The following is a 114,499-nucleotide window of genomic DNA, read 5'->3' as shown; positions in this document are numbered from 1 at the left end:
GTTTACCCGGTCGAGGTAATTGAACAGATAGCAGATAAAAATGAAGGGGATCAGGCGCAGGGTAATGCGCTTGTAGATGGCGTTTTTATCGTCATCGCTGGCCAGTGCGGCAGTGGCGCTCTGTGACATGGGATTCTCTCTTTATTATGATTTTTCGCGGTGCGAGGGTAACGTTGACCGCCCTGACAGTCTCGGTGACGTGATGGGCAACTGTCTTTGTGCCGGCGCACAGTCAAGCCATCTTTGCGCTGTGCTGGTGAACAACCTTTTTCAGGAAATTAGCCCCATGTTCGAGCTGGATCATGCCCTGGCGCAGGAGATTGTCGATCGCACCATGGCAATCCTGCCCCATAACGTCAATGTCATGGACAGCCAGGGCTTGATCCTGGGCAGCGGCGAGCCGGAGCGTATCAATACCCGCCATGAAGGTGCCCAGCTAGTGTTGGCCAATGGGCGGGTGGTGGAAATCGACGGGCAGACCGCCAAGCATCTCAAGGGTGTGCAACCAGGCATCAACCTGCCGCTGCTGCATGATCAGCGCCTGATTGGCGTACTGGGTATCACCGGCGAGCCGGATGGGTTACGCACCTATGCCGAACTGGTGCGCATGACCGCTGAAATGCTGGTCAGCCAACGCCACCAGCAAGCCGAACAACAATGGCGGCGCCAGCGTTGCGATGATCTGCTGGCCCTGCTGTTGGCCGACAGCGGCGACTCCCCGCGCCTGGTGGACGAAGCCCAGCAACTGGGGCTCAAGCCACAACTGGCGCGCACGCCATACCTGTTTGAACTGGGCCCGGGCCAAACGGCGGAGGCCCTGAGCGCCTGGCTCGCCAGCCGCTACCCCGACAGTTGGTGCGTCAGCTCTGCGCAGTTTTCCTTGCTGTGGTGCCGACCTGCTGGAGTGCAGGTCGATAACCCCCGCTTGCTGGAAAAGCTCGACGGCCTGGGTTGGAACGTCCTGCGCGTGGCCATCGGCGGGCAAGCGGAGGGCTTGGCGGGACTGCGCCGCTGCTATCGGCGGGTGGGTGATCTGCTTGCTTATGGCCGCGATATCCTGCCGCAATCACGCCTGTTGACGCTCAACCGTTATCGCCTGCCGGTGATGCTGTGGCGTCATCGCAACGACGACGCCCTGGACGAATTGCTCAACCCGTTGCGCAAAGTGTTGGCCAAGGACAGCAACGGGCAACTGCTTGCCACGTTGCGCAGTTGGTGCGAGCACGATGGGCAAAGCCAGGCGTGTGCCGACGCCTTGGGCATTCACCGCAACAGCCTGCGCTACCGCATGGAGCGCATAGCCGAACTCAGCGGCGTAGACCCGCTGACGCTAGATGGGATGCTTGCCTTGTACCTGGGCGTCCAACTGCTGCCCCACCCCCTGTAGGAGCGAGCCTACTCGCGAAAAACGTCAACGATAACGCAGGTTGCCTGATTCACCGCGGCGCGTTCCGGTCTTTCGCGAGCAAGCTCGCGCCTACAACGGGCATTGTAGAAATGAACAACAAACCCGCCCCACACTTGTGCATCGGCCCCGCGTCATTGCCCCAGCCAACTGGCAGCATGGGCGTTATAAAAACCGGAGAAAGCCCATGAAAATCGTGATCGCCCCCGACTCGTTCAAAGACAGCCTGAGTGCCGCAGGTGTCGCCCAGGCGATTGCCGCGGGGTGGGCCGAGGTCTGGCCTGATGCGCACGTGCTTCAATGCCCGATGGCCGATGGCGGTGAAGGCACGGTGGATGCGGTGCTCGCAGCATGTAAGGGGCAATTGCGCCGGCAAACGGTCCGAGGCCCGCTGGGCGACAGCGTCGAAGCGCGCTGGGGCTGGCTGGCCGACAGCCATACGGCGATGATCGAGATGGCCGAGGCCAGCGGCCTGCAACTCGTCGCGCCGGGGCAGCGCGACGCCTGTTCCAGTACCACCTATGGCACCGGCGAGTTGATCCGCGCCGCGCTGGATGCCGGGGCGCAGCGCATCATCCTGGCGATTGGCGGCAGTGCCACCAACGATGGCGGGGCGGGGGCGATGCAGGCCCTTGGCGTGCAGCTATTGGATAGCGAACGTCAGCCACTGCCGGCGGGTGGGTTGGCATTGGCACGCCTGGCCCATATCAGCCTTGAACAACTCGACCCGCGCCTGGCGCAGGTGCGTTTTGAAATCGCCGCCGACGTCAACAATCCCCTGTGCGGCCCCCACGGTGCCTCGTCGATTTTCGGCCCGCAAAAAGGCGCGAGTCCCGAGCAAGTGGCACACCTGGACGCGGCCCTTGAGCACTTCGCTGACCATTGCGCTCAGGTGCTGCCCAAGGATGTGCGCGACGAACCCGGCAGTGGTGCCGCCGGTGGACTGGGCTTTGCCGCCAAGGCGTTCCTCGCCGCCCAGTTTCGCCCAGGGGTCGAGGTAGTCGCTGAACTGGTTGGCCTCGATGAAGCGGTGCGTGGCGCCGACTTGGTAATCACCGGTGAAGGTCGCTTCGACGCCCAGACGCTGCGGGGAAAAACTCCGTTTGGCGTGGCGCGCATTGCCCGGCGACACGGCGTGCCGGTGGTCGTAATCGCGGGTACCTTGGGCGACGGCTACGATCAGATGTACGCCCACGGTGTGGATGCAGCGTTCGCCTTGCCGTCGGGGCCGATGTCTCTGGAGCAAGCCTGTCACGAGGCGCCGCGCCTGTTGCGTGAGCGGGCCTCTGACATTGCACGGGTATGGCGCCTGGCAGCTACTCGCTGACCCCGCGCGCCAGCCGCTCCACCCACTGCTCTTGAAACCCCTGCAGCGCCGCACCGGGTTGCTGCAACTGCACAAACTCAAGCATCGGGTCTAGCACCGCTGTGCGCACGCCGCTCAATTCCTCCAGGGTCGCCAGGCCGCAGAACGGTACATAGGCTTCGCTGTAGCCGCCTTCGTGCACCAGCACCAGGCGGCCCTGACATAAACGATCGGCTGCCAGGCGCAGGGCGCGGGTCAGCAGACGGAACGATTCGCTGTGCAACAACATGCGCGCTAGCGGGTCGACGGCGTTGGCGTCATAACCGCAAGCAACGATGATCAACTCCGGCTCGAAGCGCTCCAGCGCGGGCACTACGATGCGTTCCATGGCGTGTAGATAGGTGGCGTGCCCACTGCCTGGGGGCAACGGAATATTGATGTTGGCCCCCACGCCGGCCCCGCGGCCTCGATCCTGGTCGCCGCTGTAGCCAGGCGGGTAGCAGCCGTCCTGATGCAGCGAAATCGTCAACACATCGGCCCGTTCTTCGAAGATCGACTGCGTGCCGTTGCCGTGGTGCACATCCCAGTCGATCACGGCAACTTTGCCCAATCCGTTGCGGGCCTTGGCGGCCTCGATGGCAATGGCAATGTTGGCGAGAAAGCAAAAGCCCATGGCGCTGTCTGCCAGGCAGTGATGCCCCGGTGGCCGCGACAGCGAATAGGCATTGTGCGCCTGGCCCCTGAGCACCGCGTCCACGGCGGCCAGGGTCAGTCCGGCGGACAGTTGCGCAATCTCGTAGCTGCCCGGCCCAATCGGTGCCTGGGGGCCAAGCTCACCGCCGCCAGCATCGCTCAGGGCCTTGAAACGCTGCAGATAGGCACGGCTGTGGACGCGCAGCAGATCCTCTTCACTGGCTGGCGGCGCGCTGCGCAGTTGTAGTTGGCGGCTCAGTCCGGAGACATCCAACAGGCTTTTCAAGCGGCGCTTGGTCTCCGGTGACTCGGCATGCCCGCTGCCGGCCGGCGGCTGCACCCAGCCGCCCACGGGCAGGGTCAGCGCGTGGGCGCCGGCGCTGTGCCACAGGCTAATTTCGTCGAAGAAAAATGCGGTGGTTGGGTTCATACCGGTTCCAGTTCAGTGGGGGAGTGGGGACGGCTGGCGATGATCATCACCAGCGACAGCAAGGTGATAGCGGCTGCACCGAGCAGCAACAGGCTGAACCCGCCGCTGGCCTCGATCAGGCGGCCGGCGAGCGCTGGGCCGATGGCCAGGCCGCCGCCGATGACCAGGTTGGAGGCGTTCATCAGCTTGCCGCTGTGATCGAGGTCGGCCAGGCAGGCCAGGATCAGCGGCAGAATGAAGGTCCAGGTGAATTTGAACAGCAGCGCCGCCAAGGCAAATCGCAGCAATGCGGGCTGGCCAAGCAACAAGAGCACCGCTGCCGCCATCAACAGGTAGCCCAGCAGCAACAGCACTCCACGCGGCAAGCGGGCCCCGATCAGTGAAGCGCTCGCTGCCCCGGCAATGCCCATCACGGTGGCGATGGCGAGGATTTCGCCGCCGTGCTGCGCCGAAATCCCGGCACTGGCGCCCAAGGCACCGATAAAGGTCCATACGCCCCCCAGGCTGATGTAAAAGGCCAGCACCGCGCCAACCCCCAGGGCGGCTTTCCAGCGTGAACCGGGCAAGACCGGGGCGCGGTTGGCGGGCAACGCAGGGCTACCGGCGGGAAACGCCCGCGCCAATGGCAGCAGCAGAGCCATCAACCCCGCCAGGATCAAGTAGCAGGCATTCAAGCCAAATCGTTCGAACAAACCAGGCAACATCACCAGGCCAAGGGCACCGACGATCAACTGCCCCATCACCCACAAACCATAGACCCGGCTGGGGTTGGCGGTGGTGGCCGCACTGGCCAGGCAGAGGATCATCAGCGAGCCGCCGGCCAGGGCGCTGGCAGCGCGCAACACCAGCAGTCCGGCGTAGGTGTCGGCCAGCATCGACAGCAGGTTGGCGGCCATGAACAGCAGCGCGGCGACCCGGGCGGCGGTGCGCCAGTCGACCCGCTTGAGCCACCACCAGGCGGGCAAGGTCGCCAGGCTCATGGCGCCCAGTTCCACGGAAAACAAGTCGCCAATCCGCGCCGGGCTCAGTTGCCACTGGCTGGCCAACTGCGCGGCCACGGCGGGAGCTGTCATCAGGATGGTCGGGGTGATGGCGGCAAACAGCACGATCGCTGCCAGCCGTGCCGTTATCGCAGGGTTGGAAATGGGCATTTTCAAGCTCCAGGGAAAGGGGTCAGAACACATGCACCAGGCGCAACAGCGCTTCGGTGCCGGCATAGCCATTGGAAGCCGCAACGCTTTGCGAAAGGCTGACCATCAGTTGGTTCTGCCGGTCGAGCCAATGCCCGAGTTCGAAGCCGACTTGGGTGTAGCGCTTGTGGGTGTCGTCGAGGCGGCGGTTGTCGAGGCGCAGGGCGCCACCGTCGGCCTGGATCAGGCGCAGTGCACCGTAAGTGGCGGCGCTGAAGTCATACGAGGCAAAAGCCTGCAGGCGATACAGCGGGGCTTGCTTGAGTTCGCTGCCAAAGTAATCGTCATTGCGGCCATAGAGCTGGGCTTCCAGGTTGGCTTCCAGTACCCAGTTTTCGCCGATGCCGTGGGTGTAGTTGTAGACAAAGGTGGCGCCCCAGCGATTGGCACCGGGAGAGACGTCCGGGTTTTGACTGTGGTACTCACCCACCGGCACGGTGATCAGGCTCAACAAACCGCTATAAGTGCGCGAAGCCGGATCGTTGACGAAAAACAGCGTGCCGCCCACCTGTGGATCGCCCAGGCCGCGCTCGCGGCTGCGCTGGTTGGCGCCGGGAAGGCGTGCGCTGATGTCGGCAAAGGGCAGGATGAATTGCGGCGTGCACAACGTGCCGCAGGCGTCGGTGAAATACACCTGGCGGTAAGCCACGGCGTTGACCCTGAGGTCGGCCTTGCCGGTGCTGTCGGCGGGGCCATGGAAATCGCTGGCACGGGTGGCGGGCAGGTACAGCACACCCAGGCGGGTGCCCGGTGGGGCGGCGAAAAAATCGCGGGCGTTGAGGTCGGCAGCCTGGCTGTCGAGGCTGAACAGGCTGGCGCACAGCACTGTCAGGTTACGTAGGCGCGTTGAAGTCATGGCGAAGCGTCTCGTGTCAGAGGAGGCCGGAAAATGGGCAACAGCAGCCCGTGACCGTAAAAAACGACCGTGGCAAAACCGTGGGAGAAGCGGGCAGGGTCAGTCGGGCGGGGCGTGCACCAGGTGCGCTATGCGCGCCTTGTCCTTGACGCCGAGCTTGGCGTAGATGGCGCGGATATGGTGACGCACGGTGTTGGGTGAGAGGCCAAGGTCGCGGGCCACTTCCTTGTAGGTCTTGCCCTCGCCAAACCCTTGGGCTACGTCGTTTTCCCGTGGGCTGAGCTGGGGCAGGGCGCGGTTGAGGCGCGCGGCCAACAGCAATTGGTCGCCCACCGGTGACGCCTGGATATGGATGCGCTTGCCGTCATGCCCGCGCTCATCCAGCAACACCGGCAGGGTGGGGCCACGCCATTGCGGCCATTCGCTGAGCAGCAGGTCGACAAAACCGCGCTCGGCGCATTGCAACACACCCCGTGGGTCACACACCGCCAGGGCCAGATTGCGCGGGCTGGCCAGGGTTTCACGCATGGCCACCAAGGTGCGGATCTGGTTTGCCGAGACCGCCGCCACCAGATGCAGCATCAGGTTATTGAGTAACTGGCAATCCTGCGCGTTGAACGTGGGCGCAGTGGGCTGGCGGTAGAGCGTCAGGTGGTGGCTGAGGTGGGTTTGCGGGTCGATATGGATCACACACAGCAATTCACCCAGGCCGTGGCGTTGCCCCAGCCAATTCAAGGCGCTGCCGTTGGCGGGGTCGCGCATATCGATAATTACTGCCTCGCCAGGCGAGGCATGCACCCGTGCAACGGTAACGTCCAGATGGCGGATCGACTGCCAGTCCGCCAGGTAGTCGGGTGGCAACTGATAGAGGTAGCTGTTGTGCTCTTGCGGCAGACCGTTGATGACAGCCGAGCGTCCCCACCAGGCACTGTCGAAGGCCAGCAATTGGCTGACGCGTGCCAGGGCATGGCGCTGGAAGTGTTCGATGTCCTGATGTTGGGCCAGGCGTTGCAGGTCCAGGGTCAGGGTGCTGAAGGCCTGCAACAGGCCCGAGTGATCAAAACGGCTCATGGGTGTTCCTCTGTGGGACTTTTTTTGTTGTTCTCGTCACAGGGTGAAGGCCGAAGCGTCGGGTTGACGGGGCAGGGCCTGGGCAGAGTATCGGCGCTGCGCATATGGATCGCCATCGTTCAGATGCAGGATGGTGCTGGTCGGCCAGTGGGAAAACTCCCGGCTCGTCAGCCAGGCGCTTAGCCTCTACACTGGCCCGCCACTTGTCTTTCAAAGGATGAAATGCAATGCACCCACCTGAACCGTCTATCGTGATCCAGCGTTTTACCGAGGCCCACCTGGAGGGCGTCGCCGCGCTCTACAACGAACCGGCTGTTTGTCGTCAGGTGCTGCAAATGCCTTTTCAGTCTGTTGAGATGTGGCGCAAGCGCCTGGTGATGGATAACGAGCGGCGCCTGCAGTTGGTGGCGGTGAAGGGCACTGAGGTGATTGGCCAATTGGGGCTTGAGCAGTACTTGCGTGTACGCCAGAGCCACGTTGGCTCATTGGGGATGGGCGTGGCGCCCGCGTGGCAGGGCAAGGGCGTCGGTTCGCGGCTGTTGGCGGCCGCGTTGGAGGTAGCCGACAACTGGATGAACCTGCGCCGTGTGGAGCTGACTGTTTACGCGGACAACGAGCCTGCGCACAACCTGTACCGCAAGTTCGGCTTCGAAGTGGAAGGGCGGCTGCGCGATTACGCCCTGCGCGACGGTATGTTTGTCGACACCCTGAGCATGGCGCGCCTGCGCACGTCGGCTTGATCCTGTAAAACTGTGGGAGCTGGCTTGCCCCAATGCCAGTCAGTTAATACAGAATCGGTAACTGTGGCGAGGGAGCTTGCTCCCGCTGGGGCGCGAAGCGGCCCCAAAAATGGGACTGCTACGCAGTCCAGCGGGAGCAAGCTCCCTCGCCACAAGTCACTGGTTGTCTGCTCTAGCTCTTAACTGACTGGCATTAGGGCAAGCGCGCGAAGGCGGAGTGTCAGTCACTGAATCTACAATTGAACCACCGCTATCGCAGGCAAGCCAGCTCCCACACGGGTCATGCATTACCCACAGAATCAGCGTCTGGTACAGATCCCCTGTGGGAGCGGGCTTGCCCGCGAAAGCGGGCTGACAGCCCGCCAGGATGTTGGATCAGACCGAGTACATACCCGTTATTCAGGTAAGGACCACAAAGTTGTGTCGATACCTAAGCCTCTAAGGCAAACCCCACTGCGGCCTGCGCATGCAACGCGGTGGTGTCCAGCAGCGGCAGGGCGCTGTGTTCGGGCTGGATCAGCAAGCAGATTTCCGTACAGCCGAGGATGATCGCCTGGGCGCCTTGTGCAGCGAGTGCCTGGATCACCCGCTGATACACCTGGCGTGACGCGTCACTGATGATGCCCACGCACAGTTCTTCATAGATGATTCGGTGCACCTCCTGGCGTTCATCCGCGTCTGGCACCAGCACGGTAAGCCCCTGGGCGGCAAGGCGGGACTTGAGGAAGTCCTGCTCCATGGTGAATGCGGTACCCAGCAAGCCTACCGTCAGGGTCCCGGCCTCCAGAGCCGCCGCCGCCGTGGCATCAGCAATATGCAGGAAGGGGATCGATACCGCCGCCTCAATACGCGGTGCCACCAAGTGCATGGTGTTGGTACACAGCACCACACAATCAGCGCCCCCGGCCTGCAAGCGCCGTGCGGCATCTTCCAGGATCAGCGCGGCATCGTCCCAACGCCCGGCATGCTGAGCCTGTTCCACCGGGCCGAAGTCTACGCTGTACATCAACACTTGCGCCGAGCGCAGCGGGCCAAGACGGTCGCGCACGCGCTGGTTTATAAGGCGGTAATACTCGGCGCTGGACTCCCAGCTCATGCCGCCGATAAGGCCGATGGTGCGCATAGGGTGCTCCTGAAAAAGGATAAGCCTTCACCTTATCCACTCGAGGCTGATAAGTCATACGCAGTTGCCGACCCATTCACCGGAGCAGTTCAAGAAGCGTGGGTGATCCGTCATTGTTCGGTATTGGGCGACTCGTCCATACCTGTGAGAAATGACAGTATATTTTTCTGAAAACCCCCTATTTAATCAGCACGAACGACCGAGCAGCCCCTGAGCGCTCATGATGGCGACGCTCCGTTTTCCCCTACGCCGAAAGACCGCCATTGCCGGGTGACCTTCGGATACCTCTCACATCCTGTGTTTTTGATTTCAAATAAAGTCAGCCCTACTGAAAGTTTGATTCCAGAGGAGCTTTTCATGGCAGCGCAACACTGTGAAGGCGACACCGATACCCGCCACAACAGTCATTCGTCACCGGCGCCGCTCACTATTCCCGATATCCAGCTACCTTTCGCCGTTGCACCGCCGCGTGCCGACACTGAACGGTTGCGTACGCATGCGCTTGCTTGGGCGCAGCGATACGGTTTGATCGGCAGGCGTGGCGCGCATCGGTTGACCACCACGGCACTGCTCGACCTGGGAATAGCATTGTGCGGGCGGGCGCCCACGCACCGAGCGCAGACTCTGGTGTGCTGGTACCTGTGGGCGCTTACGCTGGATGACCGTATTGATGACGGACCCTGGGCGGAAAACGGCGCGCTGGAGCATTTCATCGCCGCCGTGCAGGCATTGACCGACAGCGGCGATGCTGTGCCGTCAGGTGAACGCGGCGGGTTCGAGGACCCGATGCTGGCTGTTCTGGTCGACGACTTGTGGCCCGAGACCCAGCGTTGGGGCAGCGGGCCTTGGCGGAAGAGGCTGGCGGGGCATTTGGTCCAGCATCTGCGCGCGCAGGCGGCGCAGGTACGCATGCGAGAAACCGATACGGCGCTCGCCTTGGCTGAGTATCTGCCGTTGCGCCGGGATTCCTTCGGCGCCCTGTTCTTTTTTGATCTGATCGATGGTGCCGAAGCCCTGGACCCGTACGAGCATCCTGCGCAGGTGGAAACGTGGAGCAGGTTGCGTAAGCACGCTGCCGATATCATCGCGTGGACAAACGATATCCACTCGGTTGCCAAAGATGTGGTGTGTGGCGAGCGCTTCAATCTGGTGTCGATACTCGCGCACACCGCTGGCCTGGACTGGCCTGGCGCGATAGAAGCAGCCCATCAGATGGTCAACACGGCAGTTGCTCAATTCACGGCAGCCGCTACCGAGCATGCCCATTACCCGCCGTGCGCTGCGACCGATCCGGACCGGTTGCGTCAGGTTGTCCGGGCGGCGGGGGACTGGCATCGCAGCGTTTCGCGCTATCACCTACAGGCCGATGGCTGCGCGGTACAGCACAGCCGACAAGTGGACCTGGCGCTGACTCCGCCGACCCTCAAGTCCCGCCAGTTCGAAATCGACCCGTACCCCTTGTATGAGCGTTTACGCACCACACTTCCGATCGCGTACGACGAGCCCACCGATGTGTGGCTGGTCAGTCGCTATGTGGATGTCAAAGCCGCGCTGACCCACCCAGGGGCAAGCAATCGCAACTACACCTGGCAGATTGGGCCGCTGCTGGGGCACACCATTGTGACCATGGACGGCTGCGAACACGCCCAGCACCGAGCATTGCTCACCCCGTCGTTTCGCAGCAAGGCGCTGGTGGCGCTCGAAGCGTCTGTCACCGCAGTGACCGCAGACTTGCTGGCGCGTATGCAGGGCCGGCCTCAGGTCGACCTGATTGCCGATTTCACCGCTGCGCTGCCGGTGCGAGTGATGGCTCATGCATTGGGCCTCCCGGCACACACACGAGAGGAGGTGGAGCGGCTCAAGCGTTGGTGTGCCATCGGCTTCGCGTACATGGGCAACTATCGTCAGGACCCAGCACTGTTGACCGGCGGGTTATCCAACCGAGACAGTTTTTACCACTTTATCCAGCCCTACATCGACGCTCGGCGTATAGAACCCAAGGACGACTTGATTTCACAACTCCTGGCGGCACGCATTGACGACCAGCCGTTGTCCGAGTCCTTTGTACGGTCCTATTGCGCGATCCTGATGACGGCAGGCAGCGAGACCAGTCACGGCGCCCTGGCGAATCTGATTGTCAACCTGTTGAGCGAACCTGGCGTGAAAGAGGCGGTGATCGCTGATCCAGCACTGATGGACAACGCCCTCACTGAAACCCTGCGACGCAACCCGCCATTGCAACTTGTGCTGCGGGAGGCGACTGAACCGCTGCAACTGCCCTCGGGAACAATTCCGGGTGGCGCAACCCTGGCCTGCCTGATCGGTTCAGCCAACCGTGATCCGGCCCGGTTCAGCGACCCGGACACCTTCAATATGTTGCGCGCCGAACAGGCGACCAGCCATTTCGCTTTCGGAGCGGGGCGCCACTTCTGCCTGGGCTCCATGCTCGCCCGGATGGAGATCACGATCGGTGCGCGCATGCTGCTGCAGACCTTTCCCAACCTGCGCTGGGCTCCGGGGTTCAAGCCCGAAGAGCGCGGGTTTCTCAATCGCTGCCCTGATCAATTGGAGGTCGTGCTTTGACCACATCTGTTTCCACCGAGCAACCCGGCTACACCCGCAGCTATCTCGCGGACCAACACGCAGGCCAATTGGCGAGGTTGCAAACCCTGGAGCGCGCCTTTGACCCGTTAAGCCATAAGGTTTTTGAACGATTGGATCTGCCGGACGCGCCCGCCATCCTTGATCTGGGCGCCGGTGCCGGATCGCTCGCCGGCTGGTTGAGCCAGCGATATCCCGACGCAACGGTTACCGCCACGGATATCGATACCCGCTTCCTGGTCGATATCCCCGGCATCAAGGTGATGACCCACAATGTCACGACCGATGATTTTCCTGCCGCATCGTTTGACGTGGTGCACGCCCGGGCGTTGCTGTGCCACCTCACTGACCGCGAGGAGATAGTGACGCGAGCCGCCACTTGGTTACGTCCCGGAGGCTGGTTGGTGATCGAAGATGTGAGCCTGCAACCGAGCCTCAGAACGACGAACCCGTTGTTGCGCAAAGTAGCCCAGGCCGGAATCACACTGTTGGAGCAGTCCATCGGGTCTGACATGTTCTGGGCCGATCGACTGCCTGATCGGCTACGTGACCGGGGGCTTGTCAACGTGGGGCATCGCACCCTCGAAGGCCGAATCGGCGACAACAGCCCGGCAGATGCCTTCTGGGCGGCAACCACCGCGCAGGCAGGGCCTGCATTGTTGGAGCTTGGGTTACTCACCCAGGCTGATCTGGATGCCATGGTCATGCTGCGTGCCGATCCAGCGTTCACCGACGCCGCGTTGACCTTGGTCAGTGCCTGGGGACAAATTCTTTAGCTCGATACTGTGTGGCGTGCGCGCCTCATTGCACAAAAGGAGATCCAGCATGATCCACGAGGTAGTGTTAGTCGACGCACAGGATGTACAGATTGGCGTGTGCGATAAACGCGATGCTCACCTGGGAGCTGGGCAGCTTCATCGCGCTTTTTCAGTGCACTTGATTGACAGCCGTGGGCGTCATCTGCTTCAGCGTCGGGCGGCGGATAAAATGCTCTGGGCAGGTTTCTGGTCGAATGCCTGCTGCAGTCATCCGGCACCTGGAGAGACTATTCTGGATGCCGCCTCTCGTCGTCTGCGTGAAGAGCTAGGCGTCTGGGCTTCGTGTCGAGCTCTCTATTACTTTGAGTATCATGCTTTGTTTGGCTCGATCGGCGCCGAGCATGAACTCTGTCATGTGCTGGTTGCTCAATCTGACGCTGAGGTCTCGCCCGTCCCAGAGGAAGTCAGCGATATCAAGTGGCTGACCCGCGCCGAAATAACGGCCCAGCTTGCAGAGCCCCGAGCGCCATTCACGCCCTGGTTTCGGATGCAGTGGCAGCGCCTTCTATCAGAGCATCCTTCGTTCGATGCGCCCAGGGCCGAGGCCACGCTCCCACCGCTGGGTCGCGGAGCATGAGGTAGATAGGCGTCGGCTGCCAGGTGAGTTTTTGGAACTGTTTTGCGTAGGAATACCACTGATACGCAGGTCGCCGGCCTGCCGTCAGGCGAGTAGACAAATGCCAAGTTCCCATAGGACTACCTCATGAATATTGATCCGAACATTGCGTTGGCAAGAGCATGCGCCACCAGCGTTGCACACAGGACTGTCGTTGAAATTGCTCATGCTGACGACCGCGGCGATAAGATTAAACATCGCCAAGTTTCATTGTCCATGGACCAAGTATTAAAAGGGTCAAAAGGTGCAGCCGGATTTGCCGGTTCACTGGGTTCCGGGGACCCTGCGGAGGTGACGTATGAGTTCGCCAATCGTCCCGAAACGGGGGGCACGACCAGCCAGTTCACAGAAGCACAAAAAGGCGTGATCCGTGAGACCCTGAATAATTTCAGCGATACTGCAAATATTCGGTTCAAAGAGTCTGTCAATGCACAATCCCATCATATGCAGATCAAGGTTGATGGCGGTAGCTTCAAGTGGCAGGCCCCCTGGTATACGCCCGTGTCCGATGACGAGCCCGGCAAGGTGCAGGTATCGCTGAACCAGCGCCATGCCGATGAGCTGGTAAAACCCAATAGTTTTGGGCGTCACATCATTGCAAAGGCTGTGGCCTTTAAATTAGGTCTTCCTGACCCAGCGTCTGCAGTATCGAGAAGCAACTACGCGGAAAATACGTCGGCTTACACGGTAAGGAGTCCTTTTCTGGAAACCCGCTCAGACCATCGCTTTAATAAGTTCCATGGTGATAAGACTCAGTATTCAAGTGCGCTGATGATGGATGATATTGCAGTCACGCAAGATAAATTTGGTGCGAACCTCCAAACGCGGACCGGGGATACGACGTATGGCTTTAACTCCAATGCTGATCGTGACGTATTCAAACTGCAGTCGAGCGACGACTTGCCGGTGTTTTGCGTGTGGGACGCCGATGGTAATGACACCTTCGATTTCTCCGCCTTCAGGCAAGATCAGGTTCTCAACTTGAAATCGGGCAGCTTCTCTAATGTTGGGGGAGGCCTAGGCAACGTTTCGATCGCCAATGGCGTCACCATCGAACGGGCTATTGGCGGTGCGGGCAATGACATTTTAATTGGCAATGACGTCGGTAACGAACTGGAGGGCGGCGAGGGCGATGACATTCTTTATGTCAAGGCGAACTCGGGTTTTAACCGGCTGACAGGCGGGCCGGGTAAAAATACCTTCGTTATCGGCGCGAACGACTCATCTGCCAGCTTCGCAAACACCGTAATAATGGATTTCGTCAGCGGCAAGGATAAATTGGATATTTCAGCCCTGCGCGCAGCCCACCCTCGACTCACCTTCACCCACGAATATTATCGCAGCCATAATCTCACCTTTTTGCGTTTCGATTTCGATGGCGACAAAAAAGAAGACTTCATGGTGAACATATATGGGCGAATCGCGGATTCCGATTTCCGCTTCTGACCTGAATGTTTAACGCATGTACTGGCTGGCGCCGAGCGAAATCAGGTGTGCTGCCCAAGTATTGGCTATACCTATAGCTCATTCTTACGATGATGGTCGCCAGGGAGTTCACTAATGAAGCTAAGGCTAATAATCGGCACAGTGTGCGTCGCCTCGCTCGGTTTGGTTGGTTGCGCCAGCAAAGTGGTACAACCGAATGAATATTCAGGGTTCCTTTCCAACTACAGCCAGCTCAAGGAAGCCAAGTCACCGTCGGGGGCTGAGGTGATGCGCTGGGTTGATCCACAGCTGGACCTGAGCCGCTACACCGCGGTCTACATCGAGCCTACCCAGTTTTACCCCAAGCCCCAGGCCACTTCCCGAATTCCCGAGAGCACGTTGCGGGGCATCAATGACTATTACAACCAGGCGCTCAAGCGCGAGCTGGGTCAGTCACTGCCCGTGGCCAATGCCCCAGGCCCAGGGGTAATTGTTGTGAGAGCGGCGATTACCGCCGTGAGCAGCAAGACCGAGAGTCTCAAGCCATATGAGTTTATTCCCGTCGCCCTGGTGGCTGCGGCAGTGAGCACGGGCACCGGCATTCGCGACCAGGAAACCACCCTGGGCACCGAGGCGCAGTTCATCGATGGCGCCACTCATAAAGTGCTGGCCCAAGTGGTGCGCAAAGGCACCGGCAAGCCTCTGGCTAATGACTCCCAAGTGATGAAGGCCGACGATGTAAAAAGCGTCATCGACGGTTGGGCGTCAGACCTGCACCAGTCCTACGTGAAACTGAAAAAACACTGAGTCAAAAAAAAGCGCGGCGGGTCATCGCCCGTCGCGCTTTTTTTATTCGCCGAGCTTATTTAAGCGGCGTCAACGCTGGTAGCTTCCACTGGCCGCTGCCAACTTCAGGCTTGGGCAGGTAAATGCGCAAGACCGCGTAAAACGGGCCGGGTGGGGCCGGCAACCAGTTGCTCTGCTCAGCCTTGGGAGGTTCGTGGTGCTGCAGCGCCAGGGTCAAGCCACCATCGGCATCGAGCTTGAGGGTGGGCAGCATCTGCGAGTTGATCAGGTAGCGCTTCTTGTGATTCGGCACCAGCAATTTGGTCTTTGCGTCATACATCGTCAGCGACCAGAACGCATCAGCCGGCGGCAACTGATCCTTGGCAAAATGCACGGTGTAGCTGTGGCGTGCACCATTGGCCGGCTTGCCCTCGCTGTCAATGACGTAGCTCAAGTGCGCGGCTTCATCACTGGAGTTGCCGAACATCCCCAGCTCGGCACCGGCGTAGCGGTACAGGTAGTTGTTTTGCAGGTGATCGCGGCTGCCGTACAGGTCTGCGCCGGTTACTTGGTGGGTGTCGACCTTGGCCTTCTTGAACGCGGCGAATTCTGCGCGGCCATCGGCGATGCCGTCTTCCAGAGCCTTGCGCTGCTCGGCGGTCAACTGGTTGACTTTGAACGGCGCGCCCGGCGCAATACCGATCCTGGCAAAGCGCGCCAGCAGGTCTTTTTCATTGTCCTGGGGCGCGGCGAAGGCCAGCATGAAGTTCAGGTAGCGAAACAGCTGCGGGCCTTCGGTCATCGTCGCCATCGGCTTGGGCCATTGGATCTTCGGCACGTTGGCGGGGGCGGGTTGCTTCACATAACTGCTCAGCGCCTGCACCTTGTAGCCGCTCTGGATCTGCTTGACCTTGCTCAGGTCTTTGTCGTCAAACAGTTGAGTGCGGTAAAGGGCGTAGGCGATGTTGCTTTCGCTGTAGACCACACGGTCGATGTCCACCGGCTGCTGACCTTTCCAGTCTGGCCCGGCGATCATGTAGTGGCCGCCGTTATTGCCGGTACTGCGGGTGCCCAGGTAGGCGAAATTTTGCGTATAGAGGTCGATCAACTGCACCGAGTAATAGCGGTTGTCTTCAATCTTGGGCAGGGTCAGCACCAGCGGCTCTTTGCGCAAGTCCATCCACACGAACGAGTAGGGCGTGTCGACGTTCGGGGTGGTAACTGCGTTGTCCTTGGGGGTGAGCACCTGGGCGCTGTTTTCGATACGGTTGAACGGCGCCTTGAAGTGGGCACCGCCTTTATCAACGGCCTGGGTGTAGAGCGTCTTGTACATCTGCACCACCGGGAAGCCGTACAAGTAGGCTTCCTTGGCAATGGCCCTGGCTTCGCTGGGGCTTGCGGTGAAGTCAGCCCAGGCGCCGGAGCTCATGAGTATCGAGAGGCTCGCCAACAGCAGGCGCGTCGGTTTTCCAATCATGTTGTTGCGTCCTTCCTGAGTGCTATCTGAGAGCGTGGCGTGAAGGCGCTGAGTTTCCTGTTTTATTGGCCGGTCGTCACGTTAATCTCTGCAAAGGACCATGGGGAAGGGGCGTTAGAGCATGGATTTGACTTTGTCACGCAACTGATCGATCGAAAACGGCTTGCCAATCACCTCCATACCCTCGGGTACATCAATGTTTTCGGCATAGCCGCTGGCAAACAGGATAGGCAGGGTCGCGCGCAGTTCGCGGACTTTGTTCGCCAGTTGTTTGCCGTCCATGTCGGGCAGGCCAACGTCGGTCATCATCAGGTCGATGATCTTGTCGGTATTTTGCACTAGCGCCAGTGCTTCCCCAGCATCCGCGGCTTCGAGCACCGTGAACTCCAACTCTTCGAGGACATCGACGATCAGCATGCGCACGATGGCGTCGTCTTCGACTACAAGGATGGTGGAGGTGTGAGACATAGTGGACTTTCCTGAACAGTGAGAGCGCTGGGCTTAAAGGCAACTAGATTGTGAGTAATAACAATGCCAGCAAGTTCCGAAGCAATTGCTGGCATTGTGACCTTAGCGGCGCAAAAAGTCCCGTCCGCTTGCGTGCTGACTCACCAAGGTGCAGGCGCCATGAGCTAGACCGCATCCGCTGCCAATCAACGCACAAACATAGCGTTGAGCGACGTTATTCGGGCAAACTTGCGGTTTTCCCGCATTTGGCCAAGGCATGCCCATGACACCCGCGTCGTCCGTCGATGAAAAAAGCTTTCGTACCTTGCTGAGCCGTAACGTGGCCCTGCCCTTGGGCGTGGGCGTGCTCAGCGCGGTGTTTTTCGTCTGCCTGATTACCTATTTGCTCTCGGTGATCCAGTGGGTGGAGCACACCGACCGCGTCATTAACAACCTCAATGAGACGTCCAAACTGACGGTTGACCTGGAAACGGGTATGCGCGGGTTCCTGATCACCGGTGACGAGCACTTCCTTGATCCGTACGAAGTGGCCAAGCCGCGGATCATTGCCGACCTGCGCAATTTGCAGGATCTTGTGGCCGACAACCCGCAGCAGGTCGACCGACTCAAGCGCTTGGAAACCTTGCAAACCGAATGGAACAACTACGCACAGTCGATGATTGAGCTGCAGCGCAACAGCGGTGATTACCGGGGCGCGGTCAAGGCGGGCCGGGGCAAGCGGCTCACCGATGAAATTCGCAAGGAATATGAGGACGCGGTGGCGATGGAACAACAGTTCCGTATCACCCGTAACGCAGAGGTTACCCGCACGACGGTGATCAGTGTCACGTTGTACCTGGCGTTTGTACTGGGGCTGAGTGGTTTTCTGGCCTACATCGGCAGGAAGAATTTAATTTCACTTTCAAAGAGTTACAGCGCAAACCTCGCGTCACAACAGAAGATTGCACGGCGCCTGGAGCAAACCGCCTGGCTGCGCAATGGCCAGACCGAGCTGGCCGAGCAAGTGCTGGGCCAACTGACCCTGAACATGCTGGGACGCAATATCCTGCAGTTCTTCGCCCAGTACATGGGCTCGGCCGTCGCGGCGCTGTACGTGCGCGAAGAACACGGCGGCCTCAAGCGTGTGGCCACGTATGGCTTCTCCCGCGAGCAGGAACAACAGGAACAGTCGATCTACAGCGACGAAGGCATCGTCGGGCAGGCCGCCCAGCGCGATCGCCTGATTCGCCTGGACGATGTGCCGGTGGATTACTTCAAGGTCAGTTCCGGCCTCGGTGAAGGGGCCGCCCGCAGCGTATTGGTGGTGCCAACCAGCGATGATGACCGTGTCAATGGCGTGGTCGAGCTGGGTTTCCTGCGCCCGCTGGATGAGCGTGATATCGAACTGCTGGAACTGATCGCCGGCAATATCGGCACCTCCATCGAAGCCGCGCGCTATCGCCAGCGCTTGCAGGAAGTGCTGGCCGAGACCCAGCAGCTCAACGAAGAACTGCAAGTACAGCAGGAAGAGCTCAAGACCGCCAACGAAGAGCTGGAAGAACAGTCGCGCATCCTCAAGGAGTCCCAGGCCCACCTGGAAACCCAGCAGGCTGAGCTGGAGCAGACCAACGAGCAACTCGCCGAACAGACCCAGACCCTGGCCGAACAGCGCGACGCCATGGACCGCAAGAACATCGAGCTGAACCAGGCCCAACTGGAGCTGGAAGACCGCGCCGATGAGCTGCAGCGTTCCAGCAAGTACAAGTCCGAATTCCTTGCCAACATGTCTCACGAGCTGCGCACACCGCTGAACAGCTCGCTGATCCTGGCCAAACTGCTGGCAGATAACCCCCAGGAAAACCTCAGCGCCGAGCAGGTCAAGTTTGCCGAATCGATCTATTCAGCCGGCAATGACTTGCTCAACCTGATCAACGACATCCTGGATATTTCCAAGGTCGAAGCCGGCAAGCTGGAAGTGCGCCCGGAAAACGCTAGCGTCGAACGCCTGGTGGATGGCCTGCGCGGCATGTTCGAGCCGCTGGCAATGGACCGCAAACTGGGCTTCCAGGTGGACGTGCAGCAAGGCTCGCCAACCCTGCTGTTTACTGATCGCCAACGCCTGGAGCAGATCCTCAAGAACCTGTTGTCCAACGCCATCAAGTTCACCGAACAGGGCGAGGTCAGCCTGTCGGTGTCACGCGCGCCGGGGGAGGGCATTGCCTTTACCGTGCGCGATTCCGGCATAGGTATCGCCCCGGATCAGCAGGAAAGCATCTTCGAAGCCTTCCGCCAGGCCGACGGAACCACCAATCGCCGTTACGGCGGTACTGGCCTGGGCTTGTCGATTTCCCGTGACCTGGCCACCTTGCTGGGCGGCTATATCAGTGTGACCAGCGAACCGGGCAAAGGCAGTATTTTCACGCTTGTACTGCCTGAACAGTATGTCGAACGCGACGAGGACGCAGCGCCGATCGAGCCACCGCGTCAAGTGGTGGTCGCGCCGGCACCGGCGCCCGTCAAGGTGTCGCCATTGCCGGTGGCCGACGCCAAGCTGATCCCACGCTTTGCCGACGACCGAGAAAAAGCACCGTTCAGCACCCGCTGCATCCTGGTGGTGGAAGACGAGCCGAATTTTGCGCGAATCCTGTTCGACCTCGCTCACGAACTGGGTTACCACTGCCTGGTAGCCCACGGTGCCGACGAGGGCTATAGCCTTGCCGAGCAGTACATCCCCGACGCGATCCTGCTGGACATGCGCCTGCCAGACCATTCCGGGCTGACCGTGCTGCAACGCCTCAAGGAACACGCCAACACGCGCCATATCCCCGTGCATGTGATTTCCGTGGAAGACCGCGTCGAAGCCGCCATGCACATGGGCGCCATCGGTTATGCCGTCAAGCCCACTACCCGCGAAGAGCTCAAGGACGTGTTTGCGCGCCTGGAAGCCAAGTTGACCCAGAAGGTCAAGCGCATCCTGCTGGTGGAAGACGATGACCTGCAGCGCGACAGCATTGCCCGCCTGATCGGCGACGATGACATCGAGATCACCGCCGTAGGCTTTGCCCAGGAAGCCCTCGACCTGCTGCGCACCACTATCTACGACTGCATGATCATCGACCTCAAGCTGCCGGACATGCTCGGCAACGAGCTGCTCAAGCGCATGGCCACCGAGGACATCTGCTCGTTCCCGCCAGTAATCGTCTACACCGGGCGTAACCTGACCCGGGATGAAGAGGCCGAGCTGCGCAAGTATTCACGCTCGATCATCATCAAGGGCGCGCGCTCGCCTGAGCGTCTGCTGGATGAAGTCACGCTGTTTCTGCACAAAGTCGAATCCCAGTTGTCCCATGACCGCCAGAGGATGCTCAAGACCGCCCGCAGCCGCGACAAGGTCTTCGAAGGACGCAAAATCCTGTTGGTGGACGACGACGTACGCAATATCTTCGCCCTGACCAGCGCCCTGGAGCACAAAGGCGCTGTGGTGGTGATCGGGCGTAACGGCCAGGAAGCCATCGACAAGCTCAATGAAGTGGACGATATCGACCTGGTGCTGATGGACGTGATGATGCCGGAGATGGACGGTTACGAGGCCACCGCCTTGATCCGCCAGGACCCACGCTGGAAAAAACTGCCAATCATTGCCGTGACGGCCAAGGCCATGAAGGACGATCAGGAACGTTGCCTGGCAGCAGGCTCAAACGATTACCTGGCCAAGCCGATTGACCTGGACCGCCTGTTCTCACTGATTCGCGTATGGCTACCGAAGATGGAACGCATTTAAGTGGAGCAGTGTTTCTTGGATAAGAGCAGCGATATTGAGCTGCGCCTGTTGATCGAGGCGATTTACCTCAAGTACAGCTATGACTTTCGCGACTACTCGGGCGCGTCGGTCAAACGCCGTGTGGCCCATGCCTTGCGTCAGTTCGACTGTGCGACCATTTCCGCACTGCAAGAGCGCGTGTTGCACGACCCGGCCGCGTTCATGCAGTTGCTGCAATTCTTGACCATTCCGGTGAGCGAGATGTTTCGCGACCCGTCGCACTTCCTCGCGATTCGCCAGGAAGTCGTGCCGCTGCTCAAGACCTACCCGTCGATCAAGATCTGGATTGCCGGCTGCAGCACGGGCGAGGAGGTGTACTCCATGGCCATCCTGCTGCGTGAAGAAGGCTTGCTGGAACGCACCATCATCTACGCCACGGACATCAACCCCGCGTCGCTGGATAAAGCCAAGCAGGGCATCTTTTCCCTGGAGAACGTGCGCGCCTACACCGCCAATTATCAGCAGGCCGGCGGGCAACGTTCATTTGCCGACTACTACACAGCGGCTTACGATTACGCGATCTTCGACAAGACATTGCGCGAGAACGTGACCTTTGCCGACCACAGCCTGGCAACCGACAGCGTATTCTCAGAAACTCAATTAATTTCATGTCGTAACGTATTGATTTATTTCAATAAAAAATTGCAAGATCGAGCGTTTGGCTTGTTTCATGAGTCGCTGTGTCATCGCGGCTTTTTGGTGCTGGGCAGCAAGGAAACCCTGGATTTTTCCGCCTACAGCAAGCAATTCGAGCCCTTGGTCAAGCAGGAACGGATTTACCGAAAATCATGAGCGACGCGCCAGACACCCCGATTTCGGGGATCGAAGCCATCGTCGTCGGCGCGTCCGCCGGCGGCGTTGAGGCGTTGCTGAGTATTTTCGGCCAGTTGCCGAGCACCTTCGCGCTGCCGATCATTGCCGTGCTGCACCTGCCGGACGAGCGCCGCAGCCAACTGGCAGAAGTCTTTGCCCGGCGCCTGAACATCCCGGTCAAGGAGGCGAGGGACAAAGAAGCGCTGGAGGCGGGCACCTTGTACTTTGCCGGGCCCGGTTATCACCTGTCGGTAGAGCAGGACCGCAGCCTGTCCCTGAGCCAGGAAGACCGGGTGCACCATTCCAGACCCGCCATCGACTACCTGTTTTCCTCGGCGGCCGATGTGTATGGGCCGCGCCTGCTCGCCATTTTGTTGACTGGCGCCAACCAGGACGGCGCAAGCGGGCTGGCCCACGTCAAGCAATCGGGTGGCATTACCATCGTGCAGGACCCACAAGAGGCACGCATTGCCGTCATGCCCCTGGCGGCTCTGGCCTTGCACACACCTGACCATATTCTTTCCTTGAGCCGAATCGGCTCATTGCTGGCTTCCCTGGAACCCTTCCCATGTTAAGTACTGTCCAGGCCAAACTGCTGATCGTCGACGATCTGCCGGAAAACCTGCTGGCCCTCGAGGCGCTGATCAAGCGTGAGGATCGCCAGGTCTTCAAGGCATTGAGTGCCGACGAGGCGTTGTCCCTGTTGCTGGAACATGAATTCGCCATGGCGATCCTCGACGTGCAGATGCCTGGCATGAACGGTTTCGAACTGGCCGAACTGATGCGCGGCACCGAAAAGACCAAGAACATCCCCATCGTGTTCGTCAGCGCCGCTGGCCGCGAACTCAACTACGCCTTCAAGGGATATGAAAGCGGCGCGGTGGACTTCCTGCACAAGCCGCTGGATATCCATGCGGTCAAGAGCAAGGTCAATGTGTTCGTCGACCTGTATCGGCAGAGCAAGGCGATGAAGCTGCAAGTTGAAGAACTGGAGCGCAGCCGCCGTGAGCAGGAGCTGTTGCTCACGCGCCTGCAGGCCACCCAGGCCGAGCTGGAACAGGCGGTGCGCATGCGTGACGACTTCATGTCGATTGTCGCCCACGAAGTGCGTACGCCCCTCAACGGGCTGATTCTGGAGACCCAACTGCGCAAGATGCACCTGGCCCGGGACAACGCCGCGGCGTTTACCCTGGACAAGATGCGCGCCATGGTTGACCGCGATGAGCGCCAGATCCAGAGCTTGATCCGCCTGATCGAGGACATGCTCGACGTGTCGCGTATCCGTACCGGCAAGCTGTCGATTCGCCCGGCACGCATCGACCTGGCGCAACTGGTACGCAACCTGGTGGATAACTTCGCGCCGCAAGTGGCAGCCGCCGAGTCGTCCATGCAATTGCAGGCCGAAAGCCCGGTGCAAGGCTGCTGGGATGAGTTCCGTATCGAGCAGGTGATCACCAACCTGCTGACCAACGCCCTGCGCTACGGAGCCAAGAGCCCGGTGCAGGTGCGGGTGTATACCGAGCATGGCGAAGCGCGGGTAGAGGTACGCGACCATGGCATTGGTATCAGCGAGGAGAACCAGAAGCGTATTTTCCAACAGTTCGAACGGGTTTCGGCCAACCATTCCGCAGCCGGCCTGGGCCTGGGCCTGTTTATTTCCGAGCAGATCGTGGCGGCCCATGGCGGCACGATTGAGGTCGAGAGTCAGATAGGTGAGGGCGCCCTGTTCCGGGTATGCCTGCCTTTGGAAGTGGCCGAGTGAAATCAATCGTCACCCCGACGCAACCTCTGCGTGACCCCATGGTCGTAACTGCAGCAATTGACCGGACAAAGGCTTCCCATGAGTGAAGATGCACAAGATGTCGTACTGATCGTCGAGGACGACGAATCCATTATGTTTGTGCTGGGCGAGTACCTGGCAGGCTTGGGCTACCGGGTCTTGAAGGCGATCGACGGGGAGCAGGCCTTCGAAATCCTTGCGACCAAACCGCACCTGGACTTGATGGTGACCGATTACCGCCTGCCGGGTGGGATCTCGGGCGTGCAAATTGCCGAGCCGGCAATCAAATTGCGTCCGGAGCTGAAGGTGATCTTTATCAGCGGGTACCCGCAGGAAATTCTGGACTGCCACAGCCCCATCACGCGCAATGCGCCGATCCTGGCAAAGCCGTTCGATCTGGATACGCTGCAGGAGCATATCCAGCGGTTATTGGCGTAATACCGCACAACTTGAGACTCTGCGCATCTCGACGCTCTTCTTTTTAGGTGGCGTGACCGCCTCAGGCCCTGATCATTTCTCGGACCTTGGCGGTCAATAAATCGAAGGTAAACGGCTTGGTGATCAACTGCATGCCCGGATCCAGGAATCCCCCTCGCACGGCGGCATGCTCGGCATAGCCGGTGATGAACAATACCTTGAGTTGAGGACGAATCTGCCGGCCGATTTCCGCCAGTTGCCGGCCGTTCATACCGGGTAGGCCGACATCGCTGATCATCAGGTCAATGCGCTGTTCGGATTCAATAATCGGCACCGCCGTATTCGCATCCCCAGCCTCGATAAACCCATACCCCAGTTCTTTGAGCACAGCGCTGACCAGCACCCGAACCGCGGGGTCATCCTCGACAATCAACACCGTTTCCCCAGCATTGGCAAACGGCAGCAGTGTCGGGTTGAGCGGCGCCTGTGCCTGGGGCTCACCGATGAAGCGCGGCAGAAACAGGCTGACCGTCGTGCCTTGGTTGACTTCGCTGTGGATGGTCACATGCCCACGAGACTGACGAGCGAAGCCGTAGATCATCGACAACCCAAGACCGGTGCCTTGGCCGATGGGTTTGGTGGTAAAAAACGGATCGAACACGCGGCCCATCAGATGTTGCGGTATGCCGCAACCGTTGTCGCTGACACTCAGCTCTACGTAGTCGCCCGGGGTCAAGGTGCCGTAGGCGGCGGTAAAGACACTGTCGAGGTGGCGATTGGTGGTCTCCACGGTCAGCGTGCCACCCGTGGGCATGGCGTCGCGCGCGTTGATCACCAGGTTGAGCAAGGCGCTTTCGAGCTGGTTCGGGTCGGCTTCAGCGGTCCACAAAGCATCGCTCAGACGCATGTCCAGGTTGATGCTTTCGTTGATGCTGCGTTGCAGCAACTCGCCCATGGCTGCCACCAGTTGATTGATCTGCACGGGCTTGGAGTCAAGCGATTGTCGGCGCGAAAACGCCAGCAACCGGTGTGTGAGGCTGGCCGCGCGATTGGCGGAGGTCACACCCAGGTCGATCAGGCTGTCCAGGTCATCCAGCTTGCCTCGGGATACCCGCCTGCGCAGCAGTTCCAGGCTGCCGATAATGCCCGTGAGCATATTGTTGAAGTCATGGGCAATGCCGCCGGTCAACTGGCCGACGGCTTCCATTTTCTGCGACTGGCGCAAGGCCTCTTCGTTGTGGCGCAGTTGAGCCGTGCGTTCTTCCACTTGCTGTTCAAGCGTTTCCAGGGTTCGCTGCAGCCGCAGTTCACTCTCGCTCAAGTCAATCAACCGGTCCCGTGCTTCGTATTGGCGACGCCGACCGCGCAGCGCGGCGCTCACCAGGCTGATCAGGGTAATGGGGTGGAAAGGCCGCTCCAGAAACGTCACGTTGCCCAGCAAGCCACTGAGCCGGGTGGAGCCGTTCTGCTCTTTGCCGCCATGATGGGTCATCAGTACGATCGGCAGGTCGGACCACGCCGGCTGCTGGTGCAATTGCTCGAGCAGTGGTTCAAGGTCTACGCCACGCAGCGCCTCGGCGGCAATGATGAGCAGGCCGGCGCCTTGCGCCAGTTCTTCGCACACTTGCCCCAGGTTGCTGGCGACGATCCCGCTGTAGCCGGCTTCGTTAAGCATCATCAGCGCCAATGAACCATCGCGGCCCATGGGCGCCAGCACGATGGCGCGCTCGGAGATGGGGGAGAGGGCCGGCACTAGCCCTCATCCTTGAGCAGAGGGGAGCCGGCGCCCATATAGGTTGGAATGCCGCGCAGCACACCCTGGAAGTTATCCAGGGGAACACCCACGGTCATGCCACGGCTGCCGATGCGATATTCGCGGATAGTCGACTCATGGGAGCCAGTCCTTTTCTTGATGATCGAAATGGCCCGGCGAACTTTGCCCAGAGCCTCGAAGTAACGCAGCAGGATCACGGTGTCAGCCAGGTAGGTGATGTCGACCGGGGTCTGCATGTCGCCCACCAGGCCGTGCTGGGCCACCGTCATGAAGGTCGCGGCACCGCGGCGGTTGAGGTACAGCAACAGCTCATGCATATGCAGGATCAACGCGTTTTCTTCAGGCATGGCGGCCTGGTAGCCGTTGATACTGTCGATGACCACCGTCTTGATGCCGCGCTCATCCACGCAGCGACGAACCCGGTGCGAAAATTCGCCGGGGGAGAGTTCAGCGGCGTCTACCTGTTCGATCAGCAGGTTGCCGGTGTCCCGTAGCGCGGCGAGATCAATGCCCATGTTTTTCATGCGCTCGAACAGCAGGCCCAGTTCTTCATCGAAGATAAACAGCGCAGCCTTTTCGCCTCGCGCCACGGCGGCGGCGGCGAAGATCATCGAGATCAGCGACTTGCCGGTGCCCGCCGGGCCGAGAATCAGGCTGCTGGAGCCGGTCTCGATACCACCGCCGAGCAAAGAGTCCAACTCCTCGATGCCACTGCTCAACGTTTGACGGTTATAACCACCGCGATGCTCGGCCGCTACGAGGCGCGGGAACACGTGAATGCCGTCGCCCATGATGGTGAAATCATGAAAGCCGCCACGGTATTTCTGGCCACGGTATTTCACTACGCGGATACGCCGACGCTCGGCACCGTAGGTGGGGGTCAGTTCTTCCAGGCGAATCACGCCGTGGGCCACGCTGTGCACGGTTTTATCCAGTGACTCGGTGGTCAGGTCGTCCAGCAGCAGTACGGTGGCGTCATAGCGTACGAAGTAGTGCTTGATCGCCAGGATCTGCCGGCGATAGCGCAAGGAGCTTTGCGCCAGAAGGCGGATCTCAGACAGGCTGTCGACCACCACGCGGGTCGGCTTGACCCGTTCTACCACTTCAAAGATCTGGCGGGTGGCTTCACCCAGTTCCAGGTCGGAGGAATACAGCAGACTTTGCTGGTGATCGGCGTTGAGCAGGCTTTCCGGTGGGGTCAGCTCGAAGATATGAATATGCTCATCCAAGTCCCAGCCGTGGGATTTGGCACCCTGGCGCAGTTCGTGCTCGGTTTCGGACAGGGTGATATATAAGCAACGTTCGCCGTTCTGCGCACCGGCCCGCAGAAAATGCAGGGCCACGGTGGTTTTACCGGTGCCGGGTTCGCCTTCGAGCAAAAACACGTGGCTTCGCGATAGCCCCCCGGCAAGAATGTCATCAAGACCTTCGACGCCGGTGGCCGCCTTTTCACTCAACAGCTGTTTGGATGTACTCAAGAAGTGCCCTCAGGTCACGTACAAGTAGAGGGGCACGCCGAATGGGACGCGCCATATTCACTTGACCGTAGTGGCACGTAGCGGTTCAACGTTTTGTAAGAAATGCAGCCGTGTAGGAGCGAGCTTGCTCGCGAAGATCTGAAGGGCGCCACGGTGAACCAGGCAGTCCGCGTTATCGTTAACGATCTTCGCGAGCAAGCTCGCTCCTACAGGCCCTGCTGTAGCGCCGGATCATCCGGGTTCTGTTGCTCCAGTTGAGCGAGCAGCACTTGGACGTTCTGCAACTGGCCGGTCTCTTTCCAGTAGTTGACCAGCAGCACGCGGGCTTTGCGGTTGGCGGGGTGACGCTGGACGATTTCTTCCAACTGGCGCTGGGCCGCCTCTACTTCGTCCTGGGCGTGCAGGGTCGTGGCCAGGTCGTAGCGATAATCCGGGTTGTCCGGCGCAAGCTCCACCGCCTTGGACAAGCCGAGAAGGGCGTAGGGCCGCTCGCCATGGTGCAGCAGCCACATGCCCAGAGCATGTTGCAGGTAGGCCGATTCGGGGTGCGCAGCCAATTGTCGGGCTAGCAGTTGACGCGACTCGTCAGTCTTTCCTTGTTTGTCCAGCAGTTCGATTTGCGATACCACCGCTTGCAGGTTGTCCGGCTGCAAGCGCATTGCCTGCTCCAGGGCGTTTTGCGCCTCCGGCAGCAGGGCGCTGTGGATGTACAGGCGCGCCAATTGAATCCAGCCTTCAGCCGTTTCGGGCTGGGCCTTCAGCGTTGTCACGAATTCGTCGAGCACCTGCTGCAGTGGGCCAAAGTACAAACCCAGGGTATCGGGCGACAAGCCGAGCAAGGCGTTGGCGGCGGCAAAGCGCACCGATTGTTCCGGATCGTCCAGCACCGGGCCGAGCAGTAAGGTACGTTGGCCGGTTGGCACCAGGCCGACGATGCTGTGAATTGCGGCTTCGCGCACCAGCGCTGACTCATTGGTCAGGTCTTTATCGGCCAGTTTCAACGCCTGGGGGCTGGGGTAATTGGGCAGCTCGGCGTGCAAGGCGGCGCGGCGCTCGGGCGACAGGTCCGGCCGGCCGAGCTGTTGGTACAACACACGTGCGGCGCCTGGCTCGCCATTATGCGCCTGCTTCAAGGCCTTGGAATAGCCATGGGCGATGGCCGGGGGGACGGCCACTGCCGGGGTACGGGAGAAAAACCAGGTGATCAGTACGATCAGCAACAGGGCGCACAGGCCGATGATGGAGTAACGGCGAGACTTTGACATGCAGGCGTCCGAAAGCTTGGGCAGCAAAGTTCCAAGCTTCGGTCAGTGCGAGGCGAGTGTCAAACCCGCGTCAGGTCAGCACGTAGTCCGCTGGCTCCAACGCTGGCGGCAGGTTGACTTCACCCAAGGCGGAGAGGATCTCGCGCTCCAATGTCCGCAGGATAGCGTCACACGGCAAGTCGTTTTCGTCGAAGCCGAAGGGGTCTTCCAATTCATCGCCAATCGCATCCAGGCCAAAGAAGGTGTAGCTGACAATCGCGGTGAACACTGGCGTCAACCAGCCAAGAGGCTCGGCCATGGCGAATGGCAGCAAGATGCAGAACAGGTAGATGGTGCGGTGCAACAGCAGGGTGTAGGGAAAGGGCAGTGGTGTGGTCTTGATGCGCTCGCATGCCGCCTGCACCTGGCTCAGGCTGACCAGCCGGGCTTCCAGTTGGGTGTAGCGCCATTCGCTGATCACGCCCTGTTGTGCCAGGACCGAAAAGCGCGCACCGACTGCTTGCAGCACGCTGTCCGGCAGGTTGGGGTGGCTCGCTGGCACGCTGATCCACGGGTGTATCGCCCGGGCTTGATCTTCATGGCGCAAATGCGCGACCAAGCCATGGGCAAAACCGCACAGGCCGCGCAGCAGGCCAGCACGCTCGGCGGTGTCCCCCAGCACCTGGGTCTCGCGAATCAGCGAGCGCACGTCAATGACCATTTGCCCCAGTTGCTTGCGGCCCTCCCACCAACGGTCGTAGCAGGCGTTGTTGCGAAAACTCATGAAGATCGACAGTGACAGGCCCAACAAGGTGAAGGGCGTAGCGTTGACCTTGGAAAAATAGGCGGGGTGCAGGGTTTCCACCAGCACGATGACCGAGGCCAACAGCGTGACCAGCAGGCTGCGCCAGGCAATGCGCTTGGCAATGGAGCCTTTGAGGGAGAACAGGATACCCAGGACGTTGGGTTTAGGGCGAACGATCATGGAGGGCTTCTGTGGCGGAGCAGGCTGTCAGATTAGAAGCTGCTATGCATCGCGTCCAATCACTTGGATCGACCGTCTGATCAGTCAACTCAATGACTAACGTGTGAACCGGCAGTACATAACCCTGTGGGAGCAGGCTTGCCTGCGAAAGCGGTGGTGCAGTGACAGTCGGGGTGACTGACCCACCGCCTTCGCGGGCAAGCCCGCTCCCACAGAAAAGCGAAAAAGCCCCCGTGTTCACTACGGACTGGCCAAACCAGTCAGCCAAGTTGAAGGCTTTGACCATTGCCGCTGCGCCGCTCTGGAGCGACTATTTCAGCGGTTTATCGAGTTGTAAACGTCCTGAAAATAAAAACACAGAAGGATAGGAAGCGATGCGTGAGTATTTGGCTGCCACTACCGAGTTTGATTACCAGCATACCGCCGACGCCGCACTGGCCGGCAATCTGCAGGCGCTCAATGCCTGTGTTGAATGCTGTGACCGTCACGCGCTGCCGGGGCGCATCGCGTTGTTCTGGGAAGGCAAGGACGGGCGCAGCGCCACCTCTACCTTTACCGAACTGCAGGAGCAGGCCGCACGTTTCGCCAACTTCCTGCTGGCCCAGGGCGTCAAGCGCGGTGACAAAGTGGCGGGCCTGTTGCCTCGCACTGCCGAATTGTTGGTGGTCGTGCTGGCAACGTGGCGCATCGGCGCGGTCTATCAGCCGCTGTTTACCGCGTTCGGACCCAAGGCGATTGAACATCGCTTGAACAGCTCTGGCGCAGCGCTGGTAGTCACCGATGCAGTGAACCGTCCCAAGCTGGCGGAGGTCGCCGACTGCCCGACCATCGTCACAGTCGCCGGGGCCAAAGGCGAAGGTATCGTGCGGGGCGACTACAGCTTCTGGGCCGAACTGCCCAATTACTCTTCTCACTGCGAGCCGGTGCTGCTGGGCGCAGAGGAGCCGTTCCTGCTGATGTTCACCTCCGGCACCACCGGCCCGTCCAAGGCGCTGTCGGTACCGCTCAAGGCCATCGTCGCGTTCCAGGGCTATATGCGCGACGCCGTGGACTTGCGCCCCGAGGACGCGTTCTGGAACGTTGCCGACCCTGGGTGGGCCTATGGCATCTATTTCGGCGTGACCGGGCCGTTGTCCATGGGGCACCCGATTACCTTCTACGATGGCCCGTTCACTTTGGAAAGCACCTGCCGGGTCATCAATAAATACGCGATCACCAACCTGACCGGTTCGCCCACGGCGTATCGGCTGTTGATTGCCGGTGGCGAACAGTTCGCCCGTTCGATCAAGGGCAAGCTGCGCATCGTCAGCAGCGCCGGCGAGCCATTGAACCCGGAGGTGATCCGCTGGTTCGCCGACAACCTGGGCGTGACCATCCACGACCATTACGGCCAGACCGAGCTGGGCATGGTGCTGTGCAATCACCATGGTTTGGCGCATCCGGTGCATGTCGGCTCGGCGGGTTTTGCCTCGCCAGGGCATCGCATCGTGGTGCTGGATGACAACCATCAGGAGCTGCCAGCCGGCCAACCCGGCATCCTTGCCATCGACCGCGAGCAATCGCCTATGTGCTGGTTTGCCGGGTACGACGGCGTGAAAACCAACGCGTTCGTCGGCAAGTACTACCTCAGCGGCGACACCGTGGAGCTGAACCCGGACGGCAGCATCAGCTTTGTCGGGCGCAGCGACGACGTGATCACTACATCCGGCTACCGCGTGGGGCCCTTCGATGTGGAAAGCGCGTTGGTGGAACACCCTGCGGTGGTCGAGGCTGCCGTGGTCGGCAAGCCTTGCCCGGAGCGCACCGAGCTGGTCAAAGCCTTTGTGGTGATCAGTGAGCAATACCGTGCCACCCCGGAGCTGGCTGAAGAGTTGCGCCTGCATGTGCGTCAGCGCCTGGCCGCCCATGCGTACCCGCGGGAAATCGAATTTGTCAGCGACTTGCCCAAGACCCCGAGCGGCAAGCTGCAACGCTTTATTTTGCGCAATCAGGAAATAGCCAAGGCCCAGGCGGCCGTGGCGTGATCCCTTTAAAAGGAAACAACGATGCAGATTGAAAACAAGGTATTCCTGGTCAGCGGCGGCGCGTCAGGCCTCGGCGCGGCCACGGCTGAAATGCTGGTCGCCGCAGGTGCCAAGGTGATGCTGGTGGACTTGAACGCTGACGCCGTGGCCGCCAAGGCCGAGCAACTGGGCGACAACGCCCGCAGTGCCGTAGCAGACATCAGCCAGGAAGCCGCTGCAGAAGCGGCGGTGAAGGCAGCGGTCGAGGCCTTTGGTGGCTTGCATGGCCTGGTCAACTGCGCGGGTGTGGTGCGCGGCGAGAAGATCCTCGGCAAGAATGGCCCGCACGGCCTGGCAAGCTTTGCCCAGGTGATCAACGTCAACCTGGTCGGCAGCTTCAACCTGTTGCGCCTGGCCGCTGCGGCTATCGCTGAAACCGAGGCGAATGCCGACGGCGAGCGCGGCGTTATCATCAATACCGCCTCGGTGGCGGCATTCGATGGGCAGATCGGCCAGGCTGCGTACGCCGCCTCCAAGGGCGCGATCGCCAGCCTCACCTTGCCTGCCGCACGGGAACTGGCGCGCTTTGGTATCCGCGTGATGACCATTGCACCGGGCATTTTCGAAACCCCGATGATGGCCGGCATGACCGACGAAGTCCGCAACTCGCTGGCTGCCGGCGTGCCGTTCCCGCCACGCCTGGGCAAGCCCGCCGAATATGCCGCGCTGGTACGCCACATCGTTGAAAACAGCATGCTCAATGGCGAGGTGATCCGTCTCGACGGTGCCTTGCGCATGGCCGCCAAATAAGGAGCAATTGCCATGAACGACCCTATTGTTATTGTCAGCGCCGTGCGCACGCCCATGGGCGGTTTCCAGGGCGACCTCAAAAGCCTGACCGCACCGCAGCTGGGCGCAGCCGCCATTCGTGCGGCGGTCGAGCGTGCCGGTATCGCCACCGATGCCGTCGACGAAGTGCTGTTTGGCTGTGTGCTGCCCGCCGGGCTTGGACAGGCGCCTGCCCGCCAGGCTGCCCTGGGCGCCGGACTGGACAAGGGCACGCGCTGCACCACCCTCAACAAAATGTGCGGTTCCGGCATGGAAGCGACGATTCTGGCCCACGACTCGCTGCGCGCTGGCAGCGTGGATGTGGTGATCGCAGGCGGCATGGAAAGCATGTCCAACGCCCCGTACCTGCTGGATCGTGCGCGCAGCGGCTACCGCATGGGCCACGGCAAGGTGCTGGACCATATGTTCCTCGACGGCCTCGAAGATGCTTACGACAAGGGGCGCCTGATGGGCACCTTTGCCGAGGACTGCGCCGAGCACAATGGTTTTACCCGGGAAGCCCAGGACGCGTTTGCCATCGCTTCCCTGACCCGCGCACAAGAGGCCATCACCCACGGCAGCTTTGCCAGTGAAATCGTCCCGGTGCAGGTCACCGTGGGCAAGGAACAAAAAACCATCCTTCACGATGAGCAACCGCCGAAAGCCAAGCTGGACAAGATTGCCAGCCTGAAACCGGCGTTCCGTGACGGCGGTACAGTGACGGCAGCCAACTCCAGCTCGATCTCCGATGGCGCCGCGGCGTTGTTGCTGATGCGTGAGTTCGAGGCACTCAAGCGCGGCCTCAAGCCGTTGGCAGTGATCCACGGGCACGCCGCGTTTGCCGATGAGCCTGGGCTGTTTCCGGTGGCGCCGGTGGGGGCGATTCGCAAACTGATGAGCAAGACCGGCTGGAGCCTCGACGAGGTGGACCTGTTCGAAATCAACGAGGCCTTCGCCGTGGTCAGCCTGGTCACCATGAGCAAGCTGGAGATTCCCCACGACAAGGTCAACGTGCATGGTGGTGCCTGTGCATTGGGCCACCCCATTGGTGCCTCCGGCGCACGCATCCTGGTGACGTTGCTCGCGGCCCTGCGCCAGAAGGGCCTCAAGCGTGGCGTCGCCGCTATCTGCATTGGCGGCGGTGAAGCCACGGCCATGGCCGTTGAATGCCTGTATTGAGGATGACCTATGTTGCCCAATGACGAACAACTGCAAATCAGCGACGCCGCCCGGCAATTTGCCCAGGAACGTTTGAAACCCTTCGCCGCCGAGTGGGACCGCGAGCATCGTTTTCCCAAGGAGGCCATTGGGGAAATGGCCGAACTGGGATTTTTCGGCATGCTGGTCCCGGAACAGTGGGGCGGTTGCGACACCGGCTACCTTGCCTACGCCATGGCCCTGGAAGAAATCGCCGCTGGCGACGGTGCCTGCTCCACGATCATGAGCGTGCACAACTCGGTGGGTTGCGTACCGATCCTCAAGTTTGGCAATGACCAGCAGAAAGAGCAGTTCCTCACGCCCCTGGCCAGCGGCGCCATGCTCGGTGCCTTCGCGCTGACCGAACCCCAGGCCGGCTCCGACGCCAGCAGCCTGAAAACCCGTGCGCGCCTTGAAGGCGACCACTATGTACTCAACGGCTGCAAACAGTTCATCACCTCCGGGCAAAACGCCGGGATCGTGATTGTGTTTGCGGTCACCGACCCCGCCGCAGGCAAGCGTGGAATCAGCGCGTTTATTGTGCCCACCGATTCGCCCGGTTATACCGTGGCCCGGGTGGAAGACAAGCTGGGGCAGCATGCCTCGGACACTTGCCAGATCCTGTTTGAAGACGTGAAAGTACCGGTGGCCAACCGTCTGGGCGAGGAGGGCGAGGGTTACAAAATCGCCTTGGCCAACCTGGAAGGTGGCCGCGTGGGCATCGCCTCCCAGTCGGTGGGCATGGCCCGCGCCGCCTTCGAAGCGGCCCGCGACTATGCCCGTGAGCGTGAAAGCTTTGGCAAGCCGTTGATCGAACACCAGGCCGTGGCCTTTCGCCTGGCCGACATGGCCACCCAGATCGCCGTCGCCCGGCAGATGGTGCATTACGCCGCCGCCCTGCGTGACAGTGGCAAGCCGGCGCTGGTGGAAGCGTCCATGGCCAAGCTGTTTGCGTCCGAAATGGCCGAGAAAGTCTGCTCGGCCGCCTTGCAAACCTTGGGCGGTTACGGTTACCTGAACGACTTCCCTCTTGAGCGGATCTACCGCGACGTGCGGGTCTGCCAGATTTACGAAGGCACCAGCGATATTCAACGCATGGTCATCTCACGCAATCTTTAAGGAGCCGATACATGAGTTACGAAACCATCCTGCTTGACGTCCAGGGCCGTGTCGGGCTGATCACGCTCAACCGTCCCAGCGCACTGAACGCCTTGAATGCACAACTGGTCAGTGAGCTGAACCAGGCGCTGGACAGCCTGGAAGCCAACCCTGAAATTGGCTGCATCGTGCTGACTGGCTCGAAAAAAGCCTTCGCGGCCGGTGCCGACATCAAGGAAATGGCCGAGCTGACCTACCCGCAGATCTATATGGACGACTTGTTCAGCGACAGCGATCGCGTGGCCAATCGCCGCAAGCCGATCATCGCCGCCGTGAATGGCTTCGCCCTGGGCGGTGGCTGCGAACTGGCCCTGATGTGTGACTTTATCCTTGCCGGCGACACCGCCAAGTTCGGCCAGCCGGAAATCAACCTGGGCGTGCTGCCGGGCATGGGCGGCACCCAGCGCCTGACCCGTGCAGTGGGCAAGGCCAAGGCCATGGAGATGTGCCTGACCGGGCGTTTTATTGACGCGGTAGAGGCCGAGCGCTGCGGCATTGTCGCGCGTATTGTGCCCGCCGATGAGTTGCTGGAAGAAGCGCTGAAAGTGGCCGCCCTGATCGCGGGTAAATCCGTACCGATCAGCATGATGGTCAAGGAAAGCGTGAACCGTGCGTTTGAAGTCAGCCTGTCCGAAGGCGTGCGCTTTGAGCGCCGGGTGTTTCATGCGGCGTTCGCGACCCAGGATCAGAAGGAAGGCATGGCCGCATTCGTGGCCAAGCGGGCGCCGGAATTCAAGGATAAATAACCCTGCCAACCCCCGCATAGCAAAGGTGGGAGCTGGCTTGCCTGCGATGGCATCGCCTCGGTTAGCTGATGGACCGAGGTGTCTGCATCGCAGGCAAGCCATAATGCCAGACGGTCAAGGCATTTTTGTAGGAGCGAGCTTGCTCGCGAGAAGCTCACAGACGCCGCGGTCAGTCAGCAAGCACGCGTTATCGTTGACGTTTTTCGCGAGCAAGCTCGCTCCTACAGAAGGCGATGGTGTCATGTCCGTCAGAGCTGGTAGTTTTTCAACTCCCTGGCAATCACCATCCGCTGAATCTCGCTGGTGCCTTCATAAATCTGCGTGATCCGTGCATCCCGGTAGTAACGCTCCACCGGGTAATCCTCCAGATACCCATACCCACCATGGATCTGCATCGCCTTGGAGCAGACCCGCTCAGCCATTTCCGAGGCGAACAGCTTGGCCTGGGAGGCTTCGGACAAGCACGGTTTGCCGGCAGTGCGCAGGCGTGCGGCGTGAAGGATCAGCAGGCGCGCAGCGTTGAGCTGGGTTTGCATGTCGGCCAGCAGGTTGGCCACGCTCTGGTGTTCGATGATTGCCTTGTCGAACTGCACCCGATCACGGGCGTAGGCCAGCGCGGCTTCAAACGCGGCGCGGGCGACGCCCAGGGCCTGGGCGGCGATACCAATGCGGCCGCCTTCCAGGTTGGAGAGGGCGATGGCCAGCCCCTTCCCGCGCTCACCCAACAGATTGGCTTCGGGAACCTTGCATTGGTTGAGGGTGACGGCGCAGGTGTCTGACGCACGAATGCCCATCTTGTGCTCGGTGCGGTCGACCACGAAACCTGGGGTATCGGTGGGCACCAGGAACGCCGAAATGCCTTTCTTGCCCAAGTCTGGATCGGTCACGGCGAACACGATGGCCAACTTGGCCCTCTTGCCGTTGCTGACAAACTGCTTGGCGCCATTGATGACCCATTGGCCATCACGCAGCTCGGCACGGGTGCGCAGGTTATGGGCTTCGGAACCGGCCTGGGGTTCGGTCAGGCAGAAGCAACCGATGGCCTGGCCACTGGCGAGTTCGGCCAGCCAGGTGTGTTTCTGTTCGGTTGTGCCGTAGTTGAGGATCGGCCCGCAACCCACTGAATTATGGATGCTCATCAACGCGCCCGTCGCAGCGTCACCGGCGGATATTTCCTCCACGGCCAGTGCATAGGCGACGTAATCGACATAGGTGCCACCCCATTCTTCCGGGACGACCATGCCCAGCAGGCCCAGCTCGCCCATCTTCGCCACCAGGGCGTCGTCGATCCAGCCGGCTTTTTCCCAGGCTTGGGCATGGGGGGCGATTTCGCCTCGGGCAAAATCCCGCGCCATGTCGCGGATCATCACTTGTTCTTCAGTGTATTCAAGATCTTGCATGGCTTATTTCCCAATCTGCACGAAGTCGCGGAAGAAGCTGTCCACATGGCTGGCATCCAGCGCATGGAGGGTGGGCGGGTTCCACTTCGGAGTCTTGTCCTTGTCGATGATCAGTGCGCGAACCCCTTCGATCAGGTCGCCGCGCTCGAACCATTGGCGATCCAGATGCAGTTCGAGGGCAAAGCACTGTTCCAGTGGCAAGTGGCGGCCACGGCGCAGCATCTCCAGGGTCACGGCCATGGCCACGGGCGAGCGGGTCTGCATGAGGTTGGCGGTGGTCAGCGCCCAGTCGTGGCTATCGGCCACGGTGACTTGTTGCAGCTGCTCGACGATGCTGGGCACGTCCGGCAACCCGAAAAAGTGGTCAATGGCCGGGCGCAAGGCCGCCAAGGGGGCGTCGGGCAATTGCTGCACGGCGAGCTTGGCGAGTACACCTTGCAAGTCCTTGAGCGGCGAGTCATGCCATTGCAGGCCGTCGAGTTTCTGATCCAGCTCAACCAACTTGGCGCCGTCGATGTACCAGTCTGCCAACCCGCAGTACAAGGCATCGGCCGCACGGATCTGCACGCCAGTCACCCCAAGGTAAGTACCCAGCTCACCCGGGATGCGTGAGAGGAAATAGCTGCCGCCGACATCCGGGAAGTAGCCGATGGCCACTTCCGGCATCGCCAGGCGGCTGCGTTCGGTGACTACCCGCAGGTCCGCACCTTGCACCAGGCCCATGCCACCGCCGAGGACGAAACCGTCCATCAACGCCAGTACGGGTTTGCGGTAGTGGTGAATGGCCAGGTCGAGGGCATATTCCTCGACGAAGAAGTCCTGGTGCAGGGTGTCGCCTTGCTTGAAGCTGTCGTACAGCGAGCGGATGTCGCCGCCGGCGCAAAAGGCTTTCTCACCGGCGCCGCGCAGTACCACGGCGTAGACCTCGGCGTCGTCGGCCCAGGCCTGCAAATGCGCGGTTAACTGGCGGACCATGTCCAGGGTGATGGCGTTCAAGCCAGCGGGACGATTGAGGGTGAGGTGGCCGATATGGTTGCGCACGCTTGCCAGGACAGCGTCCTGCTGCACCTCGGCGTGGCTTGCTTGGGATGAAACCTGAGCAGTCATCTCTAACTCCCTGCTTTTATTGTCTTTATCAAGATGTTCGCGGGTGAACTCTCTCGTGATCGTACCAGTGCAAATTTGCCCAGTACAACCCGGAATCCTGCAGGTCGTTGTTGCATTTATGCAGTGCCGGTCAAACCACCCGGCTGGCCAGTACCTCACCGATACTGCGACGTCGGGCATGGCCCTCGGCGGCGTGGATCAGTTGCTCCAACTCTGTCGGTTCGACATCGTAGAACTGCTCCATCTCGGCCAACGCGAGCTTGAGGTCGGCTGCCGTGATGCTCGGCTCGCTCACGGCATTGGCAGAGCCCAGGATAACCGGGGCTGGCTCGGCAAGGCCCTTGGGATAACGCGTGCGCGTGGCATTGTTATAGGCCAGCGCGCAGGCGAGCAGGGCGCCGGCGCCGAGCATCACCGGCGCAAGCTCGTACCAGCCGAGGTTGACCGATGCCGGATCGGCCAGCACCAGGGTCATGGCCAGGCCGCCGGCCGGTGGGTGCAGGCAACGCAGCCAGCAGATGAGAATCACGGTCATGCCCGCCGCCAGGCAGGCGCTGCCCAAGGTGCGCCCCAGGACGCGGGCGACCAACAACGCGACGATGCCTGCACACAGGTAACTGCCCATGATTGACCAGGGTTGGGCCAGCGCCCCCGACGACACGGCAAACAACAGTACGGCCGATGCGCCCAGAGGGCCGAGCAGGTGCAGGGCCACCTCCATGCCGAACACCTGGGCACAGGCCCAGACACTGAACATCGTGCCCAGGGCCATGCCGATGGCTGCACGGCTCCATTCGGCGGGACGGGTGTTGATTGCAGCGGGTAACCAGCGAGCGAGCATTGAGAGACGGTCCATAAACAGCGGGCGAAAAAAAAGGCCTGCCTGGTTTCCCGGAACAGCCCTTTGAAGGTTCCAACATTTGGGGGAAGGAACCTGTGCAGTGTGCAGTGCTTGATAACGCGGCGCCAATGCATATTAATGAGGGTTAAATGCAAAATAAATGCAGCTAAAAGGCCTCGCCGTAGGTAATCGGCCCGGAGTCTGCGGGTGTAGCCGGATTGATCTTGCCCAGCACGCGACTATGGGTTTCTTCATTGAACAGACGCGCTTGCAGGTCTTCGCGCAGCCTTGGATCGTCGGCCAGCGGCCCCTTCAACGCCACCAGTGCGTCACGCAACGCCATCAAGCGATCCAGCCTGGGTAAAGGGAGGGTTAACAGGTTTTCTCGCACGGCATTGTCCTCTCGATGAAGTAAGCCATCGCGCGCGGGCAGCCTACAACGTCCTTGTTGTCATGAAGTGCCCTGGCCCAAGCGTTTCAGGGCAGTCCTGGCGGTCGGGTGGTAGATAGTAAGTGCACGTGGCAGCGAGTCTACAGTTGGGCTCCGAGCACCGGAAGGGAAAGTGCACCAGCCATTACGCAAACAAATGTAGGTGTTTTCTTGGTACCTATGATGAAAGTCGCCCACTCGTGGAGGAGTGGGCGTTCTTTCTTACAGTGCAGCGGGCATAGCACTCAAGGCGTCGTGGCTTTTGCCAAGTGCAGCAACACATACGGATTTTTGTCGAACGCTGCGGTGAGCGTCGGCGTGATTGAACGCAAGCGCGGATCTTCCAGCGCCTGGAAATCAGCCTGGCTCATGACCAACCACGCCGGCGCCTGGACCGGTTTCAATTCGGCAGGCAGTTGGGTAAACAGCGGCACCTTGTCGCAATCGAAGTTGACCATGAACTTGATAGCTTTCGCGTCTTTGCCCAGTGCATGTAACACCAGCGGCGCTGGTTGCTGCTGAACGTGTGCCTTGACGGCAAGGCTGAAGGTGCGGGTGTCGTACACCTGACGTTCCAGGGGTTCAACCACCATGATGTAGGTGGCCCAGAGGGCGAGCACGGCGCCCAAGGCGGGCCCGTAGGTGCGCAGCCGCGAGCGGAGCAATGCCAGCAGGGCCAGCACCTGTAGCGTGCCGAGCACGACGAAGATCAGCTCAAGGTCGGCCAGCGGTTCCGGGTAGCGCCGCCGCGCCACCATCAAGCCAATGGCCAACAGCGTTGGCAACAGCGTCCAGATGCCCAGCATCAAGGCGCGTAGCCACGCAAACTGTCGCCCTTGCGTGACCGCGAAGGGGTACGCGGCAATGATCGCGGCCATCGGCAGCATCGGCAGGATGTAGCGCGCTTTCTTGGCTTGGGGTACCGACAGGCCCAGCATCACCAGCACAGCCGCTGCCGCGCAGTAGAGCACTAGCTTCAAGGCCGGGGCCGGTGCGCGTCGACCGTCCATCAGCACCGCCAGCAGCACTAACAATGCCAGTGGATAGGCCAGGGCGTAGTTGCCCAGGGAGCTGGTGAAGTAATACAGCACGCCGCCGGAGCCTTCGCTGCCATCCATGCGCCCCAGGAACTGCATGCGAATCACATCATGCATGAAGTCTTCGCCGCCGCTGAGCTTGGCCAGCAGCAACAACAGGCCGACGCACGCCGCCAGCAGCGCCAGTGCCAGCAGGCCGAAGCTGAACAGCTGGCGCCACTGACGGTTGATCAGGTAGTAGCTGCACAACACGCCCGTGGGGATCACCAGGCCAATCGGGCCACGAATGGCAAACCCCAACAGCAGCAGAAAAAACACCCAATGCAGGCGCTTGGCTGCAGCGAAATGGTCATGGGCATAGCCCAGGTAGAACACCGCCAACGCCACGGCGGCGAGCATCTGGTCGAGGGAGACTGCGCGGGTTTCGCTGACGAAGGTACTGCTGAGCAGCAGCGTTGCAATGCTCAGCAGGCCCCAGCGCGGCGAGTAGGGCGCGGTGAGGCGATAGACCAGCACCACGATCAGCGCCGACGCGACCGCCGTGGGCAGCCACGCTGTCAGGCTGGTGACCTGACCCAAGGGCAACGACAGCAGCCATGTCAGCAGGGTCGACGTTGCCAGGTAATCGGCATACGGCTGACCATAGGTGGTGGGAAAGAAACTCGGGCCATGGCGCAGCATTTCCTGGGCAAACAGCACAAAGCGCGAATCAAAGCCGATGATCGCCTGGTGCCAGTTGCCGACGATAAACAGCAGCAGCGCCAAGAGCCCAAGCCCCAGGGACTGGCGACGGATCGTTGCACGCTGCCCGGACGGTAAGGCGATGTTCACTTAGCAAGCGTCCTTGACCTGTTCCACCCAGTTTTGCTGGGGGATCGGTAACTCGCAGGAGTCGCCGCGGCCGATGGGGAAGTACTTGAAGCCTTTGCGCGTCAGGCGCTCGCCGTCGTACAGGTTGCGGCCGTCGAAGATCACCGGGGTTTTCAGGCGCTGGTGAATCAGGTCAAAGTCCGGTGCCTTGAATTGCTGCCATTCGGTGCACACGATCAACGCATCGGCGCCGCCCAAGGTGGATTCCGGAGTGCCCATCAGCATCAGGCGCGGGTCATCGCCGTAGATCCGCTGGGTTTCCTGCATGGCTTCAGGGTCGAAGGCGCGCACATTGGCCCCGGCAGCCCACAGGGCTTCCATCAGCACGCGGCTGGGGGCGTCACGCATGTCATCGGTGTTGGGCTTGAAGGCCAGGCCCCACAAAGCAAACGTCTTGCCCTTGAGGTTGCCCTGGAAGAACGCGTTGATGCGCTCGAACAACTTGCTCTTCTGGCGCTGGTTGATGGCTTCCACGGCTTCGAGCAGGTCGCTGGAGCAGTTGGCCTGCTTGGCGCTGTGGATCAGGGCGCGCATGTCTTTGGGGAAGCACGAGCCGCCATAACCGCAGCCAGGGTAGATAAAGTGGTAGCCGATGCGTGAGTCGGCACCGATGCCCAGGCGCACCGACTCAATGTCGGCACCCAGGTGTTCAGCCAACTCGGCGATCTGGTTGATGAAGCTGATCTTGGTGGCCAGCATGCAGTTGGCGGCGTACTTGGTCAGTTCGGCGCTGCGCAGGTCCATGAAGATGATGCGATCGTGGTTGCGGTTGAAGGGCGCGTACAGGTCGCGCATCACGTCGCGCACCTCTTCACGCTCGCAGCCGATGATGATCCGGTCCGGGCGGCGGCAGTCGGCAACGGCTGAGCCTTCCTTGAGGAATTCCGGGTTGGAGACGATATCGAACTGCAGCTCACGGCCGGCGGCGCGCAGGTTATTGAGGATGTGGTCGCGCAATGTGTCGCCAGTGCCGACCGGTACAGTGGATTTTTCCACCAGGATCACCGGCGCCACGCGATGGCGGGCTACCGCATCACCTACCGACAGCACGTATTTCAGGTCGGCAGAGCCGTCTTCATCCGACGGCGTGCCCACGGCAATAAACAACACTTCACCGTGCTCGACGGCGAGTTTTTCGTCGTGGGTAAAGCGCAGGCGCCCGCTTTCCAGGTTGTCCTTGACCATGGCTGCCAGGCCCGGCTCGAAGATGGTCACATGCCCCTTCTGCAGCGATTCGACCTTGTGCTTGTCAACGTCCATGCAAATGACATCGTGACCGACTTCGGCTAATACAGTGGCCTGGACCAGACCAACGTAACCACTACCAAATACACTGATTTTCATGGGGTATTCCTGGGACTTGAGGTGCTAGCACGACGAGAGTTGATAACCAGTACGCCGAGGATGACCAAGGCCACCCCCAGGGTTTTTGAAAGCGAAAAATCTTCGTTGAACACCGGCAGGCAGGCGGCCAGCAAATACACCAGCGCGTAGCTGATACTGAGCAGCGAATAGGCGCGGCCCAGGGGTAAGTGCTTCAGTGCGCCGAGCCAGCACAGCATCGACAGCGCATAGGCGATGATCGCCAGGATCACCGCGCCCAGGGCGCCCAGTTCGATGCTGTTATCCGTGAAGGCCGCCAGCCATTGGGTGGGAAGCGGCAGGCGCGTCATGCTCCAGCGCATGCCCAGTTGGGCACCACTCACCAGGCCGACACTGCCCAAAGCCAGGGCGAAACCCCGCACGCGACTCATACCTGGCGCCCCAGCAAGACCACGCCGGCAATCACCAGCCCCACGCCCAGCCAGTGACGGCCATCAATGGGTTCGTGAAACACAAAGCGCGCCATCAGCGTGACCAGCACAAAATTCAGGCTGAGCATGGGGTAGGCAATGCCGACTTCCAGGCGCTGCAACACCAGCAGCCACACCAGCAAGCCCAGGCCCAGGCACACCAGCGCCGACCACAACCACGGCGAGCGCAGTTTCAGTGCCCAGCCGTCTGGCACGCCGCGCCAGCTTTCCACGGCGAATTTTTGCGAGACTTGGCCCATGCAGGTCAGCAGGCAGGCCGTGAGCAGTAGCAGCAGGGTGATCATGGCGCGACCTGGGGGAAAATCAGGATCACGATCTTGCCTTGCGCATAACGCTTGCCGTCAGTGGGCAGCAGTGCGAGTTCTTCTTTTTCGCCGGTGCTATTGACGCGCATCACCACGCCCACCGCGCCGGTACGCCGGGTTTCGGCCATCCACGCCTGGATGCGGTTACGGTCGACCAGACGCGGGGCCGTATCCTCGTAAGCCAGGCCGTACTTGACCTCACCCGAGGTGTTGTACAGCGTGATATCGGGACGTTTGAGGCGCCAGGACAGCGCCGAGGCGGCGCCCAGGTCGTTGCTCAGCAGGGCAACGCTGGGTTGCAATTCGTCGATGTGATCAATGATGAACTGGTCCGGGGTCTTGTTGTAAACCACCGAATGAGGCAACGCCGCAGGCACCAGCAGCACCAGCAATCCACTGCCGATCAGCGGCGCGGCCCACAATGCCAAAGGGCGCGCCGCTTGCAGCAGATTGACCACGATCCAACCGAACAAAAAGATGAACACCAGCACCAGGCTGAGGGTTTCTTCTCCCGGTTCGTATACCGGCTTCTTCAACTGGAACCAGCTGAGGGCCAGCAAGACCAGCACGCCGATCACCAGGTTCAACCAGCCATTGATGCGCAGAACGCGGCCGTGGCCTTGAGCCAGTTTGTCGCTCAGGGCCGAGCCCATCAGCAAGGCGAGGGGGAGCATGCACGGCATAATGTAGGAGGGCAGCTTGCCTTTGGCCAAGCTGAAAAAGGCCAGGGGCATCAACAGCCACAGTAGCAGGAACGCGGTTTTCGGCACACGCCGTTGCAGCCAGGCCTGCTTGAACGCGGACGGCAATAGCGCAACCCACGGCAGTGCGAACCCTACCAGCAGCGGCAAGTAATACCAGAAAGGTTCGGCGTGCTGGGCGTCTTCACCGGCAAAGCGTTGGATGTGCTCGTGCCAGAAAAAGAAATGCCAGTAGTCCGGCTCTTGCAGGTGCACAGCCAGGGCCCACGGCACGCTGACAGCAATCGCCACCACCACGGCAACAGGGCCAAATTTGCACAACTCGCCAAAACGTTTTTGCCAGACGGCGTAGGGCAGGGCGACCAGCACCGGCAGCAACCAGGCCAGGAAGCCCTTGGTCATGAAGCCCATGCCGCACGCCAGGCCCAGCAAGGCCCAGGACCACAAGCGCGCACGCCGCGTGGTGCTGTCGAAGCAGAACCACAAGGCCACGCCGGTCAGGTTGACCCAAAAAGTGAACTGCGGGTCCAGGTTGGCATAGCCGCCCAGCGCAGCCACGCTGACGAAACTCATGTAGAGCAACGTGCTGACCAGGCTTTTTTGCGGATCATTCCACAACCGGCGAGAGACCAGATACACCAGCAGAATGCTCAAGCCGGTGCTCAACGCCGAGGCAAACCGTACGCCGAACAGGTTCTGGCCGAAGATCGCCTGGCCCAGCGCGATCATCCAGTAGCCGGCCGCAGGTTTTTCAAAGTAGCGAATCCCCATGAAGTGCGGCGAGGCCCACTTGCCGGTCATCAGCATTTCCTGGCTGATTTGTGCATAGCGGGTTTCATCGGGAATCCACAGGCCATGGGTGGCCAACGGCAGCAGGTAGAACACCGCAAACGCGAGCAGGAGCAGGGGCAAGGCCCAGCGGCGGATCATGCCTGCTGTACTCCAAGCCAGCCCTCGCGGCCGCTCAAGGCGCCGCGTACCAGCTGTTGCTGGGGCAGGGTGGTCACATCCGTGGGCAACAGTTCGCCCAAGGGTTTGAAATCAATGCCGCGCTGCCCTGCCTGGGCGAGCAACTGGCGAAAATCATTGGCCATCAGAATCCCTTCTACTTCTGCGTGGATCGTATAGACGTTCAGCTTCGACGCGCTGAACCTGTCGAGAATGAAACGGTTGAAATCGTTGGCAGCCACCACCGGCCCGACGACTTCGTCGAAGGTCGGCAGGTCTACCGGAATTTGTGGGGTGCCCGCACTGCCATCGGCCAAGGTTGGTCGAAACAGGCTGGTGCCCCGGCAATCGCTGTTGTAGCGAAAGTTGAAGCCTTGCTTGGCTTGCACCACGCGCTCATCGGCACGCCAGCCGGCGGCCGCTGAACAGTCGACGCGCTCGCCGAGGATGTCGCTCAAGGTGTCTACGCCGCGCCGAATCTGCTCGACCAGCTGTGCCTCGCTCCAACGCCCGGTGTTGGCCTGCCAGCCATGGTGGTCCCAGGCGTGCAGGCCGACTTCATGCCCGGCGGCCTTGGCCTGGCGCATCAAATGCCCCAGGTCGCGGCCAATCGGCTTGCCTGGCCAGGCGGTGCCGGCCAGCAAAATATCCCAGCCATACAGGCCGGCAGCGTTGGAACGCAGCATCTTCCACAAAAACTGCGGGCGGATCAGGCGCCACAAGTGGCGCCCCATGTTGTCCGGCCCGACACTGAAGAAGAACGTCGCTTTGACCCCAGCTTCGGCCAGGGAGTCGAGCAACCGTGGCACACCTTCACGGGTGCCGCGGTAGGTGTCGACGTCGATGCGAAGACCTGCCTGCATTACTTTTTATCCGCAATTTCAAGCATGGCTTCACGCAAGAAGAAATCGAGCGTGTTGCCGATGGTTTCGCTCATCTGCACGCTCGGCTCCCAGTTCAGCAGGCGCTTGGCGTTTTCGATGCTCGGCTTGCGGTGCGCCACGTCCTGGTAACCTGTGCCGTAGAACGCCTTGCTCTCGACGTCGCGGAAACCGGCGAACGGCGGGAAATTGTGGCGCAGTGGGTGAGCCTCGAACTGACGCAGCAGTTCTTCGCCCAACTGGCGAATGCTGGCTTCGTTTTCGGGGTTGCCGATGTTGATGATCTGGCCGTCGCAGACGCCATTGTCGTTATCAATGATGCGCGCCAGGGCTTCGATGCCGTCGGCAATGTCGGTGAAGCAACGCTTCTGCTCACCACCGTCGAACAGACGGATCGGCGTGCCTTCCACCAGGTTCAGGATCAGTTGGGTAATGGCGCGGGAGCTGCCGATACGCGCCGAGTCCAGGCGGTCCAGGCGCGGGCCCATCCAGTTGAATGGACGGAACAGGGTGAACTTCAGGCCCTTGTCGCCGTAGGCCCAGATCACGCGGTCCAGCAGTTGCTTGGAGACGGAGTAGATCCAGCGTTGCTTGTTGACCGGGCCCACCACCAGGTTGGAGGTGTCTTCGTCGAAATACTGGTCTTGGCACATGCCATAGACTTCGGAGGTCGACGGGAAAATCACGCGCTTGTTGTACTTGACGCAGTAGCGCACCAGCTTGAGGTTTTCTTCGAAGTCCAGTTCGAACACGCGCAGCGGGTTACGGGTGTATTCGATCGGCGTGGCGATGGCCACCAGCGGCAGCACCACGTCGCATTTCTTGATGTGGTACTCGATCCACTCGGTGTGGATGCTGATGTCGCCTTCCACGTAATGGAAGTTCGGGTGGCTGCGCAGGCGCTCGATGGCGTCGGAGCCGATGTCCAGGCCATAGACTTCGTAGCGGTCGTCACGCAGCAGGCGCTCGGACAGGTGGTTACCGATAAAACCGTTCACGCCCAGGATCAGCACACGGGTACGGCGCGGCTTGCGGCCCGACTCGGCGCCGCGCAGCACGGAACCGTCTACCAGGCCCAGTTCATCGGCCAGGGACGGGCCGGCCAGGTACAGGCCGTTTTCGTTGCGCTGGCCGAACTTGACCACCAGGGAATCTTCACCGCAGGCAATGCGCAGCGGGTTGACGCTGATTACACGGCCAGGCGCCAAACCTTCGTTGCCCTTGACCACGTCGGCTTGCCACACGATCAGCTTGTGCTCGCCCACGGCGCAGAAGGCGCCGGGGTACGGCTGGGTCACTGCGCGTACCAGGTTGAACAGTTGCTCGGCAGGTTTTTTCCAGTCCAGCTTGCCATCGGCGGCGGTGCGACGACCGAAGTAGGTGGCTTTGCTCTCGTCCTGGGCGGTTTCGCTCAGCTTGCCCTGGGCCAGCTGTGGCAGAGCATCGCGCAACAGGGCAGTGGCCGCCTCACGCAGCTTGGCGTGCAGGCTCAGGCCGGTATCGCTGCGCTCGATGGTGACTTTTTGCTGGGCCAGGATGGCGCCGGCATCGGCACGCTTGACCATGCGATGCAGGGTCACGCCGGTTTCGGTTTCGCCGTTGACCAGCACCCAGTTGGCCGGGGCGCGGCCACGGTATTTAGGCAGCAACGAGCCGTGCAGGTTGAACGCGCCTTTGCGGGCGGTGGCCAACAGCGGCTCGCTCAGCAGGTTGCGGTAGTAGAACGAGAAGATGTACTCCGGGTTCAGCTTGGCGATGCGTTCGATCCACAGCGGGTGGTTGGCGTCTTCCGGTGCATGTACCGGGATGCCATTGCGGGCGCAAAGTTGGGCGACGGAACCGTAGAAGTTGTTTTCCTTGGGGTCATCGGCATGGGTGAACACGGCGGCGATGTCGTAACCGGCGCTGAGCAGCGCTTCAATGCCTGCGCAGCCAATATCGTGGTAGGCGAATACAACAGCTTTTGAACTCATGACTGGACCTGATCCGAAGAAGAAGTAGAAGTATGGGAAGACACCAGACCGTCGACCACGACGACTGGAGCCGGTGCTGCCGGTTGGTTGCGCAGCACTTTTTCAATAAAGAAGCGTGGGCGGGCGCGGACATCGCTGTACATGCGGCCCAGGTATTCGCCCAGCAGGCCCATGCCGATGAACTGGCCACCGGTGAACACAAACAACACCGCAAACAGCACGAACAGGCCATCACCGGCCCAGTCGGCGCCGAAGGCCAGGCGCATGACGATCAGGGCAAAGGCAAACAGCACGCCCAGCGCCGCCAGGCTGAAACCGACGATGGACAGCAGGCGCAAGGGCGTGGTGGTCATGCAGGTCAGCAGGTCGAACATCAGGCTGATCAGGCGCATGGCGCTGTATTTGGATTCGCCGTGCTCACGTTCGGCGTGGTGCACCAGGATTTCCGTGGTGTGCCGGGCGAAGCCGTTGGCCAGGATAGGAATGAACGTGCTGCGTTCACGGCAGGCGAGCATGGCGTCGACAATGGTGCGTCGGTAGGCGCGCAACATGCAGCCGTAGTCGGTCATGGCCACGCCGGTAGAACGTTGCACGGCGAGGTTGATCAAGCGCGACGGCCAGCGGCGGAAGGCCGAGTCCTGGCGGTTATTCCGCACGGTGGCAACCACGTCGTAGCCCAGGGCAGCTTGCTCGACCAGGCGCGGGATCTCTTCCGGCGGGTTCTGCAGGTCGGCGTCAAGGGTGATCACCACTTCGCCACGGCACTGTTCAAAGCCGGCCATGATCGCCGCGTGCTGGCCGTAGTTGCGGTTAAGGATCACCGCTACCACATTGCTGCCGTCTTCCGCGGCGGCGTCTTCGAGCAGTTGGGCCGAGTTGTCGCGGCTACCGTCATCCACCAGGATGATTTCGTATTCGTAGGCCAGATGCTTGCAGGCTGCCGTGGTGCGACGCAGCAACTCAGGCAGGCTTTCTTGTTCGTTGTAGACCGGGATAACGATCGACACGCAATGAATAGGGTAGGGTTTCAAAGATTCATGACCTCGGGCTAAAGCGACTTCAAGCGTGAAAACGGCAGCGTTCATTGGGCAAAACTACAGCCCGCAGGTTACAAAACGGGGCTAAAGATGATGCGTTTTCAATAGGTTAGTCGATAATCCACGGATTGCTCTCAAGTGTTGCCTACAAGGTTAAGCGCAAAAATGTGCAACGAATATGAAAGGCGGATGAAAAACTCGTTTATTTGACAGGCAGACAGCTAGGGTTCAGCTAAGTAATCAAGGCGTTACATGTAGGTCTCACAGGGCGACATCGGAGCTTCGTACAAGACGCTTGGTTCAATCTGAGCGAGGCGATCAGCCCAATGCTCGCCCTTCAACAATCTTCTCTGCATTAGCGCTCAAGTGCCGGTAAAGTAAGCCCTCTCTTGCCAGGGTACTCGGATGAATAGCGTGCAGCTTTTACGCGGCCAGTTGCGGCCAGCGCTGATGGGATTGTTGATGACGGTGGCCTGTGTCACCAGCGTGCGGGCCGATCAAGGCGTCGCGCTGACCCCACTGGACCAGGTGCCGGACGGGGTGGAAGTGCGCGGCAAGCAGGTCGCGGCTTATACCTGGGATGACCGCCAAGGCAAAAACCTGCTGGTACTCGCCGAGCAAGTCGGTGAGCGCGATGACGATGGTACCCAATCGGCCTTTGTCTACGCGGCGCAATACGTGCTGGGTGGCGAGCGCCCCAAGCGCGTGTGGATGCTGTACGACGATGTACAGCACTGCGAATTCGACGCAGGGCTGCGCTTTGACCGGGCTGCCACCAAGGTCACCGACCTGCTGGGCGACGGCAATACCCAGGCCACGGTCGGTTATTCGCGGGCCTGCACCAGTGATGTCAGCCCCAACGAATTCAAGTTGATCATGCATGCCGGCAAGTCCGAGAAGTATCGTCTGCGTGGCCTTGACCGCGTGGGCGCCAGTTGGTGGGACGAGGACGCTGGTGCCTTGCGCGGCATGCCCCTGCCCACCGACTGCAGCGTCGCGGCGCAGCAAGCGCTGGTCAGCCAATACAAGGAGCAGGGCACCGAACTGCCCCTGCCAGGCTGCTATGGCGACGAGAAGGACTTTGCCAAGGCGCCGGACAGTTACCTCGCTTTTATGCGCCAGCAGTGGTTCGCGCTGATGCAGCAACAGGACGCTGACTGGAGCCAATCCCAGGCCCAACCCCAGGCAGCCAGCGAAGACGACGAATCGGCCCCGTGATTTTGTGCCAGGGCCGGTCCTGGGTTAGACTCGGCCTTCGCCAATCCACTAAATACATCGACTAATCAAATAGTTGGTCGGTGTATTTAATCCAAAGGCTGATCTACCTTGACCGAGTCCATTTGCAACCCACTGACCCTATATCTCACCCGCCTGGCGCCTTCCAGCCAACTGACCATGCGCTACGTGCTGCAGGATGCCGCCGACCGCTTGGGTTTCGAAGACCTCAACCTCGAAGAGATTGACTGGCACCTGCTGCAGCCTGAACACGTCATCGCACTGGTGGCTGCCTTGCGCGAGGACGGCTTAGCGCCGAACACTTCGTCGCTGTATGTGAATGCGGTGCGCGGGGTCATGAATGAAGCGTGGCGCATGAGCTTGATCAGCCAGGACCACCTGTTGAAGATGCGCTCGGTCAAGGCCACACCTGGCACGCGCCTGAGCCAGGGCCGCAATCTGCGCCGCACCTTGATCCGCGAGATGCTCGACGTCTGCGCCGCCGACCCTCGGCCCCAGGGCCTGCGGGATGCAGCGGTGATCGGCCTGTTATATGGCTCGGGCATGCGCAAGTCGGAGTCGGTGAACCTGGACTTGGCACAGGTCAACTTTGACGAGCGCAGCTTGCGCGTGATCGGCAAGGGCAACAAAGAGTTGGTCAAGTACGCGCCGGACTGGGCGTTTGCCAAGCTGCAAGCCTGGCTGGCGTTTCGTCGCGAGCACCTCAAGGAAGGCGAGCAGGACGACAGCTTCCTGTTCAACCGCATCCGGCGAGGCAGCCATATCACCCGAGAGCGGATCACCAAGCATGCGATTTACTACATCGCGCGCCAGCGCGGCGATCAAGTGGGGGTCAAGATCATGCCCCATGATTTCCGTCGTTCGTTTATCACCCGGGTGATCGAGGAGCATGATTTGTCGATTGCGCAGAAACTGGCGCATCACACCAACATCCAGACCACTGCCAGCTATGACGTGCGTGACGACAATGAGCGCCGGCGGGCGGTGGACCGATTTGATTTGTAGGCTTGTGGATACGCCACGATTCAAATGTGGGAGCTGGGTTGCCTGCGAAGAGGGCCTCACAGGCAACCAGAATGTTGAATCTGCCTGCTCCTGTGCTCAAGAGGAAGGCGGGACGCTTGAGGTCAAGTGAGCCGGTAAGCGCCGCAACGTCCACAAGGTGGTCAGCATCGCGGCAAGCGCACACAGCGCAATACCGATCAACATCGGCGCCGGTGTATGGTCGGCAAAGATACCCACCAAGGTCATCGCCACAGCCGCTGTGACCATCTGGATCGCACCCAGCAGTGCAGACGCAGAACCTGCCACCGCACCATGATCCTCCAGCGACAGTACCCCGGCCGCCGGCAATAGCAGGCCAAGAAAGCCGAAACCGATAAACAACAGCCCCATCATCAAGCCCAGGCTGTCACCCCACAGTGTGGTGCCCGCCAGCAAGCTCATGACCGCCGCCACGCCCACCACCGACCAGCGAATCAACGGCGCCAGGCCAAAGCGGGCGCTGAGGCGGGCGGTCAATTGGCTCATGGCGAAAAACGAGGCCGCGTTGAGCGCAAAGCACAGGCTGAACTGGGTCGGTGTCAGGCCAAAAAACTCGATGTACACGAAGGGCGCGCTGCCGATGAACACGAAGAAGGTGGCCAGACCAAACCCGCACACCACCGACAAGCCCGTAAAGACCGGGTCGCGGAGGAGGGCGCCATAACTGCCGAACGCCTGGCCCAGTGTCTTGCCCAGGCGGCGCTCGGCCGGGTGGGTTTCTGGCAGTTGTACTGCGGTCATCACCAGACACAGAACGGCCACCACCGCCAACACGGCAAACACTTCGCGCCAGCTCCAGATCGAAATCACCACGCTACCGGCCAGTGGCGCGAGGATCGGCGAAACACTCATCACCAGCATCAACAAAGCCATCAGACGCGCCGCTTCATGGCCGGTGTACAGGTCACGGACAATCGCCCGTGGAATCACCATCCCCGCACAGGCACCGAACGCCTGCACCGCACGAAAGCCAATCAACACTTCGATGGTCGGTGCCAGCGCGCAGCCGACACTGCCAATGGCAAAGATCACCAGGCCCGCATAAATCGGCGGTTTACGCCCGAACACATCGCTGAGTGGGCCGTAGAACAACTGGCACACGCCGATAATCATGAAGAACACCGTCAAACTCATCTGCACGGCGGCCGGCGAGGCCTGGAGGCTGGAGCCCAGGGTCGGCAGCGCCGGCAGGTAGATGTCGATGGCAAACGGGCCGACGGCGGTGATCAAGCCCAGCAACAGGGCGAGACGGGCGATACGTTGAGGCATTTGGCAGATCCAGGTAGAGCAACGGACGGTCAGCTTAAGGGAACCGCGCAGATCCGCAAACTTAGGCTTCACTAACAAGCAACAGCTGCCGATACAGCTAGCAGCGACATTGAAACGGTTGGGTTCCCAACCGGCGGTCCTGGCACGGGGTACCACTATGACGATCAAATTACGCTTGGTGCTGTTGATTGCGACCGGGTTGCTCACCGCTTTGATCATGAGCCTGGCTGGCTACCTGGGCAATACGCGGATGGCCGATGCGGTACAGGACAACGACGTCAGCATGACGGTACTGCGCAACCACATGGAAGCCGACATGATGCACGACGCCCTGCGTGCGGATGTACTGTCGGCGATGTTGGTCGGGCTGGGCAAAAGCACCAGTACGCCGGCCGAGGTCAACAGCTCGATCAAGGAGCATGCCGAGCACTTTCGCGAGGTGCTGGCGGACAATCTCAAGCTGCCGTTGGACGCCTCGATCAAGGCCAGCCTGGAAAAAATCAAACCCAGCCTGGACACCTACATCAGTGCCGGCGAGCGCATCGTCGCGCTGGCCCTGGAGAATCCAGAGGCCGCACGAGGGGAACTGCAGACCTTCAATGCCGCGTTCAGCCAGTTGGAAGAACAAATGGCGGCGTTGAGCGAACTGATCGAAAACAATACCCAACTCACCAGCACCGGTACCCGGCAAACCATCAGTAACGCTAACTGGACCTTGATTATTGTATTGGGGGCGAGCCTGCTGTTGCTGCTGGCACAAGGACGTTGGGTGACCCTGAGCATCATGGGGCCGTTGCGCACCGCCAGCCGTATTGCCCAGAGCATTGCCCATGGCAACCTGAGCGAGCCGATTGCCGAACCCAAGAACCAGGACGAAGCCAGTGCACTGATTCGCAGCCTGGCGACGATGCAGCGGGATTTGCGCGGCATGATCGAAGTGGTTCGCAGCAATGCCCATGGCGTCAATGGCATGAGCGAGCGCCTCAGCCAGGGTTGCCATGAAGTGGCAGGCAGCAGCCAGCAACAAAGCGTCGCCGCCAGCACCATGGCCGCCGCCGCGAGCGAAATGACCGCCAGTATCGAAGAAATCACCCGTCACGCCCAACGTGCCCTGGACATGGCCAGTCAGGCTGAAACCCTGGCCAAGGACGGCGGCCGGGTTATCCACCAGGTGGTCAGCGACATGGATGGCATCGCCCGTTCTGCCCAACAGTCAGCCCAAGTGATCCGCACGCTGGACAAGGAGTCCGAGGCGATCTACAGCATTATCCAGGTGATCAAGGGGATTGCCGACCAGACCAACCTGCTGGCCCTGAACGCCGCCATCGAAGCCGCCCGCGCCGGTGAACAAGGGCGCGGCTTTGCAGTCGTGGCCGACGAAGTGCGCAGCCTGGCCGGACGCACCAGCGCCTCCACCCAAGAAATCGCCAGCATGGTCGGGAGTATCCAGCAAAACACCCGTGAAGCGGTGATCAGCATGGAGGAGGGCGTTGCCCAAGTGGACAAGGGCATGGCGGTGACTGCCGAAGTGGAACGTGCCATTCGCGAGATCCTCCAAGCCACGCTGAGCACCACTGAATTGGTCAACGATATTTCCCGCACTATTAGTGAGCAGAGCCTGGCCAGTAATGAGATTGCTCATCAGGTGGAGAGGATTGCGGGGATGTCGGAAAGTAACAGTCGGGTGATTGGCGAGACGGCGTCGACGACGGATGAGTTGTCGAGTCTGGCGGGGAAGCTTTCGCAGTCGGTGGATCGGTTTAGGCTTTGATGGATAACGATCAGATATAACTAAACTAAATAGTTATTTAGTTTAGTTATAATGCATGTAAATCTATGGAGGCGGAGGGACCAGAATTCATGGTCCCTCCATCTAATTTACGCGTGTGTCACCAGGTTCGTTGGGTAACACGGCCCAGACTGTGGTCGCATTCGCCTTGGCTCACCGTAATCGGTGCACCAATGCTCAAATCATCCGAATCTCGCTGCCAAAGCCTGAAAATCGGTTTGCCGGCCAGCTCCAAAACTATTAGGTCATCTTGGGTAGGTGGACTGACAATACTGTATTCCTCAGTGATTCCTGGGTATCCAAAGCTAACTGAAGCTGTGCCTTGATCAAAATCAGCGATTCGTTTTGGCTCAACATGAGCATCGACTTCAAGTGTGAAAATGTCCATTTCCATTGAGTCTGACTTGTTCTTGCGCGTGAAGGACAACTTGAATTTCATCCATGACCTCAATTATCGGTAGCTGTGGTTTGAGCGTGTAGATTCTCATGACGTGCTCGGATAAGCCAACCGTGACGGAGTTGTCGTCAGGTGTCGCGAGCCTGTTTGACTTACGCTTTACTGATATCCAGGTACGGGTTGCTGCCAAGTGATCGAAGCCTGTGCCAGGCTCGAAATCTCATCACCAGAGCCCCCCAGTCCCGTACATTGTGGTACGCATAATGTATATTATGTTAAATAATGTATTATGTCGGATATGTTCATAAGCGACGTAAGTCACTGATTCGACGAATTCGTTATTACGCCTACTCTCCCAATGAGCCATGTCCATAGTGCTCATGACGAGTCCTCTTCAGGTCAACGACTACCGCTGCTCGGGCAAGCTGGTGACGCGCGCCGTTGCCCATGCTTGTCCGCTCATGTACGTCCAACTCAAACTCAGGCGCCGCGTTTTCAATACTGCGGCGGCGCATCTACGAGCGATCCAGGCTTTCTATAGCTACGCAAAAAGCCGATACCTGGATAAGGGCTGTGCGCTCAGACAAGGTGATGCTTGGCACCGAGTGAGGACTGCGCAGCTGAAACCCTCATCTTTGATCGTGACGGCGCCGTTGCTGGTATGCACAGATCTTCAGGATTCTGTCATCGTAATGGCTCTTCATAATTAACATAACTGTCGTTGTGTTTAATTTTGAGGGCTGCTAGCATCGAAATTGCCACGTGGCATTTTCGAGGAGAAAGCTCTCATGCAACTCTCTGTGCGAAAGGCGTTCCTGGAAGACGGGGCCGTCCTGATCAAAGGTTTTCTGAACAAAGATCAATTGGCTGAGTGCCGGGCAGCCTATGACTGGGCAGTCGAGAATCACGGCCCTCATGCAACCCGAATGTTCGACGGGACTGAGCAACAGTCCCATGTTGACAATGCCAACCCCGTCGCCAAAGCCCGTCTTGAAGAACTCGTAACCTCCCTGCCCTTTGGCCAGCTGTTTGCGCAGCTCTGGGGCTCGGAAAACGTGTGGTACTTCGCCGAAGAGGTGTTTCTCAAAGCAGGTGGGCGCGGATCTCGCACGCTTTGGCATCAGGACACGTCTTATCTACCATGGGCCGGAAGCCACTGGGCCAATGCCTGGATCAGTTTTGAATCAGTGCCGAAGAAAAACGCTTTGGAAATCGTTCGAGGTTCGCACAAAGGACCACGCTACGACGGCACTACGTTTCGCGATCCTAACGATCCGACTCAACCGCTGCATGGCGGCGACGCATTACCACGCCTGCCGGATATCGAGGCGCTGCGCCAAAACGATCCCGAATCATTCGACATCATTTCGTGGGCTACCGAGCCTGGCGATATCGTCTTGCTGCATCCGGGTTCACTGCATGGTGGCGCTCCAGTGGATGAAGCTTTCCCGGATCGTCACACCTTCGTTTTCCGTTTCTTTGGCGACGACGCCACCTTCCATCCTTTACCAGAAAACAGCGCGAGCGGTTACCCGCAGCAAGGCGTGCTGTTTACTGAAAAGCTGTCGACCCTGAAAGCGGGAGACGGCTTCCGCCACCCAACGTTCCGCCAATTAATATAAAAGGAGCATTGCCATGAACACTCAAGTCCTGCAGCGTCAGTCCTTCAACCCTGGTCACACCCAGGCAATCTACGACAACTTCCACTTTTCCCAGGCAACACGCGTCGGCAACATGATCTGGGTGTCCGGCCAGGTCGGTATCGACGAGGCCATGGTTCCCGCCGAAGGCATCCAGGCGCAATCCCATCTGGCGTTTCAGTCTTTGCGGACCATCCTCGAAGCTGCCGGCGCAAGCCTGGCTGATGTCGTCGAGTTGATGACGTTTCATACCGATCTGCAGGGCGAAGTGCACGCCTTTGGACAGGTAAAGGACGAATACTTCCCTGAACGTTATCCAGCCTGGACCGCTGTCGGCATTTCACAACTGGCAATGCCGGGCTTGCGCGTGGAGGTTCGGGCCGTCGCGGTGATTGGCAGCGGTCGAATCTGAACGATTGCATGATCGCGACGTGCCAAGCCAAAATGGCGTTCGCAGCCGCTGCCGGCTCAACGCCTTCAACCAACGGAATCACTTTCTCTCATGCATGATGCTCAAGCGCCTTCCACGGATAGTCAGCACTCCAAAGACAGTGATTCAGCGCCCGCCCCACGTCGCGGCCGCCCGGTAGGTAACCGTCTGGAAAAACGCGGTGAACTGTTGACTGCAGCCATCGAAGTCATTGCGCAGGAGGGTTATGCCGGGACGTCTCTGCGCAAAGTTGCCAGCCATGCCGGCTGCACCACGGGCGCCGTGACCTATTACTTTGCCAATAAAGAAGAAATGATCACGGCGGCGGCGCAGAGTCTGTTTGACGAGTTCGATCACTTGCTGGATGCCGATCAGGAAAAAGTCGATATCAGGGCAATGATCGAGCAGTGGTTGAACCTGACTCAAGCCAACGACTCGGCGCGTTGGCTGGCCCTGTTTCAGATGCTTGCACACGCCCGGCACGAACCGGTGTTTGCCGACGTAATCCAGAAACGTTACTCGCGCTTTCGCGAGGATCTCGCAAGCATTCTGGGCAAAGGACAAACCCAGGGCATCATTCGCAAGGACATTGCTGCCGATCTGCTCGCCGATCAGCTCAGCGCGCTGAGTGACGGCTGGATGATGATGTTGCCAATCGAGCCAGAGCGATTTGAAGCCAAACGCAGCAAGGCCTTGATGGATGCGGTCATCACGCTGATCAGCCCCGCTCGCTAAACCCTACCCTGCCCTCAGGCATCCAGAAGATTCGCTTCATTTGCGCAGCGAATCCTGCTTGATGGCGCCCGCCTATCTCTCACCCCCTCGGTTAATCGCCATTGCGCCGATTTCACTTTGCTGAATTCCTGTTCCGTCATATATTTGCATAACATCTGTGATTATAACTAAAAGACGGAGGTGACGATGGATGCGGATCTCGATGAACTGTCGACGCAATCACGACAGCGACGATTGTTATTGCAAGCGGTTGGAGGCTCGGCCCTCGCCGGAGTGCTCGGTGTCACCGGGCGTGCGATGGCGCAAACCCAACCTTTAGACACCTCGATACTGGATGTGGTGATCATTGGCGCAGGCCTGTCCGGGCTTACGTCTGCCAGAGACCTCCAGGCCGCTGGCTGCGAGTCGTTTGTCGTGCTTGAAGCCCGCGATCGCGTCGGTGGTCGCACCCTTAACCATGACCTAGGCAATGGCGTAATCTGCGAGGCCGGTGGGCAATGGATCGGCCCCGGTCAAACGTCAATCGCCGATCTGGCCAGACAGCTTGATGTCGCAACCTTCCCTACGTACTACAAGGGCAAGGCGGTCTATCTGATAGACGAGGTAACAGTCCAAGAGGACGTCAGCGATGGTCCGAATTCCAATACTGACATCGTCGCAAAACTGAACAAACTCGCCGAAGGCGTCCCCAGCAAAGCGCCGTGGAAAGCCAAGGATGCGGGTGAGCTGGACAAACTCTCGATTGGCCAATGGCTGGCCGGGCAAGGCATCAGCAATGTCGACAAGATCGGCTTCAACATGTCCGTGAGCCTCACCTTCGGTACCACGCCGGCCGGCATGGGGCTCCTGCATTACCTGGCGATGATCAACTCCTCTGACTGCCGTCTCGAAAAGCTCGAAGGTGTCCAAGGGGGTGCACAGGAATCACGTTTGGTAGGCGGCTCGCAAATCCTCAGCTTGAAGATGGCGCAAGCTCTCGGAGAAAAAGTCCGATTGGCGTGCCCAGTGCGCAAGATTGTCGGTTGGGATCGTGATGTCGTCGAGTTGCATACCGATCAGGGCATCATGCGCACGCGGCAGGTGATTGCCGCGCTGAGCCCGGCGCTGTGCAATCAGATCGTCTTCGATCCACCCCTGCCCTCCGGGCGTGCCGAGCTGCATCGGCATTGGCCGGCCCATGCACCGATGCGCAAGACCGTGCACGTCTATGAGCGCCCGTTCTGGCGCGACCAAGGCCTCAACGGCCAGATCGTGCAAGTGGAAGGTCCGCTGATCTGGGCCTTTGACAATTCGCCGGAGGACGGCAGCCTGGGTGTGCTCAGCGGCTTCGTCAGAACTGGCCAATTACCCCATGACCCCAAAACCGCGCAGGACACCTTGTCGGCGATCTACGCCAGCGCCATGGGCGAACAAGCCCTGCACCCGATTCAGTTTCATGATCTGGACTGGGGCAAGATCGACCCGTGGAGTTTGAGTTGTATTTCCCCCATGCCTCCCGGTTTCTGGACGCAATGGGGCGAGTATCTGACGCCGGCGGTCGGTCGCATGATCTGGTCGGGTACCGAGACTGCGCAGATCTGGGCCGGGGCAATGGACGGTGCAGTCCGCGCCGGACATCGCGCGGCAATGGAAGCGCTCCAGGCGTTACTTCAACCTCGGAGGAACGCCTGATGAAGCGGATTATGATGGTTGGAGCCATCGTCGTGAGCGCAGCGTTGGCCGGATCAATTGCGATGTATGGACCGGAACTGTGGGCGGGCTATCGTTTCATGCAGGCCGTGGATCAGCACGACGCTGCATACCAGGCCAATGGCGGTGCGTGGCCACAGTTACAGGACACCTGCGCGCTTTGCCATGGCGCTAACGGTCAACCGCGCGACGCTCAATACGCAGCGCTTGCAGGGCAGACCGCAGCGTACATCGAAAACCAGTTGCACGCGTTTGCCGAAGGACGTCGCCACAGCGCACAGATGGAGCCACTGGCGGCCAATCTGACGGACGAGCAGATCAAACGTCTGGCCGCCTATTTTTCCGAACAGAAACCTGGTGTGACTGAAGTCCCGACGAAGGATGATGCGCTGGACCAGCGCGGTCAGCGTGTGGTCGCCGCCAACGGGTGTGCAGCCTGCCACGGCGAAAAACTCTCTGGCGGCCCCCTGGCTCCGCGTATCGCCGGACAAGGGCAGCTTTATCTGAGCGATCAATTGAGCGCTTTCAAGTGTGGCCAACGCACCGATCCGACGCAGGCCATGAATGCCATGGCGGGCACCCTGTCCGATGAAGACATCAAGGCCGTGGCGCATTATCTGGCCAAGCTGAACCCTTGATCCTGCACGGGCAAGGATGCCCCCCGTCCTCCTCTGCATCACGCAAAAAAGCCGCCAGAACGGCGGCTTCGAACACTTCAACTACCCCTCAGCGCGTTTGCAGAGCTGCCATTGCGCCCTTCGCGCGCTCCAGCGCGCAATACGCGTAATACAGGTGCACCAGCAGATAAGCCCAGGTCGTCAGTGCAAGCACGTAGAAGTTCAGCAGTACATTGCTATCGTCGCCGGGGATCTTGTAGAAGTCGTAGATGCACGCAATGGTCAGTGAGGCGAGCATGCCAAACATCACTCCGATCGCGTGCAGTGACTCTCCAACGGTTGCCAGGCGTACTGCGAAATACACCAGGTAGACCGAAAATATCATCCACATCAGCACGTAGAAATACGGTAGGAGCGGGACCAGAACCTTGGCCGAGATCAACGCGAGTGTGCCCAGCAGAGCGCCGGCAAACATCATGAGTTCCTTGCCCACAGACGGCTTGTAGGCATGCGTCACCGCCATCAGCCCGAGCGCGGTAATCAGCGGAATCCCAAAGGCTCTGGAGAACGCGTCGCAAAAGTATGAAATCAGGTACGCATGCTCCGATCCCGTCAGGAAAAAAACCAGGAAGTTTGTTGCGGAAAAGGCAACCACAAACCACTCCAGAGCCAGTAGCAGGTTTCTTTTCTTCAGAAACCTGATGCCGAAGGTCAGCCCATTGGCAAGCAGCAAGAAACAGGCAAGGCACAGCACAATATTTCTCGGTTCCATAACGATAGCCTCGGTACAGCTGACAGATAATTTGATGGATTAGCGGGGTTGAGGAACGAGTGCGGCCAGATAAGCCGCAATCGCTTGGCGCTCCTGCGCTGACAGCGCTGCGGCCATGGCTTGCATGGCACCACTGGGCTCAATGCGCTCGGCGCTGGCAAAAGCGTTGAGCTGGGCCAAAAGGTAGTCCTGCCCTTGTGCAGCCAGGCGTGGGAAGGCGTCTTGGCCCATCAGTTGGGCACCATGGCAGGCGGTGCAGCCTCGGGTTTGCACCAGTTGTTTGCCCTGATCCCTCAGCCCCTCGTCAGGACTGACAGCCGCATGGGCAACGACCGATTGCCGGGCATAAAAATTCGCCAGTAGATCAATATCATCCGGGCTGAGGGTCATCGCCAACGGCCCCATGTTGGGCGCAAGCCGTTGTCCGCTCGCAAAATTGCGCAACTGGGCAGACAGATACGCGGCGGGTTGCCCGGCCAGGCTCGGATACCTCGAGTTCATCGAGTTACCGTGGCTGCCATGGCAACCGGTGCAGGCATCGGTCAGATGGGGCCAGTTTCCGCGTTCGGCCTGGTAGGCCTCAGTGGAGGTGGTGATGTAACTCTGCAGCCGGTACAGATCGAGCAGATCGCGGCCAAAAATCGCCAATAGCACCGCAATGACCACGATGACGCCAAGCGCTATGATTTTTTTCATTGCCGCCTCCTACACCCTACGTAATGCGTTGAGCACCTGTAAGGCGCTGTGGCGTCCGGCGCGCACGGCACCGTCCATGTAACCTGCCCAGATGTCAGCGGTTTCGGTGCCCGACCAGAACAGATTGCCGCAGGGCGGACGCAGTGCCTCGCCATGTGTCGACCAGAAACCGGGGGGAATCGGCGACACGCACGTAATGGTCCACGGGTCGGCATGCGCCCAGTCATGATCGTGATAGGAAACCGGCTCGAGCGCTGCGTCCCCCAGGGCACGTGCATAGATTTCGGTCTGCATACGCTTCGCGGCCTCTAGGTCGGTGGGGGCTGCGGCATTCAAAATGAACGCATTGATCACACCGATTTCGCCGTTTGGCGGCGAGTTGTCGTATGCCCAGATGACCGGCCCACCGACCTGAATGATATGGCCGTTCAAGCCTTTGTCGCGCCAGAAAGGCCGCGGGTAGACCATTGTGGTCTTGCGTGCCGGCGAGTGCGCCGGCCAGGCTCGCTGCAGGGCGGCGCGGGTTTCGGGCAGCGGTGGATCGTACTGCAGGCGTTGGCACAGTGCTGGATGAATCGCCATGATCACGCGCCGGGCGCGGATCTCGCCCTGATCCGTTTGCAGTCTGACGATGTCGCCGTTCCAGTCAGCAATTTTGCGCACCGGGCACGACAAGCGAACCTTGTCACCCAGCAATTGCGCCATTTTGCTGCTGAGAACCTGTGAACCGCCGACGACCCGCGTCCCTTGCGCGCTGTCCTTGATCGAGTCGAGCCGCATGTATTCGCTGCCGGCCGAATTGATCATCGACAGAAAATGCAGAAAGCCCATCTTCGCTGGTGTGACGCCGCAGGTCAGGAGAAAGCTGGCATTCCACCCTGCGCGGTCTTCCGGTTTGATGTTTTGCTGAGCCAGCCAGTCGCCTGCCGAGAGCTTGTCCAGTTCGGCCAGTCGGGGGGATTTCCATGGCGCGCCGCACGGCACATCACGCGACAGCTCGCTGAGTTTTGCCGAGACGCTTTCGTCGGTACCGAAGGTGCCTTTCAAATCGACGGCGACACGTCCATCGCCACCGAGGATCACGGTTTCCCCCTCATAGAAACTGGGAAAGGTGCCGACCTCAAGCTCACGGGCCAGGTCCGCTACGGCGGTTTGTCCGGGGCCGATCCACTGGCCTCCGGCCTCGGAGATATAGCCAGAACCCAAGTCATGATTGAGCGTGCGGCCACCGACACGATCACGCGCTTCAAGCACCAGCAGCGACTCGCAACCCGCCAGATGCAGATCACGAGCGGCGGTCAAACCAGCCAGGCCGGCACCGATGATCACCACATCAAACACATCGTCCGGGTTGTCTTTGAGCAGCGCATCGGCGGCAGTGGCCAGGCCAATGTTCAAACCGATCGATCCCACGGCGGCAGTGGCACCGGCCAGTTTGAGTAGTTGCCTGCGCTTCAAATCAGGAGGGGCGTCAGTGCTCATGTTCGTTGCCTCACATCACGTTATTGTTGAATTGAACGCCCGTGGCCGAGCGTGGGTGCGGCAGTAAAAAAGGGGTGACGAAAACGCAAACATTCGTTTGTCTTTCTGCAGGCGAACGCCTACCGGCCCCAGGACTTCAAGGTCAGCGTCATCATGCAAACTCAGCGTGTTGGTTCTATAAGCCTCAGCCGTCAGGCCTGAGGGCGCGCAACTTTGCGGTTGGTGTATTCGTCCAGCAGATGTGCCCCTCCCAGCGCCACATTCACGGCGCACCACTGCAGCGGTTCGGGCAGGGTTTTCGGGGTTTTATGCCGCAACGCGGTGAGCAGCGGATGCTCGATACCGCCGATTCTTTCCGCCAGCAGGTGACCGATCAGCGACTGCGATGCGACGCCGTGTCCGGAGCAACCCGCGGTATAGAGAATGTTGTGGTGCGACCCGGTTTCGCCCACCACCGGCAACGCGTCGTAGGCCATGCTGACGTAACCACTCCAGCACGCTTGAATGCCGACACCGCGTAACGTCGGGAAACGCACGCCAAGGTTGTCTTGCAACGCGCGGTAGGTCACCTCATCGGGAATGTTCGGGGTTTTCGAGCCGTAGGCATAACCCAGCCGTTTAGTGGTCATCAGCAGCGTATTGCGTGCGGTCAGGCGATGGCTTTCCATCACCAGGTGCGGCGTGGTCAACCCTTCCCGCCCTGCCCAGCCCAGCGATGCCAACTGCTGTGGTGTCAATGGCTCGGTTTCGACCGCCGACACTCGAAATGGAACGACTTTGTCGCGCAGAAGACCGAGTTGCGGCGTATAGGCATTGGTGGCCAGCACCACTATCGGCGCGCTCGCCTGCCCGCGTGGCGTCCGGCAGGTGATCGTCGACCCGTCGGAGTACGACTCAAGCTTGGTGTTTTCATACAGCCTCACTCCCGCCTGAAGTGCAGCGCGGCGCAGGCCCATCACATATTTGCCAGGGTCCAGCGTACCGCCGTGGCGTTGCAGGCAGCCAAACAGAAAGGCCGGTGGAATGCCCCGCGCGCGCATTTGTGCCTGATCCAGAAACTCGGTTTGCGAACCCAATTCGTGGCCCACGGCCATGCTTTTGCGCAGCCTTTTCTCCTGCGACGGATGGATGCCCGCCCTGATGATGCCCGATGCGTTGTAGTCGCAGTCGATCTCCAATTCGCGTAAGCGACCTTCGACGTAGGCGACAGCTTCGTCATAGAATTTGACGATTTTTTGCGCTTTTTCCTTGCCAACACGTTTCAAGAATAACTCGAACTCAATGCCGACGCTGCCGCCCAGATAGCCGGCATTCCGCCCGCTGGCGCCGAAACCGGCAAACGCCTGCTCCAGCACCACAACCTTGGCCCCCAACGCCGTCAGTTCCAGGGCGGTGGACAGCCCGGCGAAACCGCCACCGATCACGATGACGTCCGCGCTGACATCGCCCTCAAGCTCGGGTTGCAGATCAGCCGGAGTTTCGACCCAGCCACCCAGCCGACGGAAATGCCCGCCGGCGAAGTGGCTTTCCAGCTCTCGTGATTGGTAGGTCATGGACATGTGATGTGCTCCTATCGACTCAGGATGTGAATAGCGACGGCTGCTTCCTCTACACCTTGCAGACCGCCACCGTTTTCCTGGATGGCATGCCGCGCACCGGGTACCTGGCGTGCACCGGCCTCCCCGCGCAACTGGGTGGTCAGCTCGTACAACTGACCGATCCCTGTCGCACCCAGCGGATGGCCCTTGGATTCCAGGCCGCCAGAGGGATTGATCGGCAGGCGACCACCCAGGGTGAAATCGCCGCGTTCGGCACACACCCCACCCTCCCCCAGCGGCGCAAGCCCGAGGTTTTCCGCCTGGATGATTTCGCCCATGGCCGAGGCGTCGTGCACTTCGGCCACGTGCATGTCCTGCGGGCCAAGGCCGGCGATTTCGTAGGCTTCACGCGCTGCCAACAGGCTGACGTGCTTGTGCGGCTCGTCGAGCCCACGCAGGGTGAAGCTGCGGATCACGCTGGCGGCGATCCGCACACAACGTTTCGGGTCGGCACCAATGCGTTTCAATCCCGCCTCGGTACAGAGAATCGCGGCGGCCGCGCCGTCGGATAACGGCGCACACATCGGCAGCGTGATCGGATAAGTGATCGGCGGCGCGGCGAGCACTTCTTCGATGGTGAAGGTCTTGCGAAATTGCGAATACGGGTTGTGCACCGAGTGTTGATGATTCTTGGCGCACACCGCTGCAATCTGTCGCTGAGTGGTGCCGTAGGTCTTCATGTGCCAGCGACACATGGCGGCATAGATGGCCATGAACTTGCTGTATGGACGATCGGATTCCGAGCCCGGCGGCACCACGATGCCCTCGCCCATTTTCACCAGCGTCGCGTAGTTTTCCTCGGCGGTGGAAACGTCCCAGCCGGTTTCGAACAGGGCCAGCGCCCGCGCCTTGTCCGGCACGTTCATTTTCTCCGCGCCCAACGCCAGGGCTACGTCGGTAGCCCCCGAGCGCAAGCTCTGCACTGCCAGATGAACCGCGGTACTGCCCGAGGCGCAGGCGTTTTCGACGTTGTACACCGGCACCCCTTCGAGGCCGATCTTGCTGCACAGCACCTGCCCGGGAATCGACAGTTGCCCTTGCAGATGACCGTTGGTGATCCCGGCGTAGAACACCGCACCGATATCGGCGCGCAGGGCACCGGAATCGGCGAGTGCGCCTTGCAAGGCCTCCAGCGCCAGATCCTGAAGGCTTCGGTCCAAGTGGCGACCGAACTCGGTCATGGCAATGCCGGCGATGTAAATAGGTTCCATCAGATCATTTCCCTCAGATACGCCGCTCAACGTTTTGCCAGTAATGGGCACGCAGATCTTTTTTCAGTACTTTGCCGACCGGGCTGCGTGGCAATGCATCAATGAAATCCACGGTTTTCGGCGACTTGACCGAACCGAGCCGGGTCTTGCACAGCTCGATCAACTCCTCAGCAGTGACGGTATGCCCGGCGCTCAACTCGACCACGGCCTTCACGCCCTCGCCCCATTGCTCATCTGGCACACCGATGACGGCGCAGTCCTGCACCGCCGGATGACTCCACAGCACTTGCTCGACTTCACTGGGATAAACGTTAAATCCGCCGGAGATGATCATGTCTTTCTTGCGGTCGGTAATGTGCAGGTAGCCGTGCACATCGAAATGGCCGATGTCGCCGGTGTGCAGCCAGCCATCGACGATGGTTTCTGCGGTTTTCTGCGGATCCTTGTAGTAGCCCTTCATCACCAGATCGCCGCGCACACAGATTTCTCCGGTTTGGCCCTGGCCGAGAATGTCTCCGGCGTCGCTGAGAATTTCCACCCGAACCAGCGGATTAGGACGGCCTACCGATGACAAACGCTCGTCCGTTGCAAGACGTCCACCGTGCAAATGTTCGGCGGGCGGCAGGTTGGAAATCGAGGCCGGCGCTTCCGTCTGACCGTAACCGCCGGCCATTACCGGGCCAAAGGTCTCGATGGCTTGCTTGAGCTTGTCCACCGACATCGGTGCCGCGCCGTACAGGAAATACTTCAACGAGCTGAAATCGACCTTCTGCGCCAGATCCGGAACATCCAGCAGTCGATAGATAACCGTCGGCGGTAGAAAGGTCTCGGTGACCTTGTATTTCGGAATCATTGCCAGCATCAGTGCAGGATCCGGCTTAGTAATGATCACCACGGTGCCTCCGCGCGAGGTGCACGGCAGGGACAGCGTGCCGGCGGTATGCGTCATCGGCGCCGCCGCCAGGTTGACCGGCGGATGCTCATCGGCATATGGGAAATTGATCATAAAGTGCGCGCAGAACGTTTGGATGCTGCGATGAGTGTTCATCACCCCTTTCGGCAGCCCCGTGGTGCCGCCGGTTGGCGAGAGCGCCACGACATCATCGAGTTGATACTCGACCTTCGGTGCCGTGGCCGGCTGATCCGCGATCCAGGACTTTAGCGACGGCGCCCCGGGCAAGTGCTCGTCAATGCAGATCCACAACCGGATTTTCGGCAGGCTCGAACGCAACGCGTCGACGATCGGCGCGAACTCTCGTTGAAAAAACAGCACCTCGCAGTCGAAGGCATCGAGCACGTGACGGTTCTCTTCGGCGCTGTTGCGTGCGCCGATGGGAATCCAGCACAGGTTGGCGCGCCAGAGCCCCAGGGTGCAGGTCCAGGCCACCGCATCGTTGGCCGACCAGACTGCGCCCTTGGTGCCGCCGGGCAGGTCGGCGGCTAACAGCGCGTTGGCGATCCGGCTAGACAGGTTGCGGACTTCGGTGAAGGTGAACACCCGATCGTCCTGGATGTACGCCGCGCCGTGCGGATTGATCCGCCAGCCACGGTCGAAGAAATCAATAATCGCCATGTTATTCACTTCACAGTTGAGTAACGGTTGCGCGGGCCAGGCCACGCTGCTCGAGGAAGCCCAGCAGATAGCGATGACCGAAGGCTTTCGAGGCCGAGGCGAAACCGGTTCTGGCGGTGTCGTTATTCAACAGTTTGACCACGGCTGCGGCGTGCAAGGCCCCGGTGGCGATGTAAGGCGTGATGCCATGCACGGTGGCACGCACGGCCGTCAGTTGACCACGACCGATTGCGAAGTCAACGGTGCGTTGCAGAGTGCTGCGTTCACGCGGTGGCATGCTCGGGGTGGTCGATTGCACGAGGCTCTGGATCACCGCGTCCTGCTGTTCTTTGGGCAGGTGCTTGTATTCGGCTTCCCACTTCTCACCCAGGCCGTGGACCATTTTCATCACCGGGTTGTCGTAGAAGCCGACACAGGACATGCAACTGCGTACCCGGCCATCCTCTTCGTAAAATACCGGTAGTGAAGTGCCGCCCCAAGGCAGGCAGAACACAGCTTCCAGCAGATCAGGACAAACCACGTTGAAGCTTGTGTTCGGCGCATAAGGCACCAGTTCCTTCTCCCACAGGTAGGCGCCGGGGTAACGGACGCCCTCGAAAATGGTCGCCGTTGAACCGACAGTCACCCCAGCGGCACCGGTGCGTGGGCCGCGGGTCAGTGTCGCGGTTTCCAGCGAATCGACGCCCGGTGTTTCCAGGGCCAATTCGGCGGCGATCTCGGCGTAGGTGTACATGTACGCCAGCGATGGCGACAGCAGCAGCCCGGCCTGGCGATACAGCTCGCCGAACTGATCACGCAAGGCTCGAATGTGCGCCTGCTCTCCGGCTGGATCCAGATAATGGCAGCCAGCTTTCAAGGCCGCTTCTACGGCAGTCAGGCCAAAATTGATGAACGGGCCGACCGTGTTGCACACCACGCGCGCACCTTTGAAAACCGAGACCAGCGCGTCGACCTCGTGGGCGCATTCAATGATTTCGTAAGTGGCCGACTCCAGGCCGACGACGCGTTGTGCCATCATTTCCTGAGCACGGGCGGCGTTGCGAGCGACGGCGGTGAACGGGATGTGCTGGTCGATCAACCAGTCCATGATCAGCATGCCGGTGTAACCACTGGCGCCATAGACAACGACAGGATATTTGGCCATCGGGTTTTACCTCATTTGTTATTGTTGGATGAGTGATGTCGGGTGCATTCAGAATCAGTTGTTAGCCCAGCCTTCGGCGTACAGCTGCTGGGCGAGCAGCCCCAGGCGCATGGTCAGGACCCGGTTTTCGCCGTCCTCGATCAATGACGACTGGGTGTCACGCAAGAGTTTTTCGATCGGGTATTCACGGGTGGTGCCATTGCCACCGAACAGGCGGAAAGCTTCCTGCACAACGGCCATCGCCTCTTCGGTCACCGTGACTTTGGCGGAGGCGGTGGCGTACGGATGGGTTTGCGGCGACAGGCGCGCGAAGCTCAGCGAACGTCGGGCGACCGCACGGGCCGTTTCGACCCGACGCAACATGTCACCCAGGCGCAGACGGGTCATCTGGTGGTCGATCAATGGGTGCCCGCCCTGGCGGCGCTCATGGCAGTACTGCAGGGCCATTTCGAAGGCGGCTCGTGCGACACCGGTAAACACCTGGCCCATGTGGGTGCCAGCGAACGACCAGGAAGAACTGACGGCGCCGTAGTAGTTGTCGCGCTCGGCGATAGCAAAGCGCCGAGGCACTCGTACGCTGTCGAAGTAGATTTCGCCTTGAGGCAAGGATCGCTGCCCGATTTTGTCCAGCGGCTTGCCTTTGGACACGCCCTTCAGATCAAGCGGAATAATCAGCGCAATCCCGTGCGGCCGGCCGTTCTCATCGTAAAAACCGTCACCGTAATCGGCGCAGATCAAGCCCAGTGCCACTTGGGCAATGACGCCGTTGGAGACCCACGCCGAGCTCTGGCCGTTGAGGATGACTTCATCGCCAACCACTTTGGCGGTCAGGTTGCCGATATTGCCGAGCTTGCCCGCTGGCCAGTCTCGCGCCATGTCGAAGATCTGGTTGTCGCTGCCACGGTCGGGTTGGGTGGCCATCCAGCAGCCGATCCGGCCCTGGCAGAGTTCGACCAGTTCGGCATTGCCGGCGGCAACGGCCATTTGCAGAGGGAAACCGGCGCAGCCCAAAGAGATCGCCAGCCCGGCGTCGCCCCAGCCGAGTTCTTCACCGATCAGCGATTCGATTCGCACCGCCATGTCCGGCGGCAACTGTGCCAACAGCGCCGGGTCGAGGCCGAGCTTGGCGAACTCGGCAAACAGCGAGTAGTAAGGCGAGCCAGGGGCAACCACCTCTTCGGCGGTCATGCGGTCCAGCTCGCGACCCAATGGTCGCAACACTTCTTTGGCGAAGCGGTGCACGGAGACCTGAATCGCAGCCTCCTCTTCCGTCAGCGGGGTTTCGAAACCGGTGAGTCCGGCGGCTGGCAGGGTGAGTGTCGACTTGAGCGAGATCATCAAAGTACCTCCATCGAGAGTGGCAGCCGCTGCGCTTGCAGCGTGCTGCGTCTTGTTATTTGCCATCGACTCTAACAAGCAAAATTAATTAACGCAACATTCGTTATGTTTATTATTTTGCACCTATAGAAACTCATCCAGGCACGGAAATTCGGCCGGAAATCAGCAGTTCGTTTGAGAAAAAATCGCGCCGACGTGTCGGGAAACGAGCATGGCGTCCGCCTCCCGACATACCGCCGTTATCAGTGCCGAGAAACGACGCCTCTACGGGAAAAGACGATCGGCGAGCCATCCCCGTTCAGCAGTGTCGCCGTGAGCGAAACCCCGTCGCCGCTGGGTTGTTCATGGAAACTTTGGCCACCGTCGTCGCTGCGCACGATCAAACCGTCCAGACCTACGGCGATGACTGTTTGCCCGGAAACATCGATGGCGGTGACCGAGCTCTTGCTTTGCAGCGACACGCGCTGCCAACGTGCGCCGTCGGCGGAGCCGTGCAGCAACGTGCCGCGTTGCCCGCCCACCAGCAGCGAGCCGTCGCCCAGCACCGCCCCCGTCCACAGCGTGCCGCTGTAACCGGTATCCACATAGCGCCAGTGCTTGCCCTGATCGTCTGAGCGCAATAACTGGCCGCGTTCGGCGGTGGCGTACAAGCACCCTTCCCCATCGGCAAACAGCCCCATTAGGTTTAGGTCGGCCCGCTTCGAACCCGGCGGAGCTTCGAGTCGCTGCTCGGTCCAGTGCTTGCCGCCGTCATCGGTGGTCAGCACCAGCGACCACAGCCCCACCGCCACCCCTTGCTGCGGATTGAAAAAGTGCACGCCAAACAGTGGCCGATCTTCTGCACTGGAAAGGCGCTGCACCTGCCAGGTATCGCCGCCGTCAGTAGTGGCCAGAATCGCCCCCCAGTGACCAACGGCCCAACCCTGACGGGCATCGACGAAGGACACCCCCGTCAGAGGGGTGGCCAACGGCACGGATGTCGCTTGACGGAAATGCCCACCGTGATCATCCGACAACAGCACCACGCCGTGATCGCCGACGGCAACGGTTCGCTCCCCGGCCCGGGCAACGCTCAACAGCGTCGCGGCATTGGCGCTGGCCGTTTGTGTAGCCGGTACAGCCGACAAGGACGAAGCCTGCAATAACGCCGGCAACATCAGAACCAGTAAAGGCATCAGGTTTCGCATGGCTGTCTCCTCAATGCACCAGTGAGCCGATCAGGCGCACTGGGCGCCGTCGCGGGAATGTCCGCTCCAGCCATACTGCGAAGGCTGGGAGAACGGTCATAGCCATGATCATGTTGACCAGAAACATGAAGGCCAACAGCTTGCCCATGTCTGCCTGAAACTTCAGGTCGGAAAACGCCCAGGTGGCGACGCCCGCCGCCAGGGTGATCGCAGTAAAAATCGTGGCGACGCCGACCTCCAGCAATGCATGCTCCACGGCTTTGGTGATCGGTTGCCCGAGCGCCTGATGCAGCTGCAAACGGTTATAGATGTAGAACGCGTAATCCACGCCGATGCCGACCGCCAGCACCATGACCGGTAAGGTGGCGATGGTCAGGCCGATCTGCAGCTCCTTCATGAACCAGTAGCCGATGAAGGTCCCCAGAGTCAGCGGCAGGCAGCAGACCAGCACTGCGCGCCAATCGCGGTAGACGACAAACACCAGCAGCGCGATAGCGCCGTAGACGTAAAGCATCATCGGCAACTCGCTGCGTTCCACTTCTTCGTTGATCGCCGCGATCACGCCGGCGTTACCGGACGCCAGACGTACACTCACCCCGGGCTGAGTGAACTGGCTGCGGAAAGCCTTGGCCGCGGTGATCACCCGGTGAATGGTGGTTGCCTTGTGATCGGCGAGAAACAAATGCACCGCGGTCATACTGCAATCAGGCCGCATCATGCCGGGCACGCGAGCCACCTCGGCGGCCATCGACGAGTAGTTGGTCGGGTCGATGGGCACCGCGTTCATTTTCGGGTTGCCCTCGTTATAGCCCTCGTTGAACTGGCGCAGGCTGTTGGAAAACGAGGTCACCGAGACCACACCAGGCACACCTTGCATGGCCCAGACAAAACGGTCCTGATATTGGCCGAGAGCGACGTTCTCGCAGTCGTTCGCACCGCCATCGACCTTGACCTCGAAGACCACACTGAGCCAGTCCAGACCAATGTCGTAATTGCTGGCGATCGACAGCGCATCCCGATTGAAGCGCGCATCCTCGCGCAGTTCCGGGGCTCCGGCCTGTAAAGAACCGACGACTCGATCATGGCTTTGCCACGCCGCCGTGACAAAGATCAGCACGGCCATACCCAGCACCCAGCGCACGTTGTGCCATTCGCTCAAACGGGCGAGACCGTGTAACCAACGGACACGGCGCTGGCGAGAAACTTCCTCGGCTGCGGCGTAACCGTCATGCACCCTGAGCATCGAGGCCAGCACGGGCAGCATCACCAGATTGGTGACGATCTTGAACGCCACCCCGAGTGAAGCGGTGATTGCCAGTTCCCGCACCATGGGTATCGGGATCAACAGCAACGTCACGAACGATACGAATGCGGTGACCAACGCCAGTGTGCCGGGAATCAGCAACCCACTGAAACTGGCACGCGCCGCGCCCTCCACCGACTTGCCGCAGGCGATCTCGCGAATGATGAAGTTGATCTGCTGCACGCCATGGGATACCCCTATGGCAAACACCAGAAACGGTACCAGCACCGCCAACGGATCGAGGCCATAGCCGAGCAGACGCAAAGCGCCGAACTGCCAGATCAGCGAAACCAGCGAGCAACCCACCGCCAGCAAGGTGAAACGCAGCGAATGGCAGTACCAGAACACCGCAGCCGCTGTCAGCAACAAGGCCAGCAGACAGAACTCGAAAACCGCCGAAGCGCCCACGGCAATGTCCCCGATCTGCTTGGCGAAGCCGATGATCTGGATCTCGAAATCCATGTCCTCGAACTGACCGCGAATCTGCTGCTCCAGGACCTGGTTGTAAGCCACATAGTCCAGGCGCTGGCCGTTAGTATCGAACTCGTTGAGGTCGACCGTGATCATCGCGCTGCTTTGGTCGCGAGCCACCAGCGTTCCGATAAAACCACCCTGCGCCGTCGAGTTGGCGATCATGGCTATGCTCGTATCATCGAGACTTTCCGGCGTTACCGTCCCTGGTACCAGCGGGTCGGCACGAAAGCCCTCTTCGGTGATTTCATTGACGAACGCGTTGGGCGTCCACAACGAACGCACACTGCTGCGCGACACGTTGGGCAGAAAGATCAGCGCCTGGGTGACGTCATACAGACGGTTGAGCCCTGCCTGGCTCCAGATCGTCCCTTGGCGAGCCTTGACCACCACCGTCAACCGATTCGCGCCGAGCAAGTCATTGCGATAGGTCTCAAAGGTCTCGATGTATTCATGGCCGATGGGCAACTGCTTTTCAAACCCGGCTTCCATGCGCAACTGCACGGCAAACCAAGCCATGCCCAAGGTGAACAGCGCCAGGCTCGCCAACGTCAGCATGCGATGCGAGAACAGCCATTGTTCGATGCGCGGTAACACGCCGCGCGAAGTGCTTTGCTTAAGGTTCAGGGAACTGTTCACGGCGCGCCTCACAGGGTTCGGGAAACCACAAGGCCAACGTAATCGCGATCACGCAGCAGTTGATCGTAAGGGGTCTTGCCGCCCATGAACTTTGCGTAGTTGGCCGAGATTTGCCAGCTCGCCGGATTGCGCACGAAGTTGAGGTAGAGGTTCATGCTGCTGGCGTCTTCGGTGAAGGTGGCCGACAGGTTCGGGGTGCGTCCGTTGATCGAGCGCGAGTAGAACACTCCCGGCGTGACCTGCCAGCCAGGAACGAGCGTGTTGTCATAGGTCAGGCTCAAATCGAGGCTGATGCCAGAGGAGGTTTTGTTACCCTTGGCGCTCGGCGCGATGGCCGGGTCCAGTTGCCAGGTATTAAGGCCGGCGGCGATGGGTTCCCCGGCGTAGTCGTTATGCAGACCGGGGTATTTCACGACCACCAGTTCGCTCAACAAGGTACCGGTGCTGGCACCGGTGAATTCGAGCAAGGTCGGCGAGTTGGACGGCGTCATGCTGTAGATGCCGGTCAGGTGCCATTGCAGTTTCTTTGCGTCTTTCCAGCATTTGCCACCGTTGGCGGCGCAAGCGTCGATGACCGGGTTGAGCGGTACCGCATCCTTGGGACGATAGGACAACTCGGTGCCCAGTGCCCAGTCGCCGACCGGCATATTGGCGCTGATGCCGTACATCATGCGGTCTTCCGGATATTCCCAGGTCGGCGCCGCGGCGAAGGTTTGCGGATCCACCTGCACGCTCAGTGACGGCAGTTTGTCGTGATAACGCATCACGTACAGACCCAGGTTGAGATCGGTGTTGTCAGGCTGCCAGCGCAGTGACACGCCCCATTGGCCGCTGTTGCGCGCCTCTTTTTCATCGTACCCGTAGGTACCCCTGCCCTCACCCAGCGCGTGGGTGGTGGACCAATAGCTCCCTACCGGGGGCAATTCACTTTTGTTCCAATTGAACTGCCAATACGCCTCGATATTCACCCCGGCACCAAGCCCCGACGCCAGGCTCAACATCGGGGCCGGCAGCAAGGCTTCCTTGAGCTGGGTACCGGGACGCGACAATGCCATGACATCGTAAGCGTTGGTGTTGTTGATGCCGCCAGCAGCGAACAGACTCTCGCCCCAGTTGATCACCTGATTACCCAGGCGAGCGCGAACACGTTGGTCACCGACATCGAAACTCTTGCTCACCCACAGATCCAGCAGACGCGCCTTGAACTCCAGATCGTCTCGGGCGCCACTGGTGAGGCCGTCGCTACCGACACCTTCAGGCCGGTTAGCCGATAGCGCACCGCTGGTGTCGGTCGCGGCAAAGTCCCGAATCCAGCTACCGCGCGCCATGAACGTGTAGTCTTCGGGAAACTTCAGCACCAGTTCATGGATGCCTTTTATGTAGTTGGTGAACAGGTCGCCCCGGTCGTAGTTCAAGTCGCCCTGGTCACCAACACCTGCGCTGGGCGCCAGACAGCCGCTGGGTGGATTGTGCCCGCCGGGGCCGCTAGTGATAAGGTTGCAGCCGCGCGATTCGGTGCGCAGTCCCATGCCCACGGCGATGGTGGAGTCGAAAGAGCCGCGAATGTTTTCGGTTTCAAAGGTGAACGCCATGGCAAATGGGGTTGCACACGCGATGACAAGACCTGAGGTTCTACTGATTATTTTTTTCATGTCTGTTCCCGAAAGCCGCTATCAGCGTTCGCTGTTGGCGCGCAGGTTGTCGGAGGTGTAGAAGTCGCGTTTCAGGCGCGGATTGCTCGCCCCGTCGGTCAGCCAGCGATGGTCGTTCTTGCCGGTGCCAATGGAGGTCATGTCGTACAGGTAGCGACCGTCAACCAGGTTGTATTGCGCCTGGGCTTCCATGTCGCAGGTGCCGGTCTCGTACACCGGGATCGTGTAACCCTCGCGGACCTTCCAGATTTGCCCCTGCTTGTCGTAGTCCACCGCCATCAGCGCGTTCCAGCTGTCTTCGTCGATGTAGAACAGACGCTTCGGTGCCTGATGGCGCATGCCTTGGCGGACGGTCGCTTCGACCACCCACACGCGGTGCAGCTCATAGCGACGCGATTCGGGAGCGATGAAGTCGCGCTTGGCCACCTCCTCGATCTTCGCCGAGTTGTCGTAGGCCCCGAACGAGTTGTAGGGCACAAGCATTTCCTGCTTGCCCAGCAGCTTCCAGTCGAAGCGGTCCATGGGGCCGAAGAACACGTTGGATTCATCGATGGTGTATTGATTGTCCAGGCCGATTTGCGGTGCGTCGTAGGAATACGCCGGCATGCGCCGCACGCGGCGCTGGCCCGGGAAGTAATAGAACGTGGTGGCTTGCTCGCCGGCCTTGGTGGTGACCACCCCGGCTTGTCCGGCAAGCGCGGCGGGGTCGGTGTAGCTGAAGTAGGTGGCGACTTCCAGGCGATCGAATGACGAGAACAGCGCGCTGCCCTTCACGCCCCATGGTGTGTACATGAACCAGTCGGTGGAGGTGCGCAGCCAGTCTTCACTGCCCTTGCGTGGCGAAATTCCGGAAACGGTTTTCGACATATCGAAGCCAACGCCGCGATAGCGCATTTTCATGTTCCACATCACTTCGGCACCCGAGGCTGGAAATGGAAACGGAATGCCTGGAACATAGGCTTCCTGCAACGCCAGGCCGTCGCCGTCGAGCTTGGCGAAACCGACGTTCTTCTTCGTGTTCTGCGCGACGAAATCCGGCACGCCACAGCTGCGTCGTGTCGGGTACACGTCCATCCGGTAGCCGGGAATCTTCTTGAACATTTCTACCTGGCCCGGTGAAAGCTTGCTGGCGTATTTATCGACGTTGCCCGAGTCGATGCTGAACAGCGGCTTGTCATCCTTGAACGTCCATTGCTTGCCGCGCACTTGGCCATGGGTCCAACTGCCACCTTGAGGACCGGGTGCTGTCCACGCGGGAATCACCCCGTCGGCACTGGCCGCCGCCTCGCCTCCCAGCGGAGTCAGTTTGGTGCCGAGTAATGCTGGATCCTTATCTGCTGCCTGTGCCGTACAGAAAAACGCCGAGGCAGCGACGGCCGCGACCAGATGCTGGATTACGACGCCAATAGAAAAATTGTTATGGGGGCGCTCAATCACTGTGTTCATGGGAGGGATCCTCGTGGGCCTTGATCAGCAACGGGGTGGTCTTTACGGTGGCAACCCGTTGCCTGCGCTAACCTAATCAACTGACTTGATCAAATGACCAAGTCGAGTAATCAAAGCAAGCCCGGTGCCAAGATCCACAGAGCGGGAATTAGTCGTTTCTTATCAATCGATTGCGCGATCGCGGGGTCTACAGCGCGATAAAACTGCCGGAGGATGTTTCCGTTTGTTTCGCCGAAACGCACCGATTCGGGAAATAACGAAACAGTTGTTACCATTATTGGTGCAGCCGTTTCATGTCCCCTTTCCATTCATGACGCCTGGCGATTTGTTGCTGTAGGATCCGCAAGCGTCGACATCGCCCTTGTCGTTATAGGGCGCCAGGAATAAAGGAGATTGCTGAACCATGGCCAGAATGGGCGCTGAATTACGCCGGCAGGATTTCGTCGAGGCAACGATCAGAGTGATCGCCGAGCATGGCGTAGCCAATGCCACGACCCGCCGTATTGCGGCGCAAGCCGGCTGTCCGTTAGCTTCGTTGCATTACGTGTTCCATACCAAGAACGACCTGTTTTATGCGGTCTACGAATCGCTGTTCAGCCTGCCACCGCAAGCGCTGGAACAGGTACCGGCCGGGGCCACTGCTGCGGCGACGGCAGCCGAAGTTCTGCGGCAATTGATCACTTGGTTCATCGATCATCCGGATGCGGCCAGGGCGCAGACCGAGTTGTTCTTCTGGGCAATGCGCAATGACCCGCAAATGGCCAGCAAGATTTACTCGGTGGCCATTGAAGCCACCGAGCAGGCGCTGCAGCGAGCCATGGGAACTGAGTTGAGCGAAGCGTTTTTAAAGGCGTCCAGCCGCTTGCTGATTCAACTGGTAGACGGGCTGACCATTGCCTGGTCGGCCCACGGTGATCTGGATCGATTGCGAGCCGAAACCGAGACTGCTTGCACTGCGCTGGCCTTGTTGGTGGCCAGTCACTGAGTCGATCCTTGCCCAGGCGCCGCATGGGGATCAGATCGCGCAGGCTTCTTACAATTCATGACATTCGAACGGTGCGCAACGCCGATCCCGTGATGAACAAAAACTGTCTCAGATGAAGTCATTTGCTCTATTTCGGTGGTTTTCGTTGCAGTAATGAGCTTTTCCTGCACAATTCGGCGGATTGAAATTCGATTCGAGACCGACTGATGACCCTGACTCCTCAAGACGAACGACTTATCAAGGCGCTGGCCTTGGCCATCGTGGATCGCCCTCGGGCGACACTCAAGGAACTGGCTGAAGCGGCTGGCGTCAGCAAGGCTACGCTGCATCGCTTTTGCGGCACCCGTGACAACCTGGTGCAGATGATGGAAAGCCACGGTGAGACGGTGCTGAACCAGATCACCACCACCACCGACCTGTTGCACGGCGAGCCGGTACAGGCGTTGCGCAGTTTGATCAACGAGCATCTCGCGCATCGGGAAATGCTGGTTTTCCTGCTCTTTCAGTACCGCCCCGACACGTTTGCGGTCAATGGTGAGGGCGACCGCTGGCAGACTTATGCTGACGCTCTGGATGCTTTTTTTCTGCGTGGCCAGCAACTGGGCGCGTTTCGTATCGATGTCACCGCCGCGGTTTTCACGGAGCTGTTCCTGACCATGATTTTCGGCATGGTTGATGCCGAGCGCCGTGGGCGCGCGGCCAGTGCCAACTCGGCCAATGTGCTGGAACAGATGTTCCTGCATGGCGCGGCCGGCGCAGCGAGTGCGTTGTAAGCCTTACTCGGTTTTCCTGGAAAAAAAAGCCCCGAGACCTTTCGGTCTACGGGGCAAAGGCGGTTGGATGCGCCAACCAAAGGAGCTCTTGTCAGGCGTTATCTAACGGTTATCGGCGTGGACCAACCTCCGCCCAGCGAACGGAACAGATCGACCAGAGCAATCTGGCGTTGCGTGCTGACCTCGATAAACGTTGTTTCATTGACGAAACTGGTGCGCTGCGCATCGAGATAACGCAGGTGGCTGTCGATACCGCCTTCATATCGGGCCTTGGCCAGACTCAGGGTTTCAGTGCTGGTATTGGCCAGTGCGCGGCGCGCGGCCTCCTCCCGGCGCAAGGTGTCGGTGGCAGCCAATGCATCGGCGACCTCGCGGAACGCCGTCTGAATCGTGCCTTCGTAGGCCGCCACAGCTGAATCCTTGCGGGCTTCGGCCAGACTCAGCCCGGCACTGTTGCGACCAGCATCGAACAACGGCAGCGAAAGGTTCGGTACGAAACTCCAGGAGCGCGAACCGCCGTCGAACAGACCGGACATCTGCGCGCTGGAAGTACCAAAGCTGCCGGTCAGGCTGATACGCGGAAAGAACGCCGCCCGTGCCGCGCCGATATCGGCATTGCGCGCTTGCAGTCGATGCTCGGCCGCAAGAATGTCCGGCCGGCGCTCGATCAGCGTCGATGTGGTGTCCGCAGCGATGTCTTGCACCAGCATCGGCTGCGTCGTCAGCCGCTCGGGAATCACCTTGCCCGCGTCCTTTGTGCCCAGCAGCAAAACCAGCGCGTTGAACGCCTGCTGCTTCTCGCGCAGATTGCGTTCCTGTTCGGCCCGCGCCTGTTCCACCAGCCCCAGAGCTTCCTGATAATCCAGCGCTGTCGCCGTGCCGCTGGAGCGGCGCTGACTGATCAGCGCGAACGAGTATTCGCGGCTGCTCAGGGTTTGTTGGGTCAACTCCAGCCGACGCTGGGCGCCGTCGTGAACCAGATAGGCCTGGCTGACTTCAGCGATCAGCGCGATCTGCGCGGCGCGGGCTGCTTCTTCGGTGGCCAGGTATTCCTGCAGCGCAGAGTCACTGAGGCTCTTTACCCGGCCAAACAGATCCAGCTCGTATTCGGGCAGCGACAGACCGACCTGATACTGGCTGGCCACCCCTGCCCGGCCGTCACTGGCCAGGTCCGACGGCAAGCGCTGGCGGTTGCCGGACGCGCTTGCATTCAGCCCCGGAACCCGATCGGCCCGCTGAATGCGGTACTGCGCCCGGGCCTGCTCGATGTCCAAAAGGGTCTGGCGCAACGAGCGATTGTTATCCAGCGCAACACCCACCAGACGGCGCAGGTCGGGATCGACGATGAACGACTGCCACGCCAACTGGTTGATCGGAGCGCCCTGTTTCAACGACTCGCCCGCCCAGTTGTCCGCAATCGGTGCGACGGGCCGCTCATAGGTCGGCGCCAACGAGCAACCGGCCAACAACATGGCGATCACCAGCGTAGAAAATCCTGAAATACGCATGCGTCACTCCTGAGCCAAAGCGGGTTGTTCAATGGGAGCCGGTTTACTGCGCAACATCGATAGCACCCACACAAAACAGATCGGTACAAACAACACACCCAGCAGTGTCGCGCTGAGCATGCCGCCGATCACCCCGGTACCGATTGCCCGCTGACTTGCAGCCCCTGCCCCGGTCGCCAGTGCTAGCGGCACCACACCGAGAATGAAGGCCATGGAGGTCATCACGATTGGCCGGAAGCGCAGCCGTGCAGCCTCGATCGCGGCGTCGCGCAGGCTGTAACCTTTTTCCCAGAGTTCCTTGGCGAACTCGACGATCAGAATCGCGTTCTTCGCCGCCAGCCCTATGATGGTGATCAAACCGACCTTGAAGTACACGTCGTTAGGCATGCCGGCGACCATCACCGCGAGTACCGCACCGATGGCGCCGATCGGCACAATCAGCATCACGGTCAACGGAATCGCCCAGCTCTCGTACAGCGCCACCAGCAGCAGGAACACCACCAGAATGGCCAGCGCAAACAGTTGCGTGGCCTGACCACTGGAGACCTTCTCCTGGTAGGACAAACCGGTCCACTCGTAGCTGAAACCGGCCGGCAACTGCGCGGCGATACGCTCCATTTCTGCCATGGCTTCACCGGTGCTGTAGCCCGGCCCGGCATCACCGACGATGCGCACCGACGGATAACCGTTGTAGCGCACTACCTGCACCGGACCTTCCTCCCAATGCGTGGTGACGAAAGCGCTGAGCGGCACCAGATCGCCCGCGCTGTTGTGTACGTACAGTTTGAGCACGCTTTCCGGAGTCATCCGGTCGCCCTGCTCGGCCTGCACCACTACGCGCTGCTGGCGGCCGGCATTGGTGAAGTCGTTGATCACCTCCGAACCGAAAGCGGCAGACAACGCACTGCTGATCGATTCAAAACTCACCCCCAGGGTGCGCGCCTTGTCACGGTCGATCACTACGCGCAATTGCGGCGACTCCGCCAGACCTTCCATCATCGCGTAGAGAATTTTCGGGTTGCCGTTGGCCTGACCAAGCACCTGATCACGAGCAGCGAGCAACGCTTCCCGACCCAGGCCGGCACGATCCTGCAGGCGTAGGGCGAAACCACCGGAGTTGCCCAGACCGTCAATCGGCGGCGGTGGCACGGCCATCACCGCACCGTCGTTGGCCACGGCAAATTGCTCGTTCAGCGCATTGACCTCTGCCATGGCCGATTGATCTTCGCCACGCTCCGACCAGTCCTTGAACACCGGGAATGCCAGCGCTGCGTTATCGCCCATCCCGGAGAAGCTGAAGCCGGACACCAGGAACGTCGACTGAACCGCGTCACGGGTAGCCAGGTAACGCTCCAGTTGTTCGCCAGTCGATTCGGTACGGGTACGGGTCGCGCCCGGCGGCAGCTGGACGTCGACGATCATGTAGCCCTGGTCCTCCACCGGCACAAACGATTCCGGCAGGCGCAGGTAGAAGTAACCGAGCATGGCGATAATGCCCAGGTACATCAACATCATCCGGCCGGAACGCGCCACCAGCCCGTTGTTCAGGACTGAATAGCGATCGGTGAGCTTGGCAAAGCCACGGTTGAAGGCGCCGAAGAAGCCGCGCTTTTCATGGTGCCCTTGTGGAATCGGCTTGAGCAGCGTGGCGCATAGCGCCGGGGTGAACGTCAGCGCGAGGAACCCGGAGAACAGAATCGACACCGCCAGCGATACCGAGAATTGCTGGTAGATCACACCGACCGAGCCGGACATGAATGCCAGCGGCATGAACACCGCCGACAGCACCAGGGTGATACCGATGATCGCGCCCGATACCTGCCCCATCGCTTTCACCGTGGCGTCGACCGGCGACAACCCCTCCTCGGCCATGATCCGTTCGACGTTCTCCACCACGACAATGGCGTCGTCCACCAGAATGCCGATGGCGAGCACCATGCCGAACATGGTCATCATGTTCACCGAGAAGCCCAGCACGTACATCATCAGCAGCGTGCCCAGCAGACACACCGGTACCACGATCGACGGAATCAAGGTGTAGCGGATGTTCTGGAGGAACAGGAACATCACTAGGAATACCAGGACCATCGCTTCGATCAGGGTATGAATAACCTTCTCGATCGCGACATCAACGAAACGCGAGGTGTCGTAAGGAACGGAATATTCCACGTCATCCGGGAAGTAGGCCGACAGTTCGGCCAGGCGCTGCTTGACCGCAGTTGCGGTCTGGATCGCGTTGGCGCCCGGCGACAACTGGATCGCCGCTGCCACGGCGGGTCTGCCATTCAGGCGCGAGTTGAAGTTGTAACTTTCCTGACCGATTTCCACGCGGGCGACGTCGCCCAGTTTGACCGTCGAACCGTCCTCGTTGGCACGCAGGACAATACGAGAGAATTCTTCCGGATTATCCAGCGTACCTTTCACCGCCAGGGTGGCGGTCAGTTCCTGCTGGCTGCTGGTCGGCGTACTGCCGAAGCTGCCAGCCGGCACTTGCACGTTCTGGCCACGGATGGCCGCGCTGACGTCGTCGATGGATAGCCCGTAGCCCACCAGTTTCTGCGGGTCGAGCCAGACGCGCATCGCCGCTTCAGAGGAGAAGAACTGCAGCTTGCCGACGCCCGGAACCCGGCGTAGCTCGTTGTTGATGTTGCGCGCGGCGTAGTCGCCCAATGCGGTGGTGTCACTGTGCTGGGTGCCTTCCTTATAGTTCAGCGCATAGATCAGCAGGAAACCGGCACTGGTTTGCTCCACCTCCAGACCTTGGGTCAGCACGGCTTGCGGCATCCGCGCTTCGGCTTTTTTCAAGCGGTTTTGCACATCAACCTGAGCGAGCTGCGGATCTGTGCCCGGCTGGAACGTCACTGCAATTTCGGCGATACCGTTGGAGTTGTTGGTCGACTCGAAATACAGCAGGTTCTTCGCACCGTTGAGCGACTCTTCGATCACGCTGGTGACCGAGTCCACCAGCACCTTCGCGGAGGCGCCGGGATAGGTCGCCGTCACCTTGATCTGCGGCGGCGCGACGTTGGGGTACTGCGCTACCGGCAGCATCGGAATGACCAGCAGACCGGCCAGAGAAATGAACAGCGCTACCACCCAGGCGAAGTTCGGGCGTTTGATAAAAAACAGAGACATCGGAATATCCTCGCGGCGACGGCGCCCTTACTGGTGCGACTCAGGCGACTGAGCCTGGGCTTGGGGCTGGGCGGGTACGACCTTGGCACCTGGTTGCAGGCCGCTCAGTCCGCTGACAATCACCTGATCGCCAGCCTTCAGGCCTTCACTGATCTGCCAGCGCGAACCCTGCATGGAACCGGTCGCCACATTGCGCGCTTCGGCGCGGCCGTCGGCGCCGACGACCATGACCTGCGCGCCGCCATCGCTGCCGCGCTGCACCGAGCGCTGGGGCACGAGAATGGCCTGTTTGTCGGTGCCTTGAGGCGTGCGCACGCGCACGAACATGCCCGGCAGCAACACGCCGTCGCTGTTGGCGAACTTGCCGCGTAATGACACCTGCCCGGTGCCGCGATCAACGGCGATATCGGTAAACATCAGTGCGCCCTGACGCTCAAAAGCGGTGCCGTCGACACGAATCGACAACGTCTTACTGTCATCAGCGGAGAGTTTTCCGCCATTGAGCGATTCGCGCAGGCGCAGCGCGTCGGCGGCCGACTGAGTGAAATCGACATAGACCGGATCAAGCTGTTGAATCCGCGCCATCAACGTCGCGTCCCCCTGACCGACCAACGCACCTTCGGTTACCAGTGCACGGCCGACACGCCCGGAAATCGGTGCAGTCACCGAAGCATAACCAAGGTTCAAGCGCGCGCTTTGCAGATCGGCCTGAGCCGAGCGCGTGGCCGCCTGGGCGCTGCGCAGGTCGGCCATGGCACTGTCGAAGTCTTGCTGGCTGACCGCCTCGACCTTCACCAACGGTTCATAGCGCTTGACCCGCGCCTGTGCCTCAAGTGCGACGGCCTGGGTGCGGGCCAATTCACCCTCTGCTCGCGACAAGGCCGCCTTTAGCGGCGCCGGGTCGATCTGGAACAGCAGGTCCCCGGCTTTGACATCCGCGCCCTCTTCAAAACGCTTTTGCATCACGATGCCTGGCACGCGCGCGCGCACCTCGGCGACTCGCATGGGCTCTACCCTGCCCGGCAAATCCGAAGTCAGAGCCAGAGGCTCCGTCTTTACTGCCAGCACCTCTACAGCACGCGCCACTTCGGCCACATCCGTTTGTTCATTCGACGGCCCACACCCGGCCAGCGCAATGGCCGCTGCCAGCGAGCCTGCCATCCCTATCGCACGCAAATTTCCCATCTCTCACCCAAGGCTTGATTGAACTTGGTGCGGATGCTACTTTGCAAACTCTAATGAGTCAACATTGTCTCATATGAGAATATTGTGATCCCTGTATAAACATCGCTAAAGGCGTGGTGATGACACCCAATTCCCATGATGAACAAATGCTCAAGTCGCTGACTATGGCGGTTGTCAATCGCCCCCGGGCGACAATGAAAGAGCTGGCGCAACTGGCGGGCATGAGTAAAGCGACCCTGCACCGCTACTGTGGGACACGGGAAAATCTAGGGCAGAGACTGGAGGAGTACGCCGAAAGTACGCTCAATCTGATTATCCGCAGCGCCGGTTTGCAGCACCTGCAGCCCTTGGACGCGCTGCGTCGATTGATCCGCGAGCACTTGGCTCATCGCGAATTGCTTGCCTTTCTTATGGCGCAATACCGCCCAGACTTCCTCGACTTCGAACGGGGTGACACACGCTGGCAGTTTTACCTGGCGGCGCTAGACGAGTTCTTCCTCAGAGGTCAGCAAAGAGGACTGTTTCGCATCGACATTACCGCAGCGATTTTTACCGAGCTGTTCATCACCCTGGTCTACGGCTTGGTGGATGCCGAACAGCGCGGGCGTGCAGCCAACGCCGAGTCGGCCCGAACGCTGGAGCAAATGTTCCTGCACGGAGCACTTTCTAGTGGCGAGTTCCGCGAGCACGCCTCTGTGCAGGAGCACGCTTCAGTCCTCAGAAATGCGTGAAGGCATCGCTGATGCTGGCAACCGGCGGGTGATTGGCATGATGAACAACATTGTGGTCAGCGGGCCGTGGCTGAACATACAGCGCACCCGAAATCAGCGCGACCACCAGCAAAGCGAACAGAAACCGACGCATCGTATACCTCCATCGTCCAGCCTTGGGCCGAACGCAGGTCTTTTGTTATTGGTCGTTCGAGTGTGGTCTCGGGACAAGGGTGAAAGCTTTGCATATCGCGCCAGAGATTTTGCATATCGTGCCAATACTTCTCAGGCCAAAGGCAGTATTTCATTCGAGAGGCTCAGATGATGTCCACAGTGCGTGGTGTTGCTTTGCTTGGTTTCAAGGCGTTTGCTACCAGTCAGGGGATTGATCCGGTTTCGGCGCTGGCGGAGGTAGACCTGCCCGAAGATCCGCTGAACGCTCAAATATCCGGCGCTCAATTCAATGCGTTGGTCCAGTTATGTGCGTTACGGTCGAGCAATCCCTTGTTCGGCTTACAGTTAGGCTTGCACCAAGGCACGCAAAGTCTAGGCACTCTGCTGTACGCCATGCGTAACGCGGCCAATGTGGGCGAATCGCTGAATCTGCTGACACGCTATTTCCATATACACAGTGACGGCGCACTAGTGCGCCTTGAACGCCGAGGCGGCAGTGCCCTTCTTGTGTACGAAGTCATTGACGGTACGTTGTCCTCAGTACATCAGACAGTGGAACTGGCGATGGGAGTTGCCGCATGCTTGCTCCGCGAACTGCTAGGGTACGCCTGGAAACCGAGAGCTCTGATGTTGCGCCACAGCGCTCCGGCCAGCCGCATTGCCTATCGCACGCTGCTGGGTGTCCCTCCGTGCTTTGACAGCACCGTCAATGCCTGGGTTTTCGATGAGTCATTACTGGCGAGACCTCTCGGAGCTACAGACGTCAGGTGTCAACTATTAGCCCAGCAACAGATCGACGAGTTAGCGCGCGTAACACTGCAAGAATTACCGTCTTATGTGCAAAAAAGGCTACGCAATGAGCTTGCCAATGGTCCGGTCACCCTTCGCGACATGGCCAAGTACATGATGATCAGCCCGCGCACCTTGCAACGCTATCTTCGGGCACAAAACACGCGATTTCAGGAGCTGCTGGACGAAACGCGCCAGACGATGGCCGCACGCTACCTCTGCGACTCATCGATCAGCCTGACACAGCTGGCAGGTATGTTGGGTTATGCCGACCTGAGCACCTTTTCCCGGGCTTTCACGCGCTGGAATGGCGTCAGCCCGCAGAAGTGGAAGCAGCGCATGCAACAAACTCTTGGGTAAAAAATGGCGTCCAATCCATTCATTCGTGCAATCAGTCTGACAGGGTTCGATCAATTTGCCCGGCGTCAGGGTCTGGACCCGAGCCGTATACTGCGACAGGCCCGTGTGCCTGCGATGTCGCTGCAGCGCCCGGAAGATATCCTCTCCTTCCAACAATATTGCAGCTTGTTGCAAATGTGCCGGCAGCGTTCGAATAACGCATTGTTCGGCCTGGAATTCGGGCTCCACCAAGGTGTCGACGTCTTCGGTGATATGTTTTTCCTGATCCACAACGCTCGAACCATCGGCGATGCATTGCTCGAACTGCGCGCGAATTTCGGGCTGTACAACGGCGCGGCACAGGTTGATTTGGAGGTTGTCGAAGGCGTCGCGTTGCTGAGTTATCGAACCGATGAGATGTCGATTGTCGGATTGCCTCAAGCAGAAGAACTGGCGTGTGGTGTCGGTTTAAAACTGATGCTCACGTTGGCCGGGGATCAATGGCAACCTGAGGCGGTAATGCTTCGTCATCCGCCCCTTGCCGATGAGTGGGGCTATCGCCAGGCACTGGGTATTACACCAACGTTCTCAGCAGCACATACTGGTCTGCTATTTGACGCATGCGTGCTGGCGCAACCACTGGATCGCTCCAGCGAAGCACTACATCAGATTCTTGCTACACATCTATCAGGTATAGAGCGCTTGTCGACAGACGTGATGCCTGGCTACGTCAGGCAATTGCTGCGTAACTTGTTGCCCAGCGGACGTGCAACGATCGACAAGGTGGCCGATTGCATGGCAGTCACCCCAAGAACCTTGCAGCGCCACTTGGCTCAAGAAAATACGTCTTTTCAGCAGTTGCTGGATGAGACTCGCCAACAACTGGCACGCAATTACCTGCTGGTTCCGACAGTCAGTCTTACACACGTGGCGCATCTGCTGGGTTACGCCGATGTCAGCACTTTTTCGCGGGCGTTTCATCGCTGGTTTGGTATGTCTGCGCTTGAGTGGTGCAGCCAGTCGGGGGTGAGCAGGCAGCCTTTATTGATTACGAGCCGGATGAAAGATCAGCTTTGAGCGGAGCGACCCAGCCCCTGCGTTTGCGGGGAAGACAAACCACGTCCAATGGCTCGTCTTGCGGCCCGCGCGCAGCTCGTCCATGACCCGACTGAACACCCGGCGCTGCGCCTCGACGAAACGGGACAGATTGAACGAATCCTGCATTATTCGCTCCTCCTACGATGAGCGCGTCGGTAATCTCAGTTCAGCGCACAGTCCGCCGCCTTCGCGGTTTCTCAAGGTCAGGGTGCCGCCGAGGGCTTGTGCCAGTTGCTGGGCGATAGCCAGGCCCAGGCCCGTGCCGCCGGTGCTGCGGTTGCGCGAATTTTCCACGCGGTAAAATGGCTCAATCACACGGGCCAGCTCCTCTTCGGCAATGCCGGGACCACGATCCATCACGGTCACCGAGAGGCTGTCGCCCTCCTTCGGCTCGACCCGCAGTTGCGCTGCACCGGCGAATTTGAGCGCGTTATCCGTGAGGTTTACTAGCACTCGGCGCAGCGCGTGGGGCCGCGTGTGAATCACTGCGTTGCTTTTGCCGCTGAGCTGCACGTCCTTGCCCATGTCCTGGTAGTCGAACACGAGGCTGTCGAGGAATGAATCAAGATCGGTACGGCGGCTTTCCTCGGTGGCGCCATGCACGCTGCGGGCATAGGCAACGCCTTCACGCACCAGATGTTCCATCTCGCCGAGGTCATTCCACAATTTGTCTTTGTCACCGCAGTCGTCCATCAACTCGGCACGCAGCTTCATGCGCGTGATCGGGGTTTGCAGGTCGTGGGAAATCGCCGCCAGCAGTTGCATGCGTTCTTTCAGATAGGCCGCAATGCGCGCCTGCATGGCATTGAAGGCGATGGCAGCGTGTGCGACTTCGGTCGGGCCTTGTTCATCCAGATGCACCGGGTGAGTGTTGGGATCAAGGTTTTCCACGGCCTGGGCCAGGCGGGTCAGCGGGCGTATGGCAATACGCACAGCCAGCCACGTGCATAGAATCATCAAGGCCAACTGGCCCAGCAAAACCACCGGCAGCCACGGCGACAACGGCACCATCGAGGGGCGCACGTCGATGGTCACCGGGCTGCCGTCGGCCAGTTTCAGATGGACCTGGAAATGTTTGATAGCCCCGGGAATGTCTGTCACGGTCATCGGGTAATCCTTGCCGATGGCCTCCTTGATCGAGGTCACTGCAATCGGCGTGTCACGCAGAGCGACGCCTGGCGAGCCTTCGCCGAGCAAATAGCGGTAATTGCGTCGATCCAGTTGTTTCAACCAACTCATGCGTTCCTCGGCGGGCAAGCGGTCAAGGATGGCAATGGACGTCGATACATCGGTTTCCAGGTTACCGAGCATGGTGTTTTTCGCGGTTTCGTAACGCTCGTAATACTGCACGCCGAAGGACAAGGCCTGCGCCAGGGTCAGCCCTACCAGAAAGATCAGCGACAGCCGCGAGATGAGGGTACGAGGCCAATGCAGCGAAGGCTTCATGCCGGTGCTCCAAGCACTTGCACCGGCAGCGAGAAGACATACCCCTCGCTGCGTACGGTTTTGATGTAAGCCGGCTCGCGAGCATCGTCAAGCAGGCGTTGGCGCAGGCGGCTGACCAGCAGATCAATGGAACGGTCGAACAGGTCGGCGTCACGGCCCTGGGTCAGGTTGAGCAACTGGTCGCGATTGAGTACCCGTTGCGGATGGTCGAGGAACACCCGCAGCAGGCGATATTCAGCGCCGCTGAGGGCGACCATGGTGCCGTCTTCATCAAGCAGATGGCGGGCGGAGGTGTCCAGGCGCCAGCGCCCGAACCCCAGCAACCTTCCGGTTTCGGTAACGACCAGGTTGGGCGGCAGCATGCGCGTACGGCGCAGCACAGCGTTGATGCGCGCCAGCAATTCACGGGCGGCGAACGGCTTGACCAGGTAATCGTCGGCGCCCATTTCCAAGCCGATGATGCGATCGGTTTCGTCGTTGCGGGCGGTCAGCATCAGCACCGGCGTGGCCTTGTGTTTGCCGGCGCGAATGTCGCGGCAGAGCACCAGGCCATCGTCGCCGGGCATCATGATGTCCAGCACGATCAGGTCTACCGGCGTGGCCTCGAGAAACGAGCGCATCTGGCGGCCATCGGCAACCACGGTGGTCCGCAGGCCGTTCTTCTTCAGGTAGTTGCCTACCATCTCTCGAATCTCACGGTCATCGTCCACGATGAGGATGTGATCAACGTGTTCCATGGGCCAAGCCTCTGTCATTGGAAATTGCGGCTCAGTCTATAGAGGCTGAGCCCGTTCGCCCGCGGCGGTTTGTATTGCAGTGTATCTGCTGTGGCGAAGGATACATGCAGAGGCAAAAACAACAATTTCCTAGGTTTTGTATGGCTGTGTATCGGGACGGGGTCCTGATACGAACCGATTTATCCGCGCCTGTTTTTGACACAGACGAGATACCTCGCGGGCTTCTAATGAGCCACATCGAGGCCAACCCTAGCGCCTCGGCTCAACCGAACGACCCAACCCATGAAGCCTTGAGGAAACGACCATGAACACCAATACCCTCTATGCCACTTGCCTGTTTGCCGCCCTGAATATCTGCACCTTCTCGGCCCGCGCCGAAGCCGACGTCACGCCGCAGACCTACACCTACGGCACGCACCTGGACATCCAGAAAGTGGTGGCATTGACACAGGATGCCGGGGCTGCCTGCGGCATTGTCGATGCCCAGCTGACCTACCTGAATTCGCAGGGCAAGACCGAGATCTTGAACTACCGCAAATTTGCCGAATGCCACAGCGATAACTGAGCCCTGCCCACATTTCATCAGGAGACCCTTATGTTCCTCATCGCATTCCTGGGCGGCTTATTGACCGTCCTCAGCCCTTGTATCCTGCCGGTCGTGCCATTTCTGTTCGCCGGTATCGACCGCACACGCTCCTCGATCCTGCTTACCCTTGGTGGCATGGTTCTGACCTTCGCGCTGATTTCCAGCCTGGCCGTGGTCAGCAGTGAATGGGTGATTCAGGCCAACAACGCCGGGCGTCATGTGGCACTGGTGGTGATGGCGCTGTTTGCCTTGTCGCTGATCTCGGCACGAATCAGTGGCTGGCTGGCCAGCCCGTTCGTGTTACTGGGCAATCGCCTCGACCCCCAGACGCGCAAAATGTCCGGGCCGCTGGGTTCACTGATGATCGGCGTCGCCACCGGCCTGCTCTGGGCGCCGTGCGCCGGGCCTATCCTCGGGGTGATCCTTACCGGCGCCATGCTGCAAGGCGCCAATGCGCAAACCAGCCTGCTGCTGGTGGCCTACGGCCTGGGCAGTGCACTGTCGTTGGGTACGCTGATTTTCGCCGGACGCGGTTTAGTCAATCGCCTGAAGGCCTCGATTCCGGTCACTGGTTGGCTGCGGCGCGTCACCGGTTTTGCGGTCCTGGCCGCAGCGCTGATGATTTCTACCGGTGCCGACAAGACGCTGTTGGCCGGGGCGTCGTCCGAAGGCGTCAGCGTGCTGGAAAAAGGCGTGCTGCAAAGCGTCCCCAAAGTCGTCGAATACTTGGTAAGCAAGGCCAAGGCCGAACCCACCCTCGACAACGCCCAAGGCCCGATGCCGTCGCTGTCCGGCGCGGTGGAATGGCTCAATTCGCCCGCGCTGACCAGTGAATCGCTCAGAGGCAAAGTGGTGCTCGTCGATTTCTGGACTTACGACTGCATCAATTGCCAGCACACCCTGCCGTACGTGAAGGACTGGGCGCGGAAGTACGAGAAGGATGGCTTGGTGGTAATCGGCGTCCACACCCCGGAATACGGTTTTGAACGCATCATCAGCAATGTCAGGGATGAGGTGAAAAAGCTCGGCATCACTTACCCGGTAGCCATCGATAACAACTACGCGATCTGGCGCAACTTCGATAACCAGTACTGGCCCGCGCACTACCTGATCGACGCCAAAGGGCAAGTGCGTTTCACCCACTTCGGAGAAGGTCGCTACGAGACGCAGGAAAAGATGATTCAGCAACTGCTGCAGGAGGCGAAAGCTCCAGCCGCGTAACCCTTGAAAACCCATGGCCCACAGGCAACGTGCTGTGGGCCATTAGCTTTTTCTCCTGCGGCCTGGGTTGCGCGACCACCCTCTCCCGCCAACCCCAGGCTAATCTGACACGATGCTTTTGGCCTCAAGAAATGCTTCCAGCCCAAAGACTCCAAACTCCCGGCCGACACCGGACTGCTTTACCCCGCCGAACGGCGCCAGCAGCTCTGGCGAAATTCTGTTGATCAACACCGAGCCGGCCTGCAGCTGGGTCGCCAGGCGTTGGGCACGTTCCGGTTGCCGGGTAAACACATAAGCCTGCAAACCGTAGAGACTGGCATTGGCAATAGCGATCGCCTGTTCTTGCGAGTCATACGCAATGATCGATAGCACCGGGCCGAAAATCTCCTCTTGCGCGATGTCCATGTCATTGCTGACGTCGGCAAAGACCGTAGGCCTGACGAAATAGCCCTTGTCCAAGCCGGTCGGCCTGCCCTCCCCGCCGATAATCAACGTCGCGCCTTGCGCCTGCCCGCGGCGGATGAAAGCTTGTACGCGGTCGAATTGGGCGCGATTGACCAGCGGCCCGAGAGCAGTGGCCGGATCCTGCGGATCGCCGACGACCATCGCTTCAACCAGGCTTTTCACGCGCTTGATAATGTCCTCGGCGTGCGAGCGTGGCACCAGCAGACGTGTGCCTGCGACACATGCCTGACCGTTGTTCATGAACGCAGCATTCAGAGCCAGGGGAATGGCGATGTCGAGATCGGCGTCATCCAGGATGATAGAGGCCGACTTCCCCGTGAGCGACAGGCTCACTCGCTTCATGGTCTCGATTCCGGCACGTGCAATGAGCTTTCCGGTGGCGGTGGACCCGGTGAATGAAATTTTCGCGATGAGTGGGCTGGCGCTGATTTCGTCACCCACATCACTGCCGCGTCCCAACAGAATATTGAAAACCCCGTTGGGCAACTCTGCGCGATGCAGCGCTTGGGCGAGAACGGTGGTTTGCAAGGGGCTCAACTCGCTCGGTTTGATGACCGAGGCACAACCCGCCGCGATGGCCGATGCCAGTTTGCTGCATATCGTCCCGGCGGTGCTGTTCCAGGGGGCAAACAGCGCCGCGACTCCGACCGGCTCCATCACCACGGTAGCGTCACCGACCGAACGACTCAGGTCGAAGTGTTTCAACACCTGCGCCGCATTGGTAAATGACTGTGAAGCGTAGCGACTGACCCATTGCGCACGGGCAAACGGCGCACCGTACTCTTCGATGGCGGTATCGCGAATTTCATTCGTGCTCGCCAGCACGGCAGCCTGCAACTGCTCGAGCATGTCGATACGCTCGGCCTTGGAGGTGCGGCCCATCGCGACTTGAGCATGCGAAGCCGCCGCGACCGCGCGCCTGGCATCTTCACGATCAGCCAGAGTGAGCGTACCGATGACCGCCTCGGTAGCCGGATTGATGCATTGCACCGTTTCATTGCCATGAACGGGAACGAATGCTCCGTCAATGTAACTGTGGTTGATCTTCCACATCGTGGCGTACCTGATTGATTGCGGTTGCCCGCGATAAGCACAACGCCCGGTATGCCCAGGCGTTGGCCGCGTCGAATACCCCTCTCTCCCGCGTTTCAGCGTTGCACAAGTTCAAAACGAAACCCGCCGGGCGACGTGCAAAACTCGCCTCGGCGTAGAGCGCTGAAAACGCCGCTTCGCCCTTGGCGTGTCATTTCGCCGTGGCGGCTTTTTCGATGAGGCGGGCAACCGGTTCCGGGTTCGAAACCATCACCACATGTGAAGCGCCCTTGACCACTTCCACGACTTTGGCAGCGGCGCGCTTGGCCATGAATGCCATGGCTTGCGGGGGAATGTTCTTGTCCTTGTCGCCGTAGATGTACCAGGACGGAATATGCTTCCAGGCAGGGCTGCCGGATGCTTCGTTGAGCGCCGCTTCCGTTACCGGGCGTTGGGTGGCGGCCATCAATGCCGCCTCTTTCGCGGGGACGTCAGCGGCGAACTGGTTGTGAAATTTATCCTGCTGGATGTACAAGTCCTTGCCCCCATCGGCCAACGGTACAGGCGCAGCCAGCGTTGGACCCAGCGTGCTGCCCGGGAATTTGCCGGCCAGCCCGGCGACGGTTTCCCCGGCCTCAGGTGCAAACGCACTGACGTAAACCAGGGCTTTGACGTTTGCATGATCGTTGGCCGCATCACTGATAACGTTGCCGCCATAGGAGTGGCCGACCAACACCACCGGCGAATGAATGCTCGTCAGCAATGCCGAGATTGCCGAACCATCGCTCTTTACACCGCGCAATGGGTTGGCAGCGGCAACCACCGGGTAACCGTCCTTCTCGAGAATCTTCACGACGCCATTCCAACTCGACGCATCGGCAAAGGCGCCATGTACGAGCACAATCGTGGGTTTTTCAGTTTGCGACCAGGCGTGTGTCGCCATGCTCAGGCTGACGGCGACGGCCAGTGCGGTTAATACTTTTTTCATTGTTGACTCCGGGTTTGACGGGAAATCAGGGAGCGAAGCGCGTGAAGACAAAGTCGTGATTACGCACTCGCGCCTGGTGACAGGCGAAGCAGGTTTCGTGTTGGGCTTCATCGGCCGGTTTACCGTTGATAAACCGCCCGAATCCCCAGCCACCGGTTGCTGCATATCTTTTCGAGTCCTTGACCATCACCTGCACGGTGGTGGCCGGCCCCGGGATGGACGCCGGCTCGAATTCCGGAGACTGCACATGTTTCCAGGCCAGCTTTACCAGCACCGTGCCATCAGGGAACGGCAGCGTTGAATCCTGATAAGCCTTGATGGCCAAGTCATTGCCCACCACGGCTCGCAGTTCGTTCAGGGGGGCCGCTTCCTGCGCCGGCGCAATCAGCGGCCATAGGCGGTAGTTTTCAGGCAGTTTCACGCCATAGATCGGCGAGGCGTCGCCCTTACTGGCGTCGCCCGCGGCAACACCGGTAGCCGTCAACGCTGCGATTGCAATGGCAGCCGACATCGCGGCCAGAAATTTCAGCTTCATTCTCGCCATCCTCTCAGCCGGTTTTCAAAGATGATCGGCGTCGATCACCGCCTGGGCGAAGGCTTTCGGCGCTTCCTGCGGCAAGTTGTGGCCTACTCCACCGGTGATCAATCGGTACTCATACTTGCCAGTGAAGCGCTTGGCGTACGCTTCGGCAGGTGGATGCGGTGCGCCGTTCGCATCACCTTCCAGGGTGATGGTGGGCACGCTGATGGATGGAAATGCCGCGAGTTTCTTCTCCAGCGCGTCGTATCTGGCCTCGCCCTTGACCAACCCCAGGCGCCAGCGATAGTTGAAAATCGACACGGCCACGTGATCAGGGTTTTGCAAGGACGCCGCGCTGCGCTCATAAGTGGCGTCGTCGAAATTCCACTGTGGCGACGCCAGCTTCCAGATGAGCTTGGCGAAGTCATGGGTGTTTTTCTCGTAGCCCAGGCGCCCACGCTCGGTCGCGAAGTAGAACTGGTACCACCACTGCAGTTCGGCGGCTGGCGGCAATGGCGCCTTGCCTGCCTCTTGGCTGCCTATCAGGTAACCGCTCACAGCGACCAGGGCTTTCACTCTTTCCGGCCACAGTGCCGCAACGATATCCGCAGTGCGGGCGCCCCAGTCAAAGCCACCCAGCACCGCGGTCTTGATCTTCAGCGCGTCCATGAAGTCGATCAGGTCGGTCGCCAGCGCAGCAGGTTGACCATTGCGAGCAGTCTTGGCCGAGAGAAAATGCGTATCGCCATAACCACGCGCAGAAGGGATCAACACTCGATATCCCTTGCCCGCCAAAGCAGGAGCGACATCAGCGTATGCGTTGATATCGTAGGGCCAGCCGTGCAACAAAATGACCACAGGACCATCGGCTGGGCCGAGTTCCGCGTAGGAAACGTTCAGCAGCCCCGCTTTCACATGCTTAAGTGCACCGAGAGAGGTGTGAGCTCCCGGGGTGATAGCCCCAATGGTGGACGCGGGTACATCAGCCGCGCTGGCTTGGGAAAAACCGACAGCCACCGCCGCGAATTGCAGCACCGCTGCTGCCAACAGCGATGGGGCAAGACCCCGCAGGCGGCTGGATTTATTTTGATTCTTCAGCAAGGTCATCTCCATGGTATTTCTCCGTAGCGAGCCGCCGAATAGCGGCCAGGTGTGTTGGCTGGGTTGCGTGTGAGCTACTGGGCTGTCTTCGTTGCGCTCAGCTTGGCGCGCAGCGGCCGGAAGGCCTCCCGCAACTCTTCGCTGAACAATTGAGGTTGCTCCCAGGAAGCGAAGTGGCCACCCTTGTTAACCTCGCTGTAGTAGGAAAGTGATGGGTAAGCGCGTTGCGCCCAGCTTTTTGGCGCCTGATAGATCTCGTGCGGGAAGACCGTGATCGCCACCGGCACCTTGATGCTTGCGGTGTTCTGCGCGGCAGCGCTGAAATTGTTGTTGTTGTTTTCCCAGTAGAAACGCGATGACGATGCGCCTGCGTTCGTCAGCCAGTACAGGCTGATATCGTCCAGCATCTCGTCACGGCTCAATACCCGTTCAGGCTGGCCATCACTGTCCGTCCACGCGGCGATTTTTTCGTACATCCACGCCGCAGTTCCGGTAGGCGAATCGGCCAGCAGGTAACCGATAGTCTGCGGGCGCGTAACCATCATCGCGCCGTATGCTGCATTGCGGCCGAAGAAGGTGCTCAAGGAATCAAACGCCTTGCGTTCAGGCTCAGTGAGCCCGACAGGGGCCGGGTCACCACTATTGATCGGCTTGACCAATTCGGGCGGGATGGTGGCCGGCATGTTCAAGTGAATGCCCAACAGCCCCGGCGGATTCAGGCGGCCCAATGCATCCGATATGACCGAACCGTGATCTCCGCCCTGGGAAACATAGTGGGTATAACCCAGACGCTTGATGAGCACATCCCAAGCCTTCGCGACCCGATCCGGCCCCCAGCCCAATTCAGTTGGCTTACCGGAAAAACCGTGTCCCGGAATCGATGGAATGATCACGTCGAACGAATCTTCAACCTTACCGCCGTAAGCAACGGGATCCGTCAGCGGGCCGATCGTCTTCAGGAACTCAAACTGTGAGCCAGGCCATCCGTGTGTCAGAAGCAGCGGCATCGCGTTGGGGTTTGGCGAGCGAACATGGATGAATTGAATATCCACGCCGTCGATAGTCGTGATGAATTCAGGCAGCGCATTGAGCTTCGCTTCGGCCTTGCGCCAGTCATAGCCGCTGCCCCAATACTTCACCAGCGCCTGGACCTGGGCCAACTGCACGCCTTGGGAAACGTCATTGACGGTCTCTTTGTCCGGCCAGCGGGTCGCCGCAATGCGCTTTTTCAGATCGGTCAATTGCGCTTCATCGACGTGAATTCGATAAGGTCTAATCGATTCGGGACTGGTCGAGGCCGAGCTGGCAACTGACGCATCGGCGGCCGGGCCAGCAGCCCAGGCACCACCGCTGCCGGCTATCAGGGCCAATCCCAAAGCGCCCATTCTCACGGAAGAAGCCATACAATGGCGCCAGGTGAAACCGAACGTAGCTGCAGGCATTTTGAATTTCCTATAAGTCATTGGTCGACAACGTCGCGAAACGCGCAGAGATAGCCGCGAGTTAAATGAGTCATCCATTGGAGAAGGTTTGCGCCTTCTCGATGGGTTCATTTAAAGCCCCGTAGGTATCCCGTATGTGTCATCAACCGACTTAAAGGAATCGCTGTGTATCTATCCAAAGCGCAGATACAAAACGATACAAATGCACCAATCGCTGTTAAAGACAGGGTTCCACTTCGTGATCTAACCCCTGCCCATTCACGCCTTGATCGATTTGGGTATCGCGATACGGCTACTGGTCTTAATTTCGCGTAAAGCCAGACTGGACTGGATGGACGCAATACCCACCTGACGCCTGAGCACCTGTTCGATAAAGTCACTGTAGCTATCAAGGTCTTCTGCCAACACTTGCAGCACGTAATCGGCATCCCCGGTGATCTTGTGACAGGACAAGACTTCAGGCAGTTGAGCAATCACCGCCTCAAAATCATCGGGAGCGTGGTCGGCGTGGGTGGAAAAACGGATGTGCACGAACGCCATGATATCCAGCCCCAGCATTCGTCGATCAAGGTTCGCCTGATAGCCTTTAATCACACCCGCCTCCTCCATTCTCTTACGCCGCCTCCAACAAGGTGTCAGGCTTAACGACAAGCGCTCACTGAGTTCAGAGTTGGAAATACCCGCATCCTCCTGCAGCAACGCGAGAATCGCCAGGTCGGTGTCGTCGAGACTGATGCGTTTGGATGTTTTTTTCTGCATTACGTCATTCCTGAGTAAAAACGCCCGAATAATCCAGTAAACCACGAAAACAAAGCAAAGAAAGCGCGTCAGAGCCGGAACAGAATATTTGCACTGGCCCATATCAGCGGATGCGCACAATGTTTACAGTTTTCAGTGATTCCCACCGTTTGCACCACGGCACCGAATTGAAAGACGGCGTGCTCAAGCCGTCCTTCGAACAGCCCAGTCGGGCCGATACCGTCCACAATCGGGTCAAACAGGTAGGTCTTGGCCAGATCATCGAACCGCGAGCATTTGATCGGTCGTGCTATGTCAACGCCCACAGCGAGCGCTACGTAACTTTTCTGGAATCTGCCTGGTCTGAATGGTGCGCAACCGGGCGCACCCACGATGCGTTGCCGCTGGTATGGCCAGTGCGTGATCTGGCCAACGAGCAAGTCCCGACTTTCATCGACGGCAAACTGGGTTTCTACGCCATGGACGCCGGCTCGCCCATTACTGCCACCACCTGGCAAGCGGTAAAAACCAGTGCCGATATCGCACTGACCGGACTGGCGCTGATCGATGAAGGCCACGACAGTGCCTTTGCCCTATGCCGTCCGCCCGGCCATCACGCTGCACGTGAATACATGGGCGGCTATTGCTATCTGAACAACGCGGCCATTGCCGCACAACAGGCTATTACCCGAGGCGCCAAGCGTGTCGCGGTATTGGACGTCGACTTTCATCATGGCAACGGTACCCAGAATATTTTCTACGGGCGCAGTGACGTCATGTTTGTCTCGCTGCACGGCGACCCGACGGTGTCCTATCCGTACTACTCAGGCTACAGCCACGAAGTCGGCGCTGGTCACGGCGAAGGTTACAACCTGAACTATCCGCTGCCGAAGAACACCTCTTGGGAAAGCTACCGCAACGCCTTGCTTCACGCCTGCAAGAAACTCCAGCAATTTGCCCCTGACGTGCTGGTTATTTCACTGGGCGTCGACACCTTCAAGGACGACCCCATCAGCCACTTTTTGCTTGAAAGCGAAGACTTCATCGGCATCGGCGAGCTGATAGCCGGCGTGGGCTGCCCTGCCCTGTTTGTGATGGAGGGTGGCTACATGGTCGATGAAATCGGGATCAATGCAGTCAATGTGCTGCATGGTTACGAGAGCAAACGGGCCTGAAACTCCGCAAACCACTACCGTCAGTAGCCATTACATCTCTATCAAGGTCACGTGATTCCCACTTTTCTACCAAAACTCAAAAAACATAAAATCAAGAGGTTTTGTAATGAAATCGACTCCGTCCGAGCGGGTTGAACAGCCCGCGCTGCAGCGCACACTCAGCAATCGTCACATTCAGTTAATGGCCATGGGCGGTGCTATCGGGACAGGCCTGTTCATGGGTTCCGGGAAGATCATCGCCCTCTCCGGCACGTCGATCATCCTCATCTATATGATCATCGGTCTGTTCGTCTACTTCGTCATGCGTGCCATGGGCGAAATGTTACTTTCCAACTTGAGCTTCAATACCTTCGCTGATTTTGCCGGTGCCTATCTTGGCCCACGCGCAGCATTCTTTCTCGGCTGGTCATATTGGCTAAGCTGGAGCGTTGCAGTGATAGGTGATGCAGTCGTGGTGGGTGGATTTTTTCAGTATTGGTTCCCTGATGTACCCGCCTGGATACCAGCCATCGGCATGCTGATAACACTGTTCGCCTTGAACGTGCTGACTGTCAGGCTCTTCGGTGAAGTGGAGTTCTGGTTCGCGATCATCAAAATCATTGCCGTCGTTGCCCTGATTGGGGTGAGCATGGTGCTGATTGCCAGCTCCTTTGTCTCACCCAGTGGCGTCACCGCGTCCCTGAACAACTTGCTGGATAAACAGGGCGCATTCCCCAACGGCTTGTTCGGTTTCTTTGCCGGGTTTCAGATGGCGATTTTCTCATTTGCGGGCACCGAGCTGATCGGCACCGCAGCCGCCGAAACGCGCTCCCCCGAAAAGACCCTGCCTAAAGCCATCAACTCGATTCCGCTCAGAATCATCTTGTTTTATGTGCTGGCACTGGCCTGCATTATTGCAGTGACTTCCTGGCAACAGGTTTCACCCAACAAGAGCCCCTTCGTCGAGCTGTTTCTGGTTGCGGGGTTCCCCGCAGCAGCCGGTATTGTCAACTTTGTGGTGCTGACATCCGCCGCCTCATCGGCCAACAGTGGCGTATTTTCGTCCAGTCGGATGCTGTTCGGGCTGGCCAATCAGGACAACGCTCCGGGGGTTTTCCGGCGTCTGTCGAGCAACAGCGTGCCTCTGCTGAGTTTGGCGTTCACCACCTTGTTGATGCTGCTGGGCGTGTTGTTGCTGTTCATCGTTCCAGAAGTCATGACCGCCTTCACCATCGTCTCTACCGTGTCAGCAATTCTGGTGATTTTCACTTGGTCGACGATCCTCGCGTCGTACATTGCCTATCGCAATACTCGCCCTGACCTGCATGCAAAATCGACCTACAAGATGCCTGGCGGCGCGCCGATGGCCTGGTTCTCTTTGGCGTTTCTGGGCTTTGTTCTTTGTCTGCTGGCATTGAGACCAGACACCCGAATTGCCTTGATGGTCATGCCGGGGTGGTTCCTATGGTTGGCAATTGCTTACCAGTTGACCTGTTCCAGAAAACCCAAGCCCGTTGACAGTTCGGCAAATCAATACAAACGCGAAGGCTTGGTTTAAGGGCTATGGCTTACCGCCCTCGTAACTCCTGGCGCGGAACTCCAAGGAGTACGAGGGAAATCTTGTTGAGGTTCAGCGACCAAGCAATCTTTTCAGCACCAGTAGAGCAACAGCCCCGATTGCCAGTGCAGCAACCGGTTTTTCTTTGACGAATGTAGAAACGCTGTCCAGTGCGTCACCATAGGTTTGCGTCAGTTGACCCGCAGCCTGGCGTCCAGCGCCCTCAGCTTCCAACTTCGAATCACCAAAAAGCTTCCCGACTGCGCTCTGCGCTTTGCCAGCAACCTTTTCTACAACGCCTTCTACCTGTTCGCTCTTCATGATTAACCTTCGTGTGTGATTGGGTAACCCAGGAAAACCCCGGGCTTGAGGCAACGTGCAAAGCGTTAGGTGGACAGGCTTAGTGATTAGTTCAAAGTTGATGAAGCTCACTTGGTCCAGATCAACCGATAAGTCTTCTTCCCTGTAGCGGCATCGTGATAGGGATTTTCGCCCGGGACCTCTCGCGTGCGCACGCACGGGCGTCCCTCGCAGTCAATAATGGCAGCTTCACCACCCTGGCGTTTCAACGCTTCTATGTTTTGCTCAAGCACCGCTAACTCTCGTTGCCTTTGCGCAATCTCATCGGTGCTGGGGACCGCAAAGAAAAACAGCAACGCCAGAGGCAATACCACACCTAGATGAATGGCGAAGATGCTGAGCCAGAATCGACGCTTAAGGCTGTCACTGGCGGCCTGGTACTTTTGCGCCGCATCAAGCGCCGCGGCATCGGCCTGTCTGAACCTGCCAACCAACTGCTCGGCCGCCTTTGAAGCCACTGAATCTGCGATCTGCGCCGCTGAAGCGCCCAGTATCGTCGGAATCTGTTGCAGGCTCTGCTCAACACGTTTTTCCAGATAGCCAAGGCGCGCAATCGCCTGCTCAGCGGCTTTTCTGTCATTTTCCGCTGCGCTCATGATGCCCTTGGCAGCAACGGCCATGGCCCGCAGGCTGAGGTCATTCTCGTTCACGTGTTCGTCCATGGGTCATTACCTTCCATATTCGGGGCCGTCGCGGTGTTTGGGACGCTTCATGCTTCGCTCCAACGCAGGCACAGATCGCTCCAGCTGCGGACCGCTCATTTCCAGCTCCAGCCATTGCCTGTGCGGCATACTCAAATCACAGACGTCTCGCAGCTGAACAAAATGCATTGCTCCACCTGCGCCCATGACCAGAAGCACACCACCTGCGCCCACCGGGTCGTCAGCTTGAATATTGCGTAAAAATCGCAGGTATATCTGTGAACGCTCGCGCATCATCGGGTCCAGGCCGCGAACAGCTTCGCGCGCGGTTTGCTCCACGAGTCGTTCAAGGCTTCCCGCGGACAACGCCAAGTGTTCTTCGTCGAAGGCGTCCAGATAAGGCACGGCTCGCGAAACCAAAGGCGCGTCGGTGTCATTGGCGCCCACCTCCACATACCAGTGCAGGCTTCTGGACGTTTCGACCAATGCCTGATTCTCACCTGTAAGGGCGGCCATGAGTAAACGATGTCGCAGCCGTTCTTTTTTCAGGCTGGCGCCCTTCATCTTGAATTCGATCAAGCGCACGACACCTGGAAAGCTCAGCAGTACGTCAGCCAGCTCTTTGTCTGCAGGCGTCTGCTGTAGCAGGTTGACCACGCTTGGGATCGAGGTGTTTGCGTCTAGACATGACCGCACGGCGAATCCGAGACCGTACAGGAAGTTTCCTATCACGACGTTTTCATAGAGTTTCTTCGTTCGGTGACGTTTGTTCTGATGACCAACATCATCCTGATCTTGCTGGTTCAACGGCACTCCGTTACTCCTGATGCTTGGGATGAAGGACCTTATATATCTGCAAAACCACCCGCCTCACCGCCTCTTCAATCGTCCCTTCATTGCGACACATTACCCACCCCTGCTCCACAGCCGCTCGCTCAAACGCCTCGGTACACGCAACTTGCTCCTCCAGCTTAGACATCACCGTACTGCTCAACCCCCGCCGTCGTGCTACCGCCCGCGCCCAGGATATTTGCGCCGCGGTGACAACCCCCACGTGCAGGTCCGGCACTTGCACCTGCCGATTAATGTTCAGCTCAAGAATGTCTGCAAAGGGTATCAACCGACGAAACGCGGCATCAGACGGGTACCAGCGATCCATCAGGATGATGCTGTCAGGTGGCTGCGCGGCCAGTACGTTCCGAGTAATCCAGCTGCGGCTGTCGGCAAAGCGCTCACACACCTCAAGTTCCAGATCCCGGCTGGGATCTCGGGCGAACGTGTTAACCAGAGCCATCGTTTGCGCTCGACAGGGATCGCTCTTGCGCTCGCACAGTCGCACGACTTTTATGTTGTCGGCCCTCAACGCTGTCGTAACGGCCTCCAACAGCGTGGTTTTACCGGTGCCTTTGGGGCCATCCATCGAAATAAACAGCGCACGAGTCATACGGGCGCTGCATCATCGTTCAGGTTGTGCAGTTCCATGGGGCCTCGGGGTCTGAGCGTTTGGGCGAGTTGGCGTCCATTATGGGCAACCCTATTGCCCAATGCGAGGCTGGACTGGCCGACGCGCCCTCCCCGCGTCGACGGTCAGTCATTCAGCATCCGGCTTTCCGGCACACCAGCCTCGTACCTCAACGCCCATGGCGCAATCAACCGCTGCGGGGTCTGGCAGGCTTTGCGTTTAAACACGAAGTTGCGGCATTTCTCGGCAAACTGCTGGCGGTTTTCCACCATGTCGAGTCGCATCTGTGCCAGCTCCTGCTGGCGACAGCGTTCAACTTGCTGAGTATCCAGCATGGCTTTTCGCGTGCGTGCGTGAAGGTACTTATCATCGGTCAACGCACGGTCAGCCTCTTGCAAAAGCCACAGGCCGAATGCCTGCAGACAGCGGGGCCCGATGCCCTGAACCATGCCGTACTGCTGGGCCTGGATGGCGCTGATGGGCAGGCATTCTTCGGTGAGCTTATGCGCGATTTCGCTGCCCACCGCCCGTGGCAGGCTGTAGGTCCAGTATTCGGAGCCGTAGAGCCCCATGGTTTTGTAGTGCGGGTTGAGCACCACACCTTCGCGAGCCAATACAATGTCGGCGGCCAGCGCCAGCATCACGCCGCCTGCGCCTGCACTGCCGGTCAGGCCGCTGATCACCAGTTGCCTGGCGGTGAGCAGCTCCAGGCACACATCGTCGATGGCTTGAATGTTGGCCCAGGCTTCCAGCCCCGGCACTTCGGCGGCCTGGATGACGTTAAGGTGCACCCCATTGGAAAAACTGCCGCGCCCGCCCTTGATCAGCAACACTTGGGTATCTCGCGCCTTGGCCCAGCGCAACGCAGCGACCAGCCGCTGGCATTGTTCGGTGCTCATGGCGCCGTTGTAGAACTCGAACGTCAGTTCGCCGATGTGGCCGAACTCTTGGTAGCGAATGGGTTGATAGACCCGCTCGTTGAACGCCTGGCGGGCTATTGAGCTGTCCAGCACCGGAACGCCGGCCAGCCTTTGCGCCAGTACGTGCCGTGCCGGCAGCTTGAAGGTCTCCGGGCCTTTGGGTTTGAGCGAGCCGATCCACAGGCTGTGATCTCCGGCCGCCACCAGCACAGCGTCGTCCTGTACCGCAAGGATTTCTCCGGGAGTGCCCTGGCGGGCGTCCAAGTGCGCGTCGTAGAGGTAATATTGCCCGCCCAACAGGCTGGCCAACACGCCGGGTTGGCCATCGGCAGCGTCGATGCTGCGTTTGATAAAGCCTGCGCAATCGAACCAACTGAAGGTGCGGTCGGCCTGGGTCATGGTCGGCTGCAAGCGCCCGATGACGCCGGGTTGGGTGTAATCGAGCGGTGTGGGGACGAATCCCTTGGCGAATTTCGCCACGACGTCACGAATGCAAACCATCGCGGCGTCGCTCACCAGGCCGTTGTACAGCTCGGATTTGCGCACCTGGTCGGGCATGTCGAACTCACAGGTGGACCATATCGGTCCTGCATCCATTTCTTCCACCGCTTGCAAGGCGGTGACGCCCCAACGGCGAGCCTGCTGGGTGATAGCCCAATCCAGCGCACTGGCACCGCGGTCACCAACGATGCCTGGATGGATGATCACCACCGGGCGCTGCGGATGGCTCCATAGTTGGTGCGGCACACGGTCCTTCAGAAACGGGCAGATCACCAGGTCGGCGCCTGACGCCTCGACCTGCTGGCACACCGTGGCTTGATCGGTGAACACCACAACGCTGGGGTCGTGACCCGCCTGGCGCAGATCCAGCCAGGCTCGTTGGGTCAAACCGTTGAATGCCGATGATAACAACAGGATCTTGAGTGATCGCATGGCTGACTCTTCCTTGAGAATGTGCGACCAGAGCTGCTCGTTGAGCCGTCCCTGGCCATCGATAAGCGCCCAAGGTTATAGCGCGGGCCAGCACGGCCACCTGATCGAGATCAATAGTCGGGTTCTGTTGTTCTCAAGGTTCGGCCGGTGAAAGCGGCTTATATTTTCTGAATCACTGTGCAGCCCACTCATCAAATGAACATGCCCTGCTCGGGTACGCCTTGTTAACCGTAACGGAGCCACGTTCATGTTCGAGAAAGCGCATTACCTCATCAGTTTCATCCTCGACAACCAGCCACAAAGCCGCACGCTTGAGCACGATGCAGACACGCTGGCCCCGCAATGGGCCGAGTCCCTGCTCAGGCAGCGCTTCGCAGAGCTCAAGGACGCGAAATTGAGCGACGTCCAGGTGCAAAAGCGCAACAAGCCGGCCGATGAAGGCCATGACATCCCAGGGCATTACCAGCAGCCCTGATTTACGTATCAGAAAACCGCTGCCCGTTTATCAATCACTGAATATTCGGAGGACCTATGAACCCGACAACTCAAGGTTGGACCTGCGCCTGCCCAGGCTGCACCTGCCAGGTGACCCATGACACGCGTCACCAGCGCAACGGCAAAGCCTACTGCAGCCAGGCATGCGCCGACTTGCACCCCCAGGGTCAAGCGTGCCCCAGTGCCGATTGCCATTGCGAGTCGAATGTGAAGGTGCAAGACCGCGCTGTCAGCGATAGCCAGCTCGACGAGGCGATCGAAGAAACCTTTCCTGCGAGCGATCCCATATCGCCTTGATCATTCAGACCCATTAGGAAAACGGGGGCTGCATCGTGGCTCTAGGGTCTAGCAGTTGACAGCCCCCGGCAAAACTCAACAACCTGCACGTCTCACCGCCCTGCCCTGAGGCTGCCCTTGGACTATTTCACCGCGCTCACCGCCTTCATCGAAGCCGCCGAAGGCAACAATTTCTCGCGTGCCGCCGAACGCCTGGGGATCAAGGCCTCAACGGTTTCACGCTATGTGAAGGACCTCGAGCAGGACCTGGGCATCGCGCTGTTCAACCGCTCCACACGCACGCTGAATCTGACCGAAGGCGGTCAGACCTTCCTGATACACGCACGCAGGGTATTGGATGAACTGGAACACGCCAAAGCCGCCACGTCTGCGCTGAACCAGCATCCCCGGGGCGTGTTGAAACTCAACCTGCCGCCGGCGTTTGCTCGGCATCACATCCTGCCGGCGTTGAATGACTTTCTGGTGCGCTACCCGCAGATCAGCGTGGAACTGGTGCTGGATAACACCCAGGTCAATTTGATTCATGCCGGCGTCGACTTAGCCATACGCATTGGCGAGCTGGCCGATTCGACCCTCAAGGCACGCAAGCTCAGCGACGGCCACTACCGCTTGGTGGTCAGCCCGGCGTTTGGCATGCAGCACCCTCCTCCTTCCACGCCCACCGACCTGGCCGGTTTGCCTGCGGTGCTGGGCACGGCTACCACCGGCGATATCAGTTTTGTATCCGCCGGCCGCGCGTTCCCGTTGCAGCATGACGGCGTTATTCGAATCAATGACCTGGACGCGCAACTCATCGCCGTGCGCCAAGGCCTGGGCTTTGCGCTGCTGCCCGAATGGCTGGTGGCAAGAAGTATCGAGGCCGGCGACTTGGCAGTGTGGCTGCCCGAATGGCATATCCAGGGCGTGGAGCGGGCGTTTGCGGTGTGGTTTGTGTACCCGCCCAAGCGCATCGTATCGTCCAAGGTCCGGTGTTTTATCGACTTTATCGTTGAACGACTGGGCGAAACACCGGACTGGAAGTGACTCAACTGAAGCGGATATCCAGCGCACGCAGGTAGGTTTGCAGCCCCGCATCCTGAATCGGGATCAGGAACGCCTCGCTATCCGATTCATTAAAATGCGCATGCCAGTAACCCGGTGGCGTGACAAACGCCAGGCCGGGAGACCAGTCGACCCGCTGCGGGTTACGAATTTGCCCATCCGCGTCCAGCTCGGTGCCCACCAATGAATAACAGCCCGTGGGGCAATCAATAATGAAGTCCAGTGCAATCGACTGATGCCGATGGGGTTTCTGCACCGATCCCGCCGGCAGAATCCCGTACATGGCCCACAGCACGTGGGTCACCGTGCGCGTCTGCGGGAAATGACGGTTGCCCAGCAGGATGCTGATGCGGCTGCGGTCCTGTGCCCTGGGATCATCGGCCGCTTCACGCAACTTCGCGTTGGCCAGTGCTGCTGGGTACAGGGTCGGCGCAAAGCGATCGGCGCGGGGTGTCACCCCCAGGTAACGCAGCAACGGCTCATCGTGCACATAGTAAAGACGTGCATCCTCGCGGGCACTGAAGTGCGCTTGCTGTAATCCCGGCAGGGCGATAAAGCAGCCCTTGGACCATTGAATCTCATACTCCCCCTGAACCACGCTACCCTCCCCGGCAATCACGTAGAACACCTGGGAAGTGGCGTTGGGTTGCAGGGTCAGCGTGTCGCCACGGTTAAGGCGCATGAAGTTCGCGCTTAGCCCGGGGCCTGTCGCAGGGCCTTCGCAGCCCAAGGCGTCGCTGAGGTCCAGCGGTACCACGCGGGAGGGGCCATTGTCATACAGCGAGGCCGGAAAGCTGTGGTAGGGAATGCGGGGAATCAGGTTGGCACTGATGGGATTCGCCGCCTTGCTGTACTCGAAGTACTCGGCGTCCACTTGGTTGATATCCGTCAGTGCGGGGTCGAATTCACGGTTCATCAGGCTCACCTCAGTCTTGGGCTGGATCGCGCAGCACGGTTGAAGCGCTGCACGGGCTAAGTGGACTATAGGCATTGCCCACTGGCGGATGAATGCCTGTAACGGCACAGCAGTTATGCGAAACGGGGCAGTTAACGCAATTGGAACCAGGTGGTTTTCAACTGGGTGTACTTATCAAACGAATGCAGCGACAAATCGCGCCCGAACCCCGACTGTTTGCCGCCGCCAAACGGCACGGTCACGTCCAGGGCGTCAATGGTGTTGACCGACACGGTACCAGCATTCAGGGCACGCGCCACGCGATGCGCACGGTTCAGGTCATCACTCCACACCGATGCCGCCAGGCCGTAGACGCTGTCGTTGGCTTGCTGTATCGCCTGTTCTTCGGTATCGAAGGCACTCACCGCCAGCACGGGGCCAAACACCTCATCACGGGACAGGCGCATGTCAGCGGTGACGTTGGCAAATATCGTCGGCTGGATGAAGTTTGAACAACCCTCGATGTTCAACTGTTGGCCACCGCTCAACAGCGTGGCGCCTTCTGCGCGAGCCTGCCCGATGGCTTGCATGATGCGTGCGGTTTGCCCGCTGTCGACAATTGCACCGGCGGCGCTGGCGGGGTTCAGTGGGTTGCAGGGCATCCAGGCGTGGGATTTATCGATCAGGCGCTCGATGAACTCGTCGTGGATGCAGCGTTGCACATAGAGGCGCGAATTCGCCGAACACACCTCGCCCTGGTTGAAGAATATCCCGAAGGCCGCCTTCTCCGCCGCCAGGTCCAGGTCCTGACAGTCTGCAAACACCAGGTTCGGGCTCTTGCCTCCACACTCCAGCCACACCTGCTTGAGGTTGGACTGCGCGGAGTACTGCATGAAGTACTTGCCCACTTGGGTCGAACCGGTAAATACCAGGCAATCGACGTCCGGGTGCAACCCCAGTGCCTTGCCGGCGCCCTCGCCCATGCCTGGCACCACGTTCAGCACGCCCTCGGGGACGCCCGACTCGAGCGCCAGTTGGGCCAGGCGCAGGGCGGAAAACGGCGATTGCTCAGCGGGCTTGAGTACCACGCTATTGCCTGCCGCCAAGGCGGGTGCCAATTTCCAGGCGGCCATGTCCAGCGGAAAATTCCACGGCACCACCGCTGCAATCACGCCCAATGCTTCGCGGGTGATGGTCGCCAACGCGTTGGCGGCGGTCGGGGCGACCTGATCGTAGAGCTTGTCCAGAGCTTCACCGTACCAGGCGAAAACATGGGCCGCGCCGGGTACGTCGACGTTATAGGCGTCCATTACCGGCTTGCCCATGTTCAGGGAGTCCAGCAGTGCGAGTTCTTCGCGGTGGGTCATCAACAGGTCGGCGAGTTTGATCAGGACTTTTTTGCGTTCGCCTGGAGGCATGCGCCGCCAGGGGCCGTTGTCAAAGGCGCGGCGTGCGGAGCGTACTGCCAGGTCGACCTCCGCTGCACCGCAGGCGGCGACCTGCGCAAGCAAGCGGTTGGTCGCCGGGTTGATGGTGTCGAAGGTCGCCCCGCAGAGTGCACCTACGGGCTGGCCGTCGATCAGGGCGGTGCTGATGAAGGTTTGGCGGGCAGCGCGTTGCTGCCAATAGTCGAGGTTGAACATGCTGTACTCCTGAATTGGGCCGTAAGGCTTTTGTAGGAGCGAGCTTGCTCGCGAAAAACTCAAGGGCGCCGCGTTCATCCAGGAAGAACGCGTTATCGTTGACGTTTTTCGCGAGCAAGCTCGCTCCTACGGATGAACCGAGGTGGGGCCTGTTCATTCGGCCATTTGCAGCTCCGGCATGCGTACCCGGAACCCACGCGTGACGCAGAACAAACACAGCAGCCCCAGGGCCATCCAGCACAGGCCGATGGTGAACGACAGGCCGGACAGGCTCGTCCACAACCACAGCGTGCTGAGAAACCCCAGGCCCGGCAGGGCGGCGTACAGCAGATAGTTGCGTGTACCGCGCAGCTTCTGGTCGCCCAAGTAATGCTTGATCACGGCCAGGTTCACCGCCGAAAACGCGAACAGCGCGCCAAAGCTGATCATGTTGGCCACGGTGTCCAGGCTGATGAACAGGGCAATCAGCGAAAACAGGCTGACCAGCATGATCGCGTTGGCCGGCACGCGTTTTTTCGTCACCAGCTTGCCGAATACCCTGGGCAATGCGCCGTCGCGGCCCATGGCGAACAGCACGCGGGACACGCTGGCCTGGGAGACCATCGCGGAGGCGAAACAGCCCGCCACATAGGTGGCGGTAAACGCACTCACCAGTAGCTCGCCGCCGACCCGGCGCATCACATCGACCGAAGCCGAGTCGGGATCGGCAAAACTATTCCATTCCGGGAAGACCATCTGGGCGCAATACGACACCACCAAAAACAGCAACCCACCGATCAGCGACACCGCCATGATCGCCTGCGGAATGGTACGACGCGGGTCAGGTGTCTCCTCAGCCATGGTCGACACGGCATCAAACCCCAGGAACGACAAGCACAGCACCGCCGCGCCGGTCATGATCAGCGGCACGCTGAAACCTTCATGGTGAAACGGCTTGAGCAGCGACACCGGCTCGGCTTGCCCGCTGAGGTTGTGGATCGACGACCCCACGAACACCACGATGAACACCAGTTGGGCCACGATCAGCACCCAATTGACCCGGGTAATCGACTCGATACCCACTAGATTCAGCGCCGTCACCAGGGCAATGGAGCCCAATACCCATACCGCGGTGGGCACGGTAGGAAAGTATTCGGACAAGTAGATGCCGATCAGCAAATAGCTGAGCAGCGGCAGGAAGATGTAGTCCAGCAGCAAGGTCCAGCCGGCGATAAAGCCGAAGGAGGCGCCAAACGCCTTGCGCGTATAGGTGTAGACCGAGCCCGAATACGGGTGCGCCTTGACCATGCACCCATAGCTGTAGGCCGTCAGCAGCATGGCAGCCAGGGTCAACAGGTAGGCGGTGGGCAGGTGCCCCTTGGTCATTTGGGTCACCAGACCGTACGTGGTGAACACCGCCAGCGGCACCATATACGCCAGCCCGAACAGTACAAGCCCGACAAGGCCCAGGGGTTGTCGAAAGCGGCGCGATGAGGTTGGTTGGGTTGGGGTTTGATGGACGGGAGTATCGGCTACGTTTGTTATTGTATTCATTGCTGACTCCTGGAAAGTGGAATGCAGGGCGCCGCGGCGTTCGATCAAATCGACACCTTTGATGAGTCATCCATTGGGAGCGGTGGGCAGGCCGCTATGGGCCGCCCACCCTGTTCAACCGAAGCGGCACGCGGGGGCTCAGCCCTTCACAGTTTTCCCGCGATCCGTGCGGTGCGGTCCACCGCAATGCGGGTCTTGTCGACCAGTTCATCGAGCTCCGCGCGGCTGGCTACCAGGGCCGGCGCCATGATCATGCGGCCCAGGGTCGAGCGAATGATCACGCCTTCTTCAAAGCCAAAAGTGCGGCATTGCCAGGCCAGGTCGTTTTCATTGGCAAAGCGTTTGCGCGTGCCTTTGTCCTCGACAAACTGCAAGGCTGCCAGCAGGCCGGTGCCTTGGATCTCGCCGATCAGCGGGTGGTTGCCAAAGACTTCGTGCAGGAGCTTGTGCAAATACGGCCCGGTGTCGTCCTTTACCTGGCGCACGATCCCTTCGTCACGCAAGGCCTTGAGGTTGGCCAGGGCCACCGCCGCCGCAACCGGGTGCCCGGAATACGTCAGTCCATGAGCAAACACCCCGCCCCGCTCTACCAGGGCTTCGGCCATGCGCTTGCTCAATACCAAACCGCCCATGGGCAGGTAACCTGAGGTCAGGCCCTTGGCGATCGACAACGTGTCGGGTTCGAAGCCGAAATGCTGATGGGCAAACCACTCACCTGTACGACCGAAACCGCCAATCACTTCATCAGCGCACAGCAGCACATCGTATTGGCGACAGATACGCTGGATCTCTGGCCAGTAGCTTTCTGGCGGAAAAATCATGCCGCCGGCGCCCTGGAAAGGTTCAGCGATAAAACCGGCGACGTTTTGCGCGCCCAACTCCAGAATTTTTTCTTCCAGTTGCAGGGCGCAGCGCCGCCCGAACTCGGCCGGAGTCAAGTCACCGCCCTGGGCGTACCAATAAGGCTCGTCAATGTGCGCGACGTCCGGGATCAAGCCGCCCATTTCATGCATGAATTTCATGCCGCCCAGGGCAGACGCCGCCAGGGTGGAGCCGTGATAGCCGTTCCAGCGACCGATCATGATCTTCTTCTGCGGCTTGCCGAGCACTTGCCAGTAGCGGCGTACGGTGCGGATCAGCACCTCATTGGCTTCGGAACCGGAGTTGGTGTAGATCACATGGCTGTAGTGCCCTGGCAACAGGCTGAACAGCAACTCGGAAAGCTCGATCACCGCCGGATGGGTGGTGTGAAAGAACATGTTGTAGTACGCCAACTGATCCATCTGCGCAGCAGCCGCAGCCGTCAGGTCCTTGCGCCCATAACCCAGCTGCGTGCACCACAGGCCCGACATCCCGTCCAGGTAACGCTTACCCTCGCTGTCCCACAGGTACAGGCCCTCACCGCGAACCATTACGCGCGGGCCTTCGGTATTCAGCGCCTTTTGATCCACAAAGGCATGGATATGGTGGGCCGCGTCCGAGGCTTGGTAGTCCTGGGTCTGGCGTTGCGGTTCAAAGGGTAGGTTCATGGCTTTTTCTCTTGTTGTGGGTGGTCATGCAGCCGGTCAACGGCCTTTGCTCATGTAGCGTTCGAGGGGGTCTTTGCTCAGCCCGCCCTGGGCCTCGGCCAACGAGTCGATAAACAGGGAAAACAGTTCCGATTGCGTGCCGATGTCGAGCTTGCTGTAGATGTGCTTGCGGTGGGACTTGATGGTGTCTTCGGAGACCCCAAGGCGCTCGGCCAGCGAACGTGTGGAGTGGCCGCGCAGGATCAACTGGGTGATCCGGCATTCGCGTTCGGTGAGCAGCGAGGAGCCGAAGTTGTTGAGTGCCGAGTGAATACGCTGTTCCAACAGGCTTTCGAAACGCGCGCCCTGAGTCTCCAGGCCGACGAAGTGCTTGCCCAGCACCGCCAGTACCCAAGGTGCTATGCGCTTGAATTGCTCGGTGGTGTCCGCGTCGAGCTTCTGCGTAAAGGCCAGCGACACCGCCAGGCTCAAGCCGTTGCTGGCCTGCAGGATGTAGTTGAGCTCATCCTCCAGGTGCGAATGCCGGTAAAACGACTGGTAGTACTCGCTGTGCTCAAAGTGGTCGGGGGCCACATCGGCGAGGTCGTAGCAGCCGGAAGTGGCGCCCTCCACGCAGGCGCCGTAGAACGGGTCGAGCAAGTAAAAACCGGAGAGGTACTGGCGCACATTGCCCTGGGGCAGCCATGGCCCGTCCAGTTCGAACAATGCGCTGGGCATGCCGTCGTGGGGGTACAGGTACAAGGTCGTGGCCTGAATGGGGCGGATACACCCCAGGGCATCGAACAACGTGGCGGCAAACCCCGCGTGCCCGATGCTCTCGGTCACCCTGGCTATCTGTTCGAACCACTGGGCTGAAGACAGTCGATCATTATCCACTTCGAAGACTCGCCGTCATAACGGTTGGGTGCGACACCAGATCACTGGCGCCGGGGACTGAAGTGATAGTCCCACACCCGCAAAGTCATCGAAATCACCCCTTAGGGTGAGGGGGTGCGCTGGAACCTCGGAATCGCCAAGCCCAGGCTTTCGCGCAAGGTCGAGCCCTCGTAGGCCGTGCGATAAACACCGCGCTCTTGCAGCAAAGGGATCACCTCCTGAGTAAAGCGATCAAATTGCCCAGGGTGCCCGATGTAGATATTGAACCCGTCCACCGCCCGTGCCTCGAACCAATCCGCCATTTTCTGCGCCACCGTGGCCGCGCTGCCCACGAACGCGCCTGGGCGCAATTGCCGGCCAAATTCGACGGCCTGGCGCAGGCTGAAGCCCTGCTCCCGCGCCTGGTCGGCGATGCGTTTGGCAGCGGTGAAAAAACTGCTGCGCGCGGCCTCCAGGCTCTCTTGCGGGAACGGCGCATCCAGGTCGTATTGGCTGAAATCATGCCAGCCAAAATTGCGCCCGAACTCCTTGAGTGCCAGCGCAAAACTGTGGTCGAGCTGATGGTAGTGCTGCTCGATTTCCCGGGCATGGGCATCGGTGTCGCCCACATAAATTTCCGCACCGGGCATGATCAGTACCTGTTCCGGATCGCGCCCCCGTTGTGCCGCCCTGCCCTTGATATCCCGGTAAAACGCCTGGCCCTGCTCGATACTGGCCGCGTGGGTGAAGATCACATCGGCAGTGGCGGCGCCCAGGTCGCGGCCTTGCTCCGAGTCGCCGGCCTGGAAAATCACCGGCTGGCCTTGGGGCGAGCGCTGGATATTCAGCGGGCCCACCACCGAGAAGTGTTCGCCCTGGTGATTCAGGCTGTGCAGCTTGCTCGGGTCGAGAAACTGCCCAGTGGCACGGTTGCGCACAAACGCATCGTCTTCGTAAGAGTTCCACAGCCCCTGCACCACCTGAACGTGTTCGGCGGCACGCCCGTAGCGGGTGGCATAGTCGTAATGTTCGTCGCGGCTGTAATTGCCGGCGGTACCGGCATCGCCACTGGTCACCACGTTCCAGCCGGCGCGGCCTTTGCTGATCAGGTCCAGGGAGGCGAGGCGCCGGGCGACGTTATAGGGCGAGTTATACGAGGTGGTCAGCGTACCGACCAGGCCGATATGCCGCGTGCTCACGGCCAGTGCCGACAGCAAGGTCAGCGGCTCCAGGCGATTGAGGTAATGGGAAGGCGAGCCTTCGGTGATGAACTGGCTGTCGACGATGAACAGCAGGTCGAACAGCGCCGCCTCGGCCTGGCGCGCTATCTCGATGTACCAATCGACGTTGACGCTGGCATCGGCCGGCAATTGCGGATCAAGCCACAGGTTATGGCGGCGCGGCCCACCGCAGCCCATGGTCAGGGCGCCCAGTTTGAGCTGTCTTTTAGTCATTGCGCAGTAGTCCTTCAAGCGGTCAGGGCTGGGTGGTGGCGACGGCGGGCTGCAAGGCGGCTGCAAATGAAGGGTCGAACAACGTGGCGGCCGAGTAAGACTTGACCAGGCCCAGGCCGGCAAAAAAGTCCACGGTCTTTTGCGCCTCGATGGGCGCCTGAGGCGTCAGCGGCTCGACGGTGGTGCGTGCGCGGGCAAACCAGACGCGAGCGATGTCGGCATCAGCGCGGGTGCGCTTGGCCCAGGCATCGGCATACGCGTTGGCGTTGGCCGGGCTTTGGCGGGCCCAGTCGCGGGCTTTTTTCAGGCGCTGGAGGAAGTCGCTGATGGGTTCACGCTTGGCCTCGACAGCACTGGCGTTGGCGGCAATGAAACTCTGGGCCGGGATCAAGTCTTCAGCGGTTGCCAGCACCCGCGCACCTTGGCGTTCCTGTTGCGTGACGTAGGGTTCCCAGGTGGCGATCACGTCAACTGCACCGCCTTCCAGCGCGTGGGAGGCATCCAGGGCGCTGAGGTAGCGCCATTGCAGCGAATCCCGCGCAACCCCGGCCTTGTCCAGTGCGGTCAGCAACAGTTGCTGGCTCCAGGAACCTTTCCAGATCGCAGCGCGCTTGCCTGCCAGATCGGCCAGGCTGTGGATCGACGAGTCTTTTTTTACCAGGATGGCTACGCCGTCGAGATTTTGCCGGCTGACGGCAATCACCTTGATCGGTGCACCCAAGGCGCCCAGGAACAACACCGGGGCATCCCCGAGCAGGCCCAGGTCCAGGCTGCCGACGTTGAGCGCTTCGGCCACCGGCGACCCGGCGGTGAACTGCTTCCAGTCCA

At 60.0% G+C, this 114,499-nt stretch carries 101 protein-coding genes and 2 pseudogenes (2 of these 103 only partly in view); 39 read left to right on the top strand and 64 right to left on the bottom strand.

The window, feature by feature from the left end; genetic code table 11:
• Positions 1 to 129, bottom strand: the 5' end (the start) of a protein-coding gene (locus AC1RAC_RS00735) for an MFS transporter (protein WP_198791294.1). 1,182 nt of this gene lie to the left of the window's left edge; the window shows 129 of its 1,311 coding nt (coding positions 1-129); the start codon lies at positions 127 to 129; its stop codon lies beyond the left edge, outside the window.
• Positions 130 to 286: 157 nt separating this feature from the next.
• Here AC1RAC_RS00735 and AC1RAC_RS00730 point away from each other — a divergent pair, with 157 nt between their 5' ends.
• Both AC1RAC_RS00730 and AC1RAC_RS00725 read left to right on the top strand, forming a co-directional pair.
• Entirely contained in the window at positions 287 to 1,387 is a 1,101-nt protein-coding gene (locus AC1RAC_RS00730; RefSeq protein WP_034127476.1) for a sugar diacid recognition domain-containing protein, read from the top strand.
• A 205-nt stretch (positions 1,388 to 1,592) separates the two neighbouring features.
• Positions 1,593 to 2,732, top strand: a complete 1,140-nt coding sequence (locus AC1RAC_RS00725; RefSeq protein ID WP_492616005.1) for a glycerate kinase — start codon at positions 1,593 to 1,595, stop codon at positions 2,730 to 2,732.
• Here AC1RAC_RS00725 and AC1RAC_RS00720 read toward each other — a convergent pair.
• From AC1RAC_RS00720 to AC1RAC_RS00705, 4 genes are all read right to left on the bottom strand, one after another.
• Positions 2,722 to 3,834, bottom strand: a complete 1,113-nt coding sequence (locus tag AC1RAC_RS00720) for a class II histone deacetylase (protein ID WP_492616004.1) — start codon at positions 3,832 to 3,834, stop codon at positions 2,722 to 2,724. The genes AC1RAC_RS00725 and AC1RAC_RS00720 overlap by 11 nt on opposite strands.
• Positions 3,831 to 4,985 (bottom strand): MFS transporter, encoded by a 1,155-nt coding sequence (locus AC1RAC_RS00715; protein ID WP_198791291.1) that lies wholly within the window; start codon positions 4,983 to 4,985, stop codon positions 3,831 to 3,833. Before AC1RAC_RS00715 ends, AC1RAC_RS00720 begins: the two co-directional genes overlap by 4 nt.
• A gap of 22 nt (positions 4,986 to 5,007) precedes the next feature.
• Positions 5,008 to 5,880, bottom strand: a complete 873-nt coding sequence (locus AC1RAC_RS00710; protein ID WP_054898449.1) for a transporter — start codon at positions 5,878 to 5,880, stop codon at positions 5,008 to 5,010.
• 99 nt (positions 5,881 to 5,979) lie between these two features.
• The gene (locus tag AC1RAC_RS00705; RefSeq protein WP_096144629.1) at positions 5,980 to 6,951 is read right to left on the bottom strand and encodes a helix-turn-helix transcriptional regulator; all 972 of its coding nucleotides are present in this window, start codon (positions 6,949 to 6,951) and stop codon (positions 5,980 to 5,982) included.
• A gap of 227 nt (positions 6,952 to 7,178) precedes the next feature.
• Here AC1RAC_RS00705 and AC1RAC_RS00700 point away from each other — a divergent pair, with 227 nt between their 5' ends.
• The gene (locus AC1RAC_RS00700) at positions 7,179 to 7,691 is read left to right on the top strand and encodes a GNAT family N-acetyltransferase (RefSeq protein WP_054898451.1); all 513 of its coding nucleotides are present in this window, start codon (positions 7,179 to 7,181) and stop codon (positions 7,689 to 7,691) included.
• A gap of 430 nt (positions 7,692 to 8,121) precedes the next feature.
• Here the strand turns inward: AC1RAC_RS00700 and AC1RAC_RS00695 are convergent, their stop codons facing one another.
• Positions 8,122 to 8,814, bottom strand: coding sequence for an aspartate/glutamate racemase family protein (locus tag AC1RAC_RS00695; protein WP_054896527.1), 693 nt, complete (start codon positions 8,812 to 8,814; stop codon positions 8,122 to 8,124).
• 357 nt (positions 8,815 to 9,171) lie between these two features.
• Here AC1RAC_RS00695 and AC1RAC_RS00690 point away from each other — a divergent pair, with 357 nt between their 5' ends.
• The 5 genes from AC1RAC_RS00690 (at position 9,172) to AC1RAC_RS00670 (ending at position 15,081) form a co-directional block, all read left to right on the top strand.
• Entirely contained in the window at positions 9,172 to 11,397 is a 2,226-nt protein-coding gene (locus tag AC1RAC_RS00690) for a cytochrome P450 (RefSeq protein WP_197900561.1), read from the top strand.
• The gene (locus AC1RAC_RS00685) at positions 11,394 to 12,191 is read left to right on the top strand and encodes a class I SAM-dependent methyltransferase (protein ID WP_492616003.1); all 798 of its coding nucleotides are present in this window, start codon (positions 11,394 to 11,396) and stop codon (positions 12,189 to 12,191) included. The genes AC1RAC_RS00690 and AC1RAC_RS00685 overlap by 4 nt, the downstream gene beginning before the upstream one ends.
• A gap of 49 nt (positions 12,192 to 12,240) precedes the next feature.
• Positions 12,241 to 12,810 carry an isopentenyl-diphosphate Delta-isomerase gene (gene idi / locus AC1RAC_RS00680; protein WP_054896524.1) on the top strand — a complete coding sequence of 190 codons (570 nt, stop codon included), beginning with the start codon at positions 12,241 to 12,243 and terminating at the stop codon, positions 12,808 to 12,810.
• A 126-nt stretch (positions 12,811 to 12,936) separates the two neighbouring features.
• Positions 12,937 to 14,295, top strand: coding sequence for a M10 family metallopeptidase C-terminal domain-containing protein (locus AC1RAC_RS00675; protein ID WP_054896523.1), 1,359 nt, complete (start codon positions 12,937 to 12,939; stop codon positions 14,293 to 14,295).
• 114 nt (positions 14,296 to 14,409) lie between these two features.
• Positions 14,410 to 15,081: a DUF3313 domain-containing protein gene (locus AC1RAC_RS00670; RefSeq protein WP_054896522.1), complete on the top strand. Its 672-nt coding sequence runs from the start codon at positions 14,410 to 14,412 to the stop codon at positions 15,079 to 15,081.
• 55 nt (positions 15,082 to 15,136) lie between these two features.
• On the opposite strand, the gene AC1RAC_RS00665 is transcribed toward AC1RAC_RS00670, so the two are convergent.
• Both AC1RAC_RS00665 and AC1RAC_RS00660 read right to left on the bottom strand, forming a co-directional pair.
• Positions 15,137 to 16,537, bottom strand: a complete 1,401-nt coding sequence (locus AC1RAC_RS00665; RefSeq protein WP_054896521.1) for a DUF1254 domain-containing protein — start codon at positions 16,535 to 16,537, stop codon at positions 15,137 to 15,139.
• Between the two features lie 114 nt (positions 16,538 to 16,651).
• Positions 16,652 to 17,005 carry a response regulator gene (locus AC1RAC_RS00660; RefSeq protein WP_054896520.1) on the bottom strand — a complete coding sequence of 118 codons (354 nt, stop codon included), beginning with the start codon at positions 17,003 to 17,005 and terminating at the stop codon, positions 16,652 to 16,654.
• Positions 17,006 to 17,267: 262 nt separating this feature from the next.
• On the opposite strand from AC1RAC_RS00660, the gene AC1RAC_RS00655 reads away from it, so the two are divergent.
• From AC1RAC_RS00655 to AC1RAC_RS00635, 5 genes are all read left to right on the top strand, one after another.
• A complete protein-coding gene (locus AC1RAC_RS00655) occupies positions 17,268 to 20,765 on the top strand; it encodes a response regulator (protein ID WP_492616002.1) in 3,498 nt (1,165 codons plus the stop codon).
• Complete coding sequence (locus tag AC1RAC_RS00650) at positions 20,766 to 21,596, top strand: CheR family methyltransferase (protein ID WP_019817062.1); 831 nt, start codon at positions 20,766 to 20,768, stop codon at positions 21,594 to 21,596.
• On the top strand, positions 21,593 to 22,192 hold the full coding sequence (locus AC1RAC_RS00645) for a chemotaxis protein CheB (RefSeq protein ID WP_054896518.1): 600 nt from the start codon (positions 21,593 to 21,595) through the stop codon (positions 22,190 to 22,192). The genes AC1RAC_RS00650 and AC1RAC_RS00645 overlap by 4 nt, the downstream gene beginning before the upstream one ends.
• Entirely contained in the window at positions 22,186 to 23,379 is a 1,194-nt protein-coding gene (locus AC1RAC_RS00640) for a hybrid sensor histidine kinase/response regulator (protein ID WP_034127459.1), read from the top strand. Before AC1RAC_RS00645 ends, AC1RAC_RS00640 begins: the two co-directional genes overlap by 7 nt.
• A gap of 78 nt (positions 23,380 to 23,457) precedes the next feature.
• On the top strand, positions 23,458 to 23,835 hold the full coding sequence (locus tag AC1RAC_RS00635) for a response regulator (protein ID WP_032897270.1): 378 nt from the start codon (positions 23,458 to 23,460) through the stop codon (positions 23,833 to 23,835).
• Positions 23,836 to 23,896: 61 nt separating this feature from the next.
• Here the strand turns inward: AC1RAC_RS00635 and AC1RAC_RS00630 are convergent, their stop codons facing one another.
• From AC1RAC_RS00630 to AC1RAC_RS00615, 4 genes are all read right to left on the bottom strand, one after another.
• Positions 23,897 to 25,567, bottom strand: a complete 1,671-nt coding sequence (locus tag AC1RAC_RS00630; RefSeq protein WP_313043767.1) for an ATP-binding protein — start codon at positions 25,565 to 25,567, stop codon at positions 23,897 to 23,899.
• Complete coding sequence (locus tag AC1RAC_RS00625) at positions 25,567 to 27,066, bottom strand: ATPase domain-containing protein (protein ID WP_034127457.1); 1,500 nt, start codon at positions 27,064 to 27,066, stop codon at positions 25,567 to 25,569. The genes AC1RAC_RS00630 and AC1RAC_RS00625 overlap by 1 nt, the downstream gene beginning before the upstream one ends.
• Positions 27,067 to 27,272: 206 nt before the next feature.
• Positions 27,273 to 28,331, bottom strand: a complete 1,059-nt coding sequence (locus tag AC1RAC_RS00620; protein ID WP_197900559.1) for a tetratricopeptide repeat protein — start codon at positions 28,329 to 28,331, stop codon at positions 27,273 to 27,275.
• A 70-nt stretch (positions 28,332 to 28,401) separates the two neighbouring features.
• Entirely contained in the window at positions 28,402 to 29,295 is an 894-nt protein-coding gene (locus AC1RAC_RS00615; RefSeq protein WP_054919016.1) for a bestrophin family protein, read from the bottom strand.
• Positions 29,296 to 29,669: 374 nt separating this feature from the next.
• Between AC1RAC_RS00615 and AC1RAC_RS00610 the strand changes: the two genes are divergently transcribed.
• From AC1RAC_RS00610 to AC1RAC_RS00590, 5 genes are read left to right on the top strand one after another with little or no spacing between them, the layout of a single operon-like run.
• Positions 29,670 to 31,319, top strand: coding sequence for an AMP-binding protein (locus AC1RAC_RS00610; RefSeq protein WP_197900558.1), 1,650 nt, complete (start codon positions 29,670 to 29,672; stop codon positions 31,317 to 31,319).
• Between the two features lie 21 nt (positions 31,320 to 31,340).
• Positions 31,341 to 32,108, top strand: a complete 768-nt coding sequence (locus AC1RAC_RS00605) for an SDR family NAD(P)-dependent oxidoreductase (protein WP_492616001.1) — start codon at positions 31,341 to 31,343, stop codon at positions 32,106 to 32,108.
• A 12-nt stretch (positions 32,109 to 32,120) separates the two neighbouring features.
• Positions 32,121 to 33,305: an acetyl-CoA C-acyltransferase gene (locus AC1RAC_RS00600; protein ID WP_492616000.1), complete on the top strand. Its 1,185-nt coding sequence runs from the start codon at positions 32,121 to 32,123 to the stop codon at positions 33,303 to 33,305.
• 9 nt (positions 33,306 to 33,314) lie between these two features.
• The gene (locus AC1RAC_RS00595; protein WP_034127453.1) at positions 33,315 to 34,442 is read left to right on the top strand and encodes an acyl-CoA dehydrogenase; all 1,128 of its coding nucleotides are present in this window, start codon (positions 33,315 to 33,317) and stop codon (positions 34,440 to 34,442) included.
• 11 nt (positions 34,443 to 34,453) lie between these two features.
• The gene (locus AC1RAC_RS00590; RefSeq protein WP_054896511.1) at positions 34,454 to 35,227 is read left to right on the top strand and encodes an enoyl-CoA hydratase; all 774 of its coding nucleotides are present in this window, start codon (positions 34,454 to 34,456) and stop codon (positions 35,225 to 35,227) included.
• A 248-nt stretch (positions 35,228 to 35,475) separates the two neighbouring features.
• Here AC1RAC_RS00590 and AC1RAC_RS00585 read toward each other — a convergent pair whose 3' ends face one another.
• From AC1RAC_RS00585 to arnC, 12 genes are all read right to left on the bottom strand, one after another.
• Positions 35,476 to 36,627 carry an acyl-CoA dehydrogenase family protein gene (locus AC1RAC_RS00585; RefSeq protein WP_072446622.1) on the bottom strand — a complete coding sequence of 384 codons (1,152 nt, stop codon included), beginning with the start codon at positions 36,625 to 36,627 and terminating at the stop codon, positions 35,476 to 35,478.
• A 3-nt stretch (positions 36,628 to 36,630) separates the two neighbouring features.
• On the bottom strand, positions 36,631 to 37,734 hold the full coding sequence (locus tag AC1RAC_RS00580) for an enoyl-CoA hydratase/isomerase family protein (RefSeq protein WP_492615999.1): 1,104 nt from the start codon (positions 37,732 to 37,734) through the stop codon (positions 36,631 to 36,633).
• 130 nt (positions 37,735 to 37,864) lie between these two features.
• Entirely contained in the window at positions 37,865 to 38,575 is a 711-nt protein-coding gene (locus AC1RAC_RS00575; protein WP_054896508.1) for an HPP family protein, read from the bottom strand.
• A 166-nt stretch (positions 38,576 to 38,741) separates the two neighbouring features.
• Positions 38,742 to 38,930, bottom strand: a complete 189-nt coding sequence (locus AC1RAC_RS00570) for a type VI secretion system contractile sheath small subunit (protein WP_254989728.1) — start codon at positions 38,928 to 38,930, stop codon at positions 38,742 to 38,744.
• 320 nt (positions 38,931 to 39,250) lie between these two features.
• Complete coding sequence (locus AC1RAC_RS00565) at positions 39,251 to 40,873, bottom strand: ArnT family glycosyltransferase (RefSeq protein WP_492615998.1); 1,623 nt, start codon at positions 40,871 to 40,873, stop codon at positions 39,251 to 39,253.
• Positions 40,874 to 42,256, bottom strand: coding sequence for a UDP-glucose dehydrogenase family protein (locus tag AC1RAC_RS00560; RefSeq protein WP_034127447.1), 1,383 nt, complete (start codon positions 42,254 to 42,256; stop codon positions 40,874 to 40,876).
• Positions 42,253 to 42,666, bottom strand: a complete 414-nt coding sequence (gene arnF, locus AC1RAC_RS00555) for a 4-amino-4-deoxy-L-arabinose-phosphoundecaprenol flippase subunit ArnF (RefSeq protein WP_294165513.1) — start codon at positions 42,664 to 42,666, stop codon at positions 42,253 to 42,255. Before arnF ends, AC1RAC_RS00560 begins: the two co-directional genes overlap by 4 nt.
• Complete coding sequence (gene arnE / locus AC1RAC_RS00550; RefSeq protein WP_032897302.1) at positions 42,663 to 43,010, bottom strand: 4-amino-4-deoxy-L-arabinose-phosphoundecaprenol flippase subunit ArnE; 348 nt, start codon at positions 43,008 to 43,010, stop codon at positions 42,663 to 42,665. The genes arnF and arnE overlap by 4 nt, the downstream gene beginning before the upstream one ends.
• The gene (arnT, locus tag AC1RAC_RS00545) at positions 43,007 to 44,662 is read right to left on the bottom strand and encodes a lipid IV(A) 4-amino-4-deoxy-L-arabinosyltransferase (RefSeq protein WP_054896503.1); all 1,656 of its coding nucleotides are present in this window, start codon (positions 44,660 to 44,662) and stop codon (positions 43,007 to 43,009) included. Before arnT ends, arnE begins: the two co-directional genes overlap by 4 nt.
• Positions 44,659 to 45,543: a 4-deoxy-4-formamido-L-arabinose-phosphoundecaprenol deformylase gene (arnD, locus tag AC1RAC_RS00540; RefSeq protein WP_054896502.1), complete on the bottom strand. Its 885-nt coding sequence runs from the start codon at positions 45,541 to 45,543 to the stop codon at positions 44,659 to 44,661. The genes arnT and arnD overlap by 4 nt, the downstream gene beginning before the upstream one ends.
• Positions 45,543 to 47,534 carry a bifunctional UDP-4-amino-4-deoxy-L-arabinose formyltransferase/UDP-glucuronic acid oxidase ArnA gene (arnA, locus tag AC1RAC_RS00535; protein WP_054896501.1) on the bottom strand — a complete coding sequence of 664 codons (1,992 nt, stop codon included), beginning with the start codon at positions 47,532 to 47,534 and terminating at the stop codon, positions 45,543 to 45,545. Before arnA ends, arnD begins: the two co-directional genes overlap by 1 nt.
• Complete coding sequence (arnC, locus tag AC1RAC_RS00530) at positions 47,531 to 48,565, bottom strand: undecaprenyl-phosphate 4-deoxy-4-formamido-L-arabinose transferase (RefSeq protein ID WP_492615997.1); 1,035 nt, start codon at positions 48,563 to 48,565, stop codon at positions 47,531 to 47,533. Before arnC ends, arnA begins: the two co-directional genes overlap by 4 nt.
• A gap of 411 nt (positions 48,566 to 48,976) precedes the next feature.
• Here arnC and AC1RAC_RS00525 point away from each other — a divergent pair, with 411 nt between their 5' ends.
• Together AC1RAC_RS00525 and AC1RAC_RS00520 are read left to right on the top strand one after the other, a co-directional pair.
• Positions 48,977 to 49,789: a M949_RS01915 family surface polysaccharide biosynthesis protein gene (locus AC1RAC_RS00525; RefSeq protein ID WP_054896499.1), complete on the top strand. Its 813-nt coding sequence runs from the start codon at positions 48,977 to 48,979 to the stop codon at positions 49,787 to 49,789.
• Positions 49,790 to 49,897: 108 nt separating this feature from the next.
• Positions 49,898 to 50,812 carry a site-specific integrase gene (locus AC1RAC_RS00520; RefSeq protein WP_034127441.1) on the top strand — a complete coding sequence of 305 codons (915 nt, stop codon included), beginning with the start codon at positions 49,898 to 49,900 and terminating at the stop codon, positions 50,810 to 50,812.
• 96 nt (positions 50,813 to 50,908) lie between these two features.
• On the opposite strand, the gene AC1RAC_RS00515 is transcribed toward AC1RAC_RS00520, so the two are convergent.
• Positions 50,909 to 52,120, bottom strand: a complete 1,212-nt coding sequence (locus AC1RAC_RS00515) for a multidrug effflux MFS transporter (RefSeq protein WP_492615996.1) — start codon at positions 52,118 to 52,120, stop codon at positions 50,909 to 50,911.
• 157 nt (positions 52,121 to 52,277) lie between these two features.
• Between AC1RAC_RS00515 and AC1RAC_RS00510 the strand changes: the two are divergent.
• A pseudogene (locus tag AC1RAC_RS00510) lies at positions 52,278 to 53,033 on the top strand (MCP four helix bundle domain-containing protein); the annotation flags it as partial.
• Positions 53,028 to 53,891 carry a methyl-accepting chemotaxis protein gene (locus tag AC1RAC_RS00505; protein WP_370694803.1) on the top strand — a complete coding sequence of 288 codons (864 nt, stop codon included), beginning with the start codon at positions 53,028 to 53,030 and terminating at the stop codon, positions 53,889 to 53,891. The pseudogene AC1RAC_RS00510 and the gene AC1RAC_RS00505, both read left to right, overlap by 6 nt.
• Positions 53,892 to 54,009: 118 nt before the next feature.
• Here the strand turns inward: AC1RAC_RS00505 and AC1RAC_RS00500 are convergent, their stop codons facing one another.
• Positions 54,010 to 54,348: a hypothetical protein gene (locus AC1RAC_RS00500; protein WP_492615995.1), complete on the bottom strand. Its 339-nt coding sequence runs from the start codon at positions 54,346 to 54,348 to the stop codon at positions 54,010 to 54,012.
• 746 nt (positions 54,349 to 55,094) lie between these two features.
• Here AC1RAC_RS00500 and AC1RAC_RS00495 point away from each other — a divergent pair.
• The 5 genes from AC1RAC_RS00495 (at position 55,095) to AC1RAC_RS00475 (ending at position 59,438) form a co-directional block, all read left to right on the top strand.
• Positions 55,095 to 55,928 (top strand): phytanoyl-CoA dioxygenase family protein, encoded by an 834-nt coding sequence (locus AC1RAC_RS00495; protein ID WP_492615994.1) that lies wholly within the window; start codon positions 55,095 to 55,097, stop codon positions 55,926 to 55,928.
• A gap of 13 nt (positions 55,929 to 55,941) precedes the next feature.
• Complete coding sequence (locus AC1RAC_RS00490; RefSeq protein ID WP_054896446.1) at positions 55,942 to 56,358, top strand: RidA family protein; 417 nt, start codon at positions 55,942 to 55,944, stop codon at positions 56,356 to 56,358.
• 90 nt (positions 56,359 to 56,448) lie between these two features.
• Positions 56,449 to 57,111, top strand: coding sequence for a TetR/AcrR family transcriptional regulator (locus tag AC1RAC_RS00485; protein ID WP_054896445.1), 663 nt, complete (start codon positions 56,449 to 56,451; stop codon positions 57,109 to 57,111).
• 186 nt (positions 57,112 to 57,297) lie between these two features.
• A complete protein-coding gene (locus tag AC1RAC_RS00480; protein ID WP_252950510.1) occupies positions 57,298 to 58,782 on the top strand; it encodes an FAD-dependent oxidoreductase in 1,485 nt (494 codons plus the stop codon).
• Positions 58,782 to 59,438 carry a c-type cytochrome gene (locus tag AC1RAC_RS00475; RefSeq protein ID WP_054896443.1) on the top strand — a complete coding sequence of 219 codons (657 nt, stop codon included), beginning with the start codon at positions 58,782 to 58,784 and terminating at the stop codon, positions 59,436 to 59,438. Before AC1RAC_RS00480 ends, AC1RAC_RS00475 begins: the two co-directional genes overlap by 1 nt.
• 88 nt (positions 59,439 to 59,526) lie before the next feature.
• On the opposite strand, the gene AC1RAC_RS00470 is transcribed toward AC1RAC_RS00475, so the two are convergent.
• From AC1RAC_RS00470 to AC1RAC_RS00415, 12 genes are all read right to left on the bottom strand, one after another.
• On the bottom strand, positions 59,527 to 60,189 hold the full coding sequence (locus tag AC1RAC_RS00470; protein ID WP_236454252.1) for a hypothetical protein: 663 nt from the start codon (positions 60,187 to 60,189) through the stop codon (positions 59,527 to 59,529).
• A gap of 39 nt (positions 60,190 to 60,228) precedes the next feature.
• Positions 60,229 to 60,885, bottom strand: coding sequence for a c-type cytochrome (locus tag AC1RAC_RS00465; protein ID WP_089041693.1), 657 nt, complete (start codon positions 60,883 to 60,885; stop codon positions 60,229 to 60,231).
• Between the two features lie 9 nt (positions 60,886 to 60,894).
• On the bottom strand, positions 60,895 to 62,367 hold the full coding sequence (locus AC1RAC_RS00460; RefSeq protein WP_054896440.1) for a flavin monoamine oxidase family protein: 1,473 nt from the start codon (positions 62,365 to 62,367) through the stop codon (positions 60,895 to 60,897).
• A gap of 191 nt (positions 62,368 to 62,558) precedes the next feature.
• Positions 62,559 to 63,926, bottom strand: a complete 1,368-nt coding sequence (locus AC1RAC_RS00455) for an NAD(P)/FAD-dependent oxidoreductase (protein ID WP_492615993.1) — start codon at positions 63,924 to 63,926, stop codon at positions 62,559 to 62,561.
• Positions 63,927 to 63,937: 11 nt separating this feature from the next.
• The gene (locus tag AC1RAC_RS00450) at positions 63,938 to 65,176 is read right to left on the bottom strand and encodes a thiolase family protein (RefSeq protein ID WP_054896438.1); all 1,239 of its coding nucleotides are present in this window, start codon (positions 65,174 to 65,176) and stop codon (positions 63,938 to 63,940) included.
• 13 nt (positions 65,177 to 65,189) lie between these two features.
• Positions 65,190 to 66,749 (bottom strand): AMP-binding protein, encoded by a 1,560-nt coding sequence (locus AC1RAC_RS00445; RefSeq protein ID WP_054896437.1) that lies wholly within the window; start codon positions 66,747 to 66,749, stop codon positions 65,190 to 65,192.
• A gap of 10 nt (positions 66,750 to 66,759) precedes the next feature.
• The gene (locus tag AC1RAC_RS00440) at positions 66,760 to 67,893 is read right to left on the bottom strand and encodes a saccharopine dehydrogenase family protein (RefSeq protein WP_054896436.1); all 1,134 of its coding nucleotides are present in this window, start codon (positions 67,891 to 67,893) and stop codon (positions 66,760 to 66,762) included.
• A 54-nt stretch (positions 67,894 to 67,947) separates the two neighbouring features.
• On the bottom strand, positions 67,948 to 69,231 hold the full coding sequence (locus tag AC1RAC_RS00435) for an acyl-CoA dehydrogenase family protein (RefSeq protein WP_492615992.1): 1,284 nt from the start codon (positions 69,229 to 69,231) through the stop codon (positions 67,948 to 67,950).
• Positions 69,232 to 69,473: 242 nt separating this feature from the next.
• Positions 69,474 to 70,418 carry a WD40/YVTN/BNR-like repeat-containing protein gene (locus tag AC1RAC_RS00430; protein ID WP_492615991.1) on the bottom strand — a complete coding sequence of 315 codons (945 nt, stop codon included), beginning with the start codon at positions 70,416 to 70,418 and terminating at the stop codon, positions 69,474 to 69,476.
• Positions 70,419 to 70,428: 10 nt separating this feature from the next.
• On the bottom strand, positions 70,429 to 72,750 hold the full coding sequence (locus AC1RAC_RS00425; RefSeq protein ID WP_371262622.1) for an efflux RND transporter permease subunit: 2,322 nt from the start codon (positions 72,748 to 72,750) through the stop codon (positions 70,429 to 70,431).
• Between the two features lie 89 nt (positions 72,751 to 72,839).
• Positions 72,840 to 74,483, bottom strand: a complete 1,644-nt coding sequence (locus AC1RAC_RS00420) for a DUF1302 domain-containing protein (RefSeq protein ID WP_054896432.1) — start codon at positions 74,481 to 74,483, stop codon at positions 72,840 to 72,842.
• A 21-nt stretch (positions 74,484 to 74,504) separates the two neighbouring features.
• Complete coding sequence (locus AC1RAC_RS00415; RefSeq protein WP_198791275.1) at positions 74,505 to 75,929, bottom strand: DUF1329 domain-containing protein; 1,425 nt, start codon at positions 75,927 to 75,929, stop codon at positions 74,505 to 74,507.
• A gap of 403 nt (positions 75,930 to 76,332) precedes the next feature.
• On the opposite strand from AC1RAC_RS00415, the gene AC1RAC_RS00410 reads away from it, so the two are divergent.
• Together AC1RAC_RS00410 and AC1RAC_RS00405 are read left to right on the top strand one after the other, a co-directional pair.
• Positions 76,333 to 76,914, top strand: coding sequence for a TetR/AcrR family transcriptional regulator (locus tag AC1RAC_RS00410; protein WP_169918920.1), 582 nt, complete (start codon positions 76,333 to 76,335; stop codon positions 76,912 to 76,914).
• Between the two features lie 206 nt (positions 76,915 to 77,120).
• Positions 77,121 to 77,687: a TetR/AcrR family transcriptional regulator gene (locus AC1RAC_RS00405; RefSeq protein WP_044273809.1), complete on the top strand. Its 567-nt coding sequence runs from the start codon at positions 77,121 to 77,123 to the stop codon at positions 77,685 to 77,687.
• Between the two features lie 98 nt (positions 77,688 to 77,785).
• Here AC1RAC_RS00405 and AC1RAC_RS00400 read toward each other — a convergent pair whose 3' ends face one another.
• From AC1RAC_RS00400 to AC1RAC_RS00390, 3 genes are read right to left on the bottom strand one after another with little or no spacing between them, the layout of a single operon-like run.
• Positions 77,786 to 79,195 carry an efflux transporter outer membrane subunit gene (locus tag AC1RAC_RS00400; protein WP_089041687.1) on the bottom strand — a complete coding sequence of 470 codons (1,410 nt, stop codon included), beginning with the start codon at positions 79,193 to 79,195 and terminating at the stop codon, positions 77,786 to 77,788.
• 3 nt (positions 79,196 to 79,198) lie between these two features.
• On the bottom strand, positions 79,199 to 82,330 hold the full coding sequence (locus AC1RAC_RS00395) for a multidrug efflux RND transporter permease subunit (RefSeq protein ID WP_492615990.1): 3,132 nt from the start codon (positions 82,328 to 82,330) through the stop codon (positions 79,199 to 79,201).
• A gap of 27 nt (positions 82,331 to 82,357) precedes the next feature.
• Positions 82,358 to 83,515, bottom strand: a complete 1,158-nt coding sequence (locus tag AC1RAC_RS00390) for a MexC family multidrug efflux RND transporter periplasmic adaptor subunit (RefSeq protein WP_072446643.1) — start codon at positions 83,513 to 83,515, stop codon at positions 82,358 to 82,360.
• Between the two features lie 119 nt (positions 83,516 to 83,634).
• On the opposite strand from AC1RAC_RS00390, the gene AC1RAC_RS00385 reads away from it, so the two are divergent.
• The gene (locus tag AC1RAC_RS00385) at positions 83,635 to 84,246 is read left to right on the top strand and encodes a TetR/AcrR family transcriptional regulator (RefSeq protein WP_054898511.1); all 612 of its coding nucleotides are present in this window, start codon (positions 83,635 to 83,637) and stop codon (positions 84,244 to 84,246) included.
• Here AC1RAC_RS00385 and AC1RAC_RS00380 read toward each other — a convergent pair.
• A complete protein-coding gene (locus tag AC1RAC_RS00380; protein ID WP_169918921.1) occupies positions 84,233 to 84,379 on the bottom strand; it encodes a hypothetical protein in 147 nt (48 codons plus the stop codon). The genes AC1RAC_RS00385 and AC1RAC_RS00380 overlap by 14 nt on opposite strands.
• Positions 84,380 to 84,549: 170 nt before the next feature.
• On the opposite strand from AC1RAC_RS00380, the gene AC1RAC_RS00375 reads away from it, so the two are divergent.
• Both AC1RAC_RS00375 and AC1RAC_RS00370 read left to right on the top strand, forming a co-directional pair.
• Positions 84,550 to 85,548, top strand: coding sequence for an AraC family transcriptional regulator (locus AC1RAC_RS00375; RefSeq protein ID WP_256220261.1), 999 nt, complete (start codon positions 84,550 to 84,552; stop codon positions 85,546 to 85,548).
• Between the two features lie 3 nt (positions 85,549 to 85,551).
• Complete coding sequence (locus tag AC1RAC_RS00370) at positions 85,552 to 86,604, top strand: AraC family transcriptional regulator (RefSeq protein ID WP_492615989.1); 1,053 nt, start codon at positions 85,552 to 85,554, stop codon at positions 86,602 to 86,604.
• Here AC1RAC_RS00370 and AC1RAC_RS00365 read toward each other — a convergent pair.
• From AC1RAC_RS00365 to AC1RAC_RS00355, 3 genes are read right to left on the bottom strand one after another with little or no spacing between them, the layout of a single operon-like run.
• Entirely contained in the window at positions 86,569 to 86,751 is a 183-nt protein-coding gene (locus AC1RAC_RS00365) for a DUF1810 family protein (protein ID WP_374225741.1), read from the bottom strand. The genes AC1RAC_RS00370 and AC1RAC_RS00365 overlap by 36 nt on opposite strands.
• Positions 86,752 to 86,763: 12 nt before the next feature.
• Entirely contained in the window at positions 86,764 to 88,071 is a 1,308-nt protein-coding gene (locus AC1RAC_RS00360; RefSeq protein WP_181124330.1) for a sensor histidine kinase, read from the bottom strand.
• A complete protein-coding gene (locus AC1RAC_RS00355) occupies positions 88,068 to 88,808 on the bottom strand; it encodes a response regulator (RefSeq protein WP_032897330.1) in 741 nt (246 codons plus the stop codon). The genes AC1RAC_RS00360 and AC1RAC_RS00355 overlap by 4 nt, the downstream gene beginning before the upstream one ends.
• A 304-nt stretch (positions 88,809 to 89,112) precedes the next feature.
• Between AC1RAC_RS00355 and AC1RAC_RS00350 the strand changes: the two genes are divergently transcribed.
• Both AC1RAC_RS00350 and AC1RAC_RS00345 read left to right on the top strand, forming a co-directional pair.
• Positions 89,113 to 89,373: a DUF2790 domain-containing protein gene (locus AC1RAC_RS00350; protein ID WP_014718446.1), complete on the top strand. Its 261-nt coding sequence runs from the start codon at positions 89,113 to 89,115 to the stop codon at positions 89,371 to 89,373.
• A 30-nt stretch (positions 89,374 to 89,403) separates the two neighbouring features.
• A complete protein-coding gene (locus tag AC1RAC_RS00345; RefSeq protein ID WP_492615988.1) occupies positions 89,404 to 90,615 on the top strand; it encodes a cytochrome c biogenesis protein DipZ in 1,212 nt (403 codons plus the stop codon).
• Positions 90,616 to 90,714: 99 nt separating this feature from the next.
• Here AC1RAC_RS00345 and AC1RAC_RS00340 read toward each other — a convergent pair whose 3' ends face one another.
• The 7 genes and pseudogenes from AC1RAC_RS00340 to AC1RAC_RS00310 all read right to left on the bottom strand — a co-directional run bounded on the left by AC1RAC_RS00340 (position 90,715) and on the right by AC1RAC_RS00310 (position 96,922).
• Complete coding sequence (locus tag AC1RAC_RS00340; protein ID WP_492615987.1) at positions 90,715 to 92,133, bottom strand: aldehyde dehydrogenase family protein; 1,419 nt, start codon at positions 92,131 to 92,133, stop codon at positions 90,715 to 90,717.
• 100 nt (positions 92,134 to 92,233) lie between these two features.
• Positions 92,234 to 92,311, bottom strand: a pseudogene (locus AC1RAC_RS00335) (creatininase family protein); the annotation flags it as partial.
• Positions 92,312 to 92,323: 12 nt separating this feature from the next.
• Positions 92,324 to 93,100: an alpha/beta fold hydrolase gene (locus AC1RAC_RS00330; RefSeq protein ID WP_054898503.1), complete on the bottom strand. Its 777-nt coding sequence runs from the start codon at positions 93,098 to 93,100 to the stop codon at positions 92,324 to 92,326.
• A 25-nt stretch (positions 93,101 to 93,125) separates the two neighbouring features.
• A complete protein-coding gene (locus AC1RAC_RS00325) occupies positions 93,126 to 93,635 on the bottom strand; it encodes a cytochrome P460 family protein (RefSeq protein WP_054898502.1) in 510 nt (169 codons plus the stop codon).
• A 24-nt stretch (positions 93,636 to 93,659) separates the two neighbouring features.
• Positions 93,660 to 94,733, bottom strand: coding sequence for an alpha/beta fold hydrolase (locus tag AC1RAC_RS00320; RefSeq protein WP_492615986.1), 1,074 nt, complete (start codon positions 94,731 to 94,733; stop codon positions 93,660 to 93,662).
• A 62-nt stretch (positions 94,734 to 94,795) separates the two neighbouring features.
• Positions 94,796 to 96,163: an epoxide hydrolase family protein gene (locus tag AC1RAC_RS00315; protein WP_492615985.1), complete on the bottom strand. Its 1,368-nt coding sequence runs from the start codon at positions 96,161 to 96,163 to the stop codon at positions 94,796 to 94,798.
• A 258-nt stretch (positions 96,164 to 96,421) separates the two neighbouring features.
• Positions 96,422 to 96,922, bottom strand: coding sequence for an Lrp/AsnC family transcriptional regulator (locus AC1RAC_RS00310; RefSeq protein ID WP_054898499.1), 501 nt, complete (start codon positions 96,920 to 96,922; stop codon positions 96,422 to 96,424).
• 119 nt (positions 96,923 to 97,041) lie between these two features.
• Between AC1RAC_RS00310 and AC1RAC_RS00305 the strand changes: the two genes are divergently transcribed.
• The gene (locus AC1RAC_RS00305; protein WP_060764733.1) at positions 97,042 to 98,076 is read left to right on the top strand and encodes a histone deacetylase family protein; all 1,035 of its coding nucleotides are present in this window, start codon (positions 97,042 to 97,044) and stop codon (positions 98,074 to 98,076) included.
• Positions 98,077 to 98,182: 106 nt separating this feature from the next.
• On the top strand, positions 98,183 to 99,613 hold the full coding sequence (locus tag AC1RAC_RS00300) for an amino acid permease (protein ID WP_492615984.1): 1,431 nt from the start codon (positions 98,183 to 98,185) through the stop codon (positions 99,611 to 99,613).
• A 72-nt stretch (positions 99,614 to 99,685) separates the two neighbouring features.
• Here the strand turns inward: AC1RAC_RS00300 and AC1RAC_RS00295 are convergent, their stop codons facing one another.
• The 5 genes from AC1RAC_RS00295 to AC1RAC_RS00275 all read right to left on the bottom strand — a co-directional run bounded on the left by AC1RAC_RS00295 (position 99,686) and on the right by AC1RAC_RS00275 (position 103,929).
• Complete coding sequence (locus AC1RAC_RS00295) at positions 99,686 to 99,934, bottom strand: CsbD family protein (protein ID WP_014718439.1); 249 nt, start codon at positions 99,932 to 99,934, stop codon at positions 99,686 to 99,688.
• A 107-nt stretch (positions 99,935 to 100,041) separates the two neighbouring features.
• Positions 100,042 to 100,635, bottom strand: a complete 594-nt coding sequence (locus tag AC1RAC_RS00290) for a hypothetical protein (protein ID WP_072446665.1) — start codon at positions 100,633 to 100,635, stop codon at positions 100,042 to 100,044.
• A 6-nt stretch (positions 100,636 to 100,641) separates the two neighbouring features.
• A complete protein-coding gene (locus AC1RAC_RS00285; RefSeq protein WP_492615983.1) occupies positions 100,642 to 101,421 on the bottom strand; it encodes a hypothetical protein in 780 nt (259 codons plus the stop codon).
• A gap of 10 nt (positions 101,422 to 101,431) precedes the next feature.
• Complete coding sequence (locus AC1RAC_RS00280; RefSeq protein WP_252950486.1) at positions 101,432 to 102,058, bottom strand: dTMP kinase; 627 nt, start codon at positions 102,056 to 102,058, stop codon at positions 101,432 to 101,434.
• 143 nt (positions 102,059 to 102,201) lie between these two features.
• Complete coding sequence (locus AC1RAC_RS00275; RefSeq protein WP_492615982.1) at positions 102,202 to 103,929, bottom strand: hydrogenase maturation protein; 1,728 nt, start codon at positions 103,927 to 103,929, stop codon at positions 102,202 to 102,204.
• Between the two features lie 247 nt (positions 103,930 to 104,176).
• On the opposite strand from AC1RAC_RS00275, the gene AC1RAC_RS00270 reads away from it, so the two are divergent.
• The 3 genes from AC1RAC_RS00270 to AC1RAC_RS00260 all read left to right on the top strand — a co-directional run bounded on the left by AC1RAC_RS00270 (position 104,177) and on the right by AC1RAC_RS00260 (position 105,744).
• Positions 104,177 to 104,404, top strand: a complete 228-nt coding sequence (locus AC1RAC_RS00270; RefSeq protein ID WP_181124342.1) for a hypothetical protein — start codon at positions 104,177 to 104,179, stop codon at positions 104,402 to 104,404.
• Between the two features lie 56 nt (positions 104,405 to 104,460).
• A complete protein-coding gene (locus AC1RAC_RS00265; protein WP_034127423.1) occupies positions 104,461 to 104,721 on the top strand; it encodes a metallothionein in 261 nt (86 codons plus the stop codon).
• A gap of 117 nt (positions 104,722 to 104,838) precedes the next feature.
• Complete coding sequence (locus AC1RAC_RS00260; protein ID WP_492615981.1) at positions 104,839 to 105,744, top strand: LysR family transcriptional regulator; 906 nt, start codon at positions 104,839 to 104,841, stop codon at positions 105,742 to 105,744.
• Between the two features lies 1 nt (position 105,745).
• Here AC1RAC_RS00260 and AC1RAC_RS00255 read toward each other — a convergent pair whose 3' ends face one another.
• From AC1RAC_RS00255 to AC1RAC_RS00225, 7 genes are all read right to left on the bottom strand, one after another.
• Positions 105,746 to 106,678, bottom strand: a complete 933-nt coding sequence (locus AC1RAC_RS00255) for a cupin (RefSeq protein ID WP_492615980.1) — start codon at positions 106,676 to 106,678, stop codon at positions 105,746 to 105,748.
• A gap of 131 nt (positions 106,679 to 106,809) precedes the next feature.
• The gene (locus tag AC1RAC_RS00250; protein ID WP_492615979.1) at positions 106,810 to 108,300 is read right to left on the bottom strand and encodes an aldehyde dehydrogenase; all 1,491 of its coding nucleotides are present in this window, start codon (positions 108,298 to 108,300) and stop codon (positions 106,810 to 106,812) included.
• Positions 108,301 to 108,453: 153 nt separating this feature from the next.
• Positions 108,454 to 109,833 carry an APC family permease gene (locus AC1RAC_RS00245; protein WP_054918927.1) on the bottom strand — a complete coding sequence of 460 codons (1,380 nt, stop codon included), beginning with the start codon at positions 109,831 to 109,833 and terminating at the stop codon, positions 108,454 to 108,456.
• A gap of 146 nt (positions 109,834 to 109,979) precedes the next feature.
• Positions 109,980 to 111,362 (bottom strand): aspartate aminotransferase family protein, encoded by a 1,383-nt coding sequence (locus AC1RAC_RS00240; protein WP_200583338.1) that lies wholly within the window; start codon positions 111,360 to 111,362, stop codon positions 109,980 to 109,982.
• A 36-nt stretch (positions 111,363 to 111,398) separates the two neighbouring features.
• Positions 111,399 to 112,238: a helix-turn-helix transcriptional regulator gene (locus tag AC1RAC_RS00235; RefSeq protein WP_057975945.1), complete on the bottom strand. Its 840-nt coding sequence runs from the start codon at positions 112,236 to 112,238 to the stop codon at positions 111,399 to 111,401.
• A gap of 101 nt (positions 112,239 to 112,339) precedes the next feature.
• Positions 112,340 to 113,671: an LLM class flavin-dependent oxidoreductase gene (locus AC1RAC_RS00230; protein ID WP_492615978.1), complete on the bottom strand. Its 1,332-nt coding sequence runs from the start codon at positions 113,669 to 113,671 to the stop codon at positions 112,340 to 112,342.
• Positions 113,672 to 113,693: 22 nt separating this feature from the next.
• Positions 113,694 to 114,499: the 3' portion of an ABC transporter substrate-binding protein gene (locus AC1RAC_RS00225; protein ID WP_034127415.1), read on the bottom strand. The gene runs 151 nt beyond the window's last position; the window shows 806 of its 957 coding nt (coding positions 152-957); its start codon lies off the right edge, out of view; its stop codon occupies positions 113,694 to 113,696.

It is taken from the genome of Pseudomonas sp. GW823-FHT02F05, from assembly GCF_058797315.1.
The sequence above is the reverse complement of the archived record's forward strand: the minus strand, read 5'-3'. Positions and strand labels throughout refer to the sequence as shown.

Excerpts from the sequence above, each read along its gene's own strand:
- AC1RAC_RS00240 (WP_200583338.1), bottom strand. The coding sequence starts at position 111,362 with ATGAACCTACCCTTTGAACCGCAACGCCAGACCCAGGACTACCAAGCC.
- AC1RAC_RS00715 (WP_198791291.1), bottom strand. The coding sequence starts at position 4,985 with ATGCCCATTTCCAACCCTGCGATAACGGCACGGCTGGCAGCGATCGTG.
- AC1RAC_RS00400 (WP_089041687.1), bottom strand. The coding sequence starts at position 79,195 with ATGCGTATTTCAGGATTTTCTACGCTGGTGATCGCCATGTTGTTGGCC.
- AC1RAC_RS00645 (WP_054896518.1), top strand. The coding sequence starts at position 21,593 with ATGAGCGACGCGCCAGACACCCCGATTTCGGGGATCGAAGCCATCGTC.
- AC1RAC_RS00250 (WP_492615979.1), bottom strand. The coding sequence starts at position 108,300 with ATGTTCAACCTCGACTATTGGCAGCAACGCGCTGCCCGCCAAACCTTC.
- AC1RAC_RS00640 (WP_034127459.1), top strand. The coding sequence starts at position 22,186 with ATGTTAAGTACTGTCCAGGCCAAACTGCTGATCGTCGACGATCTGCCG.
- AC1RAC_RS00345 (WP_492615988.1), top strand. The coding sequence starts at position 89,404 with ATGTTCCTCATCGCATTCCTGGGCGGCTTATTGACCGTCCTCAGCCCT.
- AC1RAC_RS00265 (WP_034127423.1), top strand. The coding sequence starts at position 104,461 with ATGAACCCGACAACTCAAGGTTGGACCTGCGCCTGCCCAGGCTGCACC.
- AC1RAC_RS00310 (WP_054898499.1), bottom strand. The coding sequence starts at position 96,922 with ATGCAGAAAAAAACATCCAAACGCATCAGTCTCGACGACACCGACCTG.
- AC1RAC_RS00495 (WP_492615994.1), top strand. The coding sequence starts at position 55,095 with ATGCAACTCTCTGTGCGAAAGGCGTTCCTGGAAGACGGGGCCGTCCTG.
- AC1RAC_RS00600 (WP_492616000.1), top strand. The coding sequence starts at position 32,121 with ATGAACGACCCTATTGTTATTGTCAGCGCCGTGCGCACGCCCATGGGC.
- AC1RAC_RS00465 (WP_089041693.1), bottom strand. The coding sequence starts at position 60,885 with ATGAAAAAAATCATAGCGCTTGGCGTCATCGTGGTCATTGCGGTGCTA.
- AC1RAC_RS00360 (WP_181124330.1), bottom strand. The coding sequence starts at position 88,071 with ATGAAGCCTTCGCTGCATTGGCCTCGTACCCTCATCTCGCGGCTGTCG.
- AC1RAC_RS00505 (WP_370694803.1), top strand. The coding sequence starts at position 53,028 with ATGCAGCGGGATTTGCGCGGCATGATCGAAGTGGTTCGCAGCAATGCC.
- arnT (WP_054896503.1), bottom strand. The coding sequence starts at position 44,662 with ATGATCCGCCGCTGGGCCTTGCCCCTGCTCCTGCTCGCGTTTGCGGTG.
- AC1RAC_RS00635 (WP_032897270.1), top strand. The coding sequence starts at position 23,458 with ATGAGTGAAGATGCACAAGATGTCGTACTGATCGTCGAGGACGACGAA.
- AC1RAC_RS00320 (WP_492615986.1), bottom strand. The coding sequence starts at position 94,733 with ATGGAGATGACCTTGCTGAAGAATCAAAATAAATCCAGCCGCCTGCGG.
- AC1RAC_RS00255 (WP_492615980.1), bottom strand. The coding sequence starts at position 106,678 with ATGAACCGTGAATTCGACCCCGCACTGACGGATATCAACCAAGTGGAC.
- AC1RAC_RS00290 (WP_072446665.1), bottom strand. The coding sequence starts at position 100,635 with ATGGACGAACACGTGAACGAGAATGACCTCAGCCTGCGGGCCATGGCC.
- AC1RAC_RS00300 (WP_492615984.1), top strand. The coding sequence starts at position 98,183 with ATGAAATCGACTCCGTCCGAGCGGGTTGAACAGCCCGCGCTGCAGCGC.
- AC1RAC_RS00705 (WP_096144629.1), bottom strand. The coding sequence starts at position 6,951 with ATGAGCCGTTTTGATCACTCGGGCCTGTTGCAGGCCTTCAGCACCCTG.
- AC1RAC_RS00330 (WP_054898503.1), bottom strand. The coding sequence starts at position 93,100 with ATGAAAAAAGTATTAACCGCACTGGCCGTCGCCGTCAGCCTGAGCATG.
- AC1RAC_RS00695 (WP_054896527.1), bottom strand. The coding sequence starts at position 8,814 with ATGCGCACCATCGGCCTTATCGGCGGCATGAGCTGGGAGTCCAGCGCC.
- arnF (WP_294165513.1), bottom strand. The coding sequence starts at position 42,666 with ATGAGTCGCGTGCGGGGTTTCGCCCTGGCTTTGGGCAGTGTCGGCCTG.
- AC1RAC_RS00440 (WP_054896436.1), bottom strand. The coding sequence starts at position 67,893 with ATGGCCAAATATCCTGTCGTTGTCTATGGCGCCAGTGGTTACACCGGC.
- AC1RAC_RS00355 (WP_032897330.1), bottom strand. The coding sequence starts at position 88,808 with ATGGAACACGTTGATCACATCCTCATCGTGGACGATGACCGTGAGATT.
- AC1RAC_RS00275 (WP_492615982.1), bottom strand. The coding sequence starts at position 103,929 with ATGCGATCACTCAAGATCCTGTTGTTATCATCGGCATTCAACGGTTTG.
- AC1RAC_RS00375 (WP_256220261.1), top strand. The coding sequence starts at position 84,550 with ATGTCCACAGTGCGTGGTGTTGCTTTGCTTGGTTTCAAGGCGTTTGCT.
- AC1RAC_RS00230 (WP_492615978.1), bottom strand. The coding sequence starts at position 113,671 with ATGACTAAAAGACAGCTCAAACTGGGCGCCCTGACCATGGGCTGCGGT.
- AC1RAC_RS00585 (WP_072446622.1), bottom strand. The coding sequence starts at position 36,627 with ATGCAAGATCTTGAATACACTGAAGAACAAGTGATGATCCGCGACATG.
- AC1RAC_RS00340 (WP_492615987.1), bottom strand. The coding sequence starts at position 92,133 with ATGTGGAAGATCAACCACAGTTACATTGACGGAGCATTCGTTCCCGTT.
- AC1RAC_RS00575 (WP_054896508.1), bottom strand. The coding sequence starts at position 38,575 with ATGCTCGCTCGCTGGTTACCCGCTGCAATCAACACCCGTCCCGCCGAA.
- arnA (WP_054896501.1), bottom strand. The coding sequence starts at position 47,534 with ATGAGTTCAAAAGCTGTTGTATTCGCCTACCACGATATTGGCTGCGCA.
- AC1RAC_RS00245 (WP_054918927.1), bottom strand. The coding sequence starts at position 109,833 with ATGAATACAATAACAAACGTAGCCGATACTCCCGTCCATCAAACCCCA.
- AC1RAC_RS00305 (WP_060764733.1), top strand. The coding sequence starts at position 97,042 with ATGTTTACAGTTTTCAGTGATTCCCACCGTTTGCACCACGGCACCGAA.
- AC1RAC_RS00660 (WP_054896520.1), bottom strand. The coding sequence starts at position 17,005 with ATGTCTCACACCTCCACCATCCTTGTAGTCGAAGACGACGCCATCGTG.
- AC1RAC_RS00350 (WP_014718446.1), top strand. The coding sequence starts at position 89,113 with ATGAACACCAATACCCTCTATGCCACTTGCCTGTTTGCCGCCCTGAAT.
- AC1RAC_RS00730 (WP_034127476.1), top strand. The coding sequence starts at position 287 with ATGTTCGAGCTGGATCATGCCCTGGCGCAGGAGATTGTCGATCGCACC.
- AC1RAC_RS00595 (WP_034127453.1), top strand. The coding sequence starts at position 33,315 with ATGTTGCCCAATGACGAACAACTGCAAATCAGCGACGCCGCCCGGCAA.
- AC1RAC_RS00380 (WP_169918921.1), bottom strand. The coding sequence starts at position 84,379 with ATGCGTCGGTTTCTGTTCGCTTTGCTGGTGGTCGCGCTGATTTCGGGT.
- AC1RAC_RS00615 (WP_054919016.1), bottom strand. The coding sequence starts at position 29,295 with ATGATCGTTCGCCCTAAACCCAACGTCCTGGGTATCCTGTTCTCCCTC.
- AC1RAC_RS00410 (WP_169918920.1), top strand. The coding sequence starts at position 76,333 with ATGGCCAGAATGGGCGCTGAATTACGCCGGCAGGATTTCGTCGAGGCA.
- AC1RAC_RS00390 (WP_072446643.1), bottom strand. The coding sequence starts at position 83,515 with ATGGGAAATTTGCGTGCGATAGGGATGGCAGGCTCGCTGGCAGCGGCC.
- AC1RAC_RS00365 (WP_374225741.1), bottom strand. The coding sequence starts at position 86,751 with ATGCAGGATTCGTTCAATCTGTCCCGTTTCGTCGAGGCGCAGCGCCGG.
- AC1RAC_RS00525 (WP_054896499.1), top strand. The coding sequence starts at position 48,977 with ATGAATAGCGTGCAGCTTTTACGCGGCCAGTTGCGGCCAGCGCTGATG.
- AC1RAC_RS00415 (WP_198791275.1), bottom strand. The coding sequence starts at position 75,929 with ATGAACACAGTGATTGAGCGCCCCCATAACAATTTTTCTATTGGCGTC.
- AC1RAC_RS00490 (WP_054896446.1), top strand. The coding sequence starts at position 55,942 with ATGAACACTCAAGTCCTGCAGCGTCAGTCCTTCAACCCTGGTCACACC.
- AC1RAC_RS00690 (WP_197900561.1), top strand. The coding sequence starts at position 9,172 with ATGGCAGCGCAACACTGTGAAGGCGACACCGATACCCGCCACAACAGT.
- AC1RAC_RS00655 (WP_492616002.1), top strand. The coding sequence starts at position 17,268 with ATGACACCCGCGTCGTCCGTCGATGAAAAAAGCTTTCGTACCTTGCTG.
- AC1RAC_RS00670 (WP_054896522.1), top strand. The coding sequence starts at position 14,410 with ATGAAGCTAAGGCTAATAATCGGCACAGTGTGCGTCGCCTCGCTCGGT.
- arnE (WP_032897302.1), bottom strand. The coding sequence starts at position 43,010 with ATGATCACCCTGCTGCTACTGCTCACGGCCTGCCTGCTGACCTGCATG.
- AC1RAC_RS00385 (WP_054898511.1), top strand. The coding sequence starts at position 83,635 with ATGACACCCAATTCCCATGATGAACAAATGCTCAAGTCGCTGACTATG.
- AC1RAC_RS00325 (WP_054898502.1), bottom strand. The coding sequence starts at position 93,635 with ATGAAGCTGAAATTTCTGGCCGCGATGTCGGCTGCCATTGCAATCGCA.
- AC1RAC_RS00710 (WP_054898449.1), bottom strand. The coding sequence starts at position 5,880 with ATGACTTCAACGCGCCTACGTAACCTGACAGTGCTGTGCGCCAGCCTG.
- AC1RAC_RS00420 (WP_054896432.1), bottom strand. The coding sequence starts at position 74,483 with ATGAAAAAAATAATCAGTAGAACCTCAGGTCTTGTCATCGCGTGTGCA.
- AC1RAC_RS00515 (WP_492615996.1), bottom strand. The coding sequence starts at position 52,120 with ATGCCTCAACGTATCGCCCGTCTCGCCCTGTTGCTGGGCTTGATCACC.
- AC1RAC_RS00580 (WP_492615999.1), bottom strand. The coding sequence starts at position 37,734 with ATGACTGCTCAGGTTTCATCCCAAGCAAGCCACGCCGAGGTGCAGCAG.
- AC1RAC_RS00270 (WP_181124342.1), top strand. The coding sequence starts at position 104,177 with ATGTTCGAGAAAGCGCATTACCTCATCAGTTTCATCCTCGACAACCAG.
- AC1RAC_RS00370 (WP_492615989.1), top strand. The coding sequence starts at position 85,552 with ATGGCGTCCAATCCATTCATTCGTGCAATCAGTCTGACAGGGTTCGAT.
- AC1RAC_RS00500 (WP_492615995.1), bottom strand. The coding sequence starts at position 54,348 with ATGAAATTCAAGTTGTCCTTCACGCGCAAGAACAAGTCAGACTCAATG.
- AC1RAC_RS00455 (WP_492615993.1), bottom strand. The coding sequence starts at position 63,926 with ATGTCCATGACCTACCAATCACGAGAGCTGGAAAGCCACTTCGCCGGC.
- AC1RAC_RS00480 (WP_252950510.1), top strand. The coding sequence starts at position 57,298 with ATGGATGCGGATCTCGATGAACTGTCGACGCAATCACGACAGCGACGA.
- AC1RAC_RS00295 (WP_014718439.1), bottom strand. The coding sequence starts at position 99,934 with ATGAAGAGCGAACAGGTAGAAGGCGTTGTAGAAAAGGTTGCTGGCAAA.
- arnD (WP_054896502.1), bottom strand. The coding sequence starts at position 45,543 with ATGCAGGCAGGTCTTCGCATCGACGTCGACACCTACCGCGGCACCCGT.
- AC1RAC_RS00460 (WP_054896440.1), bottom strand. The coding sequence starts at position 62,367 with ATGAGCACTGACGCCCCTCCTGATTTGAAGCGCAGGCAACTACTCAAA.
- AC1RAC_RS00425 (WP_371262622.1), bottom strand. The coding sequence starts at position 72,750 with ATGCTGACGTTGGCGAGCCTGGCGCTGTTCACCTTGGGCATGGCTTGG.
- AC1RAC_RS00280 (WP_252950486.1), bottom strand. The coding sequence starts at position 102,058 with ATGACTCGTGCGCTGTTTATTTCGATGGATGGCCCCAAAGGCACCGGT.
- AC1RAC_RS00720 (WP_492616004.1), bottom strand. The coding sequence starts at position 3,834 with ATGAACCCAACCACCGCATTTTTCTTCGACGAAATTAGCCTGTGGCAC.
- AC1RAC_RS00475 (WP_054896443.1), top strand. The coding sequence starts at position 58,782 with ATGAAGCGGATTATGATGGTTGGAGCCATCGTCGTGAGCGCAGCGTTG.
- AC1RAC_RS00445 (WP_054896437.1), bottom strand. The coding sequence starts at position 66,749 with ATGGCGATTATTGATTTCTTCGACCGTGGCTGGCGGATCAATCCGCAC.
- AC1RAC_RS00450 (WP_054896438.1), bottom strand. The coding sequence starts at position 65,176 with ATGGAACCTATTTACATCGCCGGCATTGCCATGACCGAGTTCGGTCGC.
- AC1RAC_RS00620 (WP_197900559.1), bottom strand. The coding sequence starts at position 28,331 with ATGTCAAAGTCTCGCCGTTACTCCATCATCGGCCTGTGCGCCCTGTTG.
- AC1RAC_RS00470 (WP_236454252.1), bottom strand. The coding sequence starts at position 60,189 with ATGGAACCGAGAAATATTGTGCTGTGCCTTGCCTGTTTCTTGCTGCTT.
- AC1RAC_RS00405 (WP_044273809.1), top strand. The coding sequence starts at position 77,121 with ATGACCCTGACTCCTCAAGACGAACGACTTATCAAGGCGCTGGCCTTG.
- AC1RAC_RS00665 (WP_054896521.1), bottom strand. The coding sequence starts at position 16,537 with ATGATTGGAAAACCGACGCGCCTGCTGTTGGCGAGCCTCTCGATACTC.
- AC1RAC_RS00590 (WP_054896511.1), top strand. The coding sequence starts at position 34,454 with ATGAGTTACGAAACCATCCTGCTTGACGTCCAGGGCCGTGTCGGGCTG.
- AC1RAC_RS00725 (WP_492616005.1), top strand. The coding sequence starts at position 1,593 with ATGAAAATCGTGATCGCCCCCGACTCGTTCAAAGACAGCCTGAGTGCC.
- AC1RAC_RS00700 (WP_054898451.1), top strand. The coding sequence starts at position 7,179 with ATGCACCCACCTGAACCGTCTATCGTGATCCAGCGTTTTACCGAGGCC.
- AC1RAC_RS00395 (WP_492615990.1), bottom strand. The coding sequence starts at position 82,330 with ATGTCTCTGTTTTTTATCAAACGCCCGAACTTCGCCTGGGTGGTAGCG.
- AC1RAC_RS00675 (WP_054896523.1), top strand. The coding sequence starts at position 12,937 with ATGAATATTGATCCGAACATTGCGTTGGCAAGAGCATGCGCCACCAGC.
- AC1RAC_RS00560 (WP_034127447.1), bottom strand. The coding sequence starts at position 42,256 with ATGAAAATCAGTGTATTTGGTAGTGGTTACGTTGGTCTGGTCCAGGCC.
- AC1RAC_RS00315 (WP_492615985.1), bottom strand. The coding sequence starts at position 96,163 with ATGCCTGCAGCTACGTTCGGTTTCACCTGGCGCCATTGTATGGCTTCT.
- AC1RAC_RS00430 (WP_492615991.1), bottom strand. The coding sequence starts at position 70,418 with ATGCGAAACCTGATGCCTTTACTGGTTCTGATGTTGCCGGCGTTATTG.
- AC1RAC_RS00435 (WP_492615992.1), bottom strand. The coding sequence starts at position 69,231 with ATGATCTCGCTCAAGTCGACACTCACCCTGCCAGCCGCCGGACTCACC.
- AC1RAC_RS00605 (WP_492616001.1), top strand. The coding sequence starts at position 31,341 with ATGCAGATTGAAAACAAGGTATTCCTGGTCAGCGGCGGCGCGTCAGGC.
- AC1RAC_RS00610 (WP_197900558.1), top strand. The coding sequence starts at position 29,670 with ATGCGTGAGTATTTGGCTGCCACTACCGAGTTTGATTACCAGCATACC.
- AC1RAC_RS00485 (WP_054896445.1), top strand. The coding sequence starts at position 56,449 with ATGCATGATGCTCAAGCGCCTTCCACGGATAGTCAGCACTCCAAAGAC.
- idi (WP_054896524.1), top strand. The coding sequence starts at position 12,241 with ATGATCCACGAGGTAGTGTTAGTCGACGCACAGGATGTACAGATTGGC.